This is a genomic window from Novacetimonas sp. GS1 (assembly GCF_036686925.1).
In the GTDB taxonomy this organism is placed as follows: domain Bacteria; phylum Pseudomonadota; class Alphaproteobacteria; order Acetobacterales; family Acetobacteraceae; genus Novacetimonas; species Novacetimonas hansenii.
This window is the reverse complement of the sequence record NZ_VSZP01000001.1, coordinates 228,452-343,794: the sequence shown is the minus strand read 5'-3', so window position 1 is coordinate 343,794 and position 115,343 is coordinate 228,452. Positions and strand designations below refer to the sequence as shown.

94 protein-coding genes, 2 tRNA genes and 1 pseudogene (2 of these 97 running past the window's edge) are annotated in these 115,343 nt (G+C 60.6%); 58 read left to right on the top strand and 39 right to left on the bottom strand.

Annotated elements, in window-relative coordinates; genetic code table 11:
• Positions 1 to 389 carry the beginning of a molecular chaperone DnaK gene (gene dnaK / locus FYB92_RS01615; protein ID WP_003616850.1) on the bottom strand. 1,534 nt of this gene lie to the left of the window's left edge, so only the first 389 of its 1,923 coding nucleotides appear in the window; it begins with the start codon at positions 387 to 389; the stop codon falls past the left edge of the window.
• A 197-nt stretch (positions 390 to 586) separates the two neighbouring features.
• Positions 587 to 1,216, bottom strand: coding sequence for a nucleotide exchange factor GrpE (locus FYB92_RS01610; RefSeq protein WP_003616853.1), 630 nt, complete (start codon positions 1,214 to 1,216; stop codon positions 587 to 589).
• Positions 1,217 to 1,482: 266 nt separating this feature from the next.
• Here FYB92_RS01610 and FYB92_RS01605 point away from each other — a divergent pair, with 266 nt between their 5' ends.
• The gene (locus FYB92_RS01605; protein WP_062809736.1) at positions 1,483 to 2,193 is read left to right on the top strand and encodes a response regulator transcription factor; all 711 of its coding nucleotides are present in this window, start codon (positions 1,483 to 1,485) and stop codon (positions 2,191 to 2,193) included.
• Between the two features lie 27 nt (positions 2,194 to 2,220).
• The gene (locus FYB92_RS01600) at positions 2,221 to 3,972 is read left to right on the top strand and encodes a stimulus-sensing domain-containing protein (protein WP_062808417.1); all 1,752 of its coding nucleotides are present in this window, start codon (positions 2,221 to 2,223) and stop codon (positions 3,970 to 3,972) included.
• Positions 3,973 to 4,180: 208 nt separating this feature from the next.
• Here FYB92_RS01600 and FYB92_RS01595 read toward each other — a convergent pair whose 3' ends face one another.
• Together FYB92_RS01595 and FYB92_RS01590 are read right to left on the bottom strand one after the other, a co-directional pair.
• Positions 4,181 to 5,974: an HAD-IIIC family phosphatase gene (locus tag FYB92_RS01595; RefSeq protein WP_332828065.1), complete on the bottom strand. Its 1,794-nt coding sequence runs from the start codon at positions 5,972 to 5,974 to the stop codon at positions 4,181 to 4,183.
• A 379-nt stretch (positions 5,975 to 6,353) separates the two neighbouring features.
• A complete protein-coding gene (locus FYB92_RS01590) occupies positions 6,354 to 7,925 on the bottom strand; it encodes a hypothetical protein (protein ID WP_062808419.1) in 1,572 nt (523 codons plus the stop codon).
• 314 nt (positions 7,926 to 8,239) lie between these two features.
• Between FYB92_RS01590 and FYB92_RS01585 the strand changes: the two genes are divergently transcribed.
• From FYB92_RS01585 to FYB92_RS01565, 5 genes are all read left to right on the top strand, one after another.
• Positions 8,240 to 8,668 (top strand): hypothetical protein, encoded by a 429-nt coding sequence (locus FYB92_RS01585; protein WP_003616865.1) that lies wholly within the window; start codon positions 8,240 to 8,242, stop codon positions 8,666 to 8,668.
• A gap of 47 nt (positions 8,669 to 8,715) precedes the next feature.
• On the top strand, positions 8,716 to 11,730 hold the full coding sequence (locus FYB92_RS01580) for a glycosyltransferase (RefSeq protein ID WP_064305459.1): 3,015 nt from the start codon (positions 8,716 to 8,718) through the stop codon (positions 11,728 to 11,730).
• A gap of 67 nt (positions 11,731 to 11,797) precedes the next feature.
• Positions 11,798 to 14,740 (top strand): glycosyltransferase, encoded by a 2,943-nt coding sequence (locus FYB92_RS01575; RefSeq protein WP_332828064.1) that lies wholly within the window; start codon positions 11,798 to 11,800, stop codon positions 14,738 to 14,740.
• A gap of 467 nt (positions 14,741 to 15,207) precedes the next feature.
• On the top strand, positions 15,208 to 16,959 hold the full coding sequence (locus FYB92_RS01570; RefSeq protein ID WP_332828063.1) for a phosphatase: 1,752 nt from the start codon (positions 15,208 to 15,210) through the stop codon (positions 16,957 to 16,959).
• Between the two features lie 512 nt (positions 16,960 to 17,471).
• Positions 17,472 to 18,416 carry a glycosyltransferase family 2 protein gene (locus FYB92_RS01565; RefSeq protein ID WP_332828062.1) on the top strand — a complete coding sequence of 315 codons (945 nt, stop codon included), beginning with the start codon at positions 17,472 to 17,474 and terminating at the stop codon, positions 18,414 to 18,416.
• A gap of 175 nt (positions 18,417 to 18,591) precedes the next feature.
• Here FYB92_RS01565 and rho read toward each other — a convergent pair whose 3' ends face one another.
• The gene (rho, locus tag FYB92_RS01560; protein ID WP_048858749.1) at positions 18,592 to 19,893 is read right to left on the bottom strand and encodes a transcription termination factor Rho; all 1,302 of its coding nucleotides are present in this window, start codon (positions 19,891 to 19,893) and stop codon (positions 18,592 to 18,594) included.
• 220 nt (positions 19,894 to 20,113) lie between these two features.
• A complete protein-coding gene (locus tag FYB92_RS01555; RefSeq protein ID WP_003616876.1) occupies positions 20,114 to 21,088 on the bottom strand; it encodes a magnesium transporter CorA family protein in 975 nt (324 codons plus the stop codon).
• Positions 21,089 to 21,294: 206 nt separating this feature from the next.
• Between FYB92_RS01555 and trpB the strand changes: the two genes are divergently transcribed.
• From trpB to FYB92_RS01535, 4 genes are all read left to right on the top strand, one after another.
• Positions 21,295 to 22,533 carry a tryptophan synthase subunit beta gene (gene trpB, locus FYB92_RS01550; RefSeq protein ID WP_332828061.1) on the top strand — a complete coding sequence of 413 codons (1,239 nt, stop codon included), beginning with the start codon at positions 21,295 to 21,297 and terminating at the stop codon, positions 22,531 to 22,533.
• Positions 22,530 to 23,354 carry a tryptophan synthase subunit alpha gene (gene trpA / locus FYB92_RS01545; RefSeq protein ID WP_075624830.1) on the top strand — a complete coding sequence of 275 codons (825 nt, stop codon included), beginning with the start codon at positions 22,530 to 22,532 and terminating at the stop codon, positions 23,352 to 23,354. The genes trpB and trpA overlap by 4 nt, the downstream gene beginning before the upstream one ends.
• A gap of 72 nt (positions 23,355 to 23,426) precedes the next feature.
• Positions 23,427 to 24,293, top strand: a complete 867-nt coding sequence (gene accD / locus FYB92_RS01540) for an acetyl-CoA carboxylase, carboxyltransferase subunit beta (protein WP_003616882.1) — start codon at positions 23,427 to 23,429, stop codon at positions 24,291 to 24,293.
• Positions 24,294 to 24,323: 30 nt separating this feature from the next.
• The gene (locus FYB92_RS01535; protein WP_075595436.1) at positions 24,324 to 25,655 is read left to right on the top strand and encodes a folylpolyglutamate synthase/dihydrofolate synthase family protein; all 1,332 of its coding nucleotides are present in this window, start codon (positions 24,324 to 24,326) and stop codon (positions 25,653 to 25,655) included.
• 275 nt (positions 25,656 to 25,930) lie between these two features.
• Here the strand turns inward: FYB92_RS01535 and FYB92_RS01530 are convergent, their stop codons facing one another.
• Complete coding sequence (locus FYB92_RS01530) at positions 25,931 to 26,902, bottom strand: quinone oxidoreductase (protein ID WP_075631595.1); 972 nt, start codon at positions 26,900 to 26,902, stop codon at positions 25,931 to 25,933.
• 35 nt (positions 26,903 to 26,937) lie between these two features.
• Positions 26,938 to 27,405, bottom strand: coding sequence for a methylated-DNA--[protein]-cysteine S-methyltransferase (locus tag FYB92_RS01525; RefSeq protein WP_003616886.1), 468 nt, complete (start codon positions 27,403 to 27,405; stop codon positions 26,938 to 26,940).
• A gap of 117 nt (positions 27,406 to 27,522) precedes the next feature.
• Between FYB92_RS01525 and mnmE the strand changes: the two genes are divergently transcribed.
• From mnmE to FYB92_RS01490, 7 genes are all read left to right on the top strand, one after another.
• Positions 27,523 to 28,818, top strand: coding sequence for a tRNA uridine-5-carboxymethylaminomethyl(34) synthesis GTPase MnmE (gene mnmE / locus FYB92_RS01520; RefSeq protein ID WP_332828956.1), 1,296 nt, complete (start codon positions 27,523 to 27,525; stop codon positions 28,816 to 28,818).
• A 25-nt stretch (positions 28,819 to 28,843) separates the two neighbouring features.
• Positions 28,844 to 30,718, top strand: a complete 1,875-nt coding sequence (gene mnmG, locus FYB92_RS01515; RefSeq protein ID WP_332828060.1) for a tRNA uridine-5-carboxymethylaminomethyl(34) synthesis enzyme MnmG — start codon at positions 28,844 to 28,846, stop codon at positions 30,716 to 30,718.
• Positions 30,718 to 31,362 carry a 16S rRNA (guanine(527)-N(7))-methyltransferase RsmG gene (rsmG, locus tag FYB92_RS01510; RefSeq protein ID WP_003616893.1) on the top strand — a complete coding sequence of 215 codons (645 nt, stop codon included), beginning with the start codon at positions 30,718 to 30,720 and terminating at the stop codon, positions 31,360 to 31,362. Before mnmG ends, rsmG begins: the two co-directional genes overlap by 1 nt.
• Complete coding sequence (locus FYB92_RS01505; RefSeq protein WP_003616895.1) at positions 31,343 to 32,170, top strand: ParA family protein; 828 nt, start codon at positions 31,343 to 31,345, stop codon at positions 32,168 to 32,170. Before rsmG ends, FYB92_RS01505 begins: the two co-directional genes overlap by 20 nt.
• Positions 32,167 to 33,066: a ParB/RepB/Spo0J family partition protein gene (locus tag FYB92_RS01500; RefSeq protein ID WP_247067219.1), complete on the top strand. Its 900-nt coding sequence runs from the start codon at positions 32,167 to 32,169 to the stop codon at positions 33,064 to 33,066. The genes FYB92_RS01505 and FYB92_RS01500 overlap by 4 nt, the downstream gene beginning before the upstream one ends.
• Positions 33,067 to 33,356: 290 nt before the next feature.
• Positions 33,357 to 33,432: transfer RNA gene (locus FYB92_RS01495), tRNA-Lys, on the top strand.
• 304 nt (positions 33,433 to 33,736) lie between these two features.
• Positions 33,737 to 34,075 (top strand): YnfA family protein, encoded by a 339-nt coding sequence (locus FYB92_RS01490; RefSeq protein WP_371861365.1) that lies wholly within the window; start codon positions 33,737 to 33,739, stop codon positions 34,073 to 34,075.
• 364 nt (positions 34,076 to 34,439) lie between these two features.
• On the opposite strand, the gene FYB92_RS01485 is transcribed toward FYB92_RS01490, so the two are convergent.
• The 8 genes from FYB92_RS01485 to FYB92_RS01450 all read right to left on the bottom strand — a co-directional run bounded on the left by FYB92_RS01485 (position 34,440) and on the right by FYB92_RS01450 (position 45,229).
• Complete coding sequence (locus FYB92_RS01485) at positions 34,440 to 36,083, bottom strand: NAD-dependent malic enzyme (RefSeq protein WP_062808429.1); 1,644 nt, start codon at positions 36,081 to 36,083, stop codon at positions 34,440 to 34,442.
• A 76-nt stretch (positions 36,084 to 36,159) separates the two neighbouring features.
• The gene (locus FYB92_RS01480) at positions 36,160 to 36,825 is read right to left on the bottom strand and encodes a histidine phosphatase family protein (protein WP_080545484.1); all 666 of its coding nucleotides are present in this window, start codon (positions 36,823 to 36,825) and stop codon (positions 36,160 to 36,162) included.
• A 248-nt stretch (positions 36,826 to 37,073) separates the two neighbouring features.
• A complete protein-coding gene (locus FYB92_RS01475) occupies positions 37,074 to 39,164 on the bottom strand; it encodes a hypothetical protein (protein WP_332828059.1) in 2,091 nt (696 codons plus the stop codon).
• A 23-nt stretch (positions 39,165 to 39,187) separates the two neighbouring features.
• Positions 39,188 to 40,069 (bottom strand): RNA pseudouridine synthase, encoded by an 882-nt coding sequence (locus FYB92_RS01470; protein ID WP_332828058.1) that lies wholly within the window; start codon positions 40,067 to 40,069, stop codon positions 39,188 to 39,190.
• The gene (locus FYB92_RS01465) at positions 40,066 to 42,951 is read right to left on the bottom strand and encodes a DNA translocase FtsK 4TM domain-containing protein (protein ID WP_332828955.1); all 2,886 of its coding nucleotides are present in this window, start codon (positions 42,949 to 42,951) and stop codon (positions 40,066 to 40,068) included. Before FYB92_RS01465 ends, FYB92_RS01470 begins: the two co-directional genes overlap by 4 nt.
• Positions 42,952 to 43,128: 177 nt before the next feature.
• Positions 43,129 to 43,704 carry a 16S rRNA (guanine(966)-N(2))-methyltransferase RsmD gene (rsmD, locus tag FYB92_RS01460; RefSeq protein WP_192265246.1) on the bottom strand — a complete coding sequence of 192 codons (576 nt, stop codon included), beginning with the start codon at positions 43,702 to 43,704 and terminating at the stop codon, positions 43,129 to 43,131.
• 14 nt (positions 43,705 to 43,718) lie between these two features.
• Positions 43,719 to 44,495: a pseudouridine synthase gene (locus FYB92_RS01455; RefSeq protein WP_003616915.1), complete on the bottom strand. Its 777-nt coding sequence runs from the start codon at positions 44,493 to 44,495 to the stop codon at positions 43,719 to 43,721.
• Positions 44,492 to 45,229, bottom strand: a complete 738-nt coding sequence (locus FYB92_RS01450) for a gamma-glutamyl-gamma-aminobutyrate hydrolase family protein (RefSeq protein WP_332828057.1) — start codon at positions 45,227 to 45,229, stop codon at positions 44,492 to 44,494. The genes FYB92_RS01455 and FYB92_RS01450 overlap by 4 nt, the downstream gene beginning before the upstream one ends.
• Before the next feature lie 525 nt (positions 45,230 to 45,754).
• Between FYB92_RS01450 and FYB92_RS01445 the strand changes: the two genes are divergently transcribed.
• The 4 genes from FYB92_RS01445 to FYB92_RS01430 all read left to right on the top strand — a co-directional run bounded on the left by FYB92_RS01445 (position 45,755) and on the right by FYB92_RS01430 (position 49,930).
• Positions 45,755 to 46,246, top strand: coding sequence for a nucleoside deaminase (locus FYB92_RS01445; RefSeq protein ID WP_192265244.1), 492 nt, complete (start codon positions 45,755 to 45,757; stop codon positions 46,244 to 46,246).
• Between the two features lie 180 nt (positions 46,247 to 46,426).
• Positions 46,427 to 47,992, top strand: a complete 1,566-nt coding sequence (locus tag FYB92_RS01440; RefSeq protein ID WP_040510330.1) for a Do family serine endopeptidase — start codon at positions 46,427 to 46,429, stop codon at positions 47,990 to 47,992.
• Between the two features lie 277 nt (positions 47,993 to 48,269).
• Positions 48,270 to 49,196, top strand: coding sequence for a bifunctional methylenetetrahydrofolate dehydrogenase/methenyltetrahydrofolate cyclohydrolase FolD (gene folD / locus FYB92_RS01435; protein WP_332828056.1), 927 nt, complete (start codon positions 48,270 to 48,272; stop codon positions 49,194 to 49,196).
• Positions 49,196 to 49,930: a methylenetetrahydrofolate reductase gene (locus tag FYB92_RS01430; protein ID WP_062808433.1), complete on the top strand. Its 735-nt coding sequence runs from the start codon at positions 49,196 to 49,198 to the stop codon at positions 49,928 to 49,930. Before folD ends, FYB92_RS01430 begins: the two co-directional genes overlap by 1 nt.
• 273 nt (positions 49,931 to 50,203) lie before the next feature.
• Here the strand turns inward: FYB92_RS01430 and FYB92_RS01425 are convergent, their stop codons facing one another.
• On the bottom strand, positions 50,204 to 50,788 hold the full coding sequence (locus FYB92_RS01425; RefSeq protein WP_332828055.1) for an NUDIX hydrolase: 585 nt from the start codon (positions 50,786 to 50,788) through the stop codon (positions 50,204 to 50,206).
• Positions 50,789 to 51,016: 228 nt separating this feature from the next.
• Between FYB92_RS01425 and FYB92_RS01420 the strand changes: the two genes are divergently transcribed.
• The 5 genes from FYB92_RS01420 (at position 51,017) to FYB92_RS01400 (ending at position 54,349) form a co-directional block, all read left to right on the top strand.
• Positions 51,017 to 52,213, top strand: a complete 1,197-nt coding sequence (locus FYB92_RS01420) for an MFS transporter (RefSeq protein WP_332828054.1) — start codon at positions 51,017 to 51,019, stop codon at positions 52,211 to 52,213.
• A 50-nt stretch (positions 52,214 to 52,263) separates the two neighbouring features.
• The gene (locus tag FYB92_RS01415) at positions 52,264 to 52,848 is read left to right on the top strand and encodes a TIGR00730 family Rossman fold protein (protein WP_003616935.1); all 585 of its coding nucleotides are present in this window, start codon (positions 52,264 to 52,266) and stop codon (positions 52,846 to 52,848) included.
• A 56-nt stretch (positions 52,849 to 52,904) separates the two neighbouring features.
• Positions 52,905 to 52,981: transfer RNA gene (locus tag FYB92_RS01410), tRNA-Pro, on the top strand.
• A 262-nt stretch (positions 52,982 to 53,243) separates the two neighbouring features.
• On the top strand, positions 53,244 to 53,864 hold the full coding sequence (locus FYB92_RS01405; RefSeq protein ID WP_075624875.1) for a hypothetical protein: 621 nt from the start codon (positions 53,244 to 53,246) through the stop codon (positions 53,862 to 53,864).
• A 119-nt stretch (positions 53,865 to 53,983) separates the two neighbouring features.
• Entirely contained in the window at positions 53,984 to 54,349 is a 366-nt protein-coding gene (locus tag FYB92_RS01400; protein WP_371861367.1) for a hypothetical protein, read from the top strand.
• Between the two features lie 370 nt (positions 54,350 to 54,719).
• Here the strand turns inward: FYB92_RS01400 and hemH are convergent, their stop codons facing one another.
• The 3 genes from hemH to mutY all read right to left on the bottom strand — a co-directional run bounded on the left by hemH (position 54,720) and on the right by mutY (position 57,488).
• The gene (hemH, locus tag FYB92_RS01395) at positions 54,720 to 55,763 is read right to left on the bottom strand and encodes a ferrochelatase (RefSeq protein WP_075624821.1); all 1,044 of its coding nucleotides are present in this window, start codon (positions 55,761 to 55,763) and stop codon (positions 54,720 to 54,722) included.
• A 404-nt stretch (positions 55,764 to 56,167) separates the two neighbouring features.
• Positions 56,168 to 56,299, bottom strand: coding sequence for a hypothetical protein (locus FYB92_RS01390; RefSeq protein ID WP_003616946.1), 132 nt, complete (start codon positions 56,297 to 56,299; stop codon positions 56,168 to 56,170).
• Between the two features lie 100 nt (positions 56,300 to 56,399).
• On the bottom strand, positions 56,400 to 57,488 hold the full coding sequence (gene mutY, locus FYB92_RS01385) for an A/G-specific adenine glycosylase (protein WP_239021099.1): 1,089 nt from the start codon (positions 57,486 to 57,488) through the stop codon (positions 56,400 to 56,402).
• 148 nt (positions 57,489 to 57,636) lie between these two features.
• On the opposite strand from mutY, the gene FYB92_RS01380 reads away from it, so the two are divergent.
• Both FYB92_RS01380 and FYB92_RS01375 read left to right on the top strand, forming a co-directional pair.
• A complete protein-coding gene (locus FYB92_RS01380) occupies positions 57,637 to 58,086 on the top strand; it encodes a DUF721 domain-containing protein (protein WP_048858773.1) in 450 nt (149 codons plus the stop codon).
• 165 nt (positions 58,087 to 58,251) lie between these two features.
• On the top strand, positions 58,252 to 58,581 hold the full coding sequence (locus FYB92_RS01375; RefSeq protein WP_040510336.1) for a hypothetical protein: 330 nt from the start codon (positions 58,252 to 58,254) through the stop codon (positions 58,579 to 58,581).
• A 489-nt stretch (positions 58,582 to 59,070) separates the two neighbouring features.
• Here FYB92_RS01375 and FYB92_RS01370 read toward each other — a convergent pair whose 3' ends face one another.
• From FYB92_RS01370 to FYB92_RS01360, 3 genes are read right to left on the bottom strand one after another with little or no spacing between them, the layout of a single operon-like run.
• The gene (locus FYB92_RS01370; protein WP_192265225.1) at positions 59,071 to 59,718 is read right to left on the bottom strand and encodes a phosphoribosylanthranilate isomerase; all 648 of its coding nucleotides are present in this window, start codon (positions 59,716 to 59,718) and stop codon (positions 59,071 to 59,073) included.
• A gap of 2 nt (positions 59,719 to 59,720) precedes the next feature.
• The gene (gene pyrF, locus FYB92_RS01365) at positions 59,721 to 60,446 is read right to left on the bottom strand and encodes an orotidine-5'-phosphate decarboxylase (protein WP_003616956.1); all 726 of its coding nucleotides are present in this window, start codon (positions 60,444 to 60,446) and stop codon (positions 59,721 to 59,723) included.
• Positions 60,447 to 60,450: 4 nt separating this feature from the next.
• Positions 60,451 to 60,864: a hypothetical protein gene (locus FYB92_RS01360; RefSeq protein ID WP_062808440.1), complete on the bottom strand. Its 414-nt coding sequence runs from the start codon at positions 60,862 to 60,864 to the stop codon at positions 60,451 to 60,453.
• A 160-nt stretch (positions 60,865 to 61,024) separates the two neighbouring features.
• On the opposite strand from FYB92_RS01360, the gene FYB92_RS01355 reads away from it, so the two are divergent.
• The 4 genes from FYB92_RS01355 (at position 61,025) to FYB92_RS01340 (ending at position 64,866) form a co-directional block, all read left to right on the top strand.
• Complete coding sequence (locus FYB92_RS01355; RefSeq protein WP_003616958.1) at positions 61,025 to 61,315, top strand: hypothetical protein; 291 nt, start codon at positions 61,025 to 61,027, stop codon at positions 61,313 to 61,315.
• Positions 61,316 to 61,515: 200 nt separating this feature from the next.
• Positions 61,516 to 62,916 carry a M20/M25/M40 family metallo-hydrolase gene (locus tag FYB92_RS01350; protein ID WP_003616960.1) on the top strand — a complete coding sequence of 467 codons (1,401 nt, stop codon included), beginning with the start codon at positions 61,516 to 61,518 and terminating at the stop codon, positions 62,914 to 62,916.
• 184 nt (positions 62,917 to 63,100) lie between these two features.
• Positions 63,101 to 64,081, top strand: coding sequence for a 4-hydroxythreonine-4-phosphate dehydrogenase PdxA (gene pdxA / locus FYB92_RS01345; protein ID WP_332828053.1), 981 nt, complete (start codon positions 63,101 to 63,103; stop codon positions 64,079 to 64,081).
• Positions 64,078 to 64,866, top strand: a complete 789-nt coding sequence (locus FYB92_RS01340) for a pyridoxine 5'-phosphate synthase (protein ID WP_075595076.1) — start codon at positions 64,078 to 64,080, stop codon at positions 64,864 to 64,866. Before pdxA ends, FYB92_RS01340 begins: the two co-directional genes overlap by 4 nt.
• A 269-nt stretch (positions 64,867 to 65,135) precedes the next feature.
• Here the strand turns inward: FYB92_RS01340 and tldD are convergent, their stop codons facing one another.
• Together tldD and FYB92_RS01330 are read right to left on the bottom strand one after the other, a co-directional pair.
• A complete protein-coding gene (gene tldD / locus FYB92_RS01335; protein WP_003616966.1) occupies positions 65,136 to 66,593 on the bottom strand; it encodes a metalloprotease TldD in 1,458 nt (485 codons plus the stop codon).
• Entirely contained in the window at positions 66,583 to 66,786 is a 204-nt protein-coding gene (locus FYB92_RS01330) for a hypothetical protein (RefSeq protein WP_175575156.1), read from the bottom strand. The genes tldD and FYB92_RS01330 overlap by 11 nt, the downstream gene beginning before the upstream one ends.
• A 786-nt stretch (positions 66,787 to 67,572) precedes the next feature.
• Here FYB92_RS01330 and treF point away from each other — a divergent pair.
• The gene (gene treF / locus FYB92_RS01325) at positions 67,573 to 69,966 is read left to right on the top strand and encodes an alpha,alpha-trehalase TreF (RefSeq protein ID WP_408902386.1); all 2,394 of its coding nucleotides are present in this window, start codon (positions 67,573 to 67,575) and stop codon (positions 69,964 to 69,966) included.
• A gap of 336 nt (positions 69,967 to 70,302) precedes the next feature.
• Here treF and FYB92_RS01320 read toward each other — a convergent pair whose 3' ends face one another.
• Both FYB92_RS01320 and FYB92_RS01315 read right to left on the bottom strand, forming a co-directional pair.
• A complete protein-coding gene (locus FYB92_RS01320; protein WP_332828052.1) occupies positions 70,303 to 71,403 on the bottom strand; it encodes a COX15/CtaA family protein in 1,101 nt (366 codons plus the stop codon).
• A gap of 43 nt (positions 71,404 to 71,446) precedes the next feature.
• A complete protein-coding gene (locus FYB92_RS01315) occupies positions 71,447 to 71,755 on the bottom strand; it encodes a hypothetical protein (protein ID WP_332828051.1) in 309 nt (102 codons plus the stop codon).
• Here FYB92_RS01315 and FYB92_RS01310 point away from each other — a divergent pair.
• The 4 genes and pseudogenes from FYB92_RS01310 (at position 71,721) to FYB92_RS01295 (ending at position 77,005) form a co-directional block, all read left to right on the top strand.
• Positions 71,721 to 72,380 (top strand): VTT domain-containing protein, encoded by a 660-nt coding sequence (locus FYB92_RS01310; protein ID WP_332828050.1) that lies wholly within the window; start codon positions 71,721 to 71,723, stop codon positions 72,378 to 72,380. The two genes, FYB92_RS01315 and FYB92_RS01310, sit on opposite strands and share 35 nt — an antisense overlap.
• Before the next feature lie 191 nt (positions 72,381 to 72,571).
• Positions 72,572 to 73,900 (top strand): multidrug effflux MFS transporter, encoded by a 1,329-nt coding sequence (locus tag FYB92_RS01305; protein ID WP_332828049.1) that lies wholly within the window; start codon positions 72,572 to 72,574, stop codon positions 73,898 to 73,900.
• A 181-nt stretch (positions 73,901 to 74,081) separates the two neighbouring features.
• The gene (locus FYB92_RS01300; RefSeq protein WP_040511267.1) at positions 74,082 to 74,612 is read left to right on the top strand and encodes an adenine phosphoribosyltransferase; all 531 of its coding nucleotides are present in this window, start codon (positions 74,082 to 74,084) and stop codon (positions 74,610 to 74,612) included.
• A 157-nt stretch (positions 74,613 to 74,769) separates the two neighbouring features.
• Positions 74,770 to 77,005: pseudogene (locus FYB92_RS01295) on the top strand (FUSC family protein).
• 391 nt (positions 77,006 to 77,396) lie between these two features.
• Here FYB92_RS01295 and accC read toward each other — a convergent pair.
• From accC to aroQ, 3 genes are read right to left on the bottom strand one after another with little or no spacing between them, the layout of a single operon-like run.
• Complete coding sequence (gene accC / locus FYB92_RS01290; RefSeq protein WP_332828048.1) at positions 77,397 to 78,746, bottom strand: acetyl-CoA carboxylase biotin carboxylase subunit; 1,350 nt, start codon at positions 78,744 to 78,746, stop codon at positions 77,397 to 77,399.
• Entirely contained in the window at positions 78,746 to 79,210 is a 465-nt protein-coding gene (gene accB, locus FYB92_RS01285; protein ID WP_003616994.1) for an acetyl-CoA carboxylase biotin carboxyl carrier protein, read from the bottom strand. The genes accC and accB overlap by 1 nt, the downstream gene beginning before the upstream one ends.
• Positions 79,207 to 79,662 carry a type II 3-dehydroquinate dehydratase gene (aroQ, locus tag FYB92_RS01280; RefSeq protein ID WP_003616996.1) on the bottom strand — a complete coding sequence of 152 codons (456 nt, stop codon included), beginning with the start codon at positions 79,660 to 79,662 and terminating at the stop codon, positions 79,207 to 79,209. Before aroQ ends, accB begins: the two co-directional genes overlap by 4 nt.
• Positions 79,663 to 79,989: 327 nt before the next feature.
• On the opposite strand from aroQ, the gene FYB92_RS01275 reads away from it, so the two are divergent.
• Positions 79,990 to 80,520, top strand: coding sequence for a septal ring lytic transglycosylase RlpA family protein (locus FYB92_RS01275; protein WP_062809741.1), 531 nt, complete (start codon positions 79,990 to 79,992; stop codon positions 80,518 to 80,520).
• On the opposite strand, the gene FYB92_RS01270 is transcribed toward FYB92_RS01275, so the two are convergent.
• Positions 80,492 to 81,460, bottom strand: coding sequence for a YihY/virulence factor BrkB family protein (locus FYB92_RS01270; protein ID WP_080545487.1), 969 nt, complete (start codon positions 81,458 to 81,460; stop codon positions 80,492 to 80,494). The genes FYB92_RS01275 and FYB92_RS01270 overlap by 29 nt on opposite strands.
• 487 nt (positions 81,461 to 81,947) lie before the next feature.
• On the opposite strand from FYB92_RS01270, the gene FYB92_RS01265 reads away from it, so the two are divergent.
• Complete coding sequence (locus FYB92_RS01265) at positions 81,948 to 83,078, top strand: type III PLP-dependent enzyme (protein WP_003617003.1); 1,131 nt, start codon at positions 81,948 to 81,950, stop codon at positions 83,076 to 83,078.
• Positions 83,079 to 83,674: 596 nt separating this feature from the next.
• Positions 83,675 to 84,070 carry a copper resistance CopC family protein gene (locus tag FYB92_RS01260; RefSeq protein ID WP_003617004.1) on the top strand — a complete coding sequence of 132 codons (396 nt, stop codon included), beginning with the start codon at positions 83,675 to 83,677 and terminating at the stop codon, positions 84,068 to 84,070.
• A 91-nt stretch (positions 84,071 to 84,161) separates the two neighbouring features.
• Here FYB92_RS01260 and ccmB read toward each other — a convergent pair whose 3' ends face one another.
• Complete coding sequence (gene ccmB / locus FYB92_RS01255; protein ID WP_003617006.1) at positions 84,162 to 84,842, bottom strand: heme exporter protein CcmB; 681 nt, start codon at positions 84,840 to 84,842, stop codon at positions 84,162 to 84,164.
• Positions 84,839 to 85,483, bottom strand: a complete 645-nt coding sequence (gene ccmA, locus FYB92_RS01250) for a heme ABC exporter ATP-binding protein CcmA (RefSeq protein ID WP_003617009.1) — start codon at positions 85,481 to 85,483, stop codon at positions 84,839 to 84,841. Before ccmA ends, ccmB begins: the two co-directional genes overlap by 4 nt.
• Positions 85,484 to 85,756: 273 nt before the next feature.
• Here ccmA and acnA point away from each other — a divergent pair, with 273 nt between their 5' ends.
• Positions 85,757 to 88,450: an aconitate hydratase AcnA gene (gene acnA / locus FYB92_RS01245; RefSeq protein WP_003617010.1), complete on the top strand. Its 2,694-nt coding sequence runs from the start codon at positions 85,757 to 85,759 to the stop codon at positions 88,448 to 88,450.
• 255 nt (positions 88,451 to 88,705) lie between these two features.
• Positions 88,706 to 89,599, top strand: coding sequence for a LysR family transcriptional regulator (locus FYB92_RS01240; RefSeq protein WP_003617012.1), 894 nt, complete (start codon positions 88,706 to 88,708; stop codon positions 89,597 to 89,599).
• A gap of 399 nt (positions 89,600 to 89,998) precedes the next feature.
• Here the strand turns inward: FYB92_RS01240 and FYB92_RS01235 are convergent, their stop codons facing one another.
• The 3 genes from FYB92_RS01235 to FYB92_RS01225 all read right to left on the bottom strand — a co-directional run bounded on the left by FYB92_RS01235 (position 89,999) and on the right by FYB92_RS01225 (position 93,015).
• Entirely contained in the window at positions 89,999 to 90,937 is a 939-nt protein-coding gene (locus FYB92_RS01235) for a hypothetical protein (protein ID WP_003617013.1), read from the bottom strand.
• Between the two features lie 168 nt (positions 90,938 to 91,105).
• Positions 91,106 to 92,374, bottom strand: coding sequence for an AAA family ATPase (locus tag FYB92_RS01230; RefSeq protein ID WP_003617015.1), 1,269 nt, complete (start codon positions 92,372 to 92,374; stop codon positions 91,106 to 91,108).
• The gene (locus FYB92_RS01225) at positions 92,371 to 93,015 is read right to left on the bottom strand and encodes a hypothetical protein (RefSeq protein ID WP_231105700.1); all 645 of its coding nucleotides are present in this window, start codon (positions 93,013 to 93,015) and stop codon (positions 92,371 to 92,373) included. The genes FYB92_RS01230 and FYB92_RS01225 overlap by 4 nt, the downstream gene beginning before the upstream one ends.
• A gap of 207 nt (positions 93,016 to 93,222) precedes the next feature.
• On the opposite strand from FYB92_RS01225, the gene rimP reads away from it, so the two are divergent.
• Genes rimP through rbfA form a run of 5 tightly spaced genes read left to right on the top strand, consistent with a single transcriptional unit; the run spans position 93,223 to position 99,220 of the window.
• Positions 93,223 to 93,855: a ribosome maturation factor RimP gene (rimP, locus tag FYB92_RS01220; RefSeq protein WP_003617017.1), complete on the top strand. Its 633-nt coding sequence runs from the start codon at positions 93,223 to 93,225 to the stop codon at positions 93,853 to 93,855.
• A 20-nt stretch (positions 93,856 to 93,875) separates the two neighbouring features.
• On the top strand, positions 93,876 to 95,426 hold the full coding sequence (gene nusA / locus FYB92_RS01215) for a transcription termination factor NusA (protein ID WP_003617019.1): 1,551 nt from the start codon (positions 93,876 to 93,878) through the stop codon (positions 95,424 to 95,426).
• The gene (locus FYB92_RS01210) at positions 95,389 to 96,081 is read left to right on the top strand and encodes an RNA-binding protein (RefSeq protein ID WP_080545390.1); all 693 of its coding nucleotides are present in this window, start codon (positions 95,389 to 95,391) and stop codon (positions 96,079 to 96,081) included. The genes nusA and FYB92_RS01210 overlap by 38 nt, the downstream gene beginning before the upstream one ends.
• Positions 96,078 to 98,783 carry a translation initiation factor IF-2 gene (gene infB / locus FYB92_RS01205; RefSeq protein ID WP_075624809.1) on the top strand — a complete coding sequence of 902 codons (2,706 nt, stop codon included), beginning with the start codon at positions 96,078 to 96,080 and terminating at the stop codon, positions 98,781 to 98,783. Before FYB92_RS01210 ends, infB begins: the two co-directional genes overlap by 4 nt.
• Positions 98,780 to 99,220: a 30S ribosome-binding factor RbfA gene (rbfA, locus tag FYB92_RS01200; protein WP_003617025.1), complete on the top strand. Its 441-nt coding sequence runs from the start codon at positions 98,780 to 98,782 to the stop codon at positions 99,218 to 99,220. Before infB ends, rbfA begins: the two co-directional genes overlap by 4 nt.
• 431 nt (positions 99,221 to 99,651) lie before the next feature.
• Here rbfA and FYB92_RS01195 read toward each other — a convergent pair whose 3' ends face one another.
• Positions 99,652 to 100,620 carry an MlaD family protein gene (locus FYB92_RS01195; protein ID WP_003617026.1) on the bottom strand — a complete coding sequence of 323 codons (969 nt, stop codon included), beginning with the start codon at positions 100,618 to 100,620 and terminating at the stop codon, positions 99,652 to 99,654.
• Positions 100,621 to 100,879: 259 nt separating this feature from the next.
• Between FYB92_RS01195 and truB the strand changes: the two genes are divergently transcribed.
• The 4 genes from truB (at position 100,880) to FYB92_RS01175 (ending at position 106,076) form a co-directional block, all read left to right on the top strand.
• Positions 100,880 to 101,800 (top strand): tRNA pseudouridine(55) synthase TruB, encoded by a 921-nt coding sequence (gene truB, locus FYB92_RS01190; protein ID WP_003617028.1) that lies wholly within the window; start codon positions 100,880 to 100,882, stop codon positions 101,798 to 101,800.
• Between the two features lie 33 nt (positions 101,801 to 101,833).
• Entirely contained in the window at positions 101,834 to 102,103 is a 270-nt protein-coding gene (rpsO, locus tag FYB92_RS01185) for a 30S ribosomal protein S15 (RefSeq protein WP_003617029.1), read from the top strand.
• A gap of 302 nt (positions 102,104 to 102,405) precedes the next feature.
• On the top strand, positions 102,406 to 104,538 hold the full coding sequence (pnp, locus tag FYB92_RS01180; RefSeq protein ID WP_003617031.1) for a polyribonucleotide nucleotidyltransferase: 2,133 nt from the start codon (positions 102,406 to 102,408) through the stop codon (positions 104,536 to 104,538).
• Between the two features lie 119 nt (positions 104,539 to 104,657).
• Positions 104,658 to 106,076, top strand: coding sequence for a nitronate monooxygenase family protein (locus FYB92_RS01175; RefSeq protein ID WP_003617033.1), 1,419 nt, complete (start codon positions 104,658 to 104,660; stop codon positions 106,074 to 106,076).
• Positions 106,077 to 106,368: 292 nt separating this feature from the next.
• On the opposite strand, the gene rdgB is transcribed toward FYB92_RS01175, so the two are convergent.
• Positions 106,369 to 106,986, bottom strand: coding sequence for an RdgB/HAM1 family non-canonical purine NTP pyrophosphatase (gene rdgB, locus FYB92_RS01170; RefSeq protein WP_003617034.1), 618 nt, complete (start codon positions 106,984 to 106,986; stop codon positions 106,369 to 106,371).
• Complete coding sequence (gene rph, locus FYB92_RS01165; RefSeq protein ID WP_003617035.1) at positions 106,983 to 107,711, bottom strand: ribonuclease PH; 729 nt, start codon at positions 107,709 to 107,711, stop codon at positions 106,983 to 106,985. Before rph ends, rdgB begins: the two co-directional genes overlap by 4 nt.
• A gap of 258 nt (positions 107,712 to 107,969) precedes the next feature.
• Between rph and hrcA the strand changes: the two genes are divergently transcribed.
• From hrcA to FYB92_RS01135, 6 genes are all read left to right on the top strand, one after another.
• A complete protein-coding gene (gene hrcA / locus FYB92_RS01160; RefSeq protein WP_003617036.1) occupies positions 107,970 to 109,040 on the top strand; it encodes a heat-inducible transcriptional repressor HrcA in 1,071 nt (356 codons plus the stop codon).
• Between the two features lie 259 nt (positions 109,041 to 109,299).
• Complete coding sequence (locus tag FYB92_RS01155) at positions 109,300 to 110,184, top strand: aldo/keto reductase (RefSeq protein ID WP_003617038.1); 885 nt, start codon at positions 109,300 to 109,302, stop codon at positions 110,182 to 110,184.
• A 123-nt stretch (positions 110,185 to 110,307) separates the two neighbouring features.
• Entirely contained in the window at positions 110,308 to 113,055 is a 2,748-nt protein-coding gene (locus FYB92_RS01150; protein ID WP_332828047.1) for a PBP1A family penicillin-binding protein, read from the top strand.
• Between the two features lie 99 nt (positions 113,056 to 113,154).
• A protein-coding gene (prfB, locus tag FYB92_RS01145) for a peptide chain release factor 2 (protein WP_110550018.1) occupies positions 113,155 to 114,286 on the top strand; the annotation gives its coding sequence in 2 pieces (ribosomal slippage) (positions 113,155 to 113,223 and positions 113,225 to 114,286; 1,131 coding nt in all).
• Between the two features lie 215 nt (positions 114,287 to 114,501).
• On the top strand, positions 114,502 to 114,885 hold the full coding sequence (locus tag FYB92_RS01140; RefSeq protein WP_003617047.1) for a hypothetical protein: 384 nt from the start codon (positions 114,502 to 114,504) through the stop codon (positions 114,883 to 114,885).
• 104 nt (positions 114,886 to 114,989) lie between these two features.
• Positions 114,990 to 115,343, top strand: the 5' portion of a protein-coding gene (locus FYB92_RS01135; RefSeq protein ID WP_003617049.1) for a MotA/TolQ/ExbB proton channel family protein. 414 nt of this gene lie beyond the right edge of the window; 354 of the gene's 768 nt are visible here — the first part of the coding sequence; its start codon is at positions 114,990 to 114,992; its stop codon lies beyond the right edge, outside the window.

Here is a 115,343-nt window from a genome sequence, read left to right as displayed (position 1 = left end):
TAGGATTCAGCCGTTTCCTTCATCTTGCCCAGGATGAAGGCGGAAATCTGTGCCGGGGCATATTTCTTGCCCTGTGCCTCGACCCACGCATCGCCATTGTCGCCCTTGACGATGGCATAGGGGACAAGGTCCTTGTCCTTTGCGACGGTCGGGTCGTCAAAGCGACGGCCGATCAGACGCTTGACCGCATACAGCGTGTTGGACGGGTTTGTGACGGCCTGACGCTTTGCCGCCTGACCCACCAGCATTTCACCATTGTCGGTGAACGCCACCATGGACGGGGTGGTGCGTGCGCCTTCGCTGTTTTCAATAACGCGGGTTTCGTCGCCTTCGCGAACCGCAACGCACGAATTGGTCGTGCCAAGGTCGATACCGATAACCTTACCCATGAATACTCTCCTTGATAGCGGCCTGCGTGGACCCGAAGCATCCGCGCAAACCCTTTGATCGTTCATTCATTTGCCAACGGGGACAGGGGACTGTCATCTTCACATCCACCCGTCAGCGTTACTTTCCGATTTAAGCAGCCCCCTGCGCCCTTTCAAGGGGGTGGGCGCCGATCAATCGGCATTTTCAGCCCGTGATATCAGGCCTGTCCCTTGGACACGACGACCATTGCAGGCTTCAGCAGGCGACCATGCAGTGTCCATGCGGGCGTCCATGCCTGCATGACGGTGCCGGCGGGGTGTTCGTCGCTGTGCTGTTCGGCCATCGCCTGGTGCTGGTTGGCGTCGAACGGCTTGCCCTGTGCATCCACGGCGACGATGCCGTTGCGTTCAAGGATGCCGATGAACGAGCGTTCGGTGCTTTCGATTCCCTCGCGCATGCTTTTGATGATGCCGTCTTCGTCCTCTGTGGGGGCGGGCAGGCTTGCAAGCGCGCGCTTGAGGTTTTCTGCGGCTTCCACCACGTCGCGGGCGAATTTCTGCGTGGCGTACTGCCGCGCATCCTCGATTTCGCGCTTGGTGCGGGTGCGCAGGTTCTGCATTTCCGCCTCTGCGCGTACCCATTTTTCACGCATGGCAGCGACTTCGGCCTCCAGCTCCGCAATGCGGTCCGGGGTTTCGGCACCGGTTTCCGTCGCGCCTTGCGCCGTGGCTTCGGCCTCGGTTGCCGCGGCGTCGTGTGGTGACTGCGTGCCCTCTGTGTGGGGCTGGTGTGCGCTGGCGCCGTATGGGGCGTCAGCGTTGGGGGTGGGGTCTGTATCGTGGGTCATGACCTATCAAGTAGGTAACGGTCGCCAGATGGACAAGGCATGACGCTCTGCACAGGCATGCCGAATTTGCGTGCCGTGCCGTCTTCGCTTTCTGCCCCGTCAGGTGCCGGGCGGCCGTCCCGTCCCTTCCTCATGTTCATCAATATGGCGCATGCCCTCATGACATGCGGGTCGATATGACGCTATGCTTCAACCGCCCCACAAGGCAAGTCCCCGACGCGCGCGCCCGGTGGCCGCAATCCGCAGATGAAGCAGAAGAGATCCTGATGGAGCCGACGAAACAGACGATCGTGCTGGTTGATGACGATCGCAACATCCTGACGTCCGTGCAGATGACGCTGGAAGCGGAAGGGTTCACCGTCCATACCTATACCGATGGTGAAAGCGCCCTGCATGGCCTGATGAGCCGTGCGGCCGATCTGGCGGTGCTCGATATCAAGATGCCGCGCATGGACGGGATGGAGCTGTTGCAGCGGCTGCGTGCGCGGTCGCAGCTTCCGGTTATCTTCCTGTCGTCCAAGGATGAGGAGGTGGACCAGTTGATGGGCCTGCGGCTGGGGGCGGACGACTATATCACCAAGCCCTTTTCGCAACGCCTCCTGCTGGAGCGTATCCGTGCGCTGCTGCGCCGTAACGAGCTGACCCGTAACGAGGCCGTGGGCGCGAACCCGGCGGGCAATATGGTGCGCGGCAACCTCTCGCTTGACGAGACGCGCCACCAGTGCCTGTGGCATGGGCGTGATATCCAGTTGACGGTAACGGAATTCCTGCTGGTCAAGGCGCTGGCCACACGTCCTGGCCTGGTAAAGTCGCGCGATCAGTTGATTGATGCCGCGTATGGCGAGAACATCTATGTCGATGACCGGACCATCGACAGCCATATCAAGCGTGTGCGCAAGAAGTTCCGGCAGGTGGATGAGGATTTCAACCAGATCGAGACGCTGTACGGCATAGGCTATCGCTATAAGGAAGAGTAGGATTTTCCCCTGAAGCGCCCGATCACCATGCCTGATATCGCCGTGCGCCTGTCCGCGTTGCGCGCGCGCCTGCGCCCCAGGGGCACGGGCGGCCGCCTGTCGGGGAACACGGCCGCCGCCGTGGCGTATATGGAGTACCGCACGCGGCTGGTCTCTCCGCTCATGCGGCGCATCTTGCTGGTCAATATGTTGCCGCTGGGGCTGCTGGCGCTGACATTGCTGTATCTGACACAGTTCCAGAACAGCCTGCTGGAGGCCGAGGTGTCGGCCCTGCGAGAACAGGCGCGCATCTATGCCGGTGCGCTGGGGCAGAGTGCGGTGACATCCACGCGCCATGGGGTCCTGCTGGACCCTGCGCTGGCGCGTCCTTTGCTGCTGCGCCTGACGGAGCCAAGCCCAAGCGCGCGTGCCCGCCTGTTCGCCCCTGATGGCCAGCCGGTTGCCGACAGTCGTGTCGAACGGGTTGGGCGCGCCCCCACACCGCCCGGTGGTACGGCGCATGACGGGATGGGGGAGGAAGACGACCATTCCCCCCTGTATCCCGAGTCCCGGAATATTGGCGAACGGCTGTATAACTGGCTGCTGTCGCAACTGCCGACCCTGTCGGGGGAGCGGATCATGACGCTTGATACCCCCGACACCGACCCATCGGTGCAGCCGGTGGCCGGGCCGAACGGCATGCGCATCATGGAAATGCCCCCCTATATCCGCCGCACCGCGCACCAGCGCCTGATGGTGACGGTGGCTGAACCCGTGATGCATGAGGGGCAGACCACGGTGGGGATCATCCAGTTGACGCGTGAGGCGCGCGACGTGGACCGGTCCCTGTTCGCCGTGCGGTCGTCCATCCTGTCGCTGTTCCTGATGGCGCTGGCGCTGACGATCCTGCTGTCATGGTATCTGTCGCTGACAATCGCGCGGCCATTGCTGCGCTTGGCGGCATCGGCGCATGTGATGCGTGAATCTTCCGGCCGGACCGATACCGTGCCCGAACGCCTGCTGTTGCGCCGTGACGAGATCGGGGAGGTGGCGCGTGCGCTTCAGGACAGCGCAAGCGCGCTGTGGGCGCGCATGGACGCCATTGAACGCTTTGCTGCCGATGTCAGCCATGAAATCAAGAACCCTCTGTCATCCATCCGGTCCGCCATTGAAACGTTGCTGCGTATCGAGGACCCCGAACGCCAGCGGCGGCTGATGATGATCATCCATGACGATGTGCGCAGGCTGGACCGGCTGATTACCGATATTTCCGATGCCAGCCGCGTTGATGCCGAACTGTCGCGTGCGCGCGCCGAACCACTGGCGGTGGTGCCGCTGTTGTCGGTTCTGGCGGAAATCCACCAGACCACGCGCCAGCCCGGACAGCCGGTCATGGGTGTCGCAAGCAGCGGCAACAGTGCCGAGCGTCCGTTGACCGTCATGGCGGTGGAGGACAGGTTGGTGCAGGTGTTGCGTAACCTGATCGGCAACGCGATTTCGTTTTCGCCCCCCGACGGGCAGATCCTGCTGAGCGCGGTTCCGGCGGGCAATATGGTGGAAATAGCCGTTGCCGATGAAGGGCCAGGCATTCCGCAGGCGAAGCTGGATAATATTTTTGACCGTTTCTATTCCGAGCGCCCGACAAGCGAGAATTTCGGACAGCATTCGGGATTGGGCCTGTCCATCAGCCGCCAGATCGTCGAGGCCCTGCGCGGGACAATCAGCGCGGAAAACAGGATTGATGCCGATGGGAAAGTTACCGGCGCAAGATTTGTCATCTGCCTGCCAAGAGTAGGTTAGATGCGATATGAATGTGCAGTCCAAGGCATGGTTTCGCAAAACCCATTGATTATAAAATGGTATATTTAATGATATGGACCTTGTAATTCGGGATGTTTCCTTTTTCCGGGAATTGTCACGAACCTCGTGCTTTGGGTTCAAGAAGAGACGCCATATTTAAAAAATATGGCGTCCGGGAATGTTTTTCACCATAGGATCACGAATGGCATTATGCCTCGTGTAACATGGCGGTTGCGGGCTGTGCATCGTGTGTGGATTTTGGTGTGGGTGTGGGTGTGGGTGTGGGTGTGGGTGTGGGTGTGGTGCCTGATGACACGATGTCGGTAATGGCTTTGTAAATCCTGTAATACACCATGCGTCCGAAGTGCTCCCGGTCGGTCTGGTCACTTTTGTCCCTGACATAATCATCAAGTTGCAGGGGGAAAGAATTTTTTCTTTGCGTTATCAGTTCAATGATTTTCTGGTTGAACGGGATATGGGTCAGGACGGTTTCAAGTTCATTCTCCCGATTGAGGAATTTTTCCCCACCCAGCAGGATAAATAAGAAAGCCCCTTCGGGAATGCGGGATAGGATATCCCTCAGGCAGTTTTCGAAATATGATGGGTCCGGGCTGTGATAATGAAAATCTCCTGATGCGGCATTGCGGAAAATATCATCAAGGAATTTATTCTGGTCATGGTATTCTTCGCGTGAAAAATTCTCCGTCATGATGGAACGGCATTCAGGGAATGGATACCTGATGACATTATCCTGGTATGAATATGTTGCGTACAATGCATCAACGGAAAAATTCAGCACGTACACATCAAAGGTCATATCATTGAACTGCGTTTTAAAATCTTCACGCCGATAACCAAGCTGCGATATCCATTCCAGCCGCTCATCCGTCAGTCCATAGATCGCGTCACGGAAAAGTTGTGAATGGTCAATGCGGATACCGACACCATCGCGACAGAAATTCTGTTCTTCAACCACATGGTTCCGGCCCTGTTTCAGGTAATGGGCCAGTCCGGCAGCGTGGCAGCCCCCGCGAATATATATGCTCTTTTTATGTGTTGTGGTTTCGGTGGCGGCGTCACGTCCTTCCTGATTGATCCAGTCAATGTGGGCCGGGGAATTCACATCCGATATGACCTTACCCTGTACATGCAGGTCGGGCCTGTCCAGCGACTGGTAAACCCATTGTTCAATCCCCATCCCCAGGATGCGGCATGAAAAACAGAAATGCTCAAAATAGCTGATCCTGTTGACGGAGACGAGGGAATAGAACCCCACGATACCGTAATCACCAAATTTATCGCTTACGCGGACGAGCCCCGAATATCTGAATGCCTGCTTGATCTGTGACAGCAGGATATCCCTGGATTCCTGCTGGTTTTCGGGCAGGCGCTGCTTTGTAAAGTTCAGTTGGTTTGTACGGTTGATCAGTTCAATGGCACGATCAAGGTGGTTTTCGACATCATAGATGATTTCCACCTTGATGTTACTTTCTTTCAGGAAGCCTTCGATGGTGGAGAAGGTTTCTTTCTCTTCATCCCGGCTTTCAAGAATTTTGTAATGTTTCAGTCGTGACAGGACCGTATCATCCTTGCCCATCATACGTGCATCGACCAGAAGGTGGGGAATGACATGTTCATCTGCAACCTGGATTGCCGGGTTGACCGACAGCACTTCCTGAAGGTTATGGGGATTGTCATCAATGAACAGGACTGTTTCAGGACGAAGCTGTATACGCCTGATGATTTCAGAAACCCTCCCCCCTTTTGGGGACCAGTCGATGCTGGGGAATACGAAATAATCCCAGATCCCTTTTTCCTGCAGGATGCGTTGAACGGAATCTGGGTCATTTTTTGAACAAATGGAACTCATGATGCCTCTCTTGGCAAGTTCCACGACGATATTATGATGTTCATCCGAATAGGAAATACCCCCTTCGGTCAGGGTGCCATGCCAAAATGTTTCATCAAGATCCCATATAACAAGACGAATTTCTTCAGACATAAAATTTCTCCATCAGGCGGATGACGCTTTGGCGTATTGGAGACAAAATATTGTAAATTATTCGTCAATATTTTAATAATATATGAATTTCAATATTTTTATGAACTTTTAAAGTAATATATAAACATTAATCTATGATAAAATCTGGTTTTTAAGAGTATTTGAATAATTTTTGCAGAATTTATTACAAAAAATACAGTCCTAAAATTTCCATTAAGAACCTGTTTGAAAAGATAATTCCGATAAAATATTGAAAATAGTAAAAGTTTTTGGTGAAGCTTTTTTCAAAAAGCTTCGAAAGACGTTGCCTTTTCCGATCAGGAGGCAACATAAAAATATTTCCCTATTGTTTATCAAGAATTTGTTTTCAAACGGTTTTTTAAATCTCCTTCCCAAGGGGAAGATGGTACCAATGACCGTTTTCAAAAATTGCCGGGCTATGGGCGTCCTTATCGTTTACGATCTGCCCTTCGACCGGGGTTGGGATGTTCCTGATCTGATGTTCGGTCATAGTGGGCAGGATGACGCCCTGTTTTGCGTTCAGTCTGCCAAAAATAATGGTATCCCCCGATCCTGTCAGTTCAAGTGCATCTTCATAATGTGTCACCAGATGCATATTTCCATCATAATCACCAAACATCTTGATTCTGTTCGGATCCCTGCGGCCAAAAGAAACTGGCCCCAGTTCCCCCAGCCAGAGTGCGGGCGCACAGATATTTCCAGGGCATCCGGTATTGGCATAACGCAGGTCTATGGCAGCATTTTTATAGGCCCCCATGATCTGGAACGCACTGTCATAAAACGTATAGGCCCCAGCGCGGAGCAGGATGCCATTTCCTACCTCAAGAGTGTTGTGGCTGTCGTCTTTTTGCTGTTGTGATCCAACGAGGAGGGCAACCCTGTCATGCCCGTCGTCCGCACCGCTGGCATACAGGTCTATTTCAGCGGATTCTATTCCCCCGGCCTTTGATGATGGTAATCCCGTCTTGTCGATCACGCCTGTATTTATGCCTGAAATCTGGCTTCGTGGGCCATGGCTGTCGGTAATGGCGGGACGGATTGCAAAAAGGTTCGCATCTGTTTTTATGGCCCCGTTATAAGAGGCGGCGGTCAACTGGCTGCTGAGGCAATAGACCTGTCCCCGATTTTCGATGCTGGCTTCATTACAGTTTTCAGTAATTCCAAAATGGGCGTTGTAAACAGGGTTTTTCGTGGTATTCCAGTTTTTGGCAGGTGTATTGATCGTGTAATCCACACTGACCACTGCGCCGTCGCCAGCATGATTGCCGTTTTTGGCGATGTTGAGGGTTCCGGCATAGTTGGAGACGACCGTATCACCGGTCGGTGCGGGAAAAATGCGAAAACTGTTCCCCGATGCGGCATCGCTTGCGCCATCGGATATCCAGATCTGTGTGCCCTGATACCCCGAAACGGGTGGCGTGTGATCTGTAAATGATCCTTTTGGTATCCGCAGCAGGGCCGAAGACGTAAAACTGCCCCGATAGGCGTCGAGGGAAAGGCTTTCATCACCTCCATCGAACCTGCCCCCAAAATCCAGTGGCGACAGGATATCATTGAAATGTCGTGCCATGGTACGGGATGTCATGCCGCCTGCCGTCCGTACCCGTGCCGGGCTGGCATCCCCGTCAAAGGCACCGGTCGTATCCAGTCTGGCGACGCCACCGGGTGATCCTATGTCGGTCTGTTGTACGGCGTGATCCGCATATATTGCGATTTCACCAAGGGTCATGGGCCAGGACAGGCCGGTGACGGTATCCCGCAGGTCGAGTTTTTCCGGCGGGGTCGAGGATGTGCAACCCGGCGAAAGGGCGGTCGTATTATCCGTGCATGGGGCTGCTGGATGGCGCAGGTGGTTGGGGATGCTTTCCTGTGCGATGGCGTGCCCGATACTGAGGAACAGGAAAGCGGCCACGGTGCGTTTCAGGGGCATGGCTATCGGGCTTTCATGCTTTAAGTAAAGCATATCAAATATATTGGAGAGTTTCTGAGAAATTTTGCTGCAATTTTCATTGCATATGGATTTTCATTCACATATTCACCAAATTTTTAGTGATCTTATGATGCCATGTTGTGCATGACCTCTTTAATGAACAATTAACAAAATAAAAATAACATTGATATATACAATATTAATGATATGTTAATATGAAGTGTATTTGTTAATTACTTGTTAATAGTTGACCATATTTTGCATGTATTTTATGATATTTTTATAAGATTATTGTTGCAAGGGGTGATCGCGCCATGATTCCATATTCTGTTCTTTCTCCGCTGGCTGAAGAAAGCGGAGCCAATGTAATCATCTCCAAGACACTATTCCGCTTTCTGCTTTCAGAATATCTGAAATCCCTTCCTTTTGACGAGCAGGCCTATCTTCAGACAAACCCTGATGTCGATGCGGCAGTTCATCGGGGGGAGATAAAAAGTGGTCACGAACATTTCCTTTATACCGGTTTCTTTGAAGGTCGTGATACCGGCGGGAATGAGTTTGATGAAAAATGGTATCTGAAAAACAATCCCGATGTCGTGGCATCTGTCCGTCGTGGCGACTGGACAACAGGCAAGGAACATTGGCAGGCCGTCGGTCGCGCTGAATTGCGGGCGCCAAGCCGCGCGCTGGTGCCGCTGTATGATACGTGGCGTCAGTTCCTGTTGAACAACAAGTATAAATAAAAGCAGGAGATATTCATTGCCGGGCCTGTTGCAGGGGATTCGATACCATGAATGGTGATATGGATGATTTCATAGAAGGGTCTGCCCGTCGCTATATCCTGTCCCTGTCTTCGCGGTATGATGAACTTCTGCCACCGTCACAAGATCTGGCGCTTGTGCTTGGTCGTCTGGAATATCTCCAGCGTGCGCATCCCAGTGCGCGTGACATCATGTTGGGAATTGGCCTGTGCCGTCTGGCGATTGGTGAACCGCGTGCATCGGAACCACTTGAATATCTGTCCCTGCATGCCACTTCCCCCATTGCACGTTTTTTCCTGTTGCTGACACGCCTGCGGTTTGGGGCGCATGATCGTACTTTTGGTGAACTGCGCGCATTCCTTCGTGAAGTGGCCGTTGTTTATGAACATGTTGCCTTTGTGGTTTTCAGCATCCTGTCGGGTGCGCACCGTTGTGGCGGGTGGTGCGCCATGCAACCCGATGGCCGTATTGTCGTCGGGTTGGAGGATGGTACTGACAATGATGACATCAGGTGGCGCCATGATGATACCGAATATCAGGCGGAGCTGCGCTTGGTTGGGGGCTTTGGCGGATTTTCGGTCTATGAGATTACAAATTTCGAACTTCCCTCCCACCTCCCCGCCATCCATGTCCTGCATAATGGCCGGGATATGTTGGGCAGCGCCCTTGAATCCCGGACAATCTGGCGATGTGAAGGGTTTGTGGAAGGCAGTTCCGAAGGCCTGACGGGATGGTTCCGCCACCCCAATAACCTTGCATCGGTCGATCATGTATGGGTCCGGGCTGCTGATGGTGATACCCTGCTCTTTGACGGTGTGCTTGGCGATGTCGCGACCGACTTTCTCGTCGCAGAAAAGGAGCGCACGGCATTCCTGATTCCGTGGGGCGACCTGGCCGGGGTGGAAACACCATGTGTCCGGGTCATGGATCGTTTCCAGCAGGAATTTTACGGCAGTCCGCTCGATCCCCTTGCCGGTGCGCGGTATGCGCGTGCGCAGGCGCAATGGGTGGCGCGAACATTCCCCACTGCATATTCCAAGGTTACGTCACCTGAATTCAACCAGCCCTTTCCCGCGCTGTATACGCCGCAATTCGCACAGCAGGGTCTTCCTGCCGCATGCCGTGAAGCACGTAGAAACCGGGTTGCCGTCATCATCCCGGTTTACAAAGGGTATGAAGTTACAAAGGAATGTATCGAACTGGCCCTGCAATGGCGGGGCCCGGACGAGCGGCTGGTCGTGATTAACGATTTCTCACCCGACCCCCGTATCGTCGATTTCCTTGAAACCGTCGCGGGGCAGGAGGGTATTACGGTTCTTTGCAATGCGCGTAACCGTGGCTTTACTTATTCCGCCAATCGTGGTCTGCGCGAAGTCGGCGGGGATGAGGATGCGATCCTGTTGAACAGCGATACCATCCCGCCCCCGGGCTGGATTGGGAAACTGCGTGATGCCATCTATCGCGCGCCGGACATCGGAACGGCAACGCCACTGTCCAATGCCGCGACCATCTTCAGTTATCCACGCAATGATGGCAACAACCCGATCCCGTCATATGACGAGGTGGTCGAGCTTTCATCCATGCTGGAGGAAATCGGCAACGCGGAGATTGTGGAGGTTCCGACAGGTCATGGGTTTTGCATGTATATCCGCGCGGAATGCCTGCACCAGACAGGTGTCCTGCGCGAGGACGTTTTTGCCCAGGGCTATGGCGAAGAAAATGATTTCAGCCGTCGTGCTGCGTCACTGGGATGGCGGCACGTGGTATGTCTGGGCACTTATGTCGGACATGCCGAAGGACAGTCCTTCAGTGCGTTCAAGGGCGATCTTATCCGGCGTAACCTCGGGCTGCTCAATGGATTGCATCCCGGTTACGACCGCCTTGTCAATGAATGGCAGAAACGCGACCCCCTGCATCGGTTCCGGCGTGAACTTGATGTCCGCCGCCTGTCGCAGGCCGTTGCAGGGCGTCATACCGTTGCATTGATGACGCATGACCGCGAAGGGGGGGTGCATCGTTTCGTACAGGAACGCGCGCTGGCCATTGTCGAAGATGGGCGCATCCCGCTCATCATCTCCCCCTGCCCGGCCGATGCGCCAGATGGCTATCCCCGCTGGGAGGTTGTGCCTTATCTCGCCGATGATTATCCCAATATCATTCTATCGCGACGTGGGCCGGACCTTCGTGAACTTCTGCTGTCGCTCAACTGTGAAAAAATGGAAATCCACAGTTATATTGGCGCAGGAATAAAGGACATTCATTGGGTTTCCCTCTTTGGACTCGCCTATGATGTTTATCTTCATGACTATTCCTGGTTTTGCCCACAGATTACGCTTGTATCGCACAACAATCTTTATTGCGGTGAGCCCGAGGCTTCCGCTTGCGAGACCTGCGTCATGGACCGTGGCCGGGCGACGTCTGATGATACGGCATTGTCGTTATTGCGGGAACTCAGCACGGATATCCTTCGGCGGGCACGGGCAGTGATTGCATCATGTGAGGATGTGGCCACACGTTATCGCCGGCATATCGATGTCGCGATTGTCCTGGAACAGTGGGAGGCACCAGTGACAACGCAGGATATCATTTTCAGGCCCCGGCACCCCACGGATATCAGGCGTATTCTGCTGATCGGGGCAATCGGCATTGAAAAAGGATATGATATCCTGCTCAGGCTCGCGCGGTATGTTGCATCCACGGGGCTGCCGCTGCGGTTTTCAATCGTGGGGTTTACATGTGACGATTCACGGCTGCTGGAAACCGGGGTTGTGGATATTACCGGGCGTTATGCCGAAAACGAACTGACCTCACTGATACAGATGCAGCATTGTGACTGGGGCTTTCTGCCTGCCGTGTGGCCTGAAACCTGGTCCTATGTACTGACGGAGTTCTGGCGTCACAAATTCCCCGTGGTGACATTCGATATCGGGGCCCCGGCCGAACGTATCAGGATGGCAGGCGGGGGGCTTGTTATCCCGCTTCATCTGCCTGTCGCGTCGTTGGCCAACATCTTGTTGAATCCAGCGCATTTCATACAATCATGATTCATGCGGGAATTTCCCTATCTCCATTGGTACAAAACAGGTTTTCACAGGGACAGAGAGTATTGTGATGTCGATTGAGGATCTGGCCATAAAACATGACTGGGCATGTTTCAACGCGTCATGGTACAAACAGCATTATCACGCCGTCATCAGCGCATTCGACCTGCATGATGATGGCAGTATATTTCGGTTTTATAAGGATTTTGGAGAAAAGCTGGGCCATTCACCCAACATGTTTTTTGACGAGGAATGGTACAGGATGGTCTATCCCGATGTCCTTTCCCTTATTGAATCCGGGAAGGTTTCATCAGGATTTGAACATTATCATCAATATGGGTGCAAAGACCGTAATCCCAACTGCTTTTTTGATGAAGAGTTCTATTGCCGGACACAGGTCTGCATGTCCCCTGAACAGCTTGAGGCACATGGGCTGCGTAATGGTTATGACCATTTCCTGAGATATGGCGCCCACGAAAAACGCGATGCATCCCTGTTCTTTTCAACGACGCTGTTTATCAGGGAAAACCCTGATTTTCTTTATGATGACCGTAACGGCATATTTGCGGCATTCCTTGAAAACGCTACGGATCATACCGTGGTCGAGCGTCGCACATCCGCGTATTTCGACCCGGAATGGTACATGCGCGCCTATCCCGATATGTCCAGGCATATAGATGAATGGCAGCATCCGCTGCGACATTATCTGGGAAATCCGTCACCAGAAGCGTTTGATCCCAACCCGTTTTTTAGCGAACGATTCTATACGCAGGGCAACCCGGATGTGACGGCGGTTATCGCGGATGGATGTTTCAGGAATGCGTATGAACATTTCATACGTTATGGGCAATATGAAGACCGTCGTCCACATGCAAGGGTAAACCTGACGTCGTATGCGCAGGACCCGGCCATTTCGGATGTTGTGGGACAGGGGAAATATCCTACCCCGTTTGCCGCCTATGCCATGCTTTATGGAAAATTCCCTGATTCAGGCGATGAATCTCACGGACCCGAAATGGTCTGCAAGCGCGCCTATCGCCGCATGTCAGAGGTTCGGACGGCGCTTTTGCTGAAGCAGTGTATGGATTTTTCATGCGACCTGCCTGAACTGAGCGTCGTGATGGTGGTTCATGACCAGTTTGCGTTTACCATGACGGCGCTTGCATCGTTGCGTGCGACCTGCGACGCGGCGATCCAGCTTATCCTTGTCGATGGGGCCTCGACAGATGAAACGATCCTGATCGAACGTCATGTCCGTGGGATCGAGGTTGTCCGGCTGTCTGAAAATGTCGGGTTCCTTGCCGGGGCCAATTTGGGTCTGGCCCGGGTGGCTGCGCCCTATGTGCTGTTCCTGAATAATGACGTGGAACTGTTGCCCGGTGCGGTGAATGCCGCCTGTGCGCGCCTGCGTCGGGACGAAAGAGCGGGCGCGGTTGGCGCGAAGCTGGTCCGTACGACCGGCGAGCTTCAGGAGGCAGGCTGTATCGTCTGGAATGACGGCACGACCTCGGGCTATCTGCGGGGGGCCTCCCCCATGTTGCCAGAGGCGAATTTCGTGCGTTCCGTTGATTTCTGCTCTGGTGCATTTCTTCTGGCACGGACCGAACTCGTCAAGGAACTCAATGGATTCGATCCATTGTTCGCCCCAGCGTACTATGAAGAAACCGACCTGTGCGTCCAGATCAGGCAGCGTGGTTTTGAGATTGTCTATGACCCTGATGTCGTTGTCCTTCATTATGAATTCGGCAGTGGCAGGCAGGATGACATTGATGCCTGCCTTGGGCGGAACATAGGAAAATTCTTCCATAAGAACCGTGATTATGTAGAGGGAAAATACCGACGTGACGAATCCAACCTGCTGAAGGCACGCTTTGCCGAATCTGGGAACAGGCGTGTTCTGTTTATCGAAGATTACCTGCCGCAGCGTGCGATCGGGGCAGGTTTCCCCCGTTCCAACGATATCGTACGCACCATGGTGGACATGCTGGGCGCACATGTCACGGTCTATCCCATTTTCCCGCCACGGTCGCAGCCCATGACGCGATATCAGGATTTTCCCGACAGGGCAGAGATCATATGGGATCGGGGGCTGGGGGATCTTGCGGCGTTTCTGCGCACCCGTGCGGGTTATTATGACATCATATGGATCGGGCGGACCCATAATGCGGATCGTCTGAAGCCCATTTTTACGGCGTGTGAGACGGCCCTGGCAGGGTGTCGGGTGGTTCTGGATACCGAAGCCCTCACGGCGTTACGCCTGCAGGGCAGGATGCAGATCATGGGGCAAACGGACTTGCCAGACCTGGAGGGCATGCTGCGTTACGAATTGCGGAACACGGATTTCATCGACCGCTTTGTAACGGTCAGTAAAGGGGAAGCGACCTTAATCAGGGGGATTGTGGATCAGGATGTGTCCGTTCTGGGCCATATGCAGACGCCGGTTCCCCGTTCGCGCCCATTTAGCGAACGCAGGCATTTCCTTTTTGTAGGGGCCATCCAGAACCTGGAAACCCCCAATTGGGATGGGTTGGCGTGGCTGAATGACCATGTCGTGCCCTTGCTGGATAATTTCCTGCCCGAAGACATCCGTATCAGGGTGGCCGGGTATGTTGGCAATGGCATCGACCTGTCCAGCATATTGACACATCCACGTTTTGAATTGCTGGGGGCTGTCGAAGATCTGGTGCCCCTGTATGACACACATCGTGTTTTTATTGCCCCGACACGTTTTGCGGCAGGCATACCGTACAAGATCCATGAAGCCGCGGCGCATGGTCTGCCCATTGTGGCGACCGATCTTTTGATCCAGCAGGTGGGCTGGGAACCGGGGGGCGATATCGCAGGCGCATCGGAGACGCAGCCGATGGCATTCGCAGGGGGTATGCAGCAGGTCTATACGGATGAAACGCTGTGGAATCAGCTTCGGCGTAATGCGTTACATCGCATATTCCTCGAAAATCGAGCAGATGATTATACAAGGGCCGTAACAGATATCCTGAATTTTAAAAACTGATTGTGAAGTTGGTATATATTTTCATATCCCACGGTTTTTACTTCGTATGTAATAATAAAATACATGCTGGATTTTCGGAAAGACTTTTGAATAAGCATATTCTGGCAAAAGATAGCAGATAAAATACATTATTTATCAATGGTTTAAATTAGAGATTGTTTGAAAACAAACCATTGATAAAAAACAGGAAAAGTTTTTGGGTGCCGCCTTTTCTCAAAAAGGCGGCGTCTTCTGAAGCTTTTTGGAAAAAGCTTCACCAAAAACCTTTAGAATTTCAGTATGTTATCGAGGCTGACTTTTCAAACAGTCTCTTAGACATTTTTAAATGTGGGCAGGAAGCTGGGACAAACTTGGGCAGGGGCATCAGGGACGTCAGCATTCGGTATGGCTGTGAAGTATATATTAACAAAAACCTTATAACATAAGGGACCATCATGTTGATCAGTAACGCTTCCTAGGAAAATATAATGGAACCTGTCCGGTTGGTCATTTGGGATCTGGATGAAACATTCTGGAACGGGACCCTGAGTGAAGGGGGCATCCATCCAGTTGAAAAGCACATCACCCTGATCAAGGCCCTGTCGGAGCGGGGGATTGTCAATTCCATATGTTCGAAAAATAATTTCGGGGATGCCGAAGCTGAACTGAAGAAAATTGGTGCATGGGAGTATTTTATCTTCCCACAGATCGCCTTTGCCCCCAAAGGACCAATGATAAAGGCAATCGTCGAAGCGACGAATCTGCGTCCCGAAACGATGATGTTCATTGATGATAATCCGATGAACCTGAACGAGGCCCTGTTTTTTTATCCAGGCATGCAGGTTGCCGATCCTGGAATTATTGGCAACATGCTTGAAGATGACAGGTTCCAGGGCAAACCGGATGCAGGGATGGATCGTCTTGCAAGGTATAAGGTGCTGGAGGAAAAGCATAAAGATCGGCAGGACATACAGGGGGATAATATCAGTTTTCTGAAACAGAGTGGGATCAGGGTCAGTTTTCATTATGATATAGAAAAAGAGTTTGATCGCATACATGAACTGGTCAACAGAACAAACCAACTCAATTTCACCAAAAATCGCTGGCCGGAAGATAGGGGTGCAGCGTGGAATATGTTCCAAAATGAGTTTTCGGAACGGTTTCCAGCAATCTCTGGATATGTAAAAGTTTCTGATAAATATGGTAACTATGGAATATGTGGGTTTTTCCTGATTGGTGAAGGCCGGGCAACACATTTCCTGTTTTCCTGCCGCATCATGAGCATGGGGGTGGAACAGTTCTGTTGGAACCACCTCATGCGGCCACATGTGCATGTCGTGGGGGATGTCATATCCTCGTTGGACGGGCATGTGGACTGGATAGAGATCGTTGACGATGTTGATGATGTTTCAAATAATTTTATCAGTGAATATGCAAAAAATTTGAAAGTATGCCTGCGTGGCGCATGTGATTTCACGTCCATGGAACATTATTTCCGGGCCCGTTATAATGTGATCGGGGAATTCCCGCTTGCTTATAAATCATGGGCTTTCAGCCCTTGGGTCAGGACTGTTGCGGTGACTGAGGCCTTGCAGACCCCGGAGGGACGCAAGCTTTTGCAGGCAACAAGTATTTTCCCGGAAAATTATCTGGAGTCGGCAGTCATAAGCGGGGAAGCCGATATTTACGTCCTGTCATTTTCCGTTGAATATGCAGCACATTTATATAGGTCCCGTTCCACCGGAGTAACGCTTTCATTATGCAATGATTTTCTGGCCGGGCGGGATTTCAGTGAAACATCCTATGAAACACTTGTCCAGAAATTTGGCCGCGATCCTGGCTTTTCGCAAAGCGAATGGGAATTCATGCAAAATGAGTTTGAATTTTTCGCCCATCATGACATCGGGATGTTCATGGCCGATGTCTGTAAATTATTTGAAAAATTAAAGGGTAAAAAGGTTATCGTGCTGGTCCTGAATGAACGGATAGGTACGGATAATTGGATCAGGTCGGTTTATGGGAACATCAACAGGATTGTCGTTCCCCTGTCGAAAATATATGGCTTTGATCTTGTAGATTACGGAAAATACGTCAGATCCACCGATGACCTTGCTGCGCCAGATGATCACGGAGTTCATTTCTCCCGTGAGGTATATCTGAAAATGGCTACGGAAATCATGGATATTTGCGATAAATATGCACTGGAAGTCGAAAAACCGATTAATAGTCGGGAATCATAAAAGTTCTTGGCGCGGATTTTTGCAAAAAATTGGAAGAATAGTGTTTTTTGGAAAAAATACGCGCCAAGGACTTTTATTGTTTCACCAATCGGCTGTTTTTAAAAAATATCTGGAACCATTTTAGGGAATCATAGGTGATGGATTGAAAATTTCTTAATACCAGAGCATTTCCACCGAAAACCAGTTCGGTGAAAATGTTTCAGTTTGTTGTCTTTACGAGCATCTTCACCTGTTTGAATGCAGGCATTCAAACAGGATCTGCTCTAGCCGTATTCAGGAAGGCAATATCTTTCGAGGATTTTTGAAAGAGAGTCATCATAATATTTTTAGGAAATCTGTGATTATTAAAAGATATTTTTATAAAATGCGCGAGCAGGAACGGATTATGTCCAGTGATCCTGATCCCGTCATCCGATTCGTGTCACGCAGTTTTCACACGGGACCGGCATATGATTTATTTTCTGTTTATGAAGCATATATAAAATATAAAAATCAGGGATAAGGAACATAAAATGAACGTGGTCGCTGTGATGAGGCTTCTTAACGAAGATGATGTTATTGAAGCAAATATAAGACATCACCTTGCTCATCTGGACCGTATTATTATCCTCGATGATGGCAGCGCGGACAGGACATTAGGGATCATTGAAGACATGATTCAGGAGGGTCTGGCAATCACGTTGATAGAGAAGCCATGTATTGTGTCGAGTGAACGCGAAAGAAATACATTCCTATACAATACCGCATGCATAGATTTTGATGCGGATTGGGTATTTTTCATTGATGCTGATGAATTCATTGATATGCGTGGCAGGGTTGAGGGGTTTTCGAATTTCATAAAAACCGTTCCCCCCAATTTTGAATCCATCCTTCTTCCCATCAGAAACTATATGGATACAATATTTGATAAAACCGAAGAACGGGTCGTGCCCCAGCGTATGATATGGAGAACGATAGAGAATATCGGCGTCCTGAAAGTTGCCGTCCGGGGCAAGATCCCTGGCAATATCCAAATCAGTGAAGGCAACCATACCGCATATCGTGATGGTATCGAACTGCATGCCTTTGGGGGCAGCAACCTGTGCATTGCGCATTATCCCCGGCGGTCCGGCTGGCAGGACATATATAAATGGATCATCATGCGATTGAAGATCACTGCGGCGGGGCGGCGTGAGGTCACAAAAGGCACGGGATCGCATTATATCGAACCCCTGCGGATTTTGATGAACGACCCCAATCGGATCATTAATGACAAGGGTTTTTTCGAACGAACCCCTAACAGCGATTATACAATGGATATGATGAAGTATGATGGTGGTGACCTGAAATATACCGAAGACGCAGATTACAAGGCAAAATGTATCAAGCTGGTTCTGGAATATTCATTTTCTCTTGCGCGGGCATTCGGGCAGGAAATGGACGAGAACGAGCAGTTTCGTAATCGTATACTTGCATAAATCACCATCGGTCCCACAGGGACGCGTATGCGTAAAATAATACAGCTTCCCAGACGCCCCTTTTTTAAAAAAGGGGCGTCTGGGGAATGATTTGAAGAAAATATTGTTATAAAAAACCCCTCCTGCATGGCGCAGGAGGGGCCTTCGTCACGGTTCGGATTGCTACGACGGTGGCTTACGTATTCATCGCGTCGAAGAAATCCTTGTTCGTCTTGCTGTATTTCAGCTTGTCGAGCAGGAAGTCCATTGCATCCATCGTGCCCATCGGCGCCAGGATACGGCGCAGGACCCACATCTTCGACAGGTCGGCGCGATCGACCAGCAGTTCTTCCTTGCGGGTACCACTCTTGGTGATGTCGATGGCCGGGAACGTGCGCTTGTCCGCCAGCTTGCGGTCAAGGATCAGTTCGGAGTTGCCGGTGCCCTTGAACTCTTCAAAGATCACCTCGTCCATGCGGCTGCCGGTATCGATCAGGGCGGTCGCGATGATCGTCAGCGACCCGCCTTCCTCGATGTTACGCGCCGCGCCAAAGAAGCGCTTGGGGCGCTGCAACGCGTTGGCATCCACACCACCGGTCAGCACCTTGCCCGATGACGGCACGACCGTGTTGTAGGCACGCGCCAGACGGGTGATCGAATCCAGCAGGATAACCACGTCGCGTTTGTGCTCGACCAGGCGCTTGGCCTTTTCCAGCACCATTTCTGTCACCTGCACATGACGCGTCGCCGGTTCGTCGAAGGTGGAGGACACGACCTCCCCCCTTACCGAGCGGGCCATGTCGGTCACTTCCTCGGGGCGTTCGTCGATCAGAAGGACGATCAGGAACACTTCGGGGTGGTTTGCGGAAATGGAGGACGCGATACTCTGCAGCATCACGGTCTTGCCGGTCCGTGGCGGCGCCACGATCAACGCGCGTTGCCCCATCCCGATGGGGGACACAAGGTCGATCACGCGTGGGGTAAAGTCGCGCGCCGGCCCCTTGCCCTTGCCTTTCGCACTGCCTTCGGCCGGTCCTACGGCGGTATTCTCGACCTCCATCTGCAGGCGGCGTTCGGGATATAGCGGCGTCAGGTTATCGAAATTGATGCGCTGGCGCACGGCCTCGGGCGGTTCGAAATTGATCGTATCGACCTTGAGCAGCGCAAAGTAACGTTCCCCATCGCGGGGCGCGCGGATCTGCCCTTCCACCGTATCGCCGGTGCGCAGGCCAAAGCGCCGCACCTGGCTGGGGGAGATATAGATATCGTCGGGGCCGGGCAGGTAATTTGCCTCTGGCGAGCGGAGGAAGCCGAAGCCATCCGACAGGATTTCGAGTGTTCCATCCCCATAAATCGCCTGGTCATTCTCGGCCAGTGTCTTGAGGATGGTGAACATCAGTTCCTGCTTGCGCAGGGATGATGCGTTTTCAATGTTCAGACCTTCGGCATAAGCCAGAAGATCTGCTGGTGTTTTGGCCTTGAGTTCGGCGAGATGCATGCAAGCGTTGCCTTGGACTGGCAGTTCAGGGGGGAGGAATGGATAATATCCGGTGTGACATGGGGAAGCTGGCTGTCACATCCGAGCATCTGCAGACGAAGTCAGAAATGCGACGTGGATATTACATTCATACAGAGGATAAGGCATCATGGTCGTGCGACCACGCAGCTCATAGGGTGTCGATACTCCATGTGACCTGAAAAGTCAACATGGATTGCGATTACTTACCCAGCCACCCTTTGCGCCAGAACCACAGCAGCGGCAGGATCACGGTCGCCGCCATCAATGCCAGCGAATACCAGTATCCATATTTCCAGTTCAGTTCGGGGATATCATGGAAATTCATCCCATATATCCCCGCAACCAGAGTGGGCGCCACGCCAATGAAGCTGACCACCGTCAGGATCTTCATGCCGTTATTCTGTTCGATACTGATGAAGCCCAGAGTGGCATCAAGCAGGAACTGCACCTTGTTCGATGTCTGCGATACGAAATCATTAAGCGATTTGATATCGCGTTCCACTGTGGCAAGCCGCCCCTGTAATTTGTCTGACAGGTCGCGCTTTTTATTCTCGGTTACAAAGATGGTGATGCGTTCCAGTCCCAGCAGGCTGTCGCGCACCGACGACGCCAGGTCGCCTGACCGTCCCACACGGCTGAGCATGCTGCGCAGCAGCCCGTCCATGCGTCGCATCCCGCCATGTTCGGACTGGAACACGTCCTTGGACATCCCATCCAGCGCCTGTCCCAGATGTTCAAGGATATCCGCCAGACGGTCCACGACCGCCTCAAGCAGCAGGGTGACGCATTCATCCCCCGACAGGCGGGTGGACTGTCCCGCCACCTGCCGCGCCACCACGTCGAATGCGGTGAATCCGGTAAAACGGATTGTCAGCAGCCGGTCGCGCATCAGGACGAATCCGACGGGGGAGGCAAAGAAGTCATCCCCGATCTGGCGCACCAGGGGCGTGGACAGATAAACCGCGTCATCTTCCATGAACAGGCGCGATGAACTTTCGATCTCGTCCAGTTCGGCGCGCGTGGGGATACGTTGTCCCGTGACCCGTGCGGCCAGTGCCTGCTCCTCCTCGGTCGGGTCCAGCAGGTCCAGCCACGGAACGTCCCTGACCTCTTGTGCATCGGCCTCGCTCGTGATCGTCCGGGCGGGCGAGCCGGGCCTGTGCGCAAGAAACATAAGCTATCCTCTTTTTGTAACCTGTCCCGGCCTATCATCGGGACAACCGGCTTTATGTCAAATCGTGACAGCCTGCCGGGGGGCAGGAGGGGGTGGCCTTTTCACGCCATCGGGTCCAGAACGCCGTAGGCGTATCATCGCGCGGGGACGTGCGATATACCATCATCGACACCCGCACGAATTTTATTCCCTGTGGAGAGCGAAAGTTGAGCGCAGCACAATCCCCGGCCCCGCCGTCCCGCGCGAACAGCCTGCGTACCGGCCCGGATGAACATGGGCGGTTTGGTATCTTTGGCGGCCGGTTTGTTGCCGAAACCCTGATGCCGCTGGTCCTCGAACTGACCGAAGCCTACAGGGAAGCACAGGCCGATCCCGAATTTCGGCGTGAACTGGAGTATTACCTCAAGGATTATGTCGGCCGACCCAGCCCGCTGTGGTTTGCACGTCGCCTGACGGCGGAACTTGGCGGTGCGCGTATCTATATGAAGCGCGAGGAACTCAACCACACCGGCTCGCACAAGCTGAATAATGTGATGGGACAGATCCTGCTGGCACGCCGCATGGGTCGCACGCGCATCGTCGCCGAAACCGGCGCGGGACAGCATGGCGTCGCGACCGCCACGGTCTGCGCCCTGTTCGGCATGAAATGCTGCATCTACATGGGGGCAACCGATGTGGAGCGGCAGAAGCCCAACGTGTTCCGCATGCGCCTGCTGGGGGCGGAGGTCATTCCCGTCACGGCCGGGGCGGGGACGCTGAAGGACGCAATGAACGAGGCGATGCGCGATTGGGTCACGAATGTGCGCGACACCTATTTCCTTGTCGGTACGGTGGCCGGGCCGCACCCCTATCCAGAGATGGTGCGTGATTTTCAGTCGATTATCGGTGTGGAAACCAAACAGCAGATCCTGGAGGCCGAAGGTCGCCTGCCTGATGCGATTGTCGCGGCCATCGGTGGGGGGTCGAACGCGATGGGCATCTTCCACCCGTTCCTTGATGACCTGTCCGTGCGCCTGATCGGGGTGGAAGCCGCGGGCCGTGGCCTTGATAGCGGGGAGACCGCCGCTTCCATCGAGCGTGGGCGCCCCGGTGTGCTGCATGGCAACCGCACCTATCTGCTACAGGATGCGGACGGGCAGATCGCAGAGGCGCATTCCATCAGCGCGGGCCTTGATTACCCCGGCATCGGGCCGGAACATTCCTGGCTGCATGATATTGGCCGCGCCGAATATGTTGGTGCAACCGATGACGAGGCCCTGGCCGCGTTCCAGCTCTGCACGCGGACGGAGGGGATCATTCCCGCGCTGGAATGCGCCCACGCCCTGGCCTATGTCGCAAAGCTGGCACCCACCATGTCGCCGGATCAGGTCATCGTACTGAACGTATCAGGCCGGGGGGACAAGGATATCTTCACCGTCGCCGCGCATCTGGGAGTGTCGTTGTGAGCCGTATTGCCAGTCGATTCGCCGCCCTGAAGCAACAGGGGCGTGGCGCCCTGATCCCGTATGTGGAGGCATGCGACCCCGATTATGAAACCTCGCTCGCATTGCTCAAGGGGATGCCGGGGGCAGGCGCTGACCTGATCGAGGTCGGCATGCCCTTCAGCGACCCCAGCGCCGATGGCCCGACCATCCAGAAGGCGGCGCTGCGTGGCCTGCGTGGCGGGGCGAACATGTCGCGCGTGCTGGAGATGATCGCGGAATTCCGGCGCGACGATCATGACACGCCGATCATCCTGATGGGATATCTCAACCCGATCGAGGCATATGGCCATGAACGGTTCTGCGCCGACGCCGCGCGCGCGGGCGTGGACGGGCTGATTATCGTCGATGTCCCGCCAGAGGAAGGCGACCTCCTGCGTGGGCCTGCCGCGGCGAACGGGCTGGACATCATCCGCCTTGTCGCGCCAACCACGCCGGATGCGCGCCTGCCGGTTGTACTGAATGGGGCATCTGGCTTCCTGTATTATGTCAGTATCACAGGTGTAACCGGCACACGCACGGCCAGTACCGATGAACTTGCCGTCGCGATCCCGCGCCTGCGCGCCGTGACGGACCTGCCGATCGCCATCGGCTTTGGCATCCGCGCCCCGGCGCAGGCGGCCAATGCCGTGCGTGCCGCCGATGCGGCCGTCGTGGCCTCCGCATTGCTCAACACGCTTGAGGGGACGCTTGATGCGGATGGGAACGCCACGGCGCAGACCGTTGACAGTGTGCTGTCGCACTTGCGCGAACTGGCCGATGCGGTCCATGCCGCGCGGGTATGAACGTGAATCTGGCATAACGTGCGATCTGCCTGTATGGAGCAGGCGCATAGACGTACGTCAGGGAGAGGTAACATGAGCTGGCTGACCGAATATGTCCGGCCCAAGATCCGTGGCCTGCTCAAGCGGGAAGTGCCGGACAACCTGTGGACCAATTGCGAGTCCTGTGAACAGATGATCCTGGTCAAGGATCTGCGGCGCGCGATGAATGTCTGTCCGCATTGCGGGCACCATATGCGCGCCTCGGTGCATGAGCGCCTGGAATGGACGTTCGACAAGGGGGAGTTCACCCGTATCGAACTGCCCAAGGCCCCGGTTGATCCCCTGTCCTTTCGTGACCGCAAGCGTTACACAGACCGGCTGAAGGACGAGCGCGCGAAGTCCCAGCTTGAGGAATCAATGGCGGTCGCGCATGGCCGCATCGGTGGGCATGATGCGGTTGTCGCGGTCATGGCGTTTGAATTCATCGCCGGCACGATGGGGGCGGCATTGGGCGAGGCATTCCTTGCCGCTGCCCGCCTTGCGATCCTGCAACAGGCCCCGCTGATCGTCTTTACCGCATCGGGTGGGGCGCGCATGCAGGAAGGGATGCTCAGCCTGATGCAGATGCCGCGCACGACCATCGCGGTGGAAATGCTGCGCGAGGCAAGGCTGCCTTATATCGTGGTCATGACCAACCCGACGACGGGCGGGGTCTCTGCCTCCTTTGCGATGCTGGGCGATGTCCAGATTGCGGAACCGAACGCCCTGATCGGCTTTGCCGGGCAGCGCGTGATCGAGGATACCGTGCGCGAAAAGTTGCCCGAAGGGTTCCAGCGCGCGGAATATCTGCTTGATCACGGCATGCTCGACATGGTGGTCACGCGGTCTGAACTGCCGACCATCCTTGGCACCCTGATCGGGCAACTCAACCACGCCCATATCACGCCATCCGCAGCGTAACCTGCGCGGCGTAACCTGTAACGGTCCATCATGAATGCTTCGCCAACGTCCGGTCTTGGTCCTGAATTCGCCGGGCGTACCGGTGTGATCCTCGAACGGCTGAACCAGCTTTATCCGGCATTGATCGACCTGTCGCTGGGGCGTCTGGAACATCTGCTGGCGCGTCTGGGTCATCCCGAACGCCATCTGCCGCCGGTCATCCATGTGGCGGGCACCAATGGCAAGGGCAGCACCTGTGCCATGATCCGCGCGATTGCGGAGGCGGCGGGATGGCGTGTCCATGTCATGACGTCGCCGCATCTTGTGCATGTGACCGAACGCTTCCGTATTGCCGGGCGTCTTGTGTCCGAACCCGAACTGGCTGCGGTGCTGGAGGAGATCGAACGCGTCAATGAAGGCGCGCCGATCACCGTGTTCGAGGTCCTGACAGCGGCGGGATTCGTGCTGGGCGCGCGTCATCCTGCCGAATTGATGATCGTCGAAGTCGGGCTGGGCGGGCGTTACGACGCGACCAATGTGCTGGCGCGCCCGGCGGCATGCGCTATTGCCTCCATCTCCATGGATCATGAGGCGTTCCTTGGCGATACGCTGGAAAAGATCGCCCTGGAAAAAGCCGGTATCATCAAGGATTTCGTACCGGTTGCCACCGGACGGCACCCGGCGGACGTGATGGGTGTGATCGCCCGCACGGCGGCGGAACATGATGCGCCCTTGTGGCGGCGTGGTCATGAATGGTCCATCACCCCGTCACCCGATGGCGCGCGTCTGGTCTATCGCGATGGGGAAGGGATGCTGGAACTGCCGCATCCCGGCCTGCACGGGGCGCATCAGGTGGATAATGCGGGCCTTGCGGTTGCCACCCTGCGTGCAAGTGGCCTGTCGATCCCGGCTGGCGCGTGGGCGGGCCTTGCCGATGCGCACTGGCCTGCACGGTTGCAACGGTTGGGGGGCGCGCTGGCGCAGGTTCTGCCCGATGGGTGGGATCTGTGGCTCGATGGTGGGCACAACCCCGGTGCGGGGGATGCATTGGCGCGCGTGATACAGGACTGGTCTGACCGTCCCGTCCACCTGATCGTTGGTATGAAACAGACCAAGGATGCCTCCGGTTTCCTTGCCCCGTTGCTGCCCCACGCCGCAAGTGTGCAGGCCGTGGCGGAGCCTGAGCAGCACCTTGCCCTGCCGGTCGCAGAGATTATCGCGGCAGGACAGGGACGTGTCACCGCAGGCCCCACCATCCGCCAGGCGTTGGAACATCTGTCACACAATAATACGCCGTCCCAGCCGCCGGCACGGGTGGTGATCTGCGGCAGCCTGTATCTGGCCGGGGTGGCGTTGCAGCAGGATGGCTGGATCGCGACCTGATCCGAAACCCCTGTATTGAATGCGGTATCAGGGTGCAGCCCGGACCTGGCAGGGAGCATGCTCCCTGCACCCTCGATCTGTTGAGGCGAAGGGGTTTCCAAAGGTCTGTGACCTTTGGTGGGGGTTCGGGGGCAAAGCCCCTGAAGGTCGCCATCAGGTGACGAAACCCCTGTATTGAGTAAGGCATCCGGGTGCGGCCCGGGCCCGGCAGGGAGCATGGCTCCCTGCACCCTCGACCTATTTATGGAAAGTGGTTTTCGACAGGCCGTGGCGTGTTATGGCAACAGGATCGTGCTGCCTGTTGTCTTGCGTGATTCCAGCGCGACATGCGCCTGTGCGGCGTCTTTCAGGGCGAAACTCTGTCCGATGCGTGGGGTCAGGATGCCCTGTTCCACCAGTCCGAACAGTTCCGTCGCACCCTCCACCAGTTCATCACGCTGTGCGATATAGGTGCCCAGTGACGGGCGCGTCAGATACAGGCTGCCATGACTGGCCAATGTGCCGACCGCAACATCCGTTACCGCGCCGGATGCATTGCCATAGCTGACCATCAGGCCACGTGGCGCAAGGCAGTTCAGGCTGTCTTCGAACGTGACGCGGCCGATGCTGTCATAGACGACCGGCACCATTGCGCCGTCGGTCAGGTCGCGGACCCGCGTGGGGATGTCATGTGTGCCGACCAGAACGTCGGCCGCCCCGTTGGCGCGTGCCAGTTCGGCCTTTTCCTCGGTCGAAACAATGCCAATGACACGTGCGCCCAGATGCCGCGCCCATTGGCACATCAGCAACCCGACCCCACCTGCCGCCGCATAGACGAGGATGTTTTCCCCCTTGCGCACCTTATATACCTGTCGCAACAGCATATGCACCGACAGGCCGCGCAACATGATTCCCGCCGCCGTTTCGAACGGAATGGCGGCAGGCAGCGCCACCACGCGGTCTGCCGCGATGACACGGTGATGCGCATATCCGCCCAGAACGATGGGATAGGCCACCCGCGCCCCCACCGCGAGGTCGGTCACACCGGGGCCAACCGCCGTCACCACGCCCGCACCCTCCATGCCCGGCGTCGCGGGCAGGGAAGGGAATTTGTAAAGGCCACTGCGGTAATAGGTGTCAATGAAATTGACGCCCATTGCCTCTTGGCGGATCAGGACCTCGCCTTTACCCGGAACGGGAATTGGCAGGTCTTCGATACGCAGGACGTCGGGACCGCCATATTCGTGGACGCGGATGACTGTGTTCATGACAGGGTTTCCTTGTGGTGAAGGAGGCTGTGTGTTCAATCCAGATCGGGGGCGTCGGTTTCCAGATCCCGCAGGAAGGCGCGGTCCATCGCCCCGCGATCGCCGGGATAGGTATCCGCGTCGTAATCCGCGCATCCTTCCATATTTACCCGGTGGCAGGGGATCAGGATGGGTATGGGGTTTTCGCTGCATGCGGCCACAACATCGGCCACTGTCACGCTGGCCTGCCGTGCGACCTCGGCGCAGGGAAGGGTATGGCCCATCGGGATGGTGCGGATGAATGTCCATGCCGCAACCTGCTGTGGTGTGCCATAAGGGGACAGCGGCAGGGTGCATGGCGTGGTGTCCCCATCGAAATAGGCATCGAGCCAGTCGCATGCGCGTCGCAACAGGGGTGTTTCTTCCTGGTCCCGGCCCCACCCCCAGTCGAGCGCCACAATCGTGTCGTCCTCGGCCGAGACGGTCAGCGGGCCAGTGGGGGAATGCAGGGAGAGTTGTGGCATGTGTCACCTTGATCACGACAGGGACGTGGACGATAACCCGTTCCCGTCACAGAGGAAATGGGAACAACCCGAATGACCGCGGCAACCGAGCTTCCAGTAAGGCGACATGGCGACGGTATGGCGCCCGTGATTTTTGCCCTCGCCACCGGTGCGGGGCGCGCCGCCATTGCCGTCATGCGTATCAGTGGCGCCGGGTGTGATGCAATCCTGCGCAGCCTGTGCGGTGGCCTGCCTGAACCGCGCCGCGCGTCATTGCGTGGGATATGGCGACGTGATGCGGATGTGGGGCCGGGCGTGTTGCTGGATCGTGCCGTCGTGCTGTGGTTTCCCGGTCCCAACAGCTATACTGGCGAGGACAGTGCCGAACTGCACCTGCATGCCGGGCCTGCGGTCATTGCCGGTGTGGCCGATGCGCTGGTGGCGCTGGGTGCGCGTCCCGCCGAACCTGGGGAGTTCACACGCCGTGCTTTTGCCGGCGGTCGGCTCGACCTTGTGCAGGCGGAAGGGATTGCCGACCTGATTGATGCGGAGACCGAGGCCCAGCGGCGGCAGGCGCTGGCACAGGCCGATGGCGCACAAAGTCGCCTGTATGAGGATTGGGCCGCGCGTCTGCGGACAGCGCTTGCCCATCAGGAAGCATTGATCGATTTCCCGGACGAGGACCTGCCGCCGGAAGTGGAAGACGCATTGCTTGGCACGCTTGCGCAGTTGCGCGACGAAATGCAGGCGTACCTTGACGATGGCAGTCAGGGAGAGCGCCTGCGTCGGGGGCTGGTATTTACGATTGTAGGCGAGCCCAATGTGGGGAAGTCGAGCCTGCTGAACACGCTGGCGCAGCGTGACGCCGCCATCGTGTCGTCGCGTGCCGGGACCACGCGCGATGCGATCGAGGTGCGCATCGTGCTGGGTGATGTCCCGGTGATAGTGGTGGATACAGCGGGCCTGCGTGAAACCGATGACGAAATAGAGGCCGAGGGCGTGCGACGTGCATTGTTTCACGTGAAACAGGCAGATTGCGTGATACATGTGTTTTCAGGGGCAGCGGTACCGGATAAGGTCGGCCCCGACAGCATCATGGTCTGCAACAGGATTGATGAGGTTGCCGCCCCGCCGGGCATCATGGGTATCAGTGTGCGGACCGGGGAAGGGATGGAGGCCCTGCGTGATGTTCTGGCGCAACGTGCGCGCGACCTGACGCAGGGACGTGCCGCCGCCCCCCTGACGCGGGCGCGTCATCGCGCAGCGATCGAGGAGACGGCCCATCACCTGAACCGCGCCGCCGATGATGCATGGCCGGAGGTGCGGGGCGAGGAAATGCGTCTGGCGATGCGTGCACTGGGGCGCCTGACCGGGGCCGTAGGGGTGGAGGCGCTGCTGGACACGGTGTTCGGGCAGTTCTGTATCGGCAAGTAGGGATAGAGCAGGAGCAGGGGGTAGGGTGAACGCCACGTACAACGCCACTTATGATGTGATCGTGATTGGCGGCGGCCATGCCGGGTGCGAGGCCGCTGCCGCTGCCGCGCGGTGTGGCGCGCGGACCATGCTGCTGACCCATCAGCGTGCGACGGTGGGGGTGATGTCGTGCAACCCCGCAATCGGTGGAATTGGCAAGGGGCATCTTGTGCGCGAAATTGACGCGCTGGATGGCCTGATGGGGAAGGCGGCGGACCGGGCGGGTATTCATTTCAAGCTGCTCAACCGCTCCAAGGGGCCTGCCGTCCATGGTCCGCGTGCGCAGGCGGACCGCTCCCTTTACCAGCGTGCGATCCTCGATCTTCTGGCTGAAACCGAAGGTCTGGAGATTGTCGAGGGCGCTGCGGGTGATCTTGTGGTGGATGATGGCCACACGGTCCGTGGCGTTGTGTGTGAGGATGGACGCATCTTCCATGCCGGGGCGGTCGTCCTGACGGCGGGGACGTTCCTGCGGGGGGTCATCCATGTTGGCCATGACAGTCAGCCTGCCGGACGTGTGGGGGAGGCCCCGGCCCGTAGGCTGGGGGAGCGGTTGCAGGCGCTGGGCCTGCGGATGGGGCGGCTGAAGACCGGCACGCCCGCCCGTATTGCCCGTGACAGCATCGACTGGGATGCTCTGGCGGAGGATCGGGGCGATGCGATTCCCGAACCGTTCAGCCGCATGACCGACACGATCACGAACCCCCAGGTGTCATGCCGCATTACCGCGACGACACCCCGTACGCACGATATCATTCGTGAACATCTGCACCTGTCGGCCATTTATGGTGGCGCGATTTCGGGGCGGGGGCCGCGTTACTGTCCTTCCATCGAGGACAAGGTCGTACGCTTCGCACAGCGTGACAGCCACCAGATATTCCTTGAACCCGAGGCGCTGCCGGATAATCCCGGGGGGGGACTGGTCTATCCCAATGGGATCTCCACCAGTCTGCCTGCGGATGTGCAGGAACAGATGCTGCATTCCATACCCGGGCTGGAACGCTGTCGTATCGTGCGCCCCGGCTATGCGGTTGAATATGACTATGTCGATCCGCGTGAGCTGACCCCCGCGCTGGAGCTGAAGTCCCTGCCGGGCCTGTTCCTTGCCGGGCAGGTCAATGGCACGACGGGATATGAGGAAGCTGGCGCGCAGGGAATCGTGGCCGGTATCAACGCCGCGCGTCGTGCGGCGGGCGAGGGGGCGGTGACGCTGGATCGGGGCACGGCCTATATCGGTGTCATGATTGATGACCTGACGACGCAGGGGGTATCCGAACCCTATCGCATGTTCACGTCGCGTGCGGAATATCGCCTGACGTTGCGCGCGGATAATGCCGACCTGCGCCTGACGTCGCTGGGCATGGCATGGGGCTGTATCGGCCCCGCGCGCCGTCAGCGCTTTGCGGAGGAGCAGGCCGCGATCGACATGGCGATGGAACGTGCCCGCACCGATACGTATCCGCCCGAAACCCTGCGGCGTGAGGGGATTATAGTATCTGCCGACGGGCGTGCGCGATCGTTGCTGGATGTCATGGCGACGGGGGCGCTGATGGATGTGGTGGAGAATGTTGCCCCATGGGTGGGCAGCCTGTCGCCACGGGTGCGTCAGCATGTCGCGACCGAAGCCCGGTACAGCGGATACCTGTCCCGACAGGAACGCGAAATCCGCCAGCTTGCCAATGACGGACGCCTCGTCTTGCCGCATGACCTTGATTACCATGCGATTGGTGGCCTCAGTACCGAAATGCAGGAACGCCTGTCGCAGGCGCGGCCTGTCACTTTTGGTGCGGCACAGCGCATTCCCGGCATTACGCCTTCCGCACTGGTGGCGGTATTGTCGCATGTGCGGCAGGTGGCCTGATGTCGGGGGCAGACATGATGGGGCATGCAGGTGTGCTGGATGATGTTTCACGTGAAACACGCGATCGCCTGACTGCCTATGCTGACCTGCTGGTGCGCTGGAATGCGCGCATCAATCTTGTGTCCCGTCCGGACCTGGCGCAGTTATGGCCCCGCCATATTGCCGACAGCCTGCAACTTGCAGCCCTGATCCCACAGGGTGCGCGGGTTGTGGATATGGGGTCGGGCGGGGGATTTCCCGGGCTGGTGATTGCGATGGCGACTGACGCGCATGTCACGCTGATTGAATCGGACCAACGCAAGGCCGCGTTCCTGCGCGAGGCCTCCCGTGTGGCGGGTGTGCGTACCCGTGTCATCGCCGCGCGGATCGAGGCGGCGGAGGCCGGGCCTGCCGATATCGTCACCGCGCGTGCCCTGGCCCCATTGCCGCAGTTATTGCAATGGGGCGTACGATTTCTGGATAAGGAAGGATTCTGCCTGTTTCTGAAGGGAAAGAACGCAGACGAAGAACTCAATGCCGCCAATGCCGACTGGCGTATGGCGGTGACCCGAATTCCAAGCCGCACTGATGCGGATGGTATCATTCTTAGATTGAGCGATATAAGGCGTGTCACAGACCACAACCATGCATCATCCGGTCGATAAGGCCGCGCATGCCCCCCGCATCATCGCCCTTGCGAACCAGAAGGGCGGGGTGGGGAAAACAACTACTGCCATCAACCTTGCCGCCGGTCTTGCGGCAGGTGGGTTCCGTGTTCTGCTGATTGATATCGACCCGCAGGGAAATGCGTCCACCGGGTTGGGGATCGGTTATGAAAACCGGCGTCGCGGGACCTATGCCCTGATTGGGGAGGATGCGCCGGCGGCTGACCTGATCCAGGAAACATCCGTTCCCGGCCTGTCGGTTATTGCGGCGGATACCGAACTGGCCGGGGCGGAACTGGAACTGGTCATGTCGGATCGACGGGAATATCGCCTGCGTGATGCCATTGCGCGGATTGGCGGTGAATATGATGTCATCCTGATTGATTGCCCACCCAGCCTTGGCCTGTTGACGCTGAATGCGCTTGTGGCCGCACAGGCGGTGATCGTGCCGTTGCAGTGCGAGTTTTTTGCGCTGGAAGGGATCAGCCAGTTGGTGCGCACCGTCAACAGCCTGTGCAAGTCCCTGAACCCGGCGCTGAAGCTGGAGGGGATCGTGCTGACGATGTATGACCGGCGTAACAACCTGTCGGAACTGGTGGCGGCGGATGCCCGCAGCTTCTTTGGCGATCGCGTGCTGGAGACGGTCATTCCGCGCAATATTCGCATTTCCGAAGCACAGAGCCATGGGCAGGCCGTGATGTTTTACGACGCCCGTTCCTCCGGCAGCCAGGCCTATAGGGCGCTGTCGGATGAAGTGACCTCACGTCTTGCACTCAGGGCGGGCCGGAAAGGGAAAAAGCAGGGATGAAACCCAAGAAGGATGCCGCCCGCCCACGATTGGGCCGGGGGCTTGCCGCATTGCTCGGCGATCAGGTGAACATGCTCAATCCTGCACCGGGGCTGGAACCGCGTAAAAATATGGATGGTGGCTCTGTGCTTCCGGTGGATGTCCTTGAACCCGGCCCGTTCCAGCCGCGCCAGCACATGGCCCCCGAAGCGTTGGAAGAACTGGCGGATTCCATCCGTACGCGGGGTATTTTGCAGCCGATCCTTGTGCGTCCCCACCCGGATCGTCCCAATATGTTCCAGATCATCGCCGGGGAACGGCGCTGGCGTGCCGCCCAGCTTGCGTCCCTGCATGAGGTGCCGGTCCATATCCGTGCCCTTGACGATGGCGATGCGATGGCGGCGGCGCTGGTGGAAAACCTGCAACGCGCAGACCTGAATGCCATGGAAGAGGCGGAGGGCCTGCAACGTCTGCTCGACGATTACCGCCTGACACAGGAAGAACTGGCGGGGGCCATTGGCAAGTCACGCCCCCATGTCGCCAATATGGTGCGCCTGTTGCAACTTCCCCCGCCTGTGCGTGATGCCGTGCGGGACAGGGAACTGTCGGCGGGTCATGCACGTGCGCTTCTGGCGCATCCCGATCCTGTCGCGGCGCTGAAGGTTGTGTTGAAACAGGGGCTCAATGTCCGCCAGACCGAGGCCCTGTCGAAAAAAACGGATGTAAAGAACAAGGTCGCGGCAAAGCGGGAGGAGCAGGCGCATAAAGACCCGGAAATCGGGTCGTTGGAACGCGACCTGACGGCAAAGCTCGGGCTGAAGGTCCAGATTACCTTTGATGGCAAGGGTGGTTCGCTGCGTGTGGATTACCGTTCCCTGGACCAGTTCGATGGGTTGCTGCGGCTGTTGCAGGCATGAGGGAAGGGGGCAGAGGGTTCTTTCTTGCGGGAAAGGACCAGGCCGCTTCTGCAATTATACGGGGTGATTTCAAATCTCTGCCCATGGCCTGATCGGGGGAATGTTTCTGCGGGTTTTGAATGTGTGTTCTTTCGGGCGTTAAAAAACAAACGATGAACCTGTGGACGTTCAGGTAGGGTGATGGTGATCCATGGGGTGGGTTCACTATGTTGGAAAAAATATTCAAAAAACCCCTTGTCGCCATGGGCCTGTCTTGGTAAAAGCCCCTCACCCGAAAGGGGAAAGTCTGTGGGCGCATAGCTCAGTTGGTAGAGCAGCTGACTCTTAATCAGCGGGTCCAAGGTTCGAGCCCTTGTGCGCCCACCACAGAATTCCGGTGTAACGCCGATTGCCGTATGAAAATCCCGGTATCATCTGATGCCGGGATTTTTTGTATCTGGACAACAATCCGGCAATATCCGTCCGGGATGCCCGATAAAGATCATAAACGGCGCCATGCTGCCTTTTTAACAAGGGCGACGTTGTTGCAGATTTTTGAAAAATCTCCACCAAAATCCCTTTACCATTCAGGTCATGTTCCGTGGACATGCAGGTTCCAGCCATTGGACGGGGACGGGGTGTTCTGCTGTGGATATTGCCGGTTCTGATATCAGGAAAGGAAGCGTCGTCAGTGAAGCAGTATATCCTGTCCCTTGCCATTTATCTGGTGGCTGGTTTTTGTGAAATTGGTGGCTGTTTTGCTTTTTGGGCGTGGTTGCGGCTGGGGCGGTCCATCGCCTGTCTGATCCCTGGCATGGCGGCGCTGGTGGCGTTTGCGTGGTTGCTGACACGCATTGATACCGATACGGCGGGGCAGGCCTATGCGGCCTATGGCGGGATCTATATCCTTGCATCCCTGACATGGATGCGCGTGGTGGAGGGATATGCCCCGACACGTTGGGAAATCCTGGGGGCTGCGATCTGCCTGATCGGGGCAGGGGTGATCCTGTTCCATCCCCGCAATGCATAAACTGCCGCGATAGCCCCGCAGAGAGGTCGCAGCCCCAGAGTCCTGAAAGGGGGGCGGTATCAGACGGTTCGTCATTCCCTGGCAGGCCATTTGAAATGGCAGGACCAGTCACCTACTGACATTATAAATGTTTATGGTGCCGCTGTTCTCGGAGCGTGTCTGAAAACAGCTCATTGAGAAAAAATAAGAAAAGTTTCTGGACGCCGCCTTTTATTTCAGAAAGGCGGCGTCTTCTGAAGGTTTTTGGGAAAAGATTCCCAAAAAACCTTTATAATTTCAGTATGTTATCAAGAATGACTTTTCAAGCAGTCTCTCAAACGCTGCGCAAAGATATGGATCTTTGGGAAAAGGCATATGTCTGGATTCACTCCAGTGCGATGGGCTTGTATGTCGGGGTATAGATCATGCCCTCGACCCATTTGCGGATATCGTCGGGGCGTTCGACATGGGCCATGTCATGGTCAAAGATATATTCCGCAAGGCGACAGGCCGAGGTGATTTCCACCTCCACGATCTGGTCCTGTGGCGGGAACAGCCGCCCGCGCGCACGGCTTGCGGTATCCACCTGATCCGCAAGCGCATGTGCGGCCTCGATGATGATATCATCGGTGATGTGGCGTGGGCATGTGGCATAGGTGGCCAGGCCGAGCCCCGGAAAGATATAGAAATTGTTGGCCTGCCCCGGATGGAAGGACCGGTCCCCGACCTGGACCACCGGATACTGGATACCGGCGGCATACAGGGCCTGTCCCTTTGACCAGGTATAAGCCTGTTCTGCCGTGCATTCGGCATTGGGGATCGACAGGGCAAAGATGATGGGACGGCTGTTGATCGCGCTCATGCGTTCGACCACCGCCTGTGTGAAGGCATCCCCCACGGTGGATACCCCGATCAGGATCGTGGGACGCACCCGCGTAATCACGTCAAGAAGGTCTGTCGTGGGCGTATCATCGCGGGCATAGCGGCGCTGCTGTTCCGACAGGTCGGTGCGCGATGTGACCAGCAGCCCGTCCTTGTCCATCATGGTGATGCGCGCGCGCGCGGCATCTTCCGACAGGCCCTCGCGCTGCATGGCGCGTACAAGCAGGTCCGCGATACCCAGCCCTGATGACCCCGCGCCCAGAAACACAACCTTCTGGGCCGACAAAGGGGCTTCCAGAATCTGCAGGGCCGTGGTCAAGCCGGCCAGTGTGACAGCCGCAGTGCCCTGAATGTCGTCATTGTAGCACAAAACACGGTCGCGATAATGCGCAAGGTAGCGGATCGCATCCGTGCCTTTCCAATCCTCGAAATGGATGCAGCAGGGGGGGAAGACCTCCTGTACGGCATTGACGAATTCCTCTACGAACGCATCAAGTTCCGCCTGTTCCGGCGGTTCGCGCCGCAGCCCGAGATAAAGCGGGTCCGCCCGCAGTGCCGCGTTGGTCGTGCCGATGTCCAACTGGATCGGCAGGGTGGTGTGTGGTGGCACGGCCCCGCATGCGGTATAGAGCTGCAGCTTGCCAATCGGGATGCCCATGCCGTTGACCCCGATATCGCCAAGGCCAAGGATGCGCCCGCCGGTTGTTACGCAGATAAAGCGGACATTGCGTTCGGGCCAGTTACGCAGGACAGAGGCGATGCGCCCCTTATGTTCCAGGCTGATATACATGCCGCGCGGGCGGCGGTACAGGTGGCTGAACGCCTTGCACACCGCACCCAGCGTCGGGGCATAGATGATGGGCACGAATCGTGCCGGGTCGGACATGACGACCTTGTAAAACAGGGTTTCATTCCGGTCGCCAAGGCTGGAGAGGTAGATATAGCGTTCAAGGTCGTTCGGTTTGGCGTCAAGATGGCGGAACACGCGTTCCGCCTGACGTTCCAGTGTCTCGATCTGTGGCGGCAGCAGCCCTTCGATATCCAGTACGCGCCGTTCCTCCGCGCTGAAGGCGGTTCCCTTGTTCGCGGCGGGATCGTTCAGCAGCGCCGCTCCCCGCGGAAAGGAACGGGACGTGGGATGGGTCATGATGTGCGGTCTCCGGCAATGGAAAGCAGGCAACGGGCCATGATATAACAGCCAAGCATGCCGCACATGGAACGGGTCAGGCCAGAGGCAGTTCGTTCACATTGACGACGCGCCATCCCTCGCGCAGGTGTTCTATGACGCTAAGCGACAGGTTCTGGACCGAAAAATGCAGTGCCGTATGCGCATGGACATGCAACGCATGCGCCAACGCCCCGCGGATCGCCCCGCCATGGCTGACGACCACCATGTCCTGTCCCGCATATTCACGCGACATACGATCCAGCGCCGCACCGACGCGGGCGCAGACCTGCACCATGCTTTCGCCACCTGGTGGCTGTTCCGTGGCCCCCACGGACCAGAACGGATGCGCCGGCACCGCCAGTTTTTCTGGCAGGCGGTCATGTGTCGTGCCGTGCCATTCGCCCATCGACTGTTCGGTAAAACCCGGTTCGATCCGGCTGGCCTGCATGCCATATCCGGCCTGCTGGATGGCCTGCGCCGTCTGTTGCGCCCGACCAAGGGGGGAGGTGAACCATAATGCCGGATGCGGCAGGCGACGGGCCAGCGTCTCGTACATCGGGCGTTGCGCGACAAGGCTGTCGGGGCATAGCGGCACATCCATCGCACCATACAGGTGCCTGCGCGCGTTCTGTTCAACGATGGCGTGGCGGATCAGCCAGAACCGCGTAACCCCCTTCTGCAATTGCGGGGTGTCGAGGAAATTACCGTGATTCTGCGACATGAGGGCAGGGGTCTCCATAGGCTTTTGTCAGCGTGACGTGTGCGTGTACGAAACAGCGAAGAAAAAACCGGGCTCTGCCCGGACCCGGCAGGGAGCACAGGTTCCTGCCCCCTGTTTCTGAAGAAATGAAAGCGTCTGCAGGACCTCGGGGTTAAGCTGAATTCAGAAGTTTTTGGGAAAGCTTTTTTCAAAAAGCTTTGAAAGACGTCGCCTTTTTGAAAAGAGGCGACACCCAAAAACTTTCATTTTCATCCCTGCTCCAGGTGATGCGGCATGTAGGTCGGATGCGGGTCATGGGCGGCGATGGTGGGCCAGTGGCGTAGAATCAGGCTGATTTTTTCCACCACACGACGGACATCGCGTGTTTCGCGCTCCATCCGGCGTCGGCTGTCCATACCGTCATGCGAGGGCTCGCCCGAAACCAGGCGTGCGCCCGCCGAAATGCGCAACGCCCCGGCCAGTTCCCCGCCCAGCGCCGGATGTGCAAGCGGCACCGGCTGTCCCACATGGCACAACAGTGCCGCAAGGCGGCGTTCATCCCCGTCACCGGTGGGGATGACGGTCGATAGGTCGGTATTGAGCCATACATAAAGCCTGCGCGCCTGTGCCAGCGCCAGCGGGCGGAAGGTGTCATGTGCATCATGTGCGCGCACGAAAAAGGACAGGATCGTCGCGGCATCATCCCATGCATCGGCCAGTGGTGGTCGGCGCGGGGCAACAGGGGGCAACAGGCACAGGTCGGGATTATGCGTGATGGCGTCGCGTGCCGCCGACAGGAATGTCCGCAGGCGTTGCGTGACGGTGGCGCGTGGCACCTCCGACAGTGCGGCCATTTCCGCAAGGGCCGCCTGCCAGCGCAGGCTCAACCCGATATTGTGCCCCGTCGGCAGCACCATGCGCGCGTGTCCCGCAGGCCATGCCGCCTGATGGGTGTATTGCGCCAGCCCCGTCGGCAGGGGCGTGCCCGACAGGCGCGCCATGACCGGCGCAGGCAGCAGGACCGCCCCGCAGAACGGCGGCCCCGTAAAGAACTTGGACCCCGTGACCATCACCATCCACCCCCGGTCGAGGTAGTCGCGTACCCGCACGGGGTCGAGTCGCGTCTGGCAGGCATCGACCACCACATCCACCTGCCCGGCCGCGGCCGTGGCGATGAGGGTATCGAGTGTTTCCATCTGCGGGGCGAGCAGCCCGGTTTTTGACAGGTCAAGGCGATGCAGCAGGATATGCCGCCCGCGTGCCAGTTCCGCGCGCGCCACGCGCAGGCAGTCCGCATCGACCTGCGCCAGCGGGATCTGTTGCCCGCGTGCGTCACGCATCGGCAGGTCGATCACCTGCGTATCATCGGGGAATCCCGCGATCAGGTGCCCCTTTGGCACCATGTGACCCAGCGCGGTATCATTGGCGAAATGGCATCCGCGTGCGGCCAGAGGCACGCCGCTTCCGGTTTCTTCCGGCGCGATCAGGATATTGCTGACCGCACGTCCCCCCGGCGCCAGCGCCGCCAGCGCCAGTGCATAAAGCTCGCAGTCCGTGCCAGAGGGGGCAAGGATGATCCCCTCATCCCCGCGCAGGCCGAAATACCGTGCGATTCCGTCATGGATTTCCGTCGTCAGGGCGGCAGGCACATCGGCATGCGGGTCCGACAGGGCGGCGGCGATCAGGCGCAGGCGCGCCGCCTCCGCCCCGGCAAAGCCACGTTCGGAGAGCGAGGACGCGGTGGATGAGGCGAATGTGACCGCCCACGGGCGCGGCCGGTGTGAACAGCCATAATGGTTCAGGCCGGTCGTGGGGTCGATACTCAGCCGTGCATCGCCGCCCAGGGCCATCAGTGTTTCGGTCGGCCCGGTCCACGGCCACACTGCCTGCATGCGCGCATGTATGGCCGCGATGTCGGGCGTATCGGCGGGCGCGGGCTGGCATGGTGCCACGGACAGCCAGACCTCATGCAGGACGGCAGGGGGGGGCAGGTGGTCTGCTGCCATGATGTCGATCCACGCCGGCAGCGGCCCCGCGACCGTGGTGGTGGGGGCGTCGCATGTGACGTCCAGCCCGTGAAACAGTGCCGCCGTCCGCGCCGCGCACAGGGCGGCGATGACGGGGTGGCGGGGGGCAACCTCCAGCAGATGCGCCAGTTCGAGCGCATGGCGCAGGTAAAATGCGCTGTGATCCCCATTGCCCAGACATGCCGCGCCCAGCAGGACATGCCCCGTATCGGTGACGCGGAAGGGGACGGGCAGGTCAGGCGACAGGCTGATGCGCCGCGAACCGGCGATAACGCGCAGATCGGGACGTTCAAGGACCCGGATCAGACCTTCGGTGAGCTGGTGGGCAAACACGGGGTTCTCCGTAATGGCGCGCGTCAGGGCGTGGTGGCGGGCACGTCATGGCCGGGATGTTGCGCGTGGGTGGGGGCATTGTCCCGCAGGGCCATGGCGGCGGGTGGTTCGGTTATATGCGCTCTGGTTACGGCATGTGTGATGGCCGGCGGACATGCCAGCGTCCATCCCGCCTGTCGTGCGGTCAGGCACATATGGGCTGGTGGCGGGGCGATGGCATGGATGGGTGGGTCAAGGGGCAGGTACAGTTCACGACTCATCAGATGTAGCGACTTTCCGTCCGCCCGACCATATTGACCATCCCCCATCACCGGGCAACCCAGTGCCGCGCAATGCACCCGTGCCTGGTGGGTACGCCCCGTTTCCAGCCGCAGTTCAAGCCAGCTTGCCGGGCTGCCATCGGGCATGTGGCCGCGTGCGAGGCACCGCCACGCCGTGCGGGCGTCCTGCCCGTCGGGCGTGATCTCCATCCGCCATTGCCCGCGTTCCGCCCGCCGCAGCAGCGGGGCCTCGACCACCCCATGCCCCGCTGTGGGATGGCCATGGGTGATGGCCCAGTACACCTTGGTGGTCCGGCCACTGGCGAAACATTCCTGTGCCGCGATCAGCGCCTGTTTGCGCAATGCCACCAGCAGGCACCCCGATGTGTCACGATCCAGCCGGTGCGCCAGCCATGGCCCGTTGCGATGGCGTGACATCAGGGCGAACGCGTCTTCCACGCTCGGCCCGCCCGCGCGACCCGCATGGGCGGGCAGGCCCGGGGGCTTGTCGATCACGATGAAGTGCCGCGTCCGCAGCAGGACAGGGAAGGGCAGTTCCCCGCCGTTGCGGTTCGATACAGCACGCGTGACAGCACGCGGGGCGGGGGATGTGACGCGGGGGATGGCGGGTCTGCGGGGTTTCATTCGTCGTCGGCGGTCTTGCGCATCAATACCTCGCGACGGCCGACATGGTTGGCTTCGCTGACGAGGCCTTCTTTCTCCATCTGCTCGATGATCTTGGCCGCGCGGTTATAGCCGATCGAAAGATGGCGCTGGATAAAGGACGTGGACGCCTTGCCTTCGCGCGCGACAAGCTCCACCGCCTGTCCGAACAGGCTGTCTTCCTCGTTCCCGCCTGCGCCGCCGCCAATGGCGCGGCCACCCCCGTCCTCGTCCTGGGCGGAGATGACTTCATCGTCATAGATGGGCTCCCCCTGCGCGCGCAGGAAGGCAACCACGGCCTCTACTTCGCTATCATCGACGAAGGGACCATGGACGCGCGTGATGCGGCCCCCCGCCTGCATGAACAGCATGTCACCACGCCCCAGCAACTGTTCCGCCCCCTGTTCGCCAAGGATGGTGCGGCTGTCGAATTTGCTGATGACCTGAAAGGAGATGCGCGTCGGGAAGTTCGCCTTGATGGTGCCGGTGATGACATCGACGGACGGGCGCTGTGTCGCGATGATCAGGTGAATGCCCGCCGCGCGGGCCTTTTGCGCCAGGCGTTGCAGCAGGGCCTCGATTTCCTTGCCCGCGACGATCATCAGGTCCGCCATCTCGTCCACGATCACGACGATATAGGGCAGGGCATCAAGTGCGAGTTGCTGTTCTTCGAATGTCGGCTTGCCCGTTTCGGGGTCATATCCCGTCTGCACGCGCCGGGTCACGATTTCGCCCCGGGCACGCGCCTCGGCCACACGTTCGTTATAACTGGCGATGTTGCGGACCTGCAGGTGCGCCATGGCGCGGTAACGGCGGTCCATTTCGCGTACGGTCCATTTCAGGGCCGCGACCGCCTTGGCCGGTTCCGTCACCACCGGCGTCATCAGGTGGGGAATGCCCTCATAGATCGAGAATTCAAGGATCTTGGGGTCAATCAGGATCAGCCGGCACTGATCCGGTGACAGCCGGTACAGCAGTGACAGGATCATGGCGTTCACGCCCACCGACTTGCCCGACCCGGTGGTGCCCGCGATCATCAGGTGTGGCATGGAACCAAGGTCGCTATAGACAGGTTCCCCCGCAATATCCTTGCCCAGCGCGAGGTTCAGGCGCGCGCGGGCATGCACCCAGCGGTCGTCGCGCAGCAGTTCGGAGAAATAGACCGTGTCGCGGCGGGTATTGGGCACTTCGATCCCGATGACATTGCGTCCCGGCACCGTGGCGATACGCACGCTCAGCACCGAAAGGGAGCGTGCGACGTCATCCGCAAGCCCGATGACGCGCGCGGCACGGATGCCGGGCGCGGGCATCAGTTCGAACAGGGTGACGACCGGGCCTGCGTGATAGGTCCTGATTTCCCCCTGCACGCCGTATTCGGACAAGATGGTGACAAGGTGCGCGGCGTTCGCCTTCAGCAGCTCTTCCGTCGGGCCGGTGGTGGCATGTGACGGTGGGGGCCGAAGGAGAGAGAGGGGCGGCAACTGCCATGTATGCTGCTGCGGTGCGTCATAGCGTTCGCCCATCGGTGCGGTGGTCGTACCCGTCGGCGGGGCCGCCGGTGGCAGGTCTTCGGGCACGGGGGGCGCGGGGGGGCGCGTGGCGCCCCCGCTGAACAGACGTCCCAGCAGGGTCGGTCGTTCGGGCTGTGACGGGGTGTCGATCGGCGGGGCGAATGTCGTGGCCGGTGTGGGCGCATCCTCGTGCCAGGGGGCAAGGTCCTGCGGTTCCGACGGATTCACCAGCAGCGGCGGGGAAATATCCTCCTCCATGCCTGGCGGATGGACCCAGTTCGTGCCGATCGACACCCGGCCCTGCATGGGGGATGCGGGCAGGCTGGCTGCGGGTTCGGGCTGCGTGGCTGTTTCCCGTGCGGGGGGCAGTGGCGGTGGCGCGGCATCACGCACGCTTAGCGAGCGTGAGGTCGCAGGCAGCGGCACGGGCGGTGGTGGCGTCATGGCCCGCGCGGGCGTGGTATCGGGCACAGTGGGGGCAGGCGCCTGCACGGGGGCGTGCGTCGTCACGGGATAGGCCGGGTCCGGCGCACGGGGGGCTGCCTCGGGCTCCATGCGGCGGGGAAGGGGGATGTCCTCTTCAGGCAGGGCGTCCGCAAGGCTGTCACGCGCCCGGGGGGGCGCGTCCGTAATGGTGGGGGCAGGGTCGCTGCGTGAGGCCTGCACCCGTGCGCGCATGTTGCCCGCAAGGGTATGCGCCCCGCCCGCAAGGCGGACGGGCTGGCGTCCCACCATGCGCAGCGCGCGCCCGATCGCGCGCCATTCCGACAGTGACAGCGCCAGTGCCAGCGGGATCAGCAGCAGGGCCAGAACAAGGCCCAGCAGCCACATGATGGGCCGTCCCCACGCACCCATCATGCTGACCCCGGCCTGGAGCGCCATATGCGCCAGCGACAGCCCCACCGCCCCACCTGGCCCGGAATCGGCCGGCCATTGCGGATTGGGAACGGCGGGGAACATGATCGGCACGGCGGCCAGCAGGGCGGACAGGACCGGCATCGCCGCCAGCAGCGCGGCCACGCGGATCAGCCCGGAGCCCACGCCATTATGGCGGATGATACGCCATCCCCATGCGATCAGCGCGAGGATGACCAGTGCGCTGGTGACGCCCATGTTCTGCAACAGGAAGTCCGACACATATGCCCCGACCGTGCCCAGCAGGTTGGTGGGGGCCTGCGCGCTGGAGGTATTGGCCGAGGAATCGCGCGGATCATAACTCCACAAGGCGGCTATCAGCGCCAGCGCCAGCATCCACAACGCCACCCCGCCCGTTTCGGCAAGACGCCGCAGCAGCCGGGTCCGTGTGGGGCCGGATGACAGGGACTCGGGGATGAAACGGCCGGGGATCGCCAAAAATCCGTATCCTGCTTGTGTGGCCATGACATCGCGGCATGCAGGTTGCCGGGGTGTGGCCGTCATGAAAACTCTGGGCGCAAAGGGGCGGGCATGACGCCATGCGCCCACATCCGTGGGACTATAACGCGGCCATGGCGCGTGACAGAAGGGCGGTTGCGCCTTTTATGGACGAAATTATCGTCCCGTGGCGTCCTCGTGCCGCCAGACCGACAGCCGTGCCGCACCATGTTCGCGCTGCGCCAGCAGGCGTTCGGGGGCGACGGGCGGGATTTCGTCGGCGGCTGTTTCCACGATCAGCAGCGCGCCCGGTGCGATCCATCCCCCCCGTTCAAGCGTGGCGAGTGCGGCGGCGGGCAGGTCGCGGCCATAAGGGGGGTCAAGGAACACCAGCCCCGCCGGGGTCGCCGCCCCGCGTGGGGGCAGGCGCGTCATGTTCCATGCCCGGACCTGCGCCATGGGCTGCGCCCCGCACGCGGCGATATTGTCACGCAGGGCCGACAGCGCGTTGCGGTCGCTTTCGATGAACAGCGCCGCCGCTGCCCCGCGCGACAGGGCCTCCAGCCCCAGGGCACCGGTGCCGGCGAATCCGTCGAGCACCTGCGCGCCCTCCATCACGTCACGTCCGGCCCATGGCGCATGCATCAACATGTCGAACAGCGCCTGGCGCACCCGGTCGGCGGTGGGGCGTGTGACACGGCCCGGCGGCGCGCGCAGGGCGCGGCCACGGAAACGGCCGGCAACGATCCTCATTCCCGTCGTGCCCGTTACGCCCGCGTGTTGCGGCGCGGGTTGGCAAGGCCGGGCACCTGTTCACGCAGCACCTTGCCGGTCACTTCCTCCAGCTCTTCGCGTTCGAGCGTGCCAAGCTGGAACGGGCCATAAGAGGTGCGGATCAGGCGGCTGACATGCAGGTTCAGTCCACGCATGACCTTGCGGATTTCGCGGTTCTTGCCTTCGCGCAGGGAAACCGTCAGCCACGCATTGTCGCCCCGGCTGGAATCCAGCGCCGCCTCGATCGGGCCGTAATGGACGCCTTCGAACACGCTGCCCTGTGCAAGGTCGGCCAGCTGGTCTTCGTTCACCACGCCAAAGACCCGCACGCGATAGCGACGGATCCAGCCGTTGCTGGGCAGTTCCAGCTTGCGCGCCAGTTCACCGTCATTCGTCAGCAAAAGCAGCCCTTCGCTGTTGAGGTCGAGTCGGCCGACGCTGATGACGCGCGGCATTCCTTCGGGCAGGGAGGCAAATACCGTGGGGCGACCATCCGGGTCGCGATGGGTCGTCACCAGCCCGTCAGGTTTGTGATAGCGCCACAGGCGCGTGCGGTCGGGTGCGGCGATGACTTTGTCATCCACCTGCACGATGTCGCCATCGGACACGAAGGTGGCGGGATGGCGCACGATGTCGCCATTCAGGCGTACGCGCCCTTCCTCGATCATCCGTTCGGCATCGCGCCGGCTGGCGACGCCGGAACGTCCCAGCCACTTGGCGATGCGATCGCCATGCGGCGTGGTGGGGGCGGGGGAGGCGTCTTTTGTCATTCTCTGTGTCTCGAAGCGTCGATCAGGGCATCGAACAGGAGCCGGTCCCCTGTTGAAATGCCGAATTCGGGATGCCATTGCACCCCGATGCAAAAAGGATGGCCCGGCAGTTCCATGGCCTCGATCACGCCATCGGGGGCGACGGCGCTGACGATGGCGCGCCCGGGGGTTGCGACCGCCTGGTGGTGGGCCGAATTGACCGCCATGCGGGTGGCGCGCGTGATATGCGCAAGACGCGTGCCGGGGACGATTGTGACCTCGTGTCCGGCTTCGTCGCGCGGATTGGGCTGTTCATGGGGCAGGGGGGCCGTGATGGTGTCGGGGATATGCTGTATCAGTGTGCCGCCCAGTGCAACCGCCAGCAATTGTTCCCCGCCACATATGCCCAGAATGGGCCGTCCCATCCGCAACGCGGCCTGTACCAGCGCCAGTTCGGCGGCCGTGCGCGTGGATTTCGTGGTGACGGTGGGATGTGGCGCATCCCCGCCATACAGGTCGGGCGCGATATCGAACGCCCCGCCAGTGACGATCAGGCCATCGAGTCGCGCCATGATGGCGGCCGCCCCCGCCGAATCATGGGGCAGCCCGACCGGCACCCCACCTGCGGCCGTGACGGCATCCATGTAGTTGCAGCGTATGGCGTACCATGGATAGCGTGAGTATCCGCCCTGTTGCGGTGGACAGGGCGGTTCGCAATCCAGTGTCACGCCGATCAGGGGATGGGACGTATCCATTCCGTTTCCCTAGAATAATTCGCAAGGAAAGGAAATGCGCCCGCGTCCGTCCCGTGTCGTTTCGTAAGTCCGGGCCTATTGTTGCGCCACGGGTGCGAGACTGCAGGAAAGGGGACAGGATTCGGAGCGGCGGACGCCACGGGGGGCATCCGCGATGGCCATGCCTGCAACGATCGCGGCTGTGGTCAAAATCAGCGTAAGCGTATGCATGCCCTTTCTCCCGTGTGCTGTCAGGCGTGTCGTGTGGCCGTGCGATCCGTGCAAAAGCCTGCAGGAATGCGGCGCGGGTACGAGACGCGGTTAAATTCAGGACCCCTGATTACAGAATATTGCAAAACGTAACACCACATAGGTCAATGATGGCAGCACACGTCAGGGAATGTCCATGAAAATGGCGGTTTCCTGACGTTAATGTGCATCGCTGTGGTGTTTTTGCACGGTCATATAACGGTAACATAAACCGGGGCCGACCCGTGCAACGCCGTAATGGCTTGAATGGTTGCGGTGCGGGGGTATCGTGCCGTGATGCCTGCATCTTTCCCCCCCGCTGCCGCCCGTCCCGACGGTGTGATGGACCCGATGTCCCTTGCCTTTGCCGAGGCGCGCGCCGCCGCCAGCCGGGGGGAAGTGCCTGTCGGTGCGGTGGTGGTCGGCCCCGGTGGCGTCATCCTGTCGTGCGCGGGGAACCGGTCGGAAGAATGGCATGACCCGTCGGCACATGCGGAAATGCTGGCCCTGCGGGAGGCCACGCGGATACGCGGGGGGCAGCGGCTGTCGGACTGCGCCCTGTATGTCACGCTTGAGCCGTGCCCCATGTGCGCGGGGGCGGCGGTGCATTTCCGTATCGGACGCATCCTTTTCGGGGCATATGACCCAAAGGGCGGTGGCGTGGACCATGGGCCGCGCCTGTTCGCCCGTCCCGGCTGCCTTCATCGCCCGGAGGTCATCGGTGGTCTGCGCGAGCGCGAGGCGCAGGACATGCTGCGCGCGTTTTTTCGTAACCGTCGCATGTCCTGAACCATGCGATGCCTCCCGGTTGTCTCCCGGTCGCTCCTGGGTTGCGTCACGATGCGTAATCTAACGTATCTTTCATGCCATGGTATAAGTGGGGTTGGTTCTCTTGCGTCACAGTGCGGGCGATGGGACTGTAACCCCGGTCGGGACGGCCCAGCCCGACGCAAGCGAGATCAGACCAAGATGTTCAGGGATGCCATGTCAGACGCATTACAGCCGAAAACCGTTTTTCCTCGCCCGGTGCGCGGGGCCTTCCTCGCCACATTGCTTGCCAGCAGCCTGCTGGGCGGGATGGTGGCCGGTGCGCCATGCGCCCGGGCGGATGACAGCGGCGTCATCCGGCCTGATACGCAGGTCCAGCAGCTTCCGAATTTCGTCAACCTCGTCAAACAGGTGAAGCCCGCCGTCGTTTCCATCACCGCCAAGATCCATAATGCCGATATTGGCGAGGACGTGGGTGGCGGTGGCGGCATGCCCGGCGGCTTTCCGTTTCCCTTCCCGTTCCAGATGATGCCGCAGCAACATCATGATGTGGAGGCCCGGGGCTCTGGCTTTGTCATTTCGCCCGATGGGTATGTCGTGACCAACAACCATGTCGTAAAGGGTGCGACGAAGGTGACGGTGACGCTTGATGACGGCACCAGCCTGCCCGCCAAGATCGTCGGCCGTGATTCCAAGACGGACATCGCGCTGCTGAAGGTCACGCCTTCGGGCAAGCTGCGCTTCATCGAACTTGGCGATTCCGACAAGGTGGAGCCGGGGGAATGGGTTGTTGCAGTGGGCAATCCCTATGGCCTGGGCGGCACGGTGACGGCGGGCATCGTCTCTGCACGTGGCCGCGATATTGGCGACGGGCCGTATGATTCCTTCATCCAGGTTGACGCGCCGATCAACCGTGGCAATTCCGGTGGCCCGCTGTTCACGCAGGACGGCAAGGTCGTGGGCGTGAACACTGCCATCCTGTCGCCATCGGGCGGTTCGATCGGCATCGGCTTCGCCATTCCGTCCGACACGGTCAAGAACGTGGTCGAACAGTTGGAGAAGACCGGCCATGTGACGCGCGGCTATCTCGGGGTGACCGCGCAGGTGATCACGCCGTCCATGGCGACGGCGCTGGGCCTGAAATCCGTCAATGGCACGCCGGCCACAGGCGCCCTTGTCGCCAGCGTCAGCGCCGGCAGCCCGGCGGAAAAGGCCGGGATCAAGGCAGGGGATGTCGTAACCGACCTGAATGGGCAGAAGATCGATACCCCCCATACGCTTGCGGTCAAGGTGGCGTCCGTCGTGCCGGGGACCAAGGTAACGGTCGGCTATCTGCGCAATGACAAGCCCCAGACCGCCAGCGTGACCATCGCGAACCTTGGCAAGGGCGGCTCGACCGACGGGACGGTGGGCGATGACCATACCGACGACAAGGGACCGCGCCTTGGCGTCTCGCTCGCGCCGCTGACGCCGGATGCACGCCAGCAGCTTGGCCTTGATGAGAATGTCCATGGCGTGGTCGTCAGCGATGTGCAGCCCGGTTCCTCGGCAGAGCAGGCGGGCATCCATGCGGGCGACGTGATCCAGGCCGTGGGCAACAAGCCGGTGGAAAATCCCCGTGCCACGGTATCCGCCATCCGCCAGGCGCTGGAGACCAATCATTCGGTCCTGCTGCGGGTTGTGCGTAACGGCCAGAGCATTTTCGTCGCGGTGACACCGGGCAGCGATGACGCCGATAACAGCAGTGATGACGATGATGGGCAGTAAGGAAGAGGCTGAAGGCAACTGACTGATAAAAAACAAGGGTCTTTTGCCCGATCTTTCCCACGGAAAGCTTCGGCTACATGATGGCCAAAGACCTTTGTTCTTTTTATCAATGGATTATTTTCAGGCACTGTCCTGATTGTGTGAACCGGGGGCATGTCCCCCGGTTTTTTCATGGCCATGGTCGATATGTGTGCGTGCCATTGCGCCTAAAGGTGATTGTCGCGACCGGACTTCTTGCGTATCTGCTGTGCGTCGTGTTGAAAGTCGCGGAGGCGTTATGACTGGTCCAGTATCATCCGATCCCCAGATCCCCCCGCCGGGAGAGGCCCGCCTGATTGATGGCAAGGGCTTTGCCAACCGCCTGACGCAGGACATCGCAGAGGATGTGCGCGCCTTCTATGCCCGCCATCAGGTCACGCCCGGCCTTGCGGTGGTTCTTGTCGGCAATGACCCCGCAAGCGAAGTGTATGTCCGCAACAAGGCCTTGCAGACCCATCGCGCGGGCATGCGTTCATTCATGCATATGCTGCCCGAAACCACGTCGCAGGAAGAACTGCTTGCGCTGATCGCACGACTGAATATCGATCCCGAGATCCACGGCATCCTCGTGCAGCTTCCGCTGCCGGGCGACCTTGATCCCGTCGCCGTGACCAACGCCATCGACCCGCGCAAGGATGTGGATGGGCTGGGCGTGGTCAATGCGGGGCGTCTGGCGCTTGGTTTGCCGGGCCTTGTGCCATGCACCCCGCTGGGCTGTCTTTTGTTGCTGAAATCCTATGTTGGGGATCTGCGTGGCCTTAACGCCATGGTGGTGGGCGCTTCGAATCTGGTGGGCCGCCCCATGGCGCAACTTCTGCTGCGTGAGGGGTGTACCGTCACCGTCGCGCATATCGACACGCGCGATCCACAGGTGCTGGCGCGGCAGGCGGATATTCTGGTTGTCGCGACCGGGTGCAGCGGGTTGGTGAACGGGGCATGGATCAAACCGGGGGCGACCGTGATTGATGTCGGTATTTCGCGCGTACCGGTGGAAAATGGCAAGACGCGGCTGGTGGGGGATGTGGTGTTCGACGAAGCCCGCCATATCGCGGGGCAGATTACCCCGGTGCCCGGCGGTGTCGGCCCGATGACGATCGCCTGCCTGTTGCGCAACACGATGCAGGCGGCGCGTGAACTTGTCGAAGGTGTGGGGGATACCGTGTGATGCAGGTTTCCGTCGAACTGATCCCACGCGATACCGAAACCCTTCTGCGTGACGCGGCGGAGGTGCGGTCGTGCTTCCCCCTTGCGGATATGATCAACATTCCCGACCTGCTGCGCTTTCCCCTGCGGAGCTGGGACGCAGCCGCGCTGGCGCGGCCGCATTTCCCCAATGTGATCCCGCATATCCGCGCCATCGACATCGCGCCTGACGCGCCCCTGCCGGGTGTTGGGCAGGAAGGGCTGGAGGCGGTGTTGGTGGTGCAGGGCGACCCGCCATCGGACCTGCGGCACCTGACCTATCCCAACACGACCGAAAGCATCATCCGCCGGTACCGTGCAGAGGCGCCGCACCTGGCGGTCTATGCCGCATTCGACCCGTATCGCCGCGCCCCTTACCGGGAGATGGAGGCCATCGCACGCAAAAAGGAAGCCGGGGCGGTCGGGTTCTTTACGCAGCCGATCTTTGACATGCGCATGCTGGACCTGTGCATGAACTGGCTGCATGGGGAAAATGTGTTCTGGGGCATTTCCCCCGTGGTCGGCCCGCGTTCGCGTTCTTATTGGGAGACGACAAACCATGTCATCTTCCCCCATGATTTCGAACCGACGATGGAGGCGAACATCGCTTTTGCCCGGCAGATGATGCGTACCGTGCGGACACAGGGGGGCAATGTCTATCTCATGCCTCTACGGGTGAACCTGCAGCGTTATCTTGTTCCGCTGTGTGGTGTGTAAGCGGCCGTCTGGCAGGGTATTCCCCCTTTAAACCCGCCGGGATCTACAAACTCTGGCGCATTTCTGTTTCCAGAAACATCGCTATGGCTATTGCATTTCTGAAAAAGGCCACAGTCAGAAATTGCAAGGGATGATTGGAAATGCCCCGTTGGGGGGAATGGGCAAAGATTTCAGGTATGGTCCTGATAAAAAACAGGAAAAGTTTTTTTGGGGCCGCCTTTTTTAAAAAGGCGGCGTTTTCTGTTACCATATGCCTGTCCCGGCGGGGACAGTTCAAATCCAGCCCTGTGCGCGGATCAGGCCAAAGGCGGCGATCGTGACCATGCAGGTGATGCGGCCATCGCGGATCATGGCCTCCATTTCCTCCAGCCTTACCTTGTGACAGGTGATGTCTTCTTCCGTCTCCTCCCGCGCATGTGGCCCCTGTGTCAGGCCGGTGGCGAGGTAGGCGCGGCCCTTTTGCGTGGTATATCCCGCGCCCTGGTACATCAGGCCCGCATTGCGCATGTTTTCCGCCACAAGCCCGGTCTCTTCTCGCAATTCTCCGTGCGCCACGTCCTGCGCGCTGGCATCAGGGCGGGTTTCCCACATGCCCATCGGCAGTTCCCACATCCGCTGTTTTATGGGGTAGCGATATTGCTGGACCAGCGTGACGAAGCGTTTGCCGTTCTCTTCCCACAGGGGCAGGATCACGACGAAATCCCCACGTTCGACCACGCCGTACAATCCCTTGCGGCCATTGGGGCGGATGATGATATCTTCCCGCACGCGGGTCCATGGGTTTTCATAGGCAAGGCGGCTCGATACGGTGACAAATCCGCCGGCGTCGGGTGTGGGGTCGGATGGGGTGTCGGTCATGGCATGCGTGCCTGTTGTCTGTTGGCGGGATGACGTCGGGGCAGGTTATATGTTACGCGCCTGCGCTGCCAACCATGACACGCACCGTATCATGTGCGTGGGTCACGCGGTTGTATTGCTGTCGTGATGCCTTTTTACTGATATTGCGTCATTGCATTGCCATACTGCCCATATTCACGCGGGCCTGACGGGCGCGCCGTATGTCCCAGCCGGAGTTTCGATCCCATCATGACCCTGCCGCAGACGTCCATGGCGTCACCAACACGGCGGATTCTGGCCGTCGTCCTGTTCAACCTGCTATGTTACATTGATATCGGGCTGCCAATGGCGGTCATCCCGGTTTTTGTGCATCAGGTGCTGGGATATAATACGGTCATCGCGGGTTTCGCCGTATCGTTGCAGTATCTCGCGACCTTCGCCTCACGCGCGTCGGCGGGGCAGGCGGCGGACCGGCGCGGGGCGAAACCGGCCGTAGTGGTCGGGCTTGCGGTCTGTACCCTGTCGGGCCTGATGCTGATGACGTCGGGCCTGCTGCGCCATTATGCGGTCCTGTCGGCGCTTTTGCTGATCTTCAGCCGCGTTTTCCTTGGGGTGGGTGAAAGCTGGACCGCGACCGGCGCGATCATGTGGAATATCGGGCGCGTTGGCGCCACGCGCACGGCGCAGGTGATTTCATGGAATGGCGTGACCTCCTATGGTGGTATCGCGCTGGGTGCGCCCATCGGGCAGATGCTTTCGGGCATGCCGCTGCCTTATGGCGGGCTGGTGCTGGTGGGGGCCCTGTCGGCGGTTCTGCCATTGGCCGGATTCCTGCTGGCGCTGGGATACGAACCCGTGCCCCCCGTCGCGCACAAGGGGCCGCGCACACCATTCAGCACCGTATTCTGGCGCGTTCTGCCCCATGGGGTGGTGCTGGCATGCGGGTCGGTCGGGTTCGGCACCATTTCATCATGCCTTGCCCTGTTTTTCGCACACCAGAACTGGGATGGCGCGGCTGTCGCGCTGGCGGCGTTCGGGATCGTGTTCGTGCTGGTGCGGTTTGTCTTCGCACGCCAGATCGACCGTCGCGGGGGCCTGATCGTTGCACTGATTTCCCTGATTGTGGAGACGATCGGCCTGCTGGTGCTGTGGCGCTGTTCGGGGGTGTTCATGGCCGATGTGGGCGCTGCACTGACGGGGGCGGGGTTCTCGCTTGTGTTTCCGGCGCTTGGGGTACTGGCTGTTGCACGGGTCGGGCCGGAAAATCGTGGCGCAGCACTTGGTGCGTTTTCCGTATTCCTTGATATCGCTGTGGGCCTGTCGGGGCCGCTGCTGGGTCTTGTCATTCAGACAATGGGGTATGGCGCGTTGTTCATGGTGTCGGCACTGTTTACGCTGGCGGGTGTCGGGACCACGATCCTCCTGCAACGCCAGGCGCGTGCATGACCGGACGGGCCTGATATCCATCGCCAAGATTTGTGGGAGACTGCTCTGATATGTCCATTTCCTCGGTCGCTGTATTCTGTGGATCGCGCTTTGGCGTGCGGCCTGAATTCCGTGATGCCGCCACGCAGCTCGGCGCGTGTCTGGGTCAGGCGGGGATCCGGCTGGTTTATGGCGGTGGCCATGTCGGCCTGATGGGGGCTGTGGCCGATGCTGCGATCACGTCGGGCGGACGCGTGACCGGGATCATTCCTGCCTTCCTTCATGATCGCGAGGTCATGCATGAAGGGGTGACGGACCTGACGGTCACGACCTCCATGCATGAACGCAAGGCGCTGATGTTTTCGAAATCTGACGCTTTCGTGGTGATGCCCGGCGGCCTTGGCACCTTTGACGAGACGATCGAGATCATGACGTGGCGACAGCTCAGACAGCATGACAAGCCGATTTTCATCGTCAATATCGCGCGCTGGGCCGATCCGTTGCTGGCGATGATCGAGGCGACGATCAAAAGCGGATTCGCAGCCCCGGATGTGCGCCGCCTGTTCTGCGTGGTTGATGATGTCCCCGCCGTGATGCGTGCGCTGCGTGATACGGCGGCCACCGATGGTGGCAACGCCAATGTCGGTCATTTCTGAAAAGACGCGCCCCCCTCTTGCGGAACCCGCCAGACCCCTGTATAGCCGCGTCCAGACGGAGTGTAGCTCAGCCTGGTAGAGCACTGTGTTCGGGACGCAGGGGCCGGAGGTTCGAATCCTCTCACTCCGACCACCCCTGTTTTTACAGGGGGCCGGTCATCTTTCCCGGTCAGGAAATCGCTTTTGGGCGATGTTTCCCCCCAGAAAATCATGCCTGAAATTATTGGATATGTGCCTTCTCGTGCAGGTGGCTGTATCTTCCCATATTGATGCTGACGCGCGTGGTTGTGCCCATGTCCCATTGCATGGGGGCGGGCGTAACATATCGATAGGATCCAGTGCCGTATGGGGGCGTATTTGTGGGGCATGATGCCCTGGCAAGGGAGGAACTGGGAATGAAGCGCTTTCTTCTGGCTGGCGTTGCGCTGGCCCTGGCCGGGGGCATGGTCGTCGGTGGCCCTGCACCCGCCTATGCCCGTGGTGGCGGGGGTGGCTGGCACGGCGGTGATGGTGGTGGTCGCATGGGCGGCGGCTGGCATGGCGGCGGTGGCAGGTGGCGTAACGTCGATGGCTGGCGTGGCGGCGGTTGGAGCGGTCGCGGCTGGGGCTGGGGCTGGGGTGGCGGTTATCCGATGTGGGGCTGGGGCGGATGGGGATATCCGTACGGCTGGGGTTGGGGCTGGGGTGGGTATGGCCTTGGTGTCGGCACTGGCATGGCCATCGGGGCCGCAGCCGTCGCCGCCAGCCGCCAGGCCGCGCCTGGTATCTATAACGGCACCAGCGGGTCCGGGCCTGAAGACGACTCCGTCTATGATGCCGAACTCAACAGCCTGTATTCCGAGATGCAGCAACAGCAGCAGTCAGCCCCGCCATCGGCCCTTGTACCATCGGGGGGCAGTGCAGGGCAGGCAGGTGCGCGCGGGACCACCATGCCCGCTACACCCATGCAAAATGCGCATACCTGTCCAAAAGGACAAGTATATAATGACCTGACGGAAAACTGTGACCAGTCCTGACGGGGATGATGCATGTCCGAAGGATTGTGTTACTAATGTCCCTGAACAAGAAGCGCCGTAGCGGGGCAGGCCATCCCGTTCCCGGCAGGATCAGTATCGGGCCAGGTATGATGCAGACAATGACGGTACAGAAATTTTCCAGGGTATTCCTGCTGGCGACCACTCTGGTCGGGGGCACTGTTGCGGTGGCGCATGCGGAACCGGGCGGATGCCTGAAATATGGTGCGGTCGGTGCCGTGGGTGGGCATGTCGCCAACCATCATACGGTGGCGGGTGCCGTGGGCGGATGCGCGGTTGGTATGTACAAGCGCCATGAATACCGCAAGGGCCTGCGTGAAAAGGCGGCCCTGTATGACAAGGAACATCCCGCCGACCCCAAGGAGAGCCTGTGGCAGCGTTACCGCAACCGCAAGACGGATGAGCAGAAAGCCACCCTGTATGATGCGGAACATCCCCCCGCACCGCAGGCTGCATCTGCGCACTGAATCTGTTGCACTACCCGGCCCTGCATGTGGGGCCGGGTAGTGTAAAAGAGTATTTTAAAGAACCGGTTGAAAACACATCATTGATAAAAAACAGGAAAAGTTTTTGGGTGGTACCTTTTTCCAAAAAGGCAGCGTCTTCTGAAGCTTTTTAGAAAAAGCTTCACCAAAAACCTTTATAATTTCAGGATGTTATTAAGCCTGACTGTTTTAAACAGCCTGCTAAAGCTTCGATAAAATATTGCCGGTCTGTGCAAGGGTAACATCTGAAACATTTATTATTCAGGCTTTACCATGTCGGTTTTTTCAAATGTTCTGACATGAAGGAAAGGCCTCCCGTACTGGTCGGGATGCCTTCCTTTTTTATGTCCCCTCACTCTGGCGTGGCAGGTGCGTCAGTCCAGCCCCGCAATTCGTTGCGGATAAGCGTTTCAAGCATATCAATCGCAACCGGGGCATTGTTCAGGCAGGGGATCAGGGTCAGTTCTTGGCCCCCAGCCTTAAGGAAGGCTTCACGCACTTCATTGCCGATTTCATCCAGCGTTTCGATACAGTCAGAGACAAAGCCCGGCATGATGACCGCGATCCGTGTCACGCCCTGTGCGGGCAGGGATTCGATATACGGCGCGGTATAGGGTTCCAGCCATTTGGCCGGGCCGAAACGGGACTGATACGTCAACGGCATCGTATCCGCATCATATCCCGTGGCAGTGCGCAGGGCCGCGATCGTGCGTTCGCAGTCGGCGGGGTAATGGTCGCCCTTTTCCACATACTGTTTGGGCAGGCCATGAAAGGATGCGACGATTTTCTGTGGCGCGACGGGCAATGTCGCAAGATGTTCGCGCACCCGCGCCGCAAGCGCGGCGATATAGGCCGGGTGATCGGGAAAGGGCGGTAGCGTGCGTGTCGCCGGCTGGTTGCGCAGGCGCATTAACGCGCGAAATGCCTGGTCGTTGGCCGTGGCGGTGGTTGTGGCGCTGTATTGCGGGTAAAGTGGCGCGATAAGGATACGATCGCATCCCTGCCGGATCAGGTCATGCAGCGCGCTGGCGGTTGTGGGGGTGCCATAGCGCATGCCCCATGCCACCCTGATTCCATCGGGGGCCAGCCGTGCGGCCAACCCTTCGGCCTGATCGCGGGTATAGGTACGCAGCGGGCTTTCATCACGGTCGGTGTGCCAGATACGCTGGTATGCGGCGCCTGTCTTGCGCGGGCGGAAGGTCAGGACGATCGCATTGAGGATCGGCTTCCAGATCAGGGGATTCGCCTCGATGATGCGGCGGTCCGACAGGAACTCCCCCAGATAGCGGCGAATGGCCGCATATCCCGTCCCATCAGGGGTTCCGAGGTTGCTCAGAAGGACGCCCACCCGAGGCGTGTGGGGCGGTGAATCCCGATGGATGGTTATGAATGTCATGGGGGTATTGTGCTACAGGAGGAAACGTCTTTATGCAAAAGCCTGCGTCAGGAATATCCTGCGGAATATGGCGGCAGTCCTTGGGCGGTTCTGTCCAACGGTTTCAGGATGCCGTCGCCCTGCGTGGGGCTGTTTCCAGATCCCCTTGTGATAGGCAATGACAAACCTTAAGGGTGCCACCTTTTGTCGATGCGATACCTAAAGACTGTTTGAAAACAACTCATTGATAAAAAACAGGAAAAGCTTTTGGGTGCCGCCTTTTGATCGAAAAAGGCGGCGTTTTCTGAAGCTTTTTAGAAAAAGCTTCACCAAAAACCTTTATAATTTCAGTGTGTTGTCGCGCCTGACTTTTCAAACAGCCTCTTAGGAAACTGCGCAAGAATTCTGTGATTTCAGGGGCGGGATCAGCGTCGGTTGCGGACACGGACCGGCTGGGCCTGTGGGGCGAGGCCCCTGGCGCGCACAAGGTGAAGTGCTGCGGCCACACCCACGGAAAGGGCGAGCATAAACGGTGAAAGAAGCTGGACAACGGTCATGATACGGTCCCTTTCCACATCGCGGTTTTTCAGTGAACCGCGATGGGTGTGTCCGCGTCAATGAAAAAAGTGCCATCCATGGGTGGCCCGTACATTCGTTTCATTCCACGCACTCCTGCGCCAGCGCAATACACTTGCGCATCAGGGAGGCGATACCCATCTGTTCCAGCCGCACCACAGGAAAAACCAGCCCGCCATCACGCGCGATGGCGTTGGTAAAGCGTGTAACATGCGCCGCATAGACATCGACGATCAGTGTGAAATGGGTAAAGACATGCTTTACCTCCCCCACATGACGCCAGTGGGGGGCAGGCCGTCCCGGCGGGGCATGGCGCAGGCCTTCGTCGCGCGACCAGCGTTCGGCCCGCCATTGCGGCCCCGGCAGGCCCAGTGTGCCGCCAAGCAGGCCGCTTTCCTCGCGCCGGTGCAACAGCAGGTGGTCACTGGCGTCGGTCATGTAAAAATGGATGCCGTACCTGGTGGGACGCGGGGCCTTTGGGGTCTTGCGCGGCAGGGTGGCGGCGATTCCCTCCCGCAGTCCCGCGCATGCGCCCTGCCACGGGCACAGCGCGCATGCAGGCGCGCGTGGCGTGCAGATCCCCGCGCCAAGGTCAAACAGGGCCTGTGCGAAATCCGATGGGCGGTCATGCGCCAGCGGATCATCATTCAGGTGCGCCGCCTGTCGTGCGATGGCGGGGCGCGCGCGTGGCAACGGGTCGGTCATGGCGAACAGGCGCGTGGTGACACGTTCGACATTGCCATCAACCGGCACAACGGGACGGGCGAACGCGATTGCGGCGATCGCGGCGGCGGTATAGGGGCCAATTCCCGGCAATGTGCGCAGCCCCTCCACCGTGTCGGGGAATCGCCCATCCATATCGCGCACCACCATCTGTGCGCAGGCATGCAGGTTTCGCGCCCTGGCATAGTAGCCGAGTCCCGCCCACGCCCCCATAACGGTATCCTGGTCCGCACGGGCAAGGTCGCGCACGGTCGGGAACAGGTGTGTGAAGCGTTTGAAATAGGGGATGACGGCAGTGACCGTCGTCTGCTGCAGCATGATTTCGCTGAGCCAGACATGATACGGATTTGCGGTTTGCCCCGGCAGGGCACGCCATGGCAGGGTGCGGCGATGCCGGTCATACCAGCGCAACAGTTCGGCAGCAGAAGGTGACGCAGAAGGTGACACAGGGCCGCTTATGACGAAGGAACCGACACGGGGCAAGCGAAAGAACGCCACCAGTGCCCCCCAGCCCGCATCGACCGGGTCCACCCGCGCCACACCGCAGGCGGAGGCCCCCTACCGTGCCCGCCGGTTGCGCAGTCTTGGCGCATTGATGCCGGGCGTGACCCGTCCCGCCTTTCGCAAGCAGTCGCCCGCCGCCGTGCAGGTGATGCTGGACTGGCCTGATATCGTGGGGCCGGAACTGGCCCGTGCGACGGTTCCGCGCCGCCTGTCGGCCGGGACGTTGACGGTGGCATGCGTCGGGCCCGTCGCGACAGAGTTGCAGCATCTGGCCCCCGTCGTGATCGCGCGGATCAACGGCGTGTGTGGTGCGGGTGTCGTCAGCAGGCTGAAGATGTTGCAGGACATTACCCTTCGTCCCACCCCGCCGCCGCCTCGCCCGCGTCCGGTGCCTGTGCCGGTGGTGATCGGGGACATGCCCGAAGGACCGCTGCGCGATGCGCTGTCACGTCTGGGGGGATGGGTGGAGCAGCGCGGCACGGCACATCGCGAAGGCGTGGCTAGGGGCGGCATTGTGAAACCGCGCGGCGGTATTACATAATGATGGCGGGCGGCCATGAAACCGTCGCGAAAAGGACGCTTTTGCAGGACATGAACGCGCACGCACCGCCGGGATGGTCCCGACAGGGGCGTGGAGCATGCCCGCAGCAGGGGTAATGCGTCACCACCCGCATAAAGGGGTGATGAAGAAAAAGGATCTGGGTCGATGCGCAGGATTGCAATGGTGCTGGCGGTGTCGCTTGGACTGGTCAGCGTATTGCCGGCGCCGTCCGCCTATGCCTGGCATGGTGGCGGTGGCTGGCATGGTGGTGGCTGGGGCGGCGGTTGGCGCGGCGGCGGCTGGGGTTGGGGCTGGGGTGGTTTCGGTGCGGGGATGATGGCCGGGGCGATGATGGGGCGCGCGTTTTCACCCTATCGCTATTATGGCTATCCCTATCCTTACCCTGTCTACAGGTATCCCGCGCCCTATCCTTATTATGCCTATCCGCCGCCGCCGCCCCCACCACCACCGGTTTACGGCTATCCCTATCCCTGAGGGCGTTTTTGCGGGCCGACCGGTGACAAGGATATGGCAAAGATTTCCCGGCGTTGCCTTTATTTCTGGAAAGGCAACGCCTTTGATCGGGTGGATTGTCCGAAAAACAGGCCAGGTTCCTGGATGCGGGTTTTTCTGAAAATCAATATTATGGAACAGTTTTTGAGAGACTGCCTGAAAAGTCAGGCTTGATAACACACTGGGATTATAAAGGTTTTTGGTGAAGCTTTTTGCAAAAAGCTTCAGAAGACGCTGCCTTTTTCGATCAAAAGGCAGCACCCAAAAACTTTTGTTTTTTATCAATGACCTGTTTTCAAAAACTCTCTTAAAAACAGATCCCCAAAATATTTTATGATTCCATAGGGGATGCTGGCCGTGCGTTTTCAAACGGCGTTCATCAATGCATGCTGTTTCCCAGATGCTTTTGTGCATAAAGCCTCGGCCACATCGCGGCTGTGAAACACAGGCGAGCGTGAACACATGTGTCCCTCAGGTCGCGCCTGACGTGCGGTGGACGCCATGTGCTGAGGCGATGAAGGCGCGGATCAGGGCAGGGGATTTCACCCCCGGCGCGCTTTCCACGCCGGAGGAGACGTCAACCGCAGGTGCGTCGCTGCGCATGATGGCGTGTGCCACGTTATCGGGGTTCAGGCCACCGGCCAGCATCCAGGCAACGGGGGACCGCCATCCATGTGTCAGGCCCCAGTCAAGGCATACGGCATTGCCGCCGGGGCGCGTGCTGCCTGCCGGCGCGCGGGATTCAATGACAAGCCCGTCAAGCCCGGTATCGTGGGGCAGGTCGGCGCGCGTTGCGACCCCGACCGCCCGCCATACCGGCAGGCCAAAGCGCGCACGGATTTCCATGGCGCGCGGTTCGGGGGCATAGACCTGCAAACCGTCAAGCGTGACCGTGCCGAGGACATGTTCGATATCCGCATCCGTCGGCTTTACGAACAGGCCAATCCGCCCCGGCCCGCCAGTGGGCACCCGTGCCGCCAATGTCGCGGCCATTGTGGGGGTGATGTTGCGCGGCGAGGGGCCAAAGAATACGAATCCGACCCAACGGGCCCCCCCATCCATCGCGGCATCCAGTGCCGCGCGATCGGTAATGCCGCAGATCTTGACCCCGACCGTCATGGTCAGGCCGACAGTTCCGCCGCGATGGCCGCCGCCGCCGCCGCCGGGTCGGGCGCGCGGGTGATGGGACGCCCCACCACGATCCAGTCCGCGCCTGCCGCGTGGGCCTGTGCCGGGGTCATGATGCGTTTCTGATCGCCCACCGCACTGCCTGCGGGACGGATACCGGGCACCACCAATACCGGTTCATCACCCAGTGCCGCGCGCAGCAGGCGGATTTCGTGGGGGGAGCAGATCAGCCCGTCCGCCCCGGCCGACACCGCAAGGCGGCCCAGCCGCACCACCTGGTCCGCCACATCCGACTCGACCCCGGTTTCATGCAGGGCGTCGTCATCAAGGCTTGTCAGTACTGTCACCGCCAGCAGCAGCGGGCGTTCCCCTTCGGCAAAGGTCTCGTCAATCGCCCGGCGCGCGGCAGCCACCATGGCCCGCCCGCCCGATGCATGGATCGTCAGCATCGCCGGGCGCACCCGCGCCAGGCTGCCGATGGCTGACGCCACGGTGTTGGGGATGTCATGCAGCTTCAGGTCAAGGAACAGCGGCCTTGTGCCTGCGACCTCGCGCACGGCCTCAAGCCCCTGTGCATAGGTAAACTCCAGCCCCAGCTTGACCATGGGTGACGCATGCGCGGTCGCGTCACGCCATGCGATGGCCTGGCCACTGTCCTTGGTGTCGAGCGAGACAATCAGGCGGGTCTGGCGGGGCTGGCGTGTATGGCCTGCGGGCATGGGGTCAGGTCCTGTTTTCGTCGTGGGGCGGGGCAGGGATGGTGGGGGTGGGCGCCTGCGTAATTGTAATCTGTGGCTGCGCAGGGGCGATGGGTGCGGCAGCATATGCGGATGGGGGAGTGGCCGTTGCGGCCATCGCGGAATTGGCCGCAAGGCTTGCACGCAGGGTCGCCGTTTCGGCCTCCAGCGTGCGGACCTGCTGTTCCGCCTTGCGGGCGCGGCGGATCTGTCCCAACGTCCCGATCCATGCGCAGACATAACCCAGCGCATAGAATACTGCCCCCGTCACCAGCGCCAGTACGCCGGGGGAGGAGTCCCATTTCAGTTCCAGCCATGTCATGGGGGTCGAGCCCTGGTTGCAGGCAGCCAGGATAATGAGCCCGAGCACGAACGGCAGCGTGATGAACAGACGGATCATGATGCGCTTCCCTAGCGTCAAGGATTTTCCCCTGCAAGGAAAACCCTGTCGGGGCAGTATGGTCACGATGTTTGTGACAGCATGAAAGCTTGATCCCGCTGGTGCAACATGATGTCGTGGATGACCGGATTGCCACAAACGCGCGGCGGAAAGGGGCGGGATGGGAAAAGTCATTGCCTTTGGTGCCGCCACCCGGCGGGATGACGCGATGTGGGGCGTGGTTGCGACCCTGGGGCGGCGCATGCGTGTCGCAAGCCTGTATGCCACGCGGCAGGCGGCGTTGGCGGATTGCGAATGGCGGATGCAGCAGGTCGCGGCCTATCGTGCGTTCCTGCGGCAGTCGGGGCAGCCTGCGCCGGTTTATGATATCCGCCCCGTGCGCCGTGCGGACCTGCCGCGCGGATGGCGTCCGCTACCGGCGCTGGGCTTCCTGCGGGGACAGTTCTTCTGAATGTGGCATAACTGGATGCGGCACAACGTGGCACATGGTGTGTTGCGCCCGTCCCCCCGTCGTCCCATAGGGTATGACCGGTCAGTCCCCTGGCGGGATTGCATTTTCACCGCATCATTCGCACAGTCGCGCGCGTTGCGCCCGATGGGGCGCCCCCGACACGCCATCCAGAACCAAAGCAGCCAAGGACCGAGAGACTGATGACCGAAATTCCCAGTGACCTGACGCCTGTGCTCGATCAGGTTGATCGCGCCCTTGACGATAGCCTGTCGCGCCTGTTCGGTCTGCTGCGTATTCCCAGTGTCTCCACCCGGCCTGAACATGCGGGTGACTGCCGTGCGGCGGCGCAATGGCTGTGCCAGGAGCTGGAGGGAATCGGTTTTTCCGCGCGCCTGTGTGAAACGCCGGGCCATCCGGTGGTGGTCGCCCATGACCGCACCCCGCCACAGGGACCGCATGTCCTGTTTTATGGCCATTACGATGTGCAGCCGGTCGATCCGTTGAACCTGTGGCACAGCGACCCGTTCGAACCGACCATGGTGACGCGCGATGATGGTGCGCGCCAGATCGTCGCGCGCGGTGCGTCCGATGACAAGGGACAGGTCATGACCTTCATCGAGGCCCTGCGCGCCATCCGTGCGACGCATGGTACGATGCCGGTGCGCATCTCCCTCGTCATCGAGGGGGAGGAGGAAAGCGGTGGTCCCAACCTCGTGCCGTTCCTGACGGCGCACCGCGATGAACTCGCCGCTGATATCGGTCTGATCTGCGATACCGGCATGCTGGGCGCGACACCTGCCATCACGACTGCCCTGCGTGGCATGGTGGGGGAGGAAGTGACCCTGAAATGCGCCACGCGCGACCTGCATTCGGGCATTTACGGCAATGCCGCGCGCAACCCGATCGAATTGCTGTGCACGATCCTGTCTTCTGTGCGTGATCGTGAAAGTGGTCGCGTCACGTTGCCGGGATTTTATGACGGTGTGCGTGAACCTGCCCCCGAACTGCGCCAGCGCTGGCGCGAGATCGCGCCTGATGACGCGACCTTCCTTGGCGAAGTTGGCCTGTCGCACCCTGCGGGGGAGACGGGATACACCGCCATAGAGCAGACATGGTGCCGTCCGAGTTTCGAGATCAATGGCATTTGCGGTGGCTATACCGGTGAAGGGTTCAAGACGGTCCTGCCTGCGATGGCGTCGGCCAAGGTGTCGTTCCGCCTGGTCGCGGGGCAGGACCCGGTGCGCGTGCGCGAAAGTTTCTGCAGCCATGTGCGTGCCGCCCTGCCGGCGGACTGCACCGTGGAATTCACCCCCCATGGCGGGTCGGGCGCGTGCGTCGTGGCCGATGACGCCACCGGCCTGCGCCCGGCGCTTGCGGCGCTGGGCGCGGAATGGGGCATGCCTGCCGTCACCATCGGTTGTGGCGGTTCCATCCCCGTTGCTGCCGACATGCGCAATATCCTTGGCATGTCGGCGCTGCTGATCGGGTTTGCGCATGATGATGACCGCGCCCATTCCCCGGACGAGAAATATGACCTCGTCTCTTTTCACAAGGGTATCCGGTCGTGGGTGCGCATCCTGCATGCCTTTGCGGCGGCCTGAACTTAGAGATTGTTTGAAAACAAACCATTGATAAAAAACAGGAAAAGTTTTTGGGTGCCGCCTTTTTTCAAAAAGGCGGTGTCTTCTGAAGCTTTTTAGAAAAAGCTTCACCAAAAATCTTTAGAATTTCAGTATGTTATCGAGGCTGACTTTTCAAACAGTCTCTTAGGGAAAGGCAAGGCCGATGTCCGACATGCTGGCCCTGACGATGGGCGACCCGGCGGGGATCGGCCCCGAAATTACCGTGGGTGCGTGGCAGGCGCTGCACCGGCATGGCCCGGCCTTTGTCGTGATCGGTGATCCCGCCATCCTGGCACGTGCGGGGGGGGCGGTGTGCGAGGTGGCCGATGTCGCGGCGGCGCGGGCGGCGTTTGCCGATGCGATTCCCGTCCTGCCGCTGTCGCTTGGCGCCCCGGTGGCGCCGGGCCATCCCGACAGCGCCAATGCCGATGCCATTACCAGCAGCATCGCCCATGCCGTGCGCATGGCGCGCGGGGGGGAGGTCGCGGGGGTCGTCACCAATCCCATCAGCAAGGTCGTGCTGCGTCGGGCGGGTTTTCCCCATCCCGGCCATACCGAATATCTGGGCGAACTGTGCGGCACGCCAGGGCGGGAGGTCATGATGCTGGCCTGTCCGCACCTGCGGGTGGTGCCGGTGACGGTCCATGTCGCCCTGCGTCAGGCGATCGCGGAACTGGGCACGCATGATATTATCCGCACCACGCGCACCACGCATGCCGCCCTGCGCCGGGATTTCGGGATTGATGCACCACGTATCGCAATCGCCGGCCTGAACCCCCATGCGGGCGAAGGCGGTACGATGGGCACGGAAGAACGCGACATCATCATTCCCGCAATCGAGGCCCTGCGCGCGCAGGGTATGGACATTACTGGCCCGTGGCCGCCCGATACGATGTTCACGCCCACGGCGCGCGCGCGTTATGACGTGGCGATGTGCATGTACCATGATCAGGGGTTGATCCCGCTCAAGACACTGGACATGGCGCAGGGGGTGAATGTCACGCTGGGCCTGCCGATCATCCGCACATCCCCCGACCATGGCACGGCCTTCGATATTGCGGGACAGGGCATCGCCGATCCATCGAGTCTGGTGGCGGCGATGCGCATGGCCGCCGAAATGGCAGTACACAGGAACATGTCATGACCTCTTTTTCCCATTCCCCACAGCGTCTGGGTGTAAATATTGATCATGTCGCCACCGTGCGGAATGCGCGCGGCGGCACCGACCCGGACCCCGTGCGCGCCGCCTTGCTGGCGCAGGCGGCGGGCGCGGACGGTATTACGGCCCACCTGCGTGAGGATCGGCGTCATATCCGTGATCGCGATCTGGCGCGCCTGCGCGCGGAACTGGCGATCCCGTTGAACATGGAAATGGCCGCGACGGCGGAAATGGTTGCAATCGCGACCACCCTGCGCCCGCATGCCTGCTGCCTTGTGCCCGAACGGCGGGAAGAGGTGACGACCGAAGGGGGCCTTGATGTCGCGGGGCAGGAAACGGCGTTGTCCGCGCAGGTCGCGCGCCTGCGTGATGCGGGGATACGCGTGTCACTGTTCATTGACCCCGATGCGGAACAGATCGCGGCCGCCGCCCGTGTCGGCGCGGCGGTGGTGGAACTGCATACTGGGGCCTATGCCGGAACGGGGGGCGGGGATGACGATGCGCAGGTCCGTGAACTGGCACGGATTGCACGTGGCGCGACGCTTGCGGCATCAATGGGGTTGGAGGTCCATGCGGGACATGGGCTGAATTACGACAATGTTGCCCCGATTGCCGCGCGACCGGAAATCGTCGAACTCAATATTGGCCATTTCCTGATCGGGCAGGCGATTTTCGATGGCCTGCCCGTTGTCATCCGCCACATGAAGGGACTGATGGCCCATGCCCGCACCAGATCGGCGCAGGACGGGGCCGCATCCCAGGAGGGATGAGGGATAAAAGTTTCTCGTGCAGCTTTTTCATCAGAGATTGTTTGAAAACAAATCATTGAGAAAAAATAAGAAAAGTTTCTGGGTGCCGCCTTTTTTCAAAAAGGCGGCCTCTTCTGAAGCTTTTTGCAAAAAGCTTCACCAAAAACCTTTATAATTTCAGGTTGTTATTGGACCTGAATTTTCAAACAGCCTGTTAAGAAAGCTTTCGAAAAACGCCGCAGGGTCCTGTCCTTTGGAAGCCATGACAGTCCCGTGGAATGGTGGGTGTCTCAGCCGCCCGTGCCCCCGATCGTCAGGCCGGTCATCTTCAGCGTCGGCTGTCCCACGCCCACCGGCACCCCCTGTCCTGACTTGCCACAGGTACCGATCCCGGGGTCAAGGGCGGGTTCCTGTCCGATCATGGTGACTTTCGTCATCGCATCCGCGCCGTTACCGATCAGGGTCGCGCCACGGACCGGGGTGGTGATCTTCCCGTCCTCGATCAGGTAGGCTTCCGATGCGGCGAAGACGAACTTGCCCGAGGTGATGTCCACCTGCCCGCCGCCGAAATTGACGGCGTACAACCCGCGTTTCGTCGTGCGGATCATATCCTCCGTCGTGGCGTCACCGCCCAGCATGATGGTGTTGGTCATGCGTGGCAGGGGGGCATGGGCATAGGATTCGCGCCGTCCGTTTCCGGTGGGCCGCACCCCCATCAGGCGTGCGTTCAACCGGTCCTGAAGATATCCGGTCAGAATCCCGTCCTCGATCATGACGGTGCGGCCTGTCGGGGTGCCTTCGTCATCGACCGTCAGGCTGCCGCGCCGTTCGGGCAGGGTGCCATCATCGACCACGGTTACGCCGGGGGCGGCCACGCGCTGGCCCATCAGCCCGGCAAAGGCGGAGGTGCCCTTGCGGTTGAAATCCCCCTCCAGCCCATGGCCCACGGCTTCGTGCAGCAAGATGCCGGGCCAGCCCGCACCCAGCACGACTTCCATTTCGCCCGCCGGGGCCGGGGCGGCGTCAAGATTGACAAGAGCCATGCGCAATGCTTCGTCCACGGCCGATTTCCAGACCGTGGCGTCAAGCAGACGGGTATAGGCATACCGCCCGCCCAGCCCGTGCCCGCCACTTTCGCGGCGGCCGTCCTTTTCAACCACGACCGAGACATTCATGCGCACCAGCGGGCGGATATCGGCCACGCGCTGCCCATCGGGGCGGATGATCTGCACTGCCTGCCACTGTGCCGAAAGTGACGCCATGACCTGCACCACACGCGGGTCGCGGGCGCGGGCATAGGCGTCAAGTTCCGACAGCAGGGCCGCGCGCGTGGCGAAGTCCGTCTCCCCCAGTGGGTTGAGCGTGGGATAAAGCCGGTGGTTCGTCGCCTGCGGCCCAACCGCAAGCGTGCCGCTGCGGCCCGCGCGGATCTGTGTCACGGTTTCGCTGGCGCGGCGGATCGCACTTTCGCTGATATCGTCAGAATGGGCGAAGCCGGTTTCCTGGTCCATCACCGCGCGCAGGCCAAAGCCGGAGGAGGTATCGAAGGTTGCCGAACGGATCACCCCTTCGTCGAGGGAGATCACCTCGCTTTCGCGGTATTCCAGGAACAGTTCGCCATCATCCATGCCCGCCAGCGCCTGTGCGACAAGGCGTTCGGCCTCTGTCCGGCCCAGGCGTGCATCGGCGCGTTCGAAAAACAGGCTGTCCGTGGTGGCCAGGGGGGACAGGGTGGGATCAGGCGACATCGGGAATACTCCGCGGATAACGGGAACGTGGCCGCGCCCCTGTGGCAGGGTGCCCGGTGGCGCGATGCCCTGTGATGTAATGCCCTGTGACGTGATGCCCCTGTGATGCGATATCGAATGGCGTGATATCCGCGACAGGGGAACCGGGCGCATGCAGGGCCATGTATCGGGACCATAATCCGATTACCGTCATGGTGAAACCGTACACACGAAACGGCGCGCAACATGAACTGGACACAAACTGGATACAATAAAGAATGAACTTCCCTCCATGTGGGTGGTTTTCCTTTTCGTTCCCCGCGCATGCAGGGCATGGTGTGCGGTATGTTGCGGTCCCAACAGCGTGGAGTTCAGACGTCTCGTGAAAGTTTCCCTCATGGCCGGTTCGGCCCTGTCGCGTCCGGTCGCGCTGTGCGCGGGCGCTGCGTTGGTCGCACTTGTGTCATCAGTGAGCCCCGCGCTGTCGCAGGAAACCCATCAGGGCGCACAGGCCAGCCCCCAATCCCCTGTTGCAGCGTCTCTCCCTGCCGCTTCCGTCCCTGCCGTCCCGACGCAGCCCCCTGCGGAAGGGACAGTAGCGGCAGGTCCGACGACGCCTCCGGCCCCTGCCGCAGCAGCCGCCCCCGTAGCTGCCCCAATGGCAGCCCCTGTGACATCTTCCGTAGCGTCACCTGCCACATCTTCTGGCACGGCTTCTGGCACCTCGCCTGTGGCTTCCCCCGCGTCAGCCATGCCCGATGCGGGGGCGGCATCCGCACCCGCCGTGTCACCCCCCACACCCGTGTCGTCGCCCGCCCCTGCAACGCCCGCCGTAACGCCCGCTCCCGCAACGTCTGAGGCCGCGGCTTCCTCTATTCCGGCGGCCCCCACCCCTGTGACTTCAGCCCCGGCATCGCCTGTTCCGGCCACCGTCACGGCCGCGAAGCCGGAGGATGACACCTACGCCGTGCCCACGCCGCAGGACCTTGGTGGCGCGGGTATGGCTGTCCCCCCCCGGGCGACGACGCCACCCGCAATGGCCGCGGATGGCACCAAGGCGGCCTCGCCGGGCGCGCATGTCGATGCCACGCCCGCAGGTATCCTCGCCCCCGCCCCACAGGCGGGGCAGAAGCAGGAACCCGCCGGGTCGCACATGGTTCCGCCCGCCAATGCCCTGTTGACGGAAGCAGCGGCCCCGGTGACCATCACGCAGGACCTGCGGCCGCCTTCTGTCGTCCTTGATGGCCTGTTCGAGGATATTGCGCGCGCGCATATCTATGCCGATGCCAAGACGGCGGTGGATGCCATCCCTGACGAATCGCCGGAGGATCTTCTGGCGCAATACAAGGCCGCCAAGGCGCGCCCGGATTTCGTGCTGAAGGATTTCGTCAGCCAGCATTTCACCCTGCCCGAACGCAAGACCGTTACCTACCAGCGCAGCCCGAATGAAAATGTGCGCGATTATATCATGGGCATGTGGGATGTGCTGCAACGTCCGCCCGATACGCAGGTGCAGTATTCTTCGCAGCTTCCGCTGCCTTATACCTATGTCGTGCCCGGTGGCCGTTTCAGCGAACTGTATTACTGGGACAGCTATTTTACTATGATCGGGCTGTATGAGGACGGCAAGATCGACCTGATGCGCGACATGGTGCGCGACATGGCGTCGATGATCGACCGTTATGGCCATATTCCCAATGGCAGCCGGACCTATTACCTCAGCCGTTCGCAGGTGCCGTTCTTCTCCCTGATGGTTGACCTGCTGGCGATGCATGACGGGCAGGTCGCCTATACCAAGTTCCTGCCCGAACTGCAGGCAGAATATGATTACTGGATGGATGGCGCGGATTCGGTGTCGCCGGGCGGGGCGTACCGGCATGTGGTGCGCCTGCCCGACGGGACGGTGATGAACCGTCATTGGGATGACCGCGACACCCCGCGTGACGAAAGCTATCCCGAAGACCTCGTCACGGCGGCGTCGCAGTCGGCGCGCAAGCCGGAGGAGGTTTATCGCGACCTGCGGGCCGGGTCGGAAACGGGGTGGGACTTTACCTCGCGCTGGCTGGCGGACGGACATACGCTGTCAACCATCCACACGACGGACCTGCTGACGGTGGAACTGAACTGCCTGATCCCGCATCTGGCGCAGACGCTGTCGCATGCCTATGCCCTGAAGGGGGACAAGGAAGCTGCCGCGCGATATGCCCGCATCGCGGATGAACGGGTCGCGGCCATGCAGCGTATCCTGTGGGATGAACGCCGTGCCGCCTATATCGATTATGACTGGAAGAAGGGCGAATCGACCTCCATCCTGTCGGGGGCGACGGCCATGCCGCTGTTCCTGCAGATGGCGACCCCCGAACAGGCCAAGGCCGTGGCAGAGACGATCCGCAAGAACCTGCTGAAGGTCGGTGGCTTGGTTGCCACCGAACGCACCAACAGCGGGCAGCAGTGGGATGCCCCCAATGGCTGGGCGCCGTTGCAGTGGATGGCGGTCAAGGGGCTGAACCAGTACGGGTACGACGAACTTGCCAGTGATATCGCCGCGCGTTGGATGGGACGTGTGATCGGTACGTACGAAAAATCCGGTGTGCTTTTGGAAAAATATGATGTTTCCAACCCCTATATCAGCCCCAAGGGCGGCAAAGGGGGGGGCGAATATCCGATGCAGATCGGGTTCGGCTGGACCAATGGCACGCTGCTGGGCCTGATGGATCGTTATCCGCAGAATACGCGCGTGGTGCTGGATCATAACCCTGCCGCCGATCTGCCGGATCGTCCGACGGTGCGCGCCCTGCCGCCAATGAACGCCTATGGCGTGCAGAGCGACAAGGACACGATTGATCGCTATAACCTGCCGCTTGTCACGGTGATGCCGCGCCCGGTTGCCCCCACGCCCTCCCTGCCGCAGGTATCGAGTGTGGGTGAAAGTGCCCCAACCCCCCCGTCCAGCGCACCACCGGTGCAGCCGACACCATCCGCCACGGTGGCGGCCACGCCGAAACCTGCGATGCCTGCGACCATTGCGACGTCAGGACCTGCCGCTTCCGCCCCGCCACAGTCGCCCGCCGAAGCGTCCACTGTGACACCCCACGGGGCCGCCACAGCCGGGGAGGGAACCACACCCGCCGTCGCGCATGACGGCGCGCCGCAACAGGTGGAAGCGCCAGCGGCCCCTGATGTCGCCCCGTCCACCCCGACCACTCCGTCAGTAACAGCGTCGGCACCTGCATCGCAGTCCACAACGCCGCAGCCGCCAGCAGGGGCATCCGCCGTGCCACCGGTTACGGCACAGCCCCGTGTGCAGCACGATGATCCGATGCCAACCCTGCCACCACATGTCACGGATGCGCCAAAGGAGAGTACCGCCACACCCCAACCTGCCGCGCATTGAGCACGGCAGGGGCGTTACAGACGCAAAAGGGTAAAAATTGCTGGCGAAGCTTTGGTCAGGGAAAACTTTGGAAAAGCCATTGCCTTCGTGGCAGGAAGCTGCCGCCGACGCTGCCATTATCCTGATCGGCGGGTTGGTGTTAAGAGACTGTTTGAAAAGTCAGGATCGATAACATCCTGAAATTATAAAGGTTTTTGGTGAAGCTTTTTCCAAAAAGCTTCAGAAGACGCCGCCTTTTTGAAAAAAGGCAGCACCCAAAAACTTTTCTTGTTTTCAAACAATCTCTAAGACAGCCCGCCGGATTACCGGGACATGGGACGCCGGGTGATGGGGTGATCAGACCCGGCCAACCCCGCGCAGGCGGTGGAGGACCATAATCGCGGTGGTCAGCAGCAGTGCCGCACAGGTCTGGTGGATGGTCGCCGTCCAGACCGGCACCACCAGCAACAGCGTGGTCACGCCCAGTGCGTATTGCACCAGCACCATCCATCCCATCAGCATCAGTGCGTTATGTGCCCCCTGTCCCAATGCCGGGGTGCGCAGGCCAAGGAAGATCATCCCGCCGATCATTGCCGCCGTGCAGGTTGCCAGCAGGCGGTGGTCGAACTGGATGGCGGGAATATTTTCGAACCAGTTGAGCCAGAAGGGATGCAGTCGCGCATATCCCGCCGGGATCAGGTGCCCATCCATCAGCGGGAATGTGTTGTAAGAGAAGCCCGCATGTGTCCCGGCGGTAAACCCGCCCGCGATGACGGTGATCCCGATAAAACAGCAGATGGCCCACGCCATGCGGTGGATGCGCACGACCTGTGTTGTGGCGGGGATGAATTGCGCTTCGGGTGCGCGGGCCGAAAGCGCGGTCCACAGGATGGCGATATATAACGCGAACGCGCAGCACAGATGCAGCACAAGACGCACCGGCGCCACGGCGGTACTGTCGGGATTGAACCCCGACGCCACCATGAACCATCCGATCGCCCCCTGAAGACCGCCCAGCACGAAGAACAGCAGCAACCGTGCGATCAGGCGGCGCGACAGGACACCTGTAATGGCGAACCAGATCAGCGGCAGCAGGAGCACCATCCCCATCAGCCGTCCCCAGAAGCGGTGAATCCATTCCGCCCAGAAAATCTTCTGGAACCCGGCGAGACCAAAGCCATCATGCAGGATTTTGTATTGCGGGATGGTTTTGTACAGTTCGAACTGGCGTTCCCATTCCGCATGTGACAGCGGTGGGATCATGCCGGTAATCGGCCGCCAGTCCATGATGGACAGGCCCGATCCCGTCAGGCGGGTATACCCACCCAGCGCGATCATGCCGAGCAGCATGAAGCAGATGGCGAACAGCCAGTTCGAGACCCGGCGGCGGTCATGCGCGTTGGCCGGGAAAACGGAGTCGCGGCCCTTGGCGAGGCCAGAGGAAGGATGTGCGGACATATGGCGGATTTAGACTGGCCTTGCACGCCGCCGCAAGGCAATGCTAGGGCGCGGGTAAGGTTTTCGTGTCTGCCGCACGCCCATGGCATGACTGACCGGTCGGGCCATGCCCGGCCCAGGCCACCGGGTCCGCATATGCCGGTCCGTGCGATCCCGCCCGCATGATATCGTAACAGAGGATGTTTTTCCCCGCGTGACGCGATCCTGCCCCCCCCCCGACACCCACGCTGCCTGGCACCCCCGATGCCCCATCCCCCACAACGGTTGCGCCGCGCGTGGGCGCGCGGGTGCTGCTGCGTCCTGCATTGATGCTTGCCATGGCGGTGGCATTGGTGGTGGCGGTGCGTTTCATGCCGGTGTTGCATGTGGGGGCGGGTACGGGGCTGGGTAAGGGGCCGGGTGCCGGAATGGGCGATATCGGCATGCTGCGCGACGGGGTGTGGGGCCGGATATGGTTCGTGCTGGCGGGGGCTGCCTTCTGTGCGCTGGGCCTGCCACGACAGGCGGTCTGCCTTGCGGCGGGCATGGCCTATGGCACGGTGCAGGGGATGACGCTTGCCACCTGCGCCACGGTTGCGGGGGGGATGGTGGATTTCCTTGTCGCGCGGGTGATGGGGCGTATGGGGGGGACCGCGCGCCTGCCGTCGCGTGTGCGTGACATGTGCGCCCGCCTTGGCCGCCCCTTGCGTGAACGGACATTCACCTGCGTGCTGGTGCTGCGCCTGCTGCCGGTGGGATCGGCCATGATGCTCAGTATCGCGGCCGGCCTTGCGGGCGCGCGGGTGGCGGGGTTTATTGCGGCCACGGCGCTGGGCAGCCTGCCGCAGACGGCGGTGTTCGTCCTGATGGGGGGCGGGACAGAGGTGAACCATCAGTGGCAGGTTGCGTTGGCTGTCGGGCTGTTCGTGATTTCGGGCCTTGGCGGGGTCTGGCTGTTGCGTGGGAGCCAGATCGCGCGTGCGGATCGTACCACATGAACAGTTTGAAAAAATGTTTTAGGTATCGTCGTGTTTTTCTGTCTTTACGGATGGTTGACGCGACGCGCATGCACGCGCGATACCTTCAGTGAGCGAAATGCTGGAATGCCGGAATAGATGGTGAAAATTCCCGGTGTCGTCGGCTAGATACTTTCGCAATCCTTGCTTCCCTTGATTTCTGGAGTGCCGTCATGGGCTCTTCCGCACTCGCGGCGCAGTCATCCGATGCATCCGTTGGCAAGACAGCCGGCAGGTCCATGGGGTGGATTGCCATCCTGCTGGGGGTCCTGACCGCGGTCGGGCCCGTTTCGACGGACATTTACCTGCCGGCCTTCCCCGAACTGGAAAAGTCGCTGCATGCGCGCGTGGGTTCCGCGCAGATGACGCTGGCGATCTGGTTCGTGGGTCTGGCCATCGGGCAGATCACGATGGGCCCCGTTTCCGACCGGTTCGGCCGGCGCATTCCGATGCTGCTGGGAACGTTCGTCTATACCCTGGCCTCTGTCGGGTGTGCGGTGGCGACGGATATCTATACTTTCTCCGCATTCCGCCTTATCGCGTCGCTTGGCGCTTCGGCCAGCCTGATTATCCCGAGTGCGTGCGTGCGCGATATGTCGCATGGCAATGAATCCGCGCGCATGATGTCGCGCCTGGTGCTGGTGATGGGGGTCGTGCCGATCCTTGCCCCCACATTGGGGGGGATGGTGCTGTCATTCACGACATGGCGGTCGATCTTCTGGGCGGCGGCGGTATATGGCGTGGTGTGCATGCTGCTGATCTGGCGTGTCCTGCCTGAAACGCTGAAGCCGGAAAATCGCAGCGAACTGTCCCCCGTGACGCTGTGCAGCCGCTATCTGCTGCTGGTGCGTGACCGTGGGTTTTTCACCAATGCGATGATTGCCGGTTTTTCGTGCTTCATGTCCTTTACCTATCTTTCGGCCGCGCCGTCGGTGTTCATTCACCAGTTCGGCCTGTCCCCCGCGCATTTCGGCATGATGTTCGGCGTGTTCGCCGTGTGCATGATCGGTGCGTCGCAGCTTAACGGCATGCTGGTGGGGCGGATCGATGCGACGCGCATCCTTGGCATTTCGGTGATTGTCGCCCTTGTCGGCACGATCGGCATGACGCTGGTTGCCAGCCTGATTGCGGAAACGACAAAGGCGGGTGGCCATCCGTCCATCGGTCTGATGGTTGCATTGGTGGGGGCGATGATGTTCTCGCTGGGGACGACAGGTATCATCGGACCGAACGCCACGGTGGGCGCGCTGGCGGATCATCCCCGCCTTGCGGGAAGTGCGTCGGCCTTTGTCGGGACGCTGCAATATGTGCTGGGTGCGCTGGCGGGGGCGATCGTTGGCATGCTGCCGTCGAATACGCCCGTCCCGATGGCGGCGGTCATGATGGCGGGTGCGGTGGTCATGCTGTTGATGGTGGTGTTGCGCCCGCGCCGCCCGGCGGAAGGCGTCCTGGCGGATGTCCCCCCTGCGGACGGCGCGGCGACGGGCCGTCCCACGCCATGACATCCGGCGCACACAGGTGCGCCGCGCGACAAAAGAGGTCATGGCGGGGTTGCCGTCCGGCGGCGCGGCGGCTACAGGCGACGTGCATCGCGCGCCCGTTACAACGGGCGTAATTTACGGGACCGGGATGTCCGCAGGACGCCCCGGCCCGGAAACAGGTTTGCGGGAATATAGACAGGCCATGACCACGTCCTCCATCGATCTGAAGCAGTACATCCGGGGCATTCCCGATTTTCCAAAGCCGGGTATCCTGTTCTACGATATCTCGACCCTGATGCGGAATGCGGATGCGTGGCAGATTGCGATGGGACGCCTGACGGCGGCGGTCGCGCCATGGTCGGTCGATATGCTGGCCGCCATTGAATCGCGTGGCTTCCTTACCGCGGCCCCTCTGGCCAGCCGTCTGGGCTGTGGCCTGGTGATGCTGCGTAAGCCGGGCAAGCTGCCGGGGCAGACGATTTCCTATGATTATGACCTCGAATACGGCACGGATTCACTGCATATCCAGGCCGACGCGATCGTGCCGGGGCAGCGCGTCGTCGTAATGGACGACCTGCTTGCGACGGGTGGGACGCTGGCCGCCTCCATCGCGCTGCTGCGCAAGGTCGGGGCAGAGGTCGTCGGGGCCGCCACCCTGATCGAGCTCCGTTCGCTGGGCGGGCGTGACCGCCTTGACGTGCCGGTCAAGACGCTGGTGGCCTACGACGACTGACCGGTATCGCAGCTTTGCTGGCGTGGCCGTCTTGCAATATACAGTTTCATGAACGCTGATATACCGGACATCACATGTCGGTGTTGCGGCAACACGTGTAAAGTGTACCTGAAACTGCATAGTCGTTTTTTATATCTCAGGGAGCGCGGATGCCGGGATGAATAGTCTTGAGCTCTCCCTGATACAGTTCCAGACCCGGATCGTTGCCTTTCTGCGGCGTCTATGGCCCCCCGGCGCCGCGATCCGTCAGGATCATCTGCGCTGGCTGTTCGCACCGGGCCTGTTCACCTTCGGCTATGCCCTGCGTACGACCATCACCTCGCTGATTGCGCTGGGTATTGCCCTGTGGTGGGAACTCGGCAGCCCGCAATGGGCTGCGCTGACGGTGTGGATGGTGGCGCAGGGCACACGCGGCAAGAGCGTGGCCAAGGCGCGATGGCACCTGTTTGGCATGGTGGTGGGCACGATCTGTGCCGTGCTGCTGGTGGCGGCATTTCCGCAGGCGCCGCTGATGTTCATCCTGCTGCTTGCGGGCGGGATCGGGATGTTCTGCTTTATCGGCACGCTGCTGCCTGGCCCTGCGACGATGACGAATTATCGCATCCATGGCATGCGGGCGAGCGGGTTTACCTATGCCATCATCTCGCTCGACGGGATTGCCGACCCACAGCATATCTTCATGACCGCGATGTCGCGCGCGACCTATATCGTGCTGGGCATCGTGTTGGAAAGCACGGTTTCCTCCCTGTTCCAGTACCGGCTGGGCGCACGGGCGCAGGACCGTCTGACCGCCAATTTCCTTACGGCCATCAACGGGGCGGGCCAGACACTGGCCTCGCTTTTGTCGGGGGACCGTGACGTACTGCAGAAATCACGTCAGGTCTTTGCCAATATCACCACGCTAAGTGACCAGATCGAGTTCGCCGAGGTGGAGATGGGCGCGCAGCGCGGGCATGAGGGCGACCATGCGCGCGCCGCTCTGGCCCGTGTGGCGATGCTGCTGTCACGTGGGCTGGACCTTGCGGCGCTGTTGCGGATTCCGGGCAACATGCCCGGCGCCGCCTTTAACGCCACATCCGCCAAGGTGCAGGCGTTCTTGCGTGACATGGCGGGGCAACTGGAAACGACGGATGACATCCATCCCGTCCTGGCCGAACTTGCGGCGTTGCAGGCCGAATGCCGGCAGAGTGTCGCCGATTCCCTCGAAGATGAAATGGGAAGTGCGACGCGCGATCCGGCCCCGCCCGCCGTGGCGCATATCCTTGCGCAGCAGCGCATGCTGCATTACGGGCTGGGGGAGATGCTGGACGAACTTGAACAGGCCATCATCCAGTTCGACGCCAGCCGCCATCCGCTGCGTCATGACCATTTCCATTATCGGATCAAGACCTTCCGCGACTGGCAGCAGGCCTTTACCAACAGCCTGCGTGCCTCGGTTACGATATTCGGGGCGGGCCTGATCTGGATTGCGACGGCATGGTCGGCGGGCCTGACCTTCATGATGTTCGTCGCCATCGTATGCAGTCTGTTCGCGACGCTGGAAAAGCCTGCCCTGGCGACCAAGGCGTTCCTTGGCGGTGCGATCTGGGCCAGTGTCATGGCCGGGGTATTGGTGCTGTGGGTACTGCCAACGCCATCGACGTATGAAGTCATGGCCATGTGCCTGATGATTCCCATGTTGATGGGGGGGGCTGGCCTTTGCCTATCCCGCGCTGATCCTGGGGGCGGTGTCGTATAACCTGTTCATGCCGATCCTGCTGGGGCCGGGGAATCAGTCGCGTCTGGACGAAGTTTCATTCTTCAACACGGCGATGCCCCTGATCTTTGGCCTGTGGTATGCGATGTGGGTCTTCCGCCTTGTGCTGCCGTTCGATACCAACGACATGCGCTGGCAGATGCGCACCAGTATCCTCAGCGGCCTGCGCCACGTCGCGCGGGCGCGCACGTTGCCCACCACGTTGTATGTGGTGGAACGTAATGTGGACCGTTTCGTGCGGTTGCTGACGAATGCGGAAAACACGCCTGATGTGATTATTGATTCCTACCTGCAGGGTATCCTGTCGGCCATGACGATCGGCCTGAACATCATACGCCTGCGTGGTATCCTTGAACGCAACCTGTTACCGCCGGGCGCGCAGCAGGTGTTGGGCGAGATGATGGCCCGCATGGCGCAGTTCAGCGGGCGGTATGGGGGGCATTACGGTCGCACGGCGCGTGCCACGAAGTTGGCCATCGCCCATATCCAGAACATGACACAGCAGGAAGAAAACCTTGGCATCCGGCTGGAGATGAACGGGGCGCTGGTGTGCCTGTATGTGATTTCGTACGAACTCGACAACAACCAGAAATTCTTTGATGCCTCGAGCCCGTATCTGGACCCGGTCCTGAGCTGAACTGGAATGCTCAGCATCCGATCAGGACCGTTTGGAAACAGATCATTGATAAAAAATCAGAAAAGTTTTTGGGTGCCGCCTTTTTTCAAAAAGGCGGCGTCTTTCTGAAGTTCTTTGAGGAGAGATTCAGAAAAACCTTTGAAATGTCAGGATATTATTGATCCTGACGTTTCAAACAGTCTCTAAAAATTTTGTGGAATATTCCCCAAGATGCGTTCAGGCACGCAGCCTTTGATGGCAGGGTAACATCCAAAAAATCTGGTGGTTTTTATCAGGTGGGATGTTCCTGGTTCAGCCTGGTGACGTGCGGATGTAAAAAGGGCCAGGGGGATTTTACCCCGCTGGCCCTTTGGTCCGGCTTTTGGCTCGGCTGCGTCGGTCTGGGGCGGGGTTACTCCGCCTTCTGGGCCGCGACGAATTTTTCCAGCCAGTGGATGGTATAATCACCCGAGCGGAACTGCGGATCGTCAAGGATCTTCAGGTGCAGCGGGATGACCGTCTTCACCCCTTCGATCACGAACTCATCAAGCGCGCGGCGCATGCGCTGGATCGCTTCAAGACGCGTGGGCGCACGCACGATCAGCTTGGCGATCATGCTGTCGTAATAGGGCGGGACGCGGTATCCGGCATACAGCGCGCTGTCCACGCGCACGCCAAGGCCACCGGGCGGGTGAAAGACACTGATGGTGCCAGGCGTCGGCATGAAGGTCAGCGGGTCTTCGGCATTGATGCGGCATTCGATCGCATGGCCGGAGAAATGGATGTCCTTCTGGTCATATCCCAGAGGTTCACCTGCGGCGATGCGGATCTGTTCGCGCACAAGGTCAACGTCACAGACCATTTCCGTCACCGGATGTTCCACCTGAAGGCGGGTATTCATCTCGATAAAGCAGAACTGCCCGTCCTGATACAGGAACTCCAGCGTGCCGGCATTGCGGTAGCCCAGCTTTTTAAGCGCGGAGGTCGCGATTTCGCCGATTTCGTCACGCTGCTGCGCGTTGAGTGCGGGCGAGCCTGCTTCTTCCAGCAGCTTCTGGTGGCGGCGCTGCAGGGAGCAGTCGCGTTCCCCGAAATGCACGACATCGCCATGGGTGTCCGCCATGACCTGAAGTTCGATGTGGCGCGGCCGGTCGAGATATTTTTCGAGGTAGACCTCGTCATTGCCAAACGCGGCGCGGGCCTCTGTGCGGGCGACGCTCCATGCTTCTTCCAGGTCGTCAGCGGTGGCGGCAACCTTCATGCCGCGCCCGCCGCCGCCCGCCGCCGCCTTGATCAGCACGGGATAGCCGACCTTGTCCGCCACGATATGTGCCTGTTCAAGGTTTTCCAGCGCCCCGTCGGACCCCGGCACCAACGGCACACCCAGCGCGCGCATGGTCGTCTTGGCGGTGATCTTGTCACCCATCATGCGGATATGGTCGGCGGTCGGACCGATAAAGGTCAGGCCGTGGGCCTCCACCGTTTCAGCGAAATCCGCATTTTCCGACAGGAAGCCATAGCCGGGATGGATGGCATCCGCCCCCGTGATGGTGGCTGCCGACAGGATGGCCGCGACATTGAGGTACGACTCACGGCTTGCAGGTGGGCCGATGCACACGGCCTCATCCGCGAGGCGGACATGCATGGCGTCCGAATCGGCGGTGGAATGCACGGCAACGGTGGGGATACCCAGTTCGCGGCAGGCCCGCAGGATGCGCAGGGCGATCTCGCCGCGATTGGCGATCAGGATCTTGGAAAACATTACTCTATGATGGCCAGGACTTCGCCGTATTCAACCGGCTCGCCCGAGGGGACGAGGATCTTGGTCAGGGTGCCCGCGCGCGGCGCCTTGATCTGATTGAAGGTCTTCATCGCCTCAATCAGCATCAGGGTCTGGCCGGCAGTGACCTGCTGGCCTTCGGTCACGAACGGCGGTGCGGACGGGTCCGGTGTCAGATAGGCCACGCCGACCATCGGGCTGGTGACAGCGCCGGGATGTTTCGACAGGTCGGCGGGGGGGGCTGCAACCGGTGCCGGTGCCGCGACCGGGGCGGGGGCCGCCACCGGCAGCGCCGCAGGGGCGACGGCATGCGTTGCGACAGGGGCCGCGCGCACGACGCGAACGCGGCTGTCCTTTTCCGCGATCTCGATTTCGGTCAGGCCAGTTTCGGTCAGAATTTCGGCCAATGCCCGAATGGCATCCGCATCCACGAGCAGTCGGCTCATTGATCGTCCTCGTCCAGAATCATGTCGGTCATCGCATGCAGCGCCAGCGCATATCCCCGCACGCCAAGCCCGCAGATGACGCCGATGGCGGCGCGGGAGACATAGGAGGTATGGCGAAACGCCTCACGGCGATGAATGTTGGAAATATGGACCTCGATCACCGGCAGATCGACCGCCAGCAGGGCGTCAAGGACCGCGATGGAGGTATGGGAATAGGCCGCCGGGTTGATGATGATGCCGCGTGCGCGGCCCCGGCATTCCTGAATCCATGAAACGAGTTCCCCTTCGCCGTTGGTCTGGCGAAAATCAATCGCCACGTCGAGCTGCTCCGCAGCCTGAACGCAGACCTGTTCGACATCATCAAGGGTTGCGACGCCGTACACTTCGGGCTGCCGCAGGCCAAGCATGTTGAGGTTGGGGCCGTTGAGAACGGCAATCAGGGGACGCTCCATAATGACAGGCGCCGTAGCATGCCCTTCGCCGCGATCCAAGCCTGTTCTGCATTCGGGGGCGAATCGAATGTGATCCATCCCTGGACGCATGCCCCGTGGGTGGGGCCGCGCCATGGGGGATGAACGGTTTTTCCGCGTTAAGGAACCGGGTTAAGGATCTGGGGGATAGGCAATAATTCCTCAATAGATATAAAGAGGACTTTTGCATTCATAATATCATGTGCCCACGCATACCTGAATCAGGCTGGTCGCGTTCATGTATATTATGTAATGGTTCCCGCCATGATTGTCGGACCCCCTCCTATACAGCCGCGAATGCGGTGGCGAATGCCGGATTTTCTGGCATGGGGCCTGTCATGTCTGCTGGTGATCTGCCTTGGTCTGTCATGTGGTGTTTCCGATGCCCATGGCGCGTCACGACATATGTCGCGCCATGTCAGGCATGGCGTTCATCATGCCGTGATCCGGCATGGTGTTTCGACCACCCATCGGCACCATCATCCCCTGCGTCGCCTGCCGGGCCTGCCTGCGATGAAAACGGTTTCGTCCACATGGTCGCAGCATGGCCTGGCAAGCTGGTATGGCACGCGTCGCGAAATCGGCCACCGCACCGCGTCGGGGGACATGTTCGATCCGGGCGCGATGACAGCGGCGCACCGGCAGTTGCCGCTGGGGACGCGGGTGCGGATTCGGGCACCTTCCACCGGTCGGTCGGTCGTTGTCACGATCAATGACCGCGGGCCTTATCGTGGCCGGCGGGTCATCGACCTGTCACCGGCGGCCGCGCGTGAACTCGGCCTTCTGGACCGGGGGACGACGATGGTGGATATTACGACCCTTCCCCCTGGGGAGGGGTAGCACGCGCGTCCGCGTCGTGCGGGGCATGGCGTGCAGATCTGCGCGCGATGGACCATCCTTCCATCTGTGGGCCATTGTCACGCAGGCACATCTGGATTTCCAGCCCGGCGTTAAGTTCCGCACCAAGCAGCACGACATAGGCCGAGACATAGAACCACATCATGGTGGCCACGAATGCGCCCAGGGGCCCATAGGTCGCGCCGTAACCCGCGATATGGCTGACATAATAGGAAAATCCGAACGAGGTCAGCAGCCATAGCAGGGTTGCGGCCACCGATCCGGGCAGGATGCAGCGCCATGACGGACTTCGCCGGTTGGGGCCGAATCGGTAAAGCAGCGAACATCCCGACAGTACGAACAGCAGCATCAGCGCCGGTCCCCCCATGCGCACCAGCAGTTCGAGCGAACCCGGCGGCGGCGCGAGGGAGAGCTTTTGCGGCAGGTAGTCCAGCAGGATCGGCAGCGCCACCATCAGTGCAAGTGTCAGGATACCGCCACAGATCGCACACAGCGTCATGATCATGCCCATAGCCTGAAACCGCAGGAAACTGCGGGTTTCTGGTGTATTATAGGCCACGTTCATCGCCAGCAGGAGCGAACGCGTCGCCGCCGAGGCCGACCACATGGCGATGGTGGTCGAAACGATCAGGTTGAGTGTCAGCGACGAATGCGATTGCGCCACAAGGACATGGATACGATCGCAGATCAGGTCATACGCGGCGGGCGGCAACAGATTGCGCAGCACCACAAGCTGCGGCTCCACCGTCTGTGGATCAAACAATAGCCCATAGATGGAAATCATCGTGCTCATGGCCGGGAACAGCGACAGCGTGGCGTAGAACGCGCACCCCGCGGCCGCCAGCGTGATCTGGTCGGACGCAATGTTGGTCGCCACCTGTTTCATGACGGGCAGGATGTGACGGTGCAGGGCGTCATTCATGTCCGGGGCATTCTTTGTGGCGCGTCCGGCGACGGGGGGCGCGGGGGTGACGGATGGTGTCACCTCGATCTGGTCTGGGGAAGAAGAGATCAATGCGTTGTCCAGGTTCTGGTCACTTGGGTCCCGGCTGTCGGCACCGGGCGACGCCATTCCCGCGCCCCGGTCCTGCGTCCCTGCCGGGGACGGAAAATGAATCACGACAATATTTTGGTCGGTTTCGCCCACCTTAAACGAAAAAGGTGATGATGAGGCGAATTTTTCTATTGCGTTATGGGCGTATTGTCCTCATATGCGCTCCCTACGCAACAACGCACGTGCCACTGGCCCTCTGAGGTTACGCAACGACGTCAAGCGTTCTGGCAATCGGGGCCTGCTGCTTGGGCCCCTCACTGGTCGCTGGTCCGTTAGACCGTTTCGCAACATCTGTCCGTTTGTTCAGTACTCCATACTTGCATCCGGACGGCAGAACAGAAGGGATTTGGGTGCGATGACTCCCAAAATCGCCCGTTATCTGGCTGAGCAGTCCCCTGCGACGCCTTGCCTTGTCGTCGACGTCGATCGTGTCGAGGAACGTTACAGCGCCCTGCATGCGGCGCTTCCGCTTGCGCGTATCTATTACGCGGTCAAGGCGAATCCGGCTGCGGCCATCCTCGACCGTCTGGTGGGCCTTGGGTCTGCCTTTGACGCCGCGTCGTGGGAAGAAATCCAGATGTGCCTGCGCGCCGGTGCTGCGCCGCAGGACATCTCGTTCGGCAACACCGTCAAGAAGGTGTCGGCCATTGCGCAGGCGTATGAGGCAGGCATCGACATGTTCGCCTTTGATTGCGCCGAAGAGCTGGAGAAGCTGGCGCGTCATGCACCCGGCGCGCGTGTTTACTGCCGCCTGATCGTGGAAAACGAGGGCGCGGACTGGCCGCTGTCGCGCAAGTTCGGCACGACGCTGGACAATGCGCGTGACCTGATGCTGCGTGCGCGCGATATGGGGATGGACCCGTATGGCCTGTCCTTCCATGTCGGTAGCCAGCAGACCGAGACCGGGGCCTATGAAGCTGCGATCGCACGTGTCGGCATGCTGTTCACGGACCTGAAGGCCGCCGGGCTGGAACTGCGCATGGTTAATCTGGGTGGTGGCTTCCCGATCCGCTATCGTGATGACGTGCCGGGTATCGACCGTTTCGCGCTGGCGATCAGCCACGCGATGACAGAGCATTTCGGCAATGACCTGCCTGAAATGATCGTGGAGCCAGGGCGTTTCATCGTGGGTGATGCGGGTGTGGTTTCGTCCGAGGTCGTATTGGTCAGCCGTCGCGGCATCAATGATGGTGTGCGGTGGGTCTATCTCGATATCGGCCGTTTCGGTGGTCTGGCTGAAACCGAAGGCGAGGCGATCCGTTATGGTATCCGCACCCCGCATGACGGGATGGCGACAGGCCCGGTGGCCATTGCCGGACCGACCTGCGACGGGGCGGACATCATGTATGAAAAGACGCCGTACAACCTGCCATTGGGGCTGGAGTCGGGCGACCGGGTCGAATTGCTCTCTACCGGGGCGTACGTCTCGACCTATTGCTCCACCGGGTTCAACGGGCTTGCACCGCTGAGTGAGCATTACATCTGACGGGCCTTAATTGTCCTGAAGATCGTGAAAACTGTTTAAAAGTAGTATTTTACGAGAATTAATGAAATTTTTGGATGCCGCCTTACTGTAATAAGGCGGCATCTTTTTTTGAAAAAATTCCACCATGAACTCTGATCCGGCTGCGGGACTGTTGGATGAAACAGGATCGTTAACCTGTTGGGGATAAAAGAATTTCAGGTGAGGCTTTCGCCAGGCAGCCTCATAAAGACAAAGCCTTTCCTGAAGATAAGGCGATATCTGGAAATTGTTGCCCTTTGCTTAAAGATTGTTTGAAAATAAGCCCTTGATAAAAAACAAGAAAAGTTTCTGGGTGCTGCCTTTCGATCGAAAAAGGCGGCGTCTTCTGAAGATTTTTAGAAAAAGCTTCACCAAAAACATTTATAATTTCAGTATGTTATCGAGGATGACTTTTCAAACGGTCTCTTATCAAGGACCTGTTTTCAGACACTCCCTTGACCTGTTCACGCAGGCCTTGGGGGAGGCGGTGTGGGATGGATCCCCAGGGCTGTCCCTTTTTTATTTCGTGCGGCACGATAGAACATCCCCCGTCTGCTATCTTCTGTCGGGGGCATGTCATGCGTCATTCATTTTCCATCCTGCCAATGTGCCTTGCCGCCGGGCTGTTCTGTCTGGGGCTGGGGCGGTCGGCATGGGCGAATCCGTCACTGGTGCATGCAATGCCTGCCGCGCATCAGGCCGTGGCGGCGGGAACGGTGACGATCCGGCTGGATTTCAATGCGGTCATTGACCCGTTTCCCACCCGACTCGTGCTGCTTGGGCCAAGCGGCGTGCCGCAACTCCTGCTGGCATCGCCCAAGGATGATGAACAGCAGGTCATTACGGTGGATGTACCGCTGACCATACCCGGCGATTATGTCCTGCAATGGCGGGCCGGGGGGAAAGGAAGCGGTACCAGCCATGGCGACGTGCCGTTTCGCGTTGTCGCGGCCACAGCGGGTGCAGCCCGCTGAACAGATAATGCGGGCTCAGCTACGGCCTTTTGCGGCAGGGGGCGTCTTGCGAAGCTTTCTGGACAAAAAGCTTCATCAGGAATTTTATGGGTTACTCCACCGCCGCCCGCAGGCCCGCCCCTGCCGCCAGCGGGCATAGGGGGATCGCCGCCGCCAGGAATGCCGCCAGCAGTTCAAGGTCCGGCCCCCACGACAGCCCTGTCTGTGCCGCATCCAGCGCCGCCGCCCCGAAAATCAGCGCCGGCGTCGTCAGTGGCAGCACAAGCAGCGGCAGCAGCACACCCCCGCGCCGCGCGCCCAGTACGACCGATGCCGCCATCCCGCCGATCAGCGACAGGATGAGCGTCCCAAGCAGCAACCCGATCAGCAGGATCGGCAGGCTGTCTGATGGCATGCCCAGCATGATGCCCAAAGGCGCCGCCGCCGCCAGCAGCGGCAGGCCGGTCGTCAGCCAGTGTGCCAGCATCTTGGCCAGTGCGATCAACGCAGGCGGCAGGCCGGTCATCATCAACTGGTCCAGCGACCCGTCCTCCAGCTCTGACCCGAACAGGCGGTCGAGCGGAAGCAGTGCTGCCAACAGGGCACAGACCCAGACAATTCCCGGCGCCATGTGGCGCAGCAGTTCCGGCGATGGCCCCAGCGCCAGCGGGAACAGCGCGCCCGCCAGGATGAAGAACAGAACGGACCCCAGCGTGTCGGCCCCATGGCGCAGGGCGAGGCGCAGGTCACGTTCAAGGATGGCGAGGATCAGGGTCGGAGTCTGAAGCGTCAAAACAGGTCGTCCTCGGGGAAATCCTCCATTGTCTGGGGGATATCGGATTCGTTCAGTCCCGGCAGCGCCAGCGATTTTGCATCCGGCAGAGGGAGGGGAACGTGAGTAGTTGCGATCACGATTCCGCCAGCTTCGCGATGGGTGCGGAAAAGCGTTTCCAGAAGTCCCATCGTGTTGCTGTCAAGGCCGAGGCTGGGTTCATCAAGCAGCCATAGCGGCGCACGCGCCAGCAGGACACGCGCCAGTGCGGCACGGCGTTTCTGCCCCGCCGACAACATGCGTGCAGGCAGTTCGGACAGTCCGGAAATATTAAGTGCGGACATGCAAGAATATGGATCACCCCCACTGGCCCGCGCCGCAAGCATCAGGTTTTCCAGCAGCGTCAGGCCCGGCTTGAGCGCGTCCTGATGGCCAAGATAGGCCACCCGTTCGGCATGGCGTGAACGGTCGGCCAGCGCATCGACACCTGACCACAGCACATGGCCGCCTTCCGGTTTGCGCAGCCCGGCCAGTACCCGCAGCAATGTGGACTTCCCAGCCCCGTTCGGGCCGGTCAGCAGCAGCGCATCACCCGCGTCGAGCGCAAGTCCAACCTGGTCCAGAACAAGGCGTTCCCCGCGAAAAACCGAGATATTTTCCACTTTCAGCAGGGGCGTGTTCCTGGGGGCAAAGGCAGTGATGGTCGGGTCCTCCGCATGGGTGCGATCGGGGTGGGGCGCAGGGGGGATGAAACCCGATCCCGCGTTCTTGTTACCGGGGCCTTCTTGTGTCGGCCCCGCGTCCGGGTATGTTCTACCACCGTTGGGAGATCAAGCCGGTTATCCACTGAAAGGTCACGCCACGCCTGTCTGTTCACGTGGCGGGAGGGCTTCGGTGGATGGATCGCGGCTGATGCCTCGGAGGAAACAAAGCCAATGAAGACGGTTGGGCACGACTCACTGAAAACGGGCCGCACACTTGAAGTGGACGGCAAGACCTATCACTATTTTTCCATCCCCGAAGCCGAGAAAACAATCGGCGACGTCGCACGACTGCCGGTCAGCCTGAAGGTGCTGCTGGAAAATGTCCTGCGGTTCGAGGACGGCCATTCCTATACGGTTGACGACGCCAAGGCGATCGCCGGCTGGCTGCCGAAGGGCAGCTCCACCAAGGAAGTGCCGTTCAAGCCCGCACGCATCCTGATGCAGGACTTTACCGGCGTTCCCGCCGTTGTCGATCTTGCGGCGATGCGTGATGGTATCCTCAAGCTCAAGGGGGACCCGCAGAAGGTCAACCCGCTGGTGCCCGTCAACCTTGTGATCGATCATTCGGTCATGGTGGACGTCGCGGGATCGCCCGAAGCGCTGCAGGATAACGTCACGATCGAATTCGAACGTAACGGCGAACGTTATGCCTTCCTGCGCTGGGGCCAGGAAGCGTTCGAAAACTTCTCGGTCGTGCCGCCGGGCACGGGTATCTGCCATCAGGTGAACCTGGAATACATCGCGCAGGCGGTGTGGACGGCGCATGTCGGTGGCAAGGACTATGCCTATCCCGACACCCTGTTCGGCACCGACAGCCACACGACCATGGTCAACGGCATGGGCGTTCTGGGCTGGGGTGTTGGCGGGATCGAGGCCGAGGCCGCGATGCTGGGCCAGCCCATCGCCATGCTGATCCCCGATGTCATCGGGTTCAAGATGACCGGCAAGCTGCCTGAGGGCGTGACCGCCACCGATCTGGTGCTGACGGTGACGCAGATGCTGCGCAAGAAGGGCGTCGTCGGCAAGTTCGTCGAGTTCTTTGGTCCTGCCCTTGACCACCTGCCGGTGGCCGACCGTGCGACCATTGCGAACATGGCCCCGGAATACGGCGCGACCTGCGGCTTCTTCCCCGTCGATGACCTGACGCTGGATTACCTGCGCCAGACCGGTCGCGAGGAACACCGCATCAAGCTGACGGCGGAATACCTCAAGGCGCAGGGCATGTTCCGTCATCCCCATTCGGAACACCCCGTCTTTACCGACACGCTGGAACTCGACCTTGCAACCATCGTGCCGTCGATCGCCGGGCCGAAGCGTCCGCAGGACCGCGTTGTCCTCAAGGGTGCCGACAAGGCGTTCGAGACGGAACTGACCGGTGGTCTGGGTGTGCCCGAAGCCGACAAGAACAAGAAGGCGCCTGTCGCGGGCACCAACTATGAACTGGGTCACGGCGATATCGTGATCGCGGCGATCACGTCGTGCACCAACACCTCCAACCCGGCGGTGCTGATCGCGGCGGGTCTGGTGGCGAAAAAAGCCCGTGCGCTGGGCCTGAAGCCCAAGCCGTGGGTGAAGACGTCGCTGGCGCCGGGTTCGCAGGTCGTCACCGACTACCTGACGCGCGCTGGCCTTCAGGAAGAACTCGACGCGATGGGCTTCAATACCGTCGGGTATGGCTGCACCACGTGTATCGGCAATTCCGGCCCGCTTGAGGACCACATTGTCGACGCCATCGAGAACAACAAGCTCGTGGCCGTGTCCGTCCTGTCGGGCAACCGTAACTTTGAGGGACGCATCTCCCCCAACGTGCGTGCCAACTACCTTGCCAGCCCGCCGCTGGTGGTTGCGTATTCCCTGCTGGGAACCATCCGCGAGGACCTGACGACCGCGTCGCTGGGCACGTCCAAGGATGGCAAGCCGGTGTACCTGAAGGACATCTGGCCCACCAACCACGAGATCGCCGCCCTGATGGGATCTGCCATCACGCGTGACGAGTTCATCAAGCGTTACAAGCACGTCAGTCAGGGCACCAAGGAATGGCAGAACCTGAAGGTCGCGACGGGTTCCGAAACCTATGCATGGGATGCGGCATCCACCTATGTGCAGGACCCGCCGTACTTCCAGGACATCACGCCTGAGCCGAAGTCCCGTGGCGACATCATCGGCGCGCGTATCCTTGCGCTGCTGGGTGACAACATCACGACCGACCACATCTCGCCCGCTGGCGCGATCAAGGAAAGCTCCCCCGCGGGCAAGTATCTTGAAGCCCATGGCGTCGCGAAGAAGGACTTCAACTCCTACGGTTCGCGTCGTGGCAATGACCGCGTGATGGTGCGTGGCACATTCGCCAACATCCGCATCAAGAACGAGATGGTTCCGGGCACCGAGGGTGGTATTTCCAAGCACTATCCCGACGGCAAGGAAGGCTCCATCTACGACGTGGCGATGGAGTACAAGAAGGAAGGCACGCCGCTGGTCGTCTTTGGCGGCAAGGAATACGGCATGGGGTCGTCGCGCGACTGGGCGGCGAAGGGAACCCTGCTGCTGGGTGTGCGTGCGGTCGTTGCTGAAAGCTTCGAGCGTATCCATCGTTCCAACCTGGTGGGCATGGGCGTCCTGCCGCTGCTGTTCAAGGACGGCACGACGCGCAAGACGCTGGGCCTGAAGGGCGATGAAGTCATCGAAATCAAGGGGCTGGACAACATCACCCCGCGCATGACGATGACGATGACCATCACCCGTGCCGATGGGTCCAAGCAGGAAGTGCCCCTGCTGTGCCGTGTCGATACGCTGGACGAGGTCGAGTATTTCCGCAATGGCGGCATTCTCCAGACCGTTCTGCGTGGCATGACCAAGGTCGCCTGATCCACACAGGGCGGCTGCCGGGTTAACCGGCATATGTAAAAAAGACGGCGGTCCGTTTGACGGGCCGCCGTTTTTTTATGCCCTTCTATGGGAATCCGATCCGGGCAAGGGGACTGAAAACCGCAGAATTTCCCCTCTTTGCAGAACCTTGCAAGAAACACATGTCGGCGGTGCTTTTACGCTATATTGTGTATAAATACAGCATCGTTTAAAACTATATATAATGTAATAACACGCTGCACGTACCGGGGCCCCATGGATCTGCTCTCTGCCTTGCACAGCTTCGTTCGCGTGGCTGCCACTGGATCGTTTTCCGCCGTTTCACGTGAAACCGGGGCAAGCCAGCCTACGATATCGCGTCATATCGCGTTGCTGGAGGCACATTATGGCGCCACCCTGTTCGCGCGTACGACCCGCAGCCTGATGATGACAGAGGATGGGCGCAGCCTGTTGCCCCATGCCTATGAGGTGCTGGAAATACTGGAGACGGCGGAAACCGCACTGGGTCGTCGCCGGGCGTCGGTTTCCGGGTTGGTCCGGCTGGGCATTACGACGGCGTTTGGCCTGTATCTGACCGGCAAGCTGGGAAAATTGCTGGAGGAACATCCCGACCTGTCGGTTGAACTGGTCATGCGTGACGGGTTTGGCGATCTGGTGGAGGAGGGACTCGACCTTGCCGTTCGGGTTGGGTCCATTGCCGAAGGCTCACTGATTGCACGGCGACTCGGGTCGGTCCGGCGTTATGTCGTGGCGTCCAGCGATTATCTCGCGCGGCGCGGTACCCCCGTGCATCCGCGTGACCTGCTTAACCACCCCTGCATTGCCTACAGCTATGGTGGGTCGCGCCATGACTGGCATTTCGATTGCAAGGGGGAAGAGAATGTCGTCGCTGCGAGTGGCCCCTTCCGCGCCAATAGTAGCGAGGCCGTATTGCAGGCGGTACGTTCCGGGCTGGGAATCGGGATGCTTCCTTCCTTTCAGGTGGAGGAGGATGTCGCCAGTGGGCGGCTGATCCATCTGTTCCCTGAATGGACGGTGCCGGAAATGCCGTTTTATGCAGTACATACCGGCCCGCGTACCCTGCCGTTGCGCACCCGTACGGTGCTTGATTTCCTGATCGATATTTCAGACGTGCTGCGACAGGGATGAACCGGTTGCAGGCTGCCCGCCTGATCCCATGACCATGCGCTGCTGTTGGGGATGGGCAGGTTTGTGTGTCCCCGCGCTTGTGTCGTCATCCCTGCCAAAGCAGCCTGTCGTAAGGGAAGCCTGCCCATATCAGGGCAGGAGGCAGGCTTATTGCTTAAATGATGACGGATGATGCTTTTTCGTCGTCATGTCGGCGTTTCGGCAATAGCCCTTGGCAGGTAGTTTGAAAAGTCAGGACCAATAACATCCTGAAATCATAAAGGTTTTTGGTGAAGCTTTTTCCAAAAAGCTTCAGAAGACGCCGCCTTTTTGAAAAAAGGCGGCACCCAAAAACCTTTATTGTTTTTTCAATGATTTGTTTCCAAACGCTTGGTTTTCTCTGTCAGTCAGGTCGGGCGCTCAGTCCAGCGAAGTGCTGGCGTCTTTCGTGTCGGTCGGGGCTGCCGGGTCCTGCGATGCGCGGGCACGCTGCTCATCGCTTGAGGCCATCATATCGCTGTTGAAGCCGTCATGCAGGATGTGCGCCCATGTTTCCATCCAGCTATTGCCATGCTGTACGAAGCTGAGGGCCGCAGGATGCTGCGGCAGTGCTTCCTTGGCCCAGTCATCGGGGCTTTGCAGTGTGGCAGTCTTTGCATTGGAAACCGGGTTAAGGAAAATCGTCACCGTTTCGACATTGACTGTATGGTCGGGCGAAGGTGACGCAAGGGTCCAGCTTGCCTTGTACAGGACATTGGGCAGCGTAAAGCCAAGTTCCTTCAAGCGATTGGCGATAAGGGCAGTGCGGGTGATGGAGGTGGGATACACCGCCGCCGTAAACCAGCATTCCGCGCCCGGCGGTTTTGCGGGCATGATATGGGCGGCAAGGTTGCGGTCGTCATGGCAACTTGAATCCATCGACAGCGCGGCGCTTTCCGGCAGGGCCTGTGTGCTGGCCTCTGCCCCGATCAGGCCGGTGACAACATGGTCATGCACCCGGACAAGGATATTTTCCAATATCTCGCCATGTGGGCCGGTGATGACGTTCATGACGGGATGCCACACCCCCGCAGGCAGCGGCAGGATGCGGCCCGCGAACGGGATTGCCTTGGTCAGGCGATCGGTAATCGGCATCATCGTCACGACCCCATCATCGCCGCCACCCGCATTATCGGCGGGAGGGGCGTCATTCATGCCCAGCGCATGATGGATGCGTTGCGTAATGTTCTGCACGCCCGGCCACAGACGCCCGAGATACGCAGGCGGGAAGACCAGCATCAGGATCGAAAAGATGAAAATGGAATACAGGCACAGACGCCATATCGGGGCACGATGCCAGAGGCGGGAGAAAGCAGACATTCCGGGTTTTCATATCCTGACGCGACATCCAACCCGGCCAGAGCAGGGGGGGATGATAGAATAAGGCCACTTGTCGTATGTTGCGGTTGTCCGTGCCCACACGGCGATCAGGGGACGCCACGATCGCGGGTGGTTCCGGCCCCTGGCAACACAGGGGCCGAGGGCGGATTACTTGATGATGCGTGCCTTCTGGGCCTCGCTGTCATTGGCGACTTCGGCGACGACACCATCTTCGTTCGATACGATGCGGACCAGTTTCGCACCCTGCTGCTGCGCGGTGATAAGCGAGTCGCTGATCATGTCCTCGATGGAGCGTGCAAGGTCGCGGGCGCTGGCGGCCGGGCCCATGCGGTCCTGACGGCGCATGACCTGGAACAGCAGCGACGGGTCGATGCCCCCGGTTTCCACCTTCAGGCCATAGCTGTCGATCATCGCTTCGATCTCCAGCGCGGAGACACGGGCGATATCCAGCCCTTCAAGCGCGCGGAAGACAAAGATCCGGTCCAGACGGTTCAGCACTTCGGGTGCAAAGCCTGCCTGGCGCAGGGCCTCGACAGATTCGGCACGCATCTTGTCGGGCTCGTCACTCAACCGGTCGGCGATTTCCGAGAGTTCATCCGTCGCGATGTTGGAGGTCAGGATGAAGATGCAGCGCACGGTGGAAATGTGCTGCCCCGTGGAAGCCTCGGTGACATGGCCGTCGTTCCAGGCCGTCAGGAACTTCTTGAACACATCGGGATGCGCCTTCTCGATTTCATCGAGAAGCACGACCGCATCAGGCTTTTCCTTCAGGCCGCCCGTCAGCTTGCCATAGGTGTCGGAGCCGACATACCCCTTGGGAGAGCCGAAAAGCTGTGTCGCGGCATGAGGGGAGCTCATCTGCGTCATGTCGAAGTTCAGCAATGGCCGGTCAAGCTGTCGCGCAAGCTGCTTGGCCAGATAGGTCTTGCCGGTGCCCGGCGGCCCGGCCAGCAGGAAGATGCCCACCGGCTTGCCACGGACATGCAGCGCCAGCCTGCGTCGCAGCTGTGCGGCAATGTCCTCACATACCTGGTCCTGGCCGATGACGCGTGCGCGCAGGCTCGCGGCCAGTTCCTCGGCATCTATGATGGTTTCTTTCTGCTCGCGCGCCAGCATTTCTTCCAGCGCACTACGATTGGTCAGTCTGGCCAGTACGTCCATCATCCATCCCCGTCTGCGTCGGAGTCCCTTTCTGGCCAGTCTCTCTGCACGGTTTTCGAACCAGAGTCCGGCCAGCGTCAAAAATGCGCTACCCACGGCTATGACCGGATAGGCTGGCGCACACCATTCCATGAAATGCCGTATGCTGGCGAGTGAAAGATGCAAGGCCGCGGCGGCCTGTATGCTGCCCAGTATCAGGAATATGACCATGATGACCGGCAACATGCGTTCAAAAGCCGGATACAGCGCCTTCATTGAACGACGACCCCGATAACAAGTTGTCCATCCTTGTACAGCACCGGCAACGGTGTCGGTCCGGGGACGAAGATCGCCCCGGCATGCAATCCCGTGGCCCCCGGGTCGCTGACGGGACGGATCGTGACTTCGCCCGCGATGCGGATCGGCAGGACAACCGTGCGCGGCTGTCCCGTCAGGTGCACCATCTGCGTCAGGCCCATGGATTCCACGCTGACGACCGAACTGCCTGTGCCCATGTCATATAACGGCATTTCCGCAAGGACGATCTCATGGCGTTTCAGCGCCGCAAGGATCGCGTTTTTCTGGTTGATGTCGAACGACGTGAATTGCAGCATGTCCGCCGCGCGGTCCGGTGCGATCATGGGCATTTCACCCAGCAGGTCCGCATGCGCGCGGGTGTGGTCCACCACGGCGCGCAGCCCGCCGCTGGCGCTGTCGCCCCCCTGTCCCGCCAGTGCGGTTGGGGTGCCCCCCGCATTGCCACCATCGCTGGTGCCCGATGCACCGCCAAGGCTGTGGACGCCAAACCCACCCGCCACGACAGCCGCCAGCAGTCCCGCCACCACCATGCGGCGGCTGCCGGTCTGGCGTTGTGGCTGGCGGGATGGTTCCGTCGGCGGGGCGGACATCGGCGTCATGTTATTATAATGAGGGGGCCGGCAGGGGGTGGCAAGCGTTTAAGACGCGCACAATGTTACCCATGGCTTAAAAAAGCGTTCACATACGCATTTCCCATCCCTGCATTATATAGAACTTGCGAACTGGCGGATCATGGCCTAAGTATTCGGGCAATTCCTTCAATTTACGATTATTTGGGGGGTGGCCGCAGGGCCGCCTTTTTTGCATTGGACGCAGATCTGCCTTCCCTGACCGGCCTTGACGCCCGCATTGCCGACATGATCGGCCCTGCGCTGGTGGATATGGGGTTCGAGCTTGTCCGCGTTGCGGTCATGGGCCGCGAATCCCCCACGGTCCAGATCATGGCCGACCGTGCCGATGGTTCGCAGATCACCATTAATGACTGTGAACAGATCAGTCACGCGGTCGGTGCAATCCTGGATGTGGAAGACCCGCTGTCGGGGGAGTGGACGCTGGAGGTCTCATCCGCCGGGATCGACCGTCCCCTGACGCGCCCCAAGGACTGGGACCGTTATGCCGGTCACCTGGCAAAGGCGGAGATGAATATGCCCGTCGATGGCCGCAAGCGGTTTTCGGGCATCGTGCTGGGCGCGCGCGACGGGCATGGGCTGATGCGCCTTGACGACGGGGCCGAGGTGGCGTTGCCTTTCGAGGAGATGCGCAAGGCGCGGCTGGTGCTGACCGATGCGCTGATCGAGGCGAGCGCACGTATGGCGCATCCCGGCGAAGATGCGTCGCAGACCGATACTGATGAGGACCCGACGGCCGAGTCGCCGGACGGGATGTTGGAACAGACTCGCGGTCGGCGTGGCGGCAAGCCGTCGCGCAAGGCCCACTGAAAGACGCTCTGGAGACCCTGATGGATACGTCCGTTTCCCGTCCTGAACTGTTGCTGGTGGCGGATGCCGTCGCGCGTGAGAAGTCGATCGACCGCGAAGAAGTGCTCGAGGCGATGGAGCAGGCCATCCAGAAGGCCGGCCGCGCCAAGTACGGCCACGAGAAGGACATTCGCGCCACCATCGACCGCAAGACCGGCGACGTCCGCCTGTCGCGCTGGACCGAAGCGGTGGAGGAAGTGGAGAACGAGGAAACGCAGATCCCGCTCCATATCGCGCGTAAGTTCCGGCCGGAAATCCAGTTGGGCGAACATCTGATCGACCCGTTGCCGCCGATCGATTTCGGGCGCATCGCCGCCCAGACGGCCAAGCAGGTGATTGTCCAGCGCGTGCGCGAATATGAGCGCAAGCGCCAGTATAACGACTTCAAGGACCGCGTGGGCGAGATCGTCAACGGCACCGTCAAGCGTACCGAATACGGCAACCTGATGGTGGAAATCGGCAGTTCCGAGGCGCTGTTGCGGCGCGATGAACTGATCCCGCGCGAAAGCTTCCGCAATTCAGATCGCGTGCGTGCCTATATCTATGACGTGCGTGACGAACCGCGTGGGCCGCAGATTTTCCTGTCGCGTACGCATCCGGCATTCCTTGCCAAGCTGTTTGCGCAGGAAGTGCCCGAAATTTATGACGGGATCATCGAGATCAAGGCCGTGGCCCGCGATCCCGGTTCGCGCGCCAAGATGGCGGTGATTTCACGCGATGCCTCCATCGACCCGGTTGGCGCGTGCGTCGGTATGCGCGGGTCGCGCGTGCAGGCCGTGGTGCAGGAACTGCAGGGCGAGAAAATCGACATCATCCCGTGGAGCCCGCAGGCCGCGACCTTCGTGGTCAACGCGCTGGCGCCCGCGGAAGTCAGCAAGGTGGTGATGGATGAAGAGGCCGGCAGGGTCGAAGTGGTCGTCCCGGACGAGCAGCTCAGCCTTGCCATCGGTCGTCGTGGTCAGAATGTGCGCCTTGCCAGCCAGTTGACGCGCTGGGATATCGACATCCTGACCGAAGCCGAGGAATCGGAGCGCCGACAGGAAGAATTCCGCCGCCGCAGCAACCAGTTTGTCGAGGCGCTTGACGTTGATGACGTGATCGCGGGCCTGCTGGTGACAGAAGGTTTCCATTCTATCGAGGAACTGGCCTTCGCCGATGCCGACGAACTGGCCGGGATCGAAGGCTTTGACGAGGATGTCGCCAGTGAACTGGTGCGTCGCGCCGAAGGTTTCCTTGCGCGTCGCGAAGAGGAAATGGACGAAAAGCGCCGTGCCCTTGGGGTATCGGACGATATTGCGGCCCTTGGAGTCTTTACGGTCCAGATGCTGGTGACGCTGGGGGAAAAGGGCGTCAAGACGCTTGATGACCTTGCGGATCTGGCGGGTGATGAACTGGTCGATATCCTTGGCGGCGATGCGATTGACGAGGAGGCGGCCAACGAAATCATCATGGCCGCACGTGCGCACTGGTTCGAGGGTGACGAGTCGGGGGCGGATGAAGCCCCTGAACAGCAGGAGAATTCCGACGTCTGAGGAATATCCCATAGAAGATCACGAGGAGCAGGAAGAGCGCGGCCCACTGCGCCGTTGCGCGGTAACGCGTGAACGCCTGCCCCGTGAAACGATGGTCCGGTTTGTCATTTCGCCAGACCGGATCGTGACCCCCGATCTTTCCGCGCGTCTGCCCGGACGGGGAATTTGGTTGAGCGCACGGCGGGATGTGCTAGAAACGGCACAGACGCGTGGCGCGTTTGCACGTGCCGCGCGCGGACAGGTTGTCATTCCGCCTGATCTGGCCCATCTGATTGAAGATGGACTGGAACGCAGGATGATGGATGTCCTGGGACTTGCACGGCGGGCCGGACAGGTTGTCTGTGGTTTTGCCAAGGTGCGGGAATGGGTCGTGGGCGGTCGCGCAGCACTGGTTATCCAGGCGGCGGACGGGAGCCCGGACGAGAGGATGAGAGTTTTGTCCGGTGCACGGGATCTTCCGGTTGCGGTGGTTCCTACGGCATTGGCGCTGGGTGCGGCATTCGGCCGTGACCATGTCGTACATGCAGCGATGCTGCATGGCGAACTGGCACGTCGTTTCCGTGTCGAGAATGAACGTTTTGCGGGACTGTCCGGCAGGATGGGACCGAATTCGGCGGATAAGTCCGTCGGACGGTGTGAACAGGCGGGTACATGAGCGAAGGCAACGATCAGGATCAGGGTAAGGGACGCTTGTCCCTGCGGCCGGCGGGCCGGAGGGAGGTCGGACGGACGGTCGATGCCGGTTCCGTCAGGCAAAGCTTCAGCCATGGTCGTTCAAAGGTGGTTCAGGTAGAGGTGCGCAAGAAGCGCGGTGCCGGGACTCCAGGCAGCGGGTCAGGTCCGGCGGGTGGCCGTTCCGGTGGTCGCGCCGGTGCCGGACGGGCGCTGACGGCGGCTGAACTGGCCACGCGCCAGCGCGTGCTCGAAGAGCAGCGTCAGGCCGCGATCCAGCGGGAAAAGGACCGGCGCGAACAGGAAAAGATCACGATCCTGTCCGCCGCCGAGGAAGCACGGCGCAAGGAAGAAGACGCCCGTCGCGAAGCTGAGGAAAGCGAACGCGCCCGGGCCGAGGCCGAAGCGCGCGAGCGTGAGGAAAAGCAGGCCCGCGCCGCCAGTGCGGCACAGGCCCCGGCCCCGGCCGTCACCCCGGCCGCGCCGGTGGTGGAACCTCCTGGCCCGGTCGTGTCGGCCACGCCCATTCCTGGCGAGGTGACGCTTGCGCCGCCGATGGAACGTCTGCGTCCGCTGGCTGAACGTGCAATCATGCCGTCCAAGCCTGTAACGCCGTCGCGTCCTGCACCTGCGCGCACCGCTTCGGCGGCGGCGCCGGCGGAAACGCTGCGCCTGCGTTCAGGCCGTGCCGAAGGGGCGGAGGAAGAACGCCGCCCCAGCCGTCGCCCCGGTGGCAATGTCGCGCCGGGACGCCGTCCATCGGGCGGGGCAAAGAAGAATGACAGCCGTCGTTCGGGCCGCATCGACGTGCAGGCTGCGATCGAGGGTGATGACGACAAGACGCGTTCACTGGCGTCGGTCCGTCGCCAGCGTGAACGTGAACGCCGCCAGGCGGAACTGGAACGCCTGCGTTCGGATCAGGTCCGTGTCGTGCGTGACGTTATCCTGCCTGAAACGATTACGGTGCAGGAACTGGCCAACCGCATGGCCGCCCGTCAGGGCGAGGTCATCAAGGCGCTGATGAAGATGGGCGTCATGGCGACCGTCACGCAGTCGCTGGATGCCGATACGGCTGAACTGGTTGTGCAGGAATTCGGCCATCGTGTCCGTCGTGTCGCCGATAGCGATGTCGAACTGGGTATCGAGGGCATCGAGGACAGGCCGGATGACCTGCGGCCACGGCCACCGGTTGTCACGGTCATGGGCCATGTCGATCACGGCAAGACCTCGTTGCTTGATGCGCTGCGCACCACCGATGTCGCCACTGGCGAAGCGGGGGGCATCACGCAGCATATCGGTGCGTATCAGGTGACATTGGCGTCGGGTGCGAAGATCACCTTCATCGATACCCCCGGCCATGAAGCCTTTACGGCCATGCGTGCCCGTGGCGCGTCGGTGACGGATGTTGTCGTGCTGGTCGTGGCGGCCGATGACGGCGTCATGCCGCAGACGATCGAGGCCATCAAGCACGCCAAGGCGGCAGATGCCCCCATCATCGTTGCGATCAACAAGTGCGACAAGCCGGGTGCGAACCCCGACCGGGTCCGTCAGGAACTGCTGTCGCACGAGATTGTCGTCGAAGGCATGGGGGGCGACACGCAGGATATCGAGGTCTCCGCCCTCAAGCGCACGGGTCTCGACAAACTGGAAGAGGCGATCCTGCTGCAGGCCGAAATGCTCGACCTGAAGGCGAATCCGGATCGCATGGCCGAAGGCGCGGTTATCGAAAGCCGTCTTGATCGTGGGCGTGGCCCGGTGGCCACAATTCTGGTCCAGAAGGGCACGCTGCATCGTGGTGACATCGTGGTGGCTGGCGCCGAATGGGGCCGGGTGCGTGCGATGATCGACGATCGCAACCGTCAGATTCAGGATGCAGGCCCGTCGATGCCGGTCGAGGTGCTGGGCATTACCGGGGTTCCGGGTGCGGGCGAGCAGTTCGTTGTCGTTGATAACGAAAATCGTGCCCGTGAGATTTCGGAGTTCCGTCAGCGCGTGATCAAGGAACGCACCGCGGCAGGCCAGACGGCCGCGCGTGGCACCCTTGACCAGATGCTGGCCCGGATTCAGGCCGGTGCGCAGAAGGAAGTCGCGGTCCTTATCAAGGCCGATGTGCAGGGATCTGCCGAAGCATTGCAGATCACGGTGCAGAAGCTGGAGCATGAGGAAGTCAAGATTCGCGTCCTTAACGCGGGTGTTGGCCAGATCACCGAAAGCGACGTGCAGCTTGCCAAGGCATCGGGCGCGGTCATTATCGCGTTCAACGTCCGTGCAACGGCACAGGCCCGCGAACTGGCGCAGCGTGAAGGCGTGGATATCCGCTATTATTCGATCATCTATCAGGTGGCCGATGATGTGGAGCAGCTGGTGCGCGGCAAGATTGCGCCGAAACACCGCGAGAAGTTCCTGGGGTATGCCGAAATCCGTCAGGTGTTCGACATTACCCGCGTGGGCAAGGTTGCCGGTTGTTATGTCACCGAAGGCGTGGTCAAGCGTGGTTGTGGCGTGCGACTGCTGCGTGACAACGTGGTCATTCATGAAGGCGAGCTGAGCCAGCTCAAGCGCTTTAAGGATGATGTGAAGGAAGTGGCGCGCGGTTATGAATGCGGCCTGTCCTTTGCCGGTTATAATGACCTTCGCGAAGGCGATATGGTCGAGTGCTTTGAAATGGAACTGGTTCCGGCATGAGCCGCCATTCTTCAAGGGACAAGGTAAAGACCACCGGGCCGGCAGGGAAACTTGCCGGTCAAGGTGCGTCTGGCCCCTCGCAACGTCAGTTGCGCGTGGCCGAAGAAATCCGTCGTGTGCTGGCGGATATTTTCGCGCGTGTTGAATTCCGTGATCCCGAACTGGTTGATGCCCGCATCACTGTGACCGAGGTACGGATTTCGCCTGACCTGAAGCACGCGACCGTTTTCGTCGCACGGCTGGGACGTAGCGATATTGAGGCGCTTTTGCCTGCGCTCAAGCGTGTTTCATCCTTCCTGCGTTCCCGCCTGTCGCATATGGTGCGCCTGCGTGGGGTGCCGGACCTGCATTTCCAGCCGGATACGGCGCTGGATTATGCAATGCATGTGGATGATCTGTTGCGCGACCCTGCCGTGGCGCGTGACCTTGAAGATTGAGGGGATGCCCTGAATAAGGCAGATCTGTGGATACCCTCAGCATCACACAGGTTTCCGGTGAGGCTTTTGCCAGAAAGCTTTGAAAGGCGTTACTTTTTAAAAATTCGCCATCTGGAAACCTGTTGTTTTTAGAGACTGTTTGAAAAGTCAGTCTCAATAACATCCTGAAATCATAAAGATTTTTGGTGAAGCTTTTTCCAAAAAGCTTCAGAAGACGCCGCATTTTTGAAAAAAGGCGGCATCCAGAAACTTTTCCTATTTTTGATTAACACCACCCCGGATCGTCATCTCTTTCATGACAAGCCGCAGGTTTTGGGTTCCTGCGGGCCAGGAACCTGTTCCCTATGGGGAAAATCAGGCAGGGGCACTGCTCTGGACCGGCCAAAGGGCATGGCCCTTTGGCAACCATGACATGTCAGTGTTATGCCGCGTCAGTTGCGACGTCCCATCAGCAGAAGCTGGGGATTACGCTCCACATCGGTTGCAAAACCGCGCAGGGCGGATGCAGCGGCGGCCAGGTCACGCAGCGAGGAATCAAGGTTGGCGCGATCCGCCGAACTCGGGGCCGTGATGTCATGCAGCCCCGCCAGTGTCTGGCGTGCCTCTGTCACGGTGTTGTTCGAATTGATCAGCAGGTCATGCAGTTCGGCGCCGCGCGAATCAAGTTGCTGCGTGCCGCTGTTGGCCAGCCGGTCGATCGACGACAGTGTCACGTCCAGCCGCTTGTCGAGATCGCGGATCGTATCGGTTGCGGTATCGACGGTCACGCGGCTGCGGTCGGATGTTTCCTTCACGCTTGTCACCAGCGGGGGCAGGTCCTTGTCCAGACGCTCTGCAAGGCTGCGGATGCTGACCAGCATTTCATCGGCGTTGGTTGCGATCGTCTTCAGCGGCAGGGTCGTCAGCGTATCGGTCAGCTTCTGCATTTCCGATTCGCGCACCGGGATTTCCGTCAGGTCCGACATGCCCGGATGCAGGCGCGCAGGTGTCGCGGGGTCGAATGACAGGTCGATTTCCTCCTGTCCCGTGACAAAGCTCTGCATATGCAGTTCCGCGCGCAGACCATGCTGGATCAGGTCCGGCAGCCCCTCGGCGGTCAGGCCCTGGCTGTGTTCGGTGGATTTCGTGCGGTCCGCGCGCAACTGGATCGTGACGGGGATATACGCCTTGTGGGAGGCGGGATCGAACTTGATCCCGATCTTTTCCACCGCGCCGACCTGCACACCCTCAAGCGTGACGGGGGCACCGATTCCCAGTCCGTTGATGGCCCCGTCGAAAATCACGACGGCGTTGTTGGTGGCGGAAAACGGGTGAAATTTGCCGAACAGGACGACTGCCGCGACCCCCAGCAGCGCACCACCCAACACGAAAGCGCCGACCGTGGTCTGCCGTTCTGCCATGTGTTCAGGTCTCCCTACGACGCAATATTAAAGAGGTTTCAGTCCAATCCGCCTTACGCGACGGGTCATCAAGGATGGCACCGGAACGCCTGTCGCGAAAGCGGGGCCGCCGGATGGCTGGCATGTTCCCGCCGGGGCGTTTTATCATACGCGGGCGCAACGGCCATCCCCATGGCGCAAGAATTAGGCCATTGCCCCGTTCCGGCGCGTCGTTTACACGCACGGGCCTTGGTTCTTTGGCAAAAAGGTTCTTGTGCTGATGCGACGCAGGCGTGGACGCCCGATTGATGGCTGGCTGATTGTGGACAAGCCGTCAGGAATGACGTCAACGCAGGTGGTCGGCCGTGTCCGCTATCTGTTTGACGCGTGCAAGGCCGGGCATGGCGGAACGCTGGACCCGCTGGCGACCGGCCTTCTGCCCGTTGCCTTTGGTGCGGCGACAAAGACTGTCCCCTATGTCATGGACGGCACCAAGCGGTATCACTTTACCCTGCGCATCGGTGAGGCACGTGATAGTGATGATGCCGATGGTGTCGTGACCGAAACATCGGACGTGCGCCCCGACAATGCGGCGTTCGAGGCGGCGCTGGCGGCCTTTCGCGGCGATATCATGCAGATCCCCCCGGTGTTTTCCGCGCTCAAGGTCGGGGGGGAGCGCGCCTATGACATGGCGCGTGACGGGCGTCCGCCCGACCTGCCGCCGCGACCGGCGCGTATCGACCGTTTTGAACTGATTGCGCGTCCCGATGCGGATACGGCGATCTTTGAGGTGGAATCCGGCAAGGGCGTGTACATGCGGTCTTTGGCGCGTGATATCGCGCGTGCATGCGGGACCGTGGGTCATGTTGCGGCGCTGCGGCGGCTGCAGGTGGGGCCTTTTGGGGAATCGGATGCGATTGTGCTGGACAAAATCGTCGCCAGCGCCGACAACGCGCCTGCCTCGCCGGATCTGCTGCTTCCGGTCGCGACCGCGCTGGACGACATCCCGGCGCTGGCCCTGACCCCGGAAGAAGCAGAATCCCTGTCGCATGGGCAGGCGCTCAGCCTGCTTGATCTGATGGGCCGGATTCCAGATGCCGTCGATCCCCGCAGCGGGGTCGTGCGCGCGATGGACGGGGCGCGTGTCGTGGGCCTGTGCCGTCCGGTTGATGGATGGTTGCGGCCCGTGCGCATGCTGTAAACCACGACCATCTCTTTTGAACGGAGCATCCCGATGTCGATTACCCCCGAACGCCGCACGGCGCTTATTGATGAATACCAGACCGCAGCCAAGGACACCGGTTCGCCGGAAGTACAGGTTGCGCTGCTGACGGAACGGATTGTCAACCTGACCGAGCACCTGAAGACCCATGCGAAGGATTTCCATTCGCGTCGTGGTCTGCTGATGCTGGTGGGGCGCCGCCGCCGCCTGCTGGATTATGTCAAGCGCAAGAGCCAGACCCGTTATGAAACGCTGATCAAGCGTCTGGGCCTGCGTCGCTGATTTGCGGCATGGCGGGATCGCATTCATAATGCGCCCGCCACGGATATTGCGCGGTTGCGGGGCGGTGGCGTCCCGTGCCGCGCATCCGTGCATTTTCGTGGCATTCAATGGTGGATGTCGCAAACACACGCTGCCGACACGACGGCGGAGACACCCGGACAGGGTCGCAGCGTTTCAGGCCACATGGTGTATTGGCGGCAGGCCCGTCATCGCTCCATGCCGTCCGAGGCGCTGCCATCGATATCCCAATGTTCGGTCCGCTCTGCTCCGTTTGCGGTAGCCAACGGACAGGAACTGTCTGCATGTTTGATTATTTCCGTACTGAGATCGAGTGGGGCGGCCGTCCCCTTATCCTCGAAACGGGCAAGATTGCGCGCCAGGCTGATGGCGCGGTTGTCGTCACCTATGGCGATACGGTCGTGCTGTGCACCGCCGTCGGCGCGAAAAGCGTCAAGCCGGGGCAGGATTTCTTCCCGCTGACGGTCAACTATCAGGAAAAGGCCTATGCCGCGGGCAAGATCCCCGGTGGCTTCTTCAAGCGCGAAGGCCGTCCGTCCGAGGCCGAAGTCCTCAATTCACGCCTGATCGACCGGCCGATCCGTCCGCTGTTCCCCGACAATTTCCGCAACGAGGTGCAGGTTGTCGCCACGGTGCTGAGCCATGATATGGAAAATGATCCGGCGATCGTGGCGCTGATCGGCTGTTCGGCCGCGCTGACACTGTCGGGTGTTCCGTTCTTCGGCCCGGTTGGCGCATGCCGCGTGGGTTATATTGATGGCAAGTATGTCCTGAACCCGACCATCGCGCAGACGAAGGAAAGCGCGCTTGACCTCGTCGTCGCAGGCACCGAGGAAGGTGTGCTGATGGTCGAGTCCGAGGCCGCTGAACTGAGCGAGAAGGTCATGCTCGGCGCGGTGACGTTCGGGCACGAGGCATTCCAGGACGTGATCGACGCGATCATCGAGCTTGCTGAACACGCGGCGAAGGCACCGTGGGATCTGGTCGAGCCGAGTGCAGAAGAAATCAAGCTGCGCAAGAAGATCGAGAAGCTGGGCCGCAAGGCAATCGCCGAGGCGTACCAGGAACGCGTCAAGCAGGTGCGTTACAAGAAGGTTGCCGCTGCGAAGGACGCGATCCTCGCCAAGCTCGACCCGGCAGAAGCCGAAGCCGCGAAGCCGCTGCTCAAGGAACTCGAAGCCAACGTCGTGCGCTCTGCCGTGCTGGAGACGGGGCATCGCATTGATGGCCGCGACCTCAAGACAATCCGCCCGATCGTTTCCGAAGTCGGCATCCTGCCGCGTGCGCATGGCTCCGCCCTGTTCACCCGTGGCGAGACGCAGGCCCTTGTCATCGCGACGCTTGGCACCGGTCAGGATGAACAGGTGATCGACGCGCTTGAAGGTGAATACCGCACCAATTTCATGCTGCATTACAACTTCCCCCCGTTCTCGGTCGGGGAATGTGGTCGCATGGGCTCGCCGGGGCGTCGTGAAATCGGTCATGGCAAGCTGGCATGGCGTGCGATCCACCCGCTGCTGCCGGGTAAGGATACCTTCCCGTACACGATGCGCGTCGTGTCCGAAATCACCGAAAGCAATGGTTCGTCCTCCATGGCCACGGTGTGCGGCACGTCGCTGGCGCTGATGGATGCGGGCGTTCCGCTGAAGCGTCCGGTCGCGGGCATCGCGATGGGCCTGATCAAGGAAGAGGAAGAATTCGCGGTCCTGTCCGATATCCTTGGTGACGAGGATCACCTCGGCGATATGGACTTCAAGGTTGCGGGTACGGAAAACGGCATCACCGCCCTGCAGATGGACATCAAGATCACGTCCATCACGCCAGAGATCATGGAAATCGCGCTTGATCAGGCACGCGGTGGCCGCATGCACATCCTTGGCGAGATGTCCAAGGCGCTGACGGAAGGGCGTTCGGATGTGTCGTCTTCCGCGCCGAAGATCACCACGATTTCGGTGCCGAAGGAAAAGATCCGCGACGTGATCGGGCAGGGTGGCAAGGTCATCCGCGAGATCGTGGAATATTCGGGTGCAAAGATCGACATCAACGACGATGGCACGATCATGATCGCCGCGTCTTCTGACGAACAGGCGGAAAAGGCGATCGAGCGTATCCGTGGCATCGTGGCCGAGCCCGAGATCGGCAAGATCTATAACGGCAAGGTGGTCAAGACGGCTGATTTCGGTGCGTTCGTGAACTTCCTTGGTCCGCGTGACGGTCTTGTCCACATCTCCGAACTGGCGCAGGGGCGTGTCGCGAAGACCACCGATGTCGTCAAGCAGGGTGATGAAGTGAAGGTGAAGGTTCTGGGGTTTGATGACCGCGGCAAGGTGAAGTTGTCCATGCGGGTTGTCGATCAGGAAACCGGTGCCGATATCGGTGAAGCGGTTGGCGCAAAGGCCGGGCGCACCGCGCGCTGATACGGATATCGCGGGCACGACCGACCTGAGGGATCACGGGCGCGGGGCATGACCCCGGGCCCGTGGTTTCCGCGACATGGCCGGTGTGGACCGGTTTTACAGATGACGATGGAATGACGATGAAGGCGATCAACACGATCCGGATGGGTGGGGTGGATATCCTGCCCCTGGTCGAGGGGGGAAAAGGGGTTTCGATCTCCACCGGGGCCTCGTCCGGGCATTGGGCCGGGGCGGGCGGTGCTGGTACGGTATCGATCGTGAATGCCGATTCGTACGATGCCGACGGAAATGTCGTGCCCCAGATCTATCGGGGGCGCACCCGTCTTGAGAAGCATGAGGAACTGATCGACTACGCCATCAGGGGTGGTATCGATCAGGTGCGCATCGCCCACGAGGTCGCGGGTGGCAAGGGACGCATCCACGCCAATATCCTGTGGGAAATGGGCGGGGCCGAACGTGTGATCCGTGGCGTGCTGGAAGGTACGAAGGGCCTGATCAACGGCCTGACATGTGGCGCGGGCATGCCCTATCGCCTGTCGGACATCGCCACTGAATACGGTGTGTATTATTACCCCATCGTGTCGTCGGCACGTGCGTTCAACGCATTGTGGCGGCGTTCATATCACAAGAGCGCGGATCTGCTTGGTGGTGTGGTGTACGAGGATCCGTGGCGCGCGGGCGGGCATAATGGCCTGTCGAACACGGAAAATCCCCTCGCCCCCGAAGATCCGTTGCCGCGTGTGCTGGCATTGCGCAAGCAGATGCGTGCCTTTGGCCTTGATGAGACCCCCATTATCATGGCGGGTGGCGTCTGGTGTCTGGAGGAATGGCAGGACTGGATTGACAATCCCGACCTTGGGCCTGTGGCGTTCCAGTTCGGTACGCGCCCATTGCTGACGCGTGAAAGCCCCATTCCCGATGTATGGAAACAGCGGCTGATGACGCTGAAGAAGGGGGATGTGTTCCTTAACCGCTTCTCCCCGACCGGTTTCTATTCCTCGGCGGTGAATAACGACTTCCTGCGCGAACTGCGGGCGCGTTCCGAACGCCAGATTGCGTTTTCCACCGAACCCGTGGGTGAACATGCGACGGCGTTCAGCGTGGGGGCGCGTGGCCGCGTCGTGTACGTAACCCATCCCGATAGCGAGCATGCCGCCCTGTGGCAGCGTGAAGGCTATACGGAGGGGCTGCGCACGCCGGACAATACGCTGGTGTTCGTCACGCCGGAAAAGGCGCGCGAAATCCTGTCCGACCAGGCGGCCTGCATGGGGTGCCTGTCGGAATGCCGCTTTTCCAACTGGAGCCAGAGGGCTCCGTCCTATACCAACGGGCACAAGGCTGACCCGCGTTCGTACTGTATCCAGAAGACACTTCAGACCGTGGCGCATGCCCATGGTCCCGATGCGGGCGATGTCATGGAACATAACCTGATGTTCGGTGGCACCAATGCGTGGCGTTTTGCGACCGATCCTTTCTATGCCAACGGGTTCGTGCCCACTGTGGCGCAGCTTGTCGAACGGATCATGACCGGACGCTGACGGCCCTGCCGTGCTGTCGCCGGACAGGAACTGACCTGAAAAAAAGCCCTGCCACACGTTTGCGTGGCAGGGCTTTTTTATTGGCGAGGATGAATTGTGTGACGCAACGGCGTTCCCGGTTGCGTCCCTTGGGCTGCCCCATGGGCTATCCTCATGGACGGCCCGCAGGGTGTCCAGAATTGGGGCGTCCAGGATTGGGACGCCCCGTGTTGACCGGTCGCCTGATGTCAGGGCCGGTGACACGATCCAGCTTTTTCTGGCCCAGCTTTTTTTAGGCGATGACGCATGGAGATCACGCGGGTTGCAGGCATCCCTCCCGAAAAAGGCGGAAGGCACGGCCCCGGTGGCTGATGGTGTTTTTCTGTGTTTCCGTCATTTCCGCAAAGGTAAGGGGGCTGCCCTCGGGGGCGAAGATCGGGTCATAGCCATGGCCATGTGTTCCGCGGGGCGGCCAGACGACCTGCCCGTCGATGCGTCCCTCGAATGTTGTGCTCTGTCCGTCCGGCCATGCCAGACACAGGACAGAGATGAACCATGCCGTTCGGTCGGGGGTATCGCCCATCAGGTCATGGATACGGCGCATGACGGCGGGGAAGTCCTTGTCCGGACCGGCCCAGCGCGCCGACAGGATGCCCGGATCACCATTGAGCGCACTGACGCAGAATCCCGAATCATCAGCCAGTGCAGGCAGGCCCGCCGCCTGCGCCGCCGCCAGCGCCTTGATTTCGGCATTCCCGGCAAAGGTCGTGGCGGTTTCTTCCGGCTCCGGCAGGTTCAGCGTCGCGGCAGAGATAACCTTGATCCCATACCCGGACAGCAGCGCGGAAAACTCCACCAGCTTGCCTGCATTATGGCTGGCAAGGACGAGGGTATCCCCCCGACGCAGCCCGCGTGCCTGCACGGGGCTCATGCCGTCACCGCCTGCGCCACCGCGTCGCGCTGGATTTCAAACAGCTGTGCCGTCCCGACCTGCGCCAGACGCATCAGTTCGTTGAACTGTTCCTGTGAAAAGGGGGCCTGTTCCGCCGTCCCCTGGATTTCGACGATGCCGCCGGTTTCGGTCAGCACGAAATTGGCGTCCGCCACGGCATTGCTGTCTTCGGCGTAATCAAGGTCCAGCACCGCACCCGCCCCCGTCAGGCCGCATGATACTGCCGCCACCTGCGCCGTGATTGGCAGGGCCGGGATCACATTCGCCCGCACCAGTCCGTCAAGTGCGAGACGCAGTGCAACCCACGCGCCGGTGATGGCGGCACAGCGCGTGCCGCCATCGGCGTTGAGCACATCGCAATCCACCGTGATGGAGATTTCGCCCAAGGCCCGCAGATCTATCCCCGCACGCAGCGCACGTGCAATCAGGCGCTGGATTTCATGTGTGCGGCCACCCTGTTTCCCCTTTGCGGCCTCACGCGGGCCACGGCTGTGGGTTGCGCGCGGCAGCATGCCATATTCGGCTGTAACCCATCCCTGTCCCTTGCCCCGCAGGAACGGGGGGACACGGGATTCAATGCTGGCGGCGCACAGAACCTCGGTCCCGCCCATGCGGATCAGCGCGGACCCTTCGGCATGGCGGGCAAAGCCGGTCTGTATGGAAACGGGGCGAAGGGCGTCAATGGCGCGGCCGGATGGGCGCATGAAGGAAACTCCCGATGAAATCGTGTCTCGCGGCATAGCGCGCAACCCCCGTTCTTTCCAGTCCCGTCCCCGCCAGTCCTGTCCCCGGCCGGTGTGTCGCGGGCGCGAGCCGGTGTGGGAATTGTGGGGGCGGGGCGCAATCATGTGATTGTCGCAACAATACGTTGTGCCTATCCTTGTCACCGACCCATGCCCGCGCCAGATCAGAAGGCGGGACATCGTGGCTGTTTATATCTGCGCGCAAGGAGGGAGAACGCCATGGATATCGGAGTACTGTCTTCGCGTCCCGCCCTGCCGCCGGGGCTGGATGCGCGTTCCGCCGCGATATTGCGCGAAATTGTGGAGCAGTATGTCGAAACCGGCGACCCGGTTGGATCGCGCACCCTGTCGCGTCGCCTGCCGCTGTCGCTGTCACCTGCGACGATCCGCAATATCATGGCCGACCTGACCGAGGCGGGATTGCTGTTTTCGCCCCATACCTCTGCCGGGCGCCTGCCGACGGAAAAGGGTGTGCGCCTGTTCGTCGATGGCCTGTTGCAGTTCGGCAGCCTGAGTGAGGAGGAGCGCGAGACGATCACCCGCGCGCTGGAGGTCCGGGGGCGTTCGCTACAGGACATGCTGGGGGAGGCATCGTTGATGCTGTCGGGCCTGTCCTCGGCCGCGGGGCTGGTCCTTGCCCCCAAGAGCGATGGCACCATCAAGCATATCGAGTTCGTCGCCCTCGGTCCGGGCCGCGCGCTGGTCATTCTGGTCGGGTCCGACGGACAGGTGGAAAACCGCGTGATCGAAATCCCCTCTGGCCTGCCGCCCTCTGCGCTGGTGGAGGCGGGGAACTACCTCAATGCGCACCTGTCGGGCCGGACGCTCGACATCCTGCGTGACAAGGTCAGCGGTGACATCGCGGCCAACCGTACCGAACTCGATCAGTTGACGACAGAGGTGGTGGCCAGCGGCCTTGCCACGTGGAGTGATGCGGAAGAACGTGGCGGGACGCTGTTCATCCGGGGTCAGGCGCGGCTGTTGTCAGATGTGACGGAGATCGAGCGGCTTTCGACCATCCAGATGCTGTTCGACCGGCTGGAAACGCAGGAGACGATGTTGCGGCTGCTCGACCTTGCGTGCGAATCCGAAGGGGTGCGGATATTCATCGGTGCGGAAAGCGGCCTGTTCGGGATGGCCGGGATGTCGGTGGTGATGGCGCCCGCACGTACTGATTCCAACCGCATCGTTGGTGCGATCGGTGTCATCGGCCCGACGCGGATCAATTACGGGCGCATCATTCCCGTGGTGGATTACACCGCGCGCGTGATCGGGCGCATGCTGGGCTGAAACATGAAAATTCTGCGGCCGCCTCGTCCCTGAACAGGGCGGTGCCTTGCAAGGCTTTTTGAAAACAGGCTTCACTTGACACTTCTGACCCCCCGGTTTTCCCCTGACCCGCTGTGCCCTGCATGGGGCACAGGGCAGCGTGCGCACAGGGCAGGGTCCGTGCAGCCCGTCATTTCCCTGCCCGTTATCAGGTGCCCATTATCAGGTGCCCGTCATCAGGTGACAGGCTGTTGCGTGGAAATAGGCAAGGAGTAACGCCATGACCGTATCCCCATCACGTCCCGGCGGCACATTCCGTATTGGCGGTGAACTTGAGGTCGCGCGCCTTGGGTTCGGGGCGATGCGCATCACGGGGCCGGGCATCTGGGGCGAACCCGCCGACCGTGATGCCGCCCTTGCCACGTTGCGGCTGCTGCCTGAACTTGGCGTGAACTTCATCGACACTGCCGACGCCTATGGCCCTTTCGTCAGTGAAGACCTGATTCACGAGGCCCTGTCGCCTTACAAGGGCCTGGTGATTGCGACCAAGGGTGGCCATACCCGCCATGGCCCCGACCTCTGGCGCCCGGTGGGCAACCCTGATTACCTGCGCCAGTGTGTGATGATGAGCATGCGTCGCCTGGGTGTGGAACGCATCGACCTGTGGCAGCTTCACCGCGTCGGCCCCGACACCACGCCTGAACGGCAGTTTGAAGAGATCGCCACGATGTGCGCGCAGGGGCTGATCCGCCATGTCGGCCTGTCAGAAGTCACGGTGGAGATGATCGAGCGCGCGCGGCTGTATTTCCCGGTTGCGACGGTGCAGAACCGCTTCAACCTTGTGAACCGCTATTCTGAGGCGGTGCTTGATTACTGCACGCGCGAACGGATCGGCTTTATCCCGTGGGCCCCGCTGGCGGCAGGGGGGCTTGCGCGGGAGGATAATGTGCTGACACGCGTGGCGCAGTCGCGCGGCGTCACCACGGGACAGGTGGCGCTGGCGTGGCTGTTGCGGCGTTCGCCGGTCATGCTGCCCATTCCCGGCACCTCCCGCCCCGATCACGCCCGTGCCAATGCGCAGGCCGCGACATTGGTGCTGACGGACGCGGAATTCGACGCGCTTGACCGTGATGGCCGCGCGGAATGGGACCGCCTGCGCGCCTGATCCTGAACGGGCTGTCATGCGTGTGTTGCGGATCGGGGGCGACGTGGGCGCCGGACGGTGCTAGGACAGGGGCAGACCAACAGGGGGCCAGACCACAGTCCCTATTTCCCTATTGGATACCGGATGACGCTTGCTGACGGATCGGGCCGCGATGGCCGGGTGGATGGAACCTCTGACGCCACGCGTGATGGCGGCCGGCCGGCCGGGCGGCGTCCGCGTCCCCCCACGGGTGGCCCGCGCCCGCGTTATCGCCTGGTGCGCAGGCTGGCGGGCGGGGTGCTGGGTGTCGTGCTGCTGGCCGGTGGGGTTGGCGGTGTCGTCGCGTGGCAGGAATATTCACGCCTGGCCGAAGGGCTGCCGACTGTTGACGGGCTGCGTACCTATCAGCCCCCGGTGATGAGCCGCCTTTATTCCGGCGATGACCAGATCATGGCCGAACTTGCGGCGGAGCGGCGGATCTTCGTTCCCTACAGTGCGATTCCCGAACGTGTGCGCAACGCCTTCCTTGCGGCGGAGGATCAGAAGTTCTTCACCCATGGCGGGGTGGACCCGCTGGCGATCATCCGCGCGGGCCTGACGGACCTGATGATGCACGGCTCCAAACACCGGCCGATCGGTGCGTCCACCATCACGCAGCAGGTGGCGCGCATCATGCTGCTGGGCTCCAACGCCGTGTCGATGGAACGCAAGGCCAAGGAGGCGCTGCTGGCGATGCGGCTGGAACAGACGCTTTCCAAGCAGCAGATCCTCGAAATCTACCTCAATGAAATCTATCTTGGCGACGGGGCGTACGGCATCGGGGCCGCCGCGCAGACCTATTTCAACAAGCCGCTGGACCAGCTTGACAATGCGGAAGCCGCCTTCCTTGGCGCGTTGCCCAAATCGCCCACCAACTACAATCCCGTGCGCTTTCCGCAGGCTGCGACCGGGCGGCGCAACTGGGTGCTGGAACGTATGGCCGACCTGCATGCCATCACCCCGCAGGAAGCCCGTGCGGCGGAACAGGAACCCCTGATCCCCGCCTCCTTCACCCGTCCCGGCCCGGTTCCCGGTTCCGAATGGTTTTCGGAGGAGGTGCGCCGCCAGTTGATCGATAAATACGGCATCAATTCCACCATGGAAGGTGGCCTTTCGGTCCATACCAGCATGGACCCGCACCTGCAGCAGGTGGCGACGACGGCCCTGCATGAAGGGCTGATGCGTTATGACCGTGCCCATGGCGGCTGGCGCGGGCCGGTCACGCATCTGGACGATGTGGACCCGCATGGGGACTGGGCCAGCGCACTGGCGCGGGTCGGGGCGCCGGCCTCCATGCTGACGACGTGGCGTCTTGCGGTCGTGCTTTCGGCGGTGACGGGGCAGGTCGGCTGGCTGGAGGGCAAGTCCCCCGTCATCCCGCGCACCGGGGAACTTCCGGTGCGTGACCGTTCGTGGATGCGTACGGGCAAGGGGATTGCGACCGGCGATGTCGTGATGATCGAACCGATGGCCGACAGTTCCGGCGTCGCCCTGCGACAAGTGCCCCGTGTCGAAGGGGCGTTGACGACCATTGACGTGCGCACCGGGCGTGTGCTGGCGATGGTGGGGGGATGGTCGTTCCGTGCATCGCAGTTCAACCGCGTGACACAGGCCGCGCGCCAGCCGGGATCGTCGTTCAAGCCGTTCGTCTATCTTGCCGCGATGGAGCAGGGGATTTCGCCATCGCAGAAGTTCGATGATTCGCCGGTATCTTATGGCGAATGGCATCCCAACAATTATGAAAAGGACTTCTGGGGTCCGACCATGCTGCATGATGCCCTGCGGGAATCGCGCAATCTGGTCACGATCCGCCTTGCCGCACAGATCGGCATGAAGTCGGTGGCCGACATGGCGCAGAAACTCGACCTCGTGCATTCCATGCCGCTGGTGTTGCCCGCCGCCCTGGGTGCCGTGGAAACGACCGTGATGCGGGAGGCCGGGGCCTATGCCACATTGGCGGCGGGTGGCCATCTGGTGACGCCGACGCTGATTGATGATGTGAAGGACCGCAACGGCAATGTCCTGTGGCGCGCGCCGGGGCTTCAGCTTGGTCCCATGCCCGCAACACCCGTGTCCCCGACATCCGTGCCCGCATCGCCCGGCGTCGTATCATCGGGAGTCGTAGCATCGGGGGCCGTATCATCAGGCGCCGCGCCGTCCGTGCCTGTCGCGTCTGCTTTGCCCTCTGGTGGGCCGGATGCCGCCACGGCGTCCGATACCGGGCCTGTGCTGCAAGATACGCGCCCGCAGGTTGTGTCCGCCGACAGTGCGTACCAGGTCGTGACCATGCTGCGTGATGTGATCCGCCGGGGCACCGGTGTGCGCGCTGGCGCCGGGATCGATCAGCCTGTGGCCGGAAAGACCGGCACCAGCCAGGATTTCAACGATGCATGGTTCGCCGGTTTCTCCCCCGACCTGGTGACGGTGGTATGGATCGGGTTCGATACACCGCAAAGCCTTGGCCGCAATGAAACCGGTGGGGTGATTGCAGGCCCGATCTGGAACCAGGTGATGAAGGCCGCGCTGGCGGAACGGCCACGGGTGGATTTCCGTGCGCCGCCTGGCATGCGCCTTGCGCAGTACAATACCGGCATGGGCATGGCGATTGACGCCTTCAAGCCCGACCAGCAACCCGGCATCAGCGTTGATATGGGCGCGGGTGCGATTGGCACGCTTACAGCCGCTGATACAGGGGCGGAGAACATGCCCGATTCCGAAAGCGACATGGCGACGGCCCCCGGCCATGGCCCGGTGGGGAACGGCGTGCCGGGGACGGTGGGGCAGTCTTCGCCCGGTTCGTCCGCGCCGCCCGTGCCATCCGGGGGTGACATCGGAATGGGCGGCCTGTATTGACGCCTGACAGGATTGAGACCTGACACGATGGCCCGGTGTGGCTGCCATGCCCGCCGGTCGCATGTGTCCCTATCACGATGAGCGTAGGAGTAAGCCCCGATGTCTGCCGAGACCGAGGCCCTGAATGACCAGATCAAGCAGTCGGTGGCGCTGCTGAGGAGGCATCTTTGACTGGGATGTCGCAACTGAACGTCTCGCGGAACTGAATAACCGCGTCGAAGACCCGGACCTGTGGAATGATGCCGAGGCCGCGCAGAAACTGATGCGCGAGCGTACGCTGCTGGCGAACCAGATCGAGGGCGTGCAGAAGCTTGAAGGCGACGTGCGCGATACGATCGAACTCGTGGAACTGGCAGAGATGGAAGGCGACGGCGATGTCGTGGCCGAAGGGGTGCTGGCCCTGCGTGCGCTGGCCGAGGAAGCAAAGCGGCGGGAGACCGAAAGCCTGCTTTCGGGCGAGGCTGACGGCAATGACTGCTACCTTGAGGTGAATGCGGGCGCAGGCGGGACGGAGGCGCAGGACTGGGCCGAGATGCTGCTGCGCATGTATACCCGCTGGGCCGAGCAGCATGGGTACAAAGTGACCCTGATGGAAAGTTCCGAAGGGGAGCAGGCCGGCCTGAAATCCGCCACCATTCAGGTCAGCGGCCCGAATGCCTATGGCTGGCTGAAGACGGAGGCCGGGGTCCACCGGCTTGTGCGTATTTCCCCGTTTGACGCGGCGGCGCGGCGGCAGACCTCATTCGCGTCGGTGTGGGTCTATCCCGTGATTGACGATTCCATCGAAATCGACATCAACGAGGCCGATTTGCGCGTCGATACCTTCCGCGCGTCTGGTGCGGGCGGGCAGCACGTCAACAAGACGGAATCGGCCATCCGCATCACCCACATCCCCACCGGGATTGTCGTTGCGTGTCAGACCGACCGGTCGCAGCACCGTAACCGCGCGACCGCGATGGCGATGCTCAAGGCGCGGATGTACGAGCAAGAACTCCAGCGGCGCGAGGCGGCGGCGGCACAGACCGAGGCGGCGAAGACCGATATCGGCTGGGGCCATCAGATCCGTTCCTATGTCCTTGCCCCCTATCAGTTGGTCAAGGACCTGCGGACCAACATGGAAAAGACGAATCCGGGCGCTGTCCTTGATGGCGACCTTGATGATTTCATGGCCGCCTCCCTTGCAGCGCAGGTTGGGGCCACCCGCTCGGAAGCCAGCGCACAGGCGCAGTGATCCCCGCGTGCCCGTCCCGTGGTGCGGGCGGGCGCGTAAATGGGGGGTGTTTTCGCATCCCCCGGCCATCAATCGGCGTACAGGTCCGCCCCGCACCCCCTTTTCAGGCCGGGTGTGAGGCACTTGCGGGAAAATTGTTCCGTTTCCGGTGCATAACCGCCTTGACATGCGACGGCGGAAACCGCCCAATCCCATAACCGGCATCGTCATGCGTCATGCCCCGTTCCGTCGGGCGGGCAGGCACGCGTTGGCATGCCATGGCACGGGTTTGGGATAAGGGTGGTTCCGGGATGGATTATGTAAGACTGCAACGTCGGCAGACCCCATTCGCGCGGGTAATTGCAGGTGTTGCGGTGCTGCATGTCGTCGCGGTCGGTATTTTTGCCTATGGCCTGCATCCCAAGTCATGGAACATGTTTCCCGCCCCACCCCGGGCGCAATTGATCCCGTTGCGGATCGTCCGTGATGCGCCATCCTTCCTTCCCGCCGCCGTGCCGCCCCATGGCCCTGTCCTTTCCATCCCGGTCGTGCCCCGCATCGCGCCGCCCAATATCGCGCGGATGCTGCATGGGCCTGACCATCCGGTTCATGAAAAATGACCGTTTTACCGTATGGCGGGCCGGTCCCGGCCCTGTCGTCTGCCGGTCCCCTGTATTGCCGGGACCCCGCACCGTTTCTTTCCCGTCAGAGGATCTTGATTACAATGACCCGACAGCATCGTATCCTTCTTACCGCGGCCGTAGTGCTGATGACGGCCGCGCCGGCCATGGCTTTCGCCGCAGGCGGAGGAGGGGCGGAGGCCAACCCGTATGGTCTGGGCGCCCTGTGGTCGAACGGTGACTTCATTGCCCGTACCGTTCTGCTGATCATGGTCGTCATGTCGGTCGGCACGTGGTACATCATGATCAGCAAGTTCCTGGAGCAGGCGCGCATCCTCAAGGATGCGAAGATCATGAAAACCGATTTCTGGACCAAGCCGACCATCCAGGCCGGTTCCGACGCGATGCCCGCCAGTTCGCCCTTCCGCTATATCGCGCAGACCGGCATCACTGCGGCC

What these genes read in the sequence shown, in the direction of transcription:
- FYB92_RS01610 (WP_003616853.1), bottom strand. Translation starts at nt 1,216, where the DNA reads ATGACCCACGATACAGACCCCACCCCCAACGCTGACGCCCCATACGGC.
- FYB92_RS01605 (WP_062809736.1), top strand. Translation starts at nt 1,483, where the DNA reads ATGGAGCCGACGAAACAGACGATCGTGCTGGTTGATGACGATCGCAAC.
- FYB92_RS01600 (WP_062808417.1), top strand. Translation starts at nt 2,221, where the DNA reads ATGCCTGATATCGCCGTGCGCCTGTCCGCGTTGCGCGCGCGCCTGCGC.
- FYB92_RS01595 (WP_332828065.1), bottom strand. Translation starts at nt 5,974, where the DNA reads ATGTCTGAAGAAATTCGTCTTGTTATATGGGATCTTGATGAAACATTT.
- FYB92_RS01590 (WP_062808419.1), bottom strand. Translation starts at nt 7,925, where the DNA reads ATGCCCCTGAAACGCACCGTGGCCGCTTTCCTGTTCCTCAGTATCGGG.
- FYB92_RS01585 (WP_003616865.1), top strand. Translation starts at nt 8,240, where the DNA reads ATGATTCCATATTCTGTTCTTTCTCCGCTGGCTGAAGAAAGCGGAGCC.
- FYB92_RS01580 (WP_064305459.1), top strand. Translation starts at nt 8,716, where the DNA reads ATGAATGGTGATATGGATGATTTCATAGAAGGGTCTGCCCGTCGCTAT.
- FYB92_RS01575 (WP_332828064.1), top strand. Translation starts at nt 11,798, where the DNA reads ATGTCGATTGAGGATCTGGCCATAAAACATGACTGGGCATGTTTCAAC.
- FYB92_RS01570 (WP_332828063.1), top strand. Translation starts at nt 15,208, where the DNA reads ATGGAACCTGTCCGGTTGGTCATTTGGGATCTGGATGAAACATTCTGG.
- FYB92_RS01565 (WP_332828062.1), top strand. Translation starts at nt 17,472, where the DNA reads ATGAACGTGGTCGCTGTGATGAGGCTTCTTAACGAAGATGATGTTATT.
- rho (WP_048858749.1), bottom strand. Translation starts at nt 19,893, where the DNA reads ATGCATCTCGCCGAACTCAAGGCCAAAACACCAGCAGATCTTCTGGCT.
- FYB92_RS01555 (WP_003616876.1), bottom strand. Translation starts at nt 21,088, where the DNA reads ATGTTTCTTGCGCACAGGCCCGGCTCGCCCGCCCGGACGATCACGAGC.
- accD (WP_003616882.1), top strand. Translation starts at nt 23,427, where the DNA reads ATGAGCTGGCTGACCGAATATGTCCGGCCCAAGATCCGTGGCCTGCTC.
- FYB92_RS01535 (WP_075595436.1), top strand. Translation starts at nt 24,324, where the DNA reads ATGAATGCTTCGCCAACGTCCGGTCTTGGTCCTGAATTCGCCGGGCGT.
- FYB92_RS01530 (WP_075631595.1), bottom strand. Translation starts at nt 26,902, where the DNA reads ATGAACACAGTCATCCGCGTCCACGAATATGGCGGTCCCGACGTCCTG.
- FYB92_RS01525 (WP_003616886.1), bottom strand. Translation starts at nt 27,405, where the DNA reads ATGCCACAACTCTCCCTGCATTCCCCCACTGGCCCGCTGACCGTCTCG.
- mnmE (WP_332828956.1), top strand. Translation starts at nt 27,523, where the DNA reads ATGGCGCCCGTGATTTTTGCCCTCGCCACCGGTGCGGGGCGCGCCGCC.
- rsmG (WP_003616893.1), top strand. Translation starts at nt 30,718, where the DNA reads ATGTCGGGGGCAGACATGATGGGGCATGCAGGTGTGCTGGATGATGTT.
- FYB92_RS01505 (WP_003616895.1), top strand. Translation starts at nt 31,343, where the DNA reads ATGCATCATCCGGTCGATAAGGCCGCGCATGCCCCCCGCATCATCGCC.
- FYB92_RS01500 (WP_247067219.1), top strand. Translation starts at nt 32,167, where the DNA reads ATGAAACCCAAGAAGGATGCCGCCCGCCCACGATTGGGCCGGGGGCTT.
- FYB92_RS01485 (WP_062808429.1), bottom strand. Translation starts at nt 36,083, where the DNA reads ATGACCCATCCCACGTCCCGTTCCTTTCCGCGGGGAGCGGCGCTGCTG.
- FYB92_RS01480 (WP_080545484.1), bottom strand. Translation starts at nt 36,825, where the DNA reads ATGTCGCAGAATCACGGTAATTTCCTCGACACCCCGCAATTGCAGAAG.
- FYB92_RS01470 (WP_332828058.1), bottom strand. Translation starts at nt 40,069, where the DNA reads ATGAAACCCCGCAGACCCGCCATCCCCCGCGTCACATCCCCCGCCCCG.
- rsmD (WP_192265246.1), bottom strand. Translation starts at nt 43,704, where the DNA reads ATGAGGATCGTTGCCGGCCGTTTCCGTGGCCGCGCCCTGCGCGCGCCG.
- FYB92_RS01455 (WP_003616915.1), bottom strand. Translation starts at nt 44,495, where the DNA reads ATGACAAAAGACGCCTCCCCCGCCCCCACCACGCCGCATGGCGATCGC.
- FYB92_RS01450 (WP_332828057.1), bottom strand. Translation starts at nt 45,229, where the DNA reads ATGGATACGTCCCATCCCCTGATCGGCGTGACACTGGATTGCGAACCG.
- FYB92_RS01445 (WP_192265244.1), top strand. Translation starts at nt 45,755, where the DNA reads ATGCCTGCATCTTTCCCCCCCGCTGCCGCCCGTCCCGACGGTGTGATG.
- FYB92_RS01440 (WP_040510330.1), top strand. Translation starts at nt 46,427, where the DNA reads ATGTTCAGGGATGCCATGTCAGACGCATTACAGCCGAAAACCGTTTTT.
- folD (WP_332828056.1), top strand. Translation starts at nt 48,270, where the DNA reads ATGACTGGTCCAGTATCATCCGATCCCCAGATCCCCCCGCCGGGAGAG.
- FYB92_RS01430 (WP_062808433.1), top strand. Translation starts at nt 49,196, where the DNA reads ATGCAGGTTTCCGTCGAACTGATCCCACGCGATACCGAAACCCTTCTG.
- FYB92_RS01425 (WP_332828055.1), bottom strand. Translation starts at nt 50,788, where the DNA reads ATGACCGACACCCCATCCGACCCCACACCCGACGCCGGCGGATTTGTC.
- FYB92_RS01420 (WP_332828054.1), top strand. Translation starts at nt 51,017, where the DNA reads ATGACCCTGCCGCAGACGTCCATGGCGTCACCAACACGGCGGATTCTG.
- FYB92_RS01415 (WP_003616935.1), top strand. Translation starts at nt 52,264, where the DNA reads ATGTCCATTTCCTCGGTCGCTGTATTCTGTGGATCGCGCTTTGGCGTG.
- FYB92_RS01405 (WP_075624875.1), top strand. Translation starts at nt 53,244, where the DNA reads ATGAAGCGCTTTCTTCTGGCTGGCGTTGCGCTGGCCCTGGCCGGGGGC.
- FYB92_RS01400 (WP_371861367.1), top strand. Translation starts at nt 53,984, where the DNA reads ATGACGGTACAGAAATTTTCCAGGGTATTCCTGCTGGCGACCACTCTG.
- hemH (WP_075624821.1), bottom strand. Translation starts at nt 55,763, where the DNA reads ATGACATTCATAACCATCCATCGGGATTCACCGCCCCACACGCCTCGG.
- FYB92_RS01390 (WP_003616946.1), bottom strand. Translation starts at nt 56,299, where the DNA reads ATGACCGTTGTCCAGCTTCTTTCACCGTTTATGCTCGCCCTTTCCGTG.
- FYB92_RS01380 (WP_048858773.1), top strand. Translation starts at nt 57,637, where the DNA reads ATGCCGGGCGTGACCCGTCCCGCCTTTCGCAAGCAGTCGCCCGCCGCC.
- FYB92_RS01375 (WP_040510336.1), top strand. Translation starts at nt 58,252, where the DNA reads ATGCGCAGGATTGCAATGGTGCTGGCGGTGTCGCTTGGACTGGTCAGC.
- FYB92_RS01370 (WP_192265225.1), bottom strand. Translation starts at nt 59,718, where the DNA reads ATGACGGTCGGGGTCAAGATCTGCGGCATTACCGATCGCGCGGCACTG.
- pyrF (WP_003616956.1), bottom strand. Translation starts at nt 60,446, where the DNA reads ATGCCCGCAGGCCATACACGCCAGCCCCGCCAGACCCGCCTGATTGTC.
- FYB92_RS01360 (WP_062808440.1), bottom strand. Translation starts at nt 60,864, where the DNA reads ATGATCCGTCTGTTCATCACGCTGCCGTTCGTGCTCGGGCTCATTATC.
- FYB92_RS01355 (WP_003616958.1), top strand. Translation starts at nt 61,025, where the DNA reads ATGGGAAAAGTCATTGCCTTTGGTGCCGCCACCCGGCGGGATGACGCG.
- FYB92_RS01350 (WP_003616960.1), top strand. Translation starts at nt 61,516, where the DNA reads ATGACCGAAATTCCCAGTGACCTGACGCCTGTGCTCGATCAGGTTGAT.
- pdxA (WP_332828053.1), top strand. Translation starts at nt 63,101, where the DNA reads ATGTCCGACATGCTGGCCCTGACGATGGGCGACCCGGCGGGGATCGGC.
- FYB92_RS01340 (WP_075595076.1), top strand. Translation starts at nt 64,078, where the DNA reads ATGACCTCTTTTTCCCATTCCCCACAGCGTCTGGGTGTAAATATTGAT.
- tldD (WP_003616966.1), bottom strand. Translation starts at nt 66,593, where the DNA reads ATGTCGCCTGATCCCACCCTGTCCCCCCTGGCCACCACGGACAGCCTG.
- FYB92_RS01330 (WP_175575156.1), bottom strand. Translation starts at nt 66,786, where the DNA reads ATGACGGTAATCGGATTATGGTCCCGATACATGGCCCTGCATGCGCCC.
- treF (WP_408902386.1), top strand. Translation starts at nt 67,573, where the DNA reads ATGGCTGTCCCCCCCCGGGCGACGACGCCACCCGCAATGGCCGCGGAT.
- FYB92_RS01320 (WP_332828052.1), bottom strand. Translation starts at nt 71,403, where the DNA reads ATGTCCGCACATCCTTCCTCTGGCCTCGCCAAGGGCCGCGACTCCGTT.
- FYB92_RS01310 (WP_332828050.1), top strand. Translation starts at nt 71,721, where the DNA reads ATGGCGGTGGCATTGGTGGTGGCGGTGCGTTTCATGCCGGTGTTGCAT.
- FYB92_RS01315 (WP_332828051.1), bottom strand. Translation starts at nt 71,755, where the DNA reads ATGAAACGCACCGCCACCACCAATGCCACCGCCATGGCAAGCATCAAT.
- FYB92_RS01305 (WP_332828049.1), top strand. Translation starts at nt 72,572, where the DNA reads ATGGGCTCTTCCGCACTCGCGGCGCAGTCATCCGATGCATCCGTTGGC.
- FYB92_RS01300 (WP_040511267.1), top strand. Translation starts at nt 74,082, where the DNA reads ATGACCACGTCCTCCATCGATCTGAAGCAGTACATCCGGGGCATTCCC.
- accC (WP_332828048.1), bottom strand. Translation starts at nt 78,746, where the DNA reads ATGTTTTCCAAGATCCTGATCGCCAATCGCGGCGAGATCGCCCTGCGC.
- accB (WP_003616994.1), bottom strand. Translation starts at nt 79,210, where the DNA reads ATGAGCCGACTGCTCGTGGATGCGGATGCCATTCGGGCATTGGCCGAA.
- aroQ (WP_003616996.1), bottom strand. Translation starts at nt 79,662, where the DNA reads ATGGAGCGTCCCCTGATTGCCGTTCTCAACGGCCCCAACCTCAACATG.
- FYB92_RS01275 (WP_062809741.1), top strand. Translation starts at nt 79,990, where the DNA reads ATGCCGGATTTTCTGGCATGGGGCCTGTCATGTCTGCTGGTGATCTGC.
- FYB92_RS01270 (WP_080545487.1), bottom strand. Translation starts at nt 81,460, where the DNA reads ATGAATGACGCCCTGCACCGTCACATCCTGCCCGTCATGAAACAGGTG.
- FYB92_RS01265 (WP_003617003.1), top strand. Translation starts at nt 81,948, where the DNA reads ATGACTCCCAAAATCGCCCGTTATCTGGCTGAGCAGTCCCCTGCGACG.
- FYB92_RS01260 (WP_003617004.1), top strand. Translation starts at nt 83,675, where the DNA reads ATGCGTCATTCATTTTCCATCCTGCCAATGTGCCTTGCCGCCGGGCTG.
- acnA (WP_003617010.1), top strand. Translation starts at nt 85,757, where the DNA reads ATGAAGACGGTTGGGCACGACTCACTGAAAACGGGCCGCACACTTGAA.
- FYB92_RS01240 (WP_003617012.1), top strand. Translation starts at nt 88,706, where the DNA reads ATGGATCTGCTCTCTGCCTTGCACAGCTTCGTTCGCGTGGCTGCCACT.
- FYB92_RS01235 (WP_003617013.1), bottom strand. Translation starts at nt 90,937, where the DNA reads ATGTCTGCTTTCTCCCGCCTCTGGCATCGTGCCCCGATATGGCGTCTG.
- FYB92_RS01230 (WP_003617015.1), bottom strand. Translation starts at nt 92,374, where the DNA reads ATGAAGGCGCTGTATCCGGCTTTTGAACGCATGTTGCCGGTCATCATG.
- FYB92_RS01225 (WP_231105700.1), bottom strand. Translation starts at nt 93,015, where the DNA reads ATGACGCCGATGTCCGCCCCGCCGACGGAACCATCCCGCCAGCCACAA.
- nusA (WP_003617019.1), top strand. Translation starts at nt 93,876, where the DNA reads ATGGATACGTCCGTTTCCCGTCCTGAACTGTTGCTGGTGGCGGATGCC.
- FYB92_RS01210 (WP_080545390.1), top strand. Translation starts at nt 95,389, where the DNA reads ATGAAGCCCCTGAACAGCAGGAGAATTCCGACGTCTGAGGAATATCCC.
- infB (WP_075624809.1), top strand. Translation starts at nt 96,078, where the DNA reads ATGAGCGAAGGCAACGATCAGGATCAGGGTAAGGGACGCTTGTCCCTG.
- rbfA (WP_003617025.1), top strand. Translation starts at nt 98,780, where the DNA reads ATGAGCCGCCATTCTTCAAGGGACAAGGTAAAGACCACCGGGCCGGCA.
- FYB92_RS01195 (WP_003617026.1), bottom strand. Translation starts at nt 100,620, where the DNA reads ATGGCAGAACGGCAGACCACGGTCGGCGCTTTCGTGTTGGGTGGTGCG.
- truB (WP_003617028.1), top strand. Translation starts at nt 100,880, where the DNA reads ATGCGACGCAGGCGTGGACGCCCGATTGATGGCTGGCTGATTGTGGAC.
- rpsO (WP_003617029.1), top strand. Translation starts at nt 101,834, where the DNA reads ATGTCGATTACCCCCGAACGCCGCACGGCGCTTATTGATGAATACCAG.
- pnp (WP_003617031.1), top strand. Translation starts at nt 102,406, where the DNA reads ATGTTTGATTATTTCCGTACTGAGATCGAGTGGGGCGGCCGTCCCCTT.
- FYB92_RS01175 (WP_003617033.1), top strand. Translation starts at nt 104,658, where the DNA reads ATGAAGGCGATCAACACGATCCGGATGGGTGGGGTGGATATCCTGCCC.
- rdgB (WP_003617034.1), bottom strand. Translation starts at nt 106,986, where the DNA reads ATGAGCCCCGTGCAGGCACGCGGGCTGCGTCGGGGGGATACCCTCGTC.
- rph (WP_003617035.1), bottom strand. Translation starts at nt 107,711, where the DNA reads ATGCGCCCATCCGGCCGCGCCATTGACGCCCTTCGCCCCGTTTCCATA.
- hrcA (WP_003617036.1), top strand. Translation starts at nt 107,970, where the DNA reads ATGGATATCGGAGTACTGTCTTCGCGTCCCGCCCTGCCGCCGGGGCTG.
- FYB92_RS01155 (WP_003617038.1), top strand. Translation starts at nt 109,300, where the DNA reads ATGACCGTATCCCCATCACGTCCCGGCGGCACATTCCGTATTGGCGGT.
- FYB92_RS01150 (WP_332828047.1), top strand. Translation starts at nt 110,308, where the DNA reads ATGACGCTTGCTGACGGATCGGGCCGCGATGGCCGGGTGGATGGAACC.
- FYB92_RS01140 (WP_003617047.1), top strand. Translation starts at nt 114,502, where the DNA reads ATGCCCCGTTCCGTCGGGCGGGCAGGCACGCGTTGGCATGCCATGGCA.